This is a genomic window from Arthrobacter cavernae, from assembly GCF_017368795.1.
Lineage (GTDB): Bacteria > Actinomycetota > Actinomycetes > Actinomycetales > Micrococcaceae > Arthrobacter > Arthrobacter cavernae.
Genome location: NZ_JAFNLL010000004.1, coordinates 1 through 113,836 on the forward strand (window position 1 = coordinate 1; position 113,836 = coordinate 113,836).

General features: G+C 67.0%; 105 protein-coding genes, 2 tRNA genes and 1 riboswitch (1 of these 108 cut by a window edge). Of the genes, 61 read left to right on the forward strand and 46 right to left on the reverse strand.

Translation table 11 applies throughout. The features are described from left to right. Positions 1-406: SDR family NAD(P)-dependent oxidoreductase (locus tag J1902_RS01845; RefSeq protein WP_207614566.1), on the reverse strand; the 406-nt coding region annotated here is incomplete at its 3' end. A gap of 71 nt (positions 407-477) precedes the next feature. On the opposite strand from J1902_RS01845, the gene J1902_RS01850 reads away from it, so the two are divergent. Together J1902_RS01850 and J1902_RS01855 are read left to right on the forward strand one after the other, a co-directional pair. Continuing rightward, positions 478-1,104 (forward strand): TetR/AcrR family transcriptional regulator, encoded by a 627-nt coding sequence (locus tag J1902_RS01850; RefSeq protein WP_207614567.1) that lies wholly within the window; start codon positions 478-480, stop codon positions 1,102-1,104. Between the two features lie 61 nt (positions 1,105-1,165). Next, a complete protein-coding gene (locus J1902_RS01855; protein ID WP_207614568.1) occupies positions 1,166-1,777 on the forward strand; it encodes a hypothetical protein in 612 nt (203 codons plus the stop codon). A gap of 47 nt (positions 1,778-1,824) precedes the next feature. Here J1902_RS01855 and J1902_RS01860 read toward each other — a convergent pair whose 3' ends face one another. After that, complete coding sequence (locus J1902_RS01860) at positions 1,825-2,667, reverse strand: transglycosylase SLT domain-containing protein (RefSeq protein WP_207614569.1); 843 nt, start codon at positions 2,665-2,667, stop codon at positions 1,825-1,827. A gap of 13 nt (positions 2,668-2,680) precedes the next feature. Then, the gene (gene dapD, locus J1902_RS01865; protein WP_207614570.1) at positions 2,681-3,694 is read right to left on the reverse strand and encodes a 2,3,4,5-tetrahydropyridine-2,6-dicarboxylate N-succinyltransferase; all 1,014 of its coding nucleotides are present in this window, start codon (positions 3,692-3,694) and stop codon (positions 2,681-2,683) included. A gap of 84 nt (positions 3,695-3,778) precedes the next feature. Between dapD and dapE the strand changes: the two genes are divergently transcribed. Beyond that, positions 3,779-4,903, forward strand: coding sequence for a succinyl-diaminopimelate desuccinylase (gene dapE, locus J1902_RS01870; RefSeq protein ID WP_207614571.1), 1,125 nt, complete (start codon positions 3,779-3,781; stop codon positions 4,901-4,903). A gap of 63 nt (positions 4,904-4,966) precedes the next feature. Here the strand turns inward: dapE and J1902_RS01875 are convergent, their stop codons facing one another. From J1902_RS01875 to J1902_RS01890, 4 genes are all read right to left on the reverse strand, one after another. Next, positions 4,967-5,824 (reverse strand): amino acid ABC transporter permease, encoded by an 858-nt coding sequence (locus tag J1902_RS01875; RefSeq protein WP_207614572.1) that lies wholly within the window; start codon positions 5,822-5,824, stop codon positions 4,967-4,969. Beyond that, on the reverse strand, positions 5,821-6,471 hold the full coding sequence (locus J1902_RS01880; RefSeq protein WP_207614573.1) for an amino acid ABC transporter permease: 651 nt from the start codon (positions 6,469-6,471) through the stop codon (positions 5,821-5,823). Before J1902_RS01880 ends, J1902_RS01875 begins: the two co-directional genes overlap by 4 nt. A gap of 94 nt (positions 6,472-6,565) precedes the next feature. Beyond that, positions 6,566-7,441: a glutamate ABC transporter substrate-binding protein gene (locus J1902_RS01885; protein ID WP_207614574.1), complete on the reverse strand. Its 876-nt coding sequence runs from the start codon at positions 7,439-7,441 to the stop codon at positions 6,566-6,568. Between the two features lie 57 nt (positions 7,442-7,498). Further along, entirely contained in the window at positions 7,499-8,254 is a 756-nt protein-coding gene (locus J1902_RS01890; protein WP_207614575.1) for an amino acid ABC transporter ATP-binding protein, read from the reverse strand. A 164-nt stretch (positions 8,255-8,418) separates the two neighbouring features. Here J1902_RS01890 and J1902_RS01895 point away from each other — a divergent pair, with 164 nt between their 5' ends. The 4 genes from J1902_RS01895 (at position 8,419) to J1902_RS01910 (ending at position 11,286) form a co-directional block, all read left to right on the forward strand. Further along, positions 8,419-9,258, forward strand: a complete 840-nt coding sequence (locus J1902_RS01895) for an LOG family protein (protein ID WP_207614576.1) — start codon at positions 8,419-8,421, stop codon at positions 9,256-9,258. 21 nt (positions 9,259-9,279) lie between these two features. Beyond that, positions 9,280-9,633, forward strand: coding sequence for a DivIVA domain-containing protein (locus J1902_RS01900; protein WP_207614577.1), 354 nt, complete (start codon positions 9,280-9,282; stop codon positions 9,631-9,633). Positions 9,634-9,713: 80 nt separating this feature from the next. Beyond that, positions 9,714-10,889, forward strand: a complete 1,176-nt coding sequence (locus J1902_RS01905; RefSeq protein WP_207614578.1) for a putative hexosyltransferase — start codon at positions 9,714-9,716, stop codon at positions 10,887-10,889. Between the two features lie 229 nt (positions 10,890-11,118). Further along, positions 11,119-11,286, forward strand: coding sequence for a DUF3117 domain-containing protein (locus J1902_RS01910; protein WP_009357720.1), 168 nt, complete (start codon positions 11,119-11,121; stop codon positions 11,284-11,286). Positions 11,287-11,375: 89 nt separating this feature from the next. Here the strand turns inward: J1902_RS01910 and J1902_RS01915 are convergent, their stop codons facing one another. Continuing rightward, entirely contained in the window at positions 11,376-12,008 is a 633-nt protein-coding gene (locus tag J1902_RS01915; RefSeq protein ID WP_207614579.1) for an O-methyltransferase, read from the reverse strand. A gap of 233 nt (positions 12,009-12,241) precedes the next feature. On the opposite strand from J1902_RS01915, the gene sigE reads away from it, so the two are divergent. From sigE to J1902_RS01930, 3 genes are all read left to right on the forward strand, one after another. Continuing rightward, on the forward strand, positions 12,242-12,868 hold the full coding sequence (gene sigE, locus J1902_RS01920; RefSeq protein WP_207614580.1) for an RNA polymerase sigma factor SigE: 627 nt from the start codon (positions 12,242-12,244) through the stop codon (positions 12,866-12,868). Positions 12,869-12,973: 105 nt separating this feature from the next. Next, positions 12,974-13,786, forward strand: a complete 813-nt coding sequence (locus J1902_RS01925; protein WP_242701502.1) for a hypothetical protein — start codon at positions 12,974-12,976, stop codon at positions 13,784-13,786. A 31-nt stretch (positions 13,787-13,817) separates the two neighbouring features. Continuing rightward, the gene (locus tag J1902_RS01930; protein ID WP_207614581.1) at positions 13,818-14,231 is read left to right on the forward strand and encodes a twin-arginine translocase TatA/TatE family subunit; all 414 of its coding nucleotides are present in this window, start codon (positions 13,818-13,820) and stop codon (positions 14,229-14,231) included. A gap of 15 nt (positions 14,232-14,246) precedes the next feature. On the opposite strand, the gene J1902_RS01935 is transcribed toward J1902_RS01930, so the two are convergent. Genes J1902_RS01935 through J1902_RS01945 form a run of 3 tightly spaced genes read right to left on the reverse strand, consistent with a single transcriptional unit; the run spans position 14,247 to position 17,371 of the window. Then, positions 14,247-15,374, reverse strand: coding sequence for an Mrp/NBP35 family ATP-binding protein (locus J1902_RS01935; protein WP_207614582.1), 1,128 nt, complete (start codon positions 15,372-15,374; stop codon positions 14,247-14,249). 4 nt (positions 15,375-15,378) lie between these two features. Further along, positions 15,379-16,107: a DUF1003 domain-containing protein gene (locus J1902_RS01940; RefSeq protein WP_372434316.1), complete on the reverse strand. Its 729-nt coding sequence runs from the start codon at positions 16,105-16,107 to the stop codon at positions 15,379-15,381. After that, the gene (locus tag J1902_RS01945) at positions 16,088-17,371 is read right to left on the reverse strand and encodes a magnesium transporter MgtE N-terminal domain-containing protein (protein ID WP_207614584.1); all 1,284 of its coding nucleotides are present in this window, start codon (positions 17,369-17,371) and stop codon (positions 16,088-16,090) included. The genes J1902_RS01940 and J1902_RS01945 overlap by 20 nt, the downstream gene beginning before the upstream one ends. A 76-nt stretch (positions 17,372-17,447) precedes the next feature. On the opposite strand from J1902_RS01945, the gene J1902_RS01950 reads away from it, so the two are divergent. Next, complete coding sequence (locus J1902_RS01950) at positions 17,448-18,314, forward strand: YflT domain-containing protein (protein ID WP_207614585.1); 867 nt, start codon at positions 17,448-17,450, stop codon at positions 18,312-18,314. 106 nt (positions 18,315-18,420) lie between these two features. Here J1902_RS01950 and J1902_RS01955 read toward each other — a convergent pair whose 3' ends face one another. Beyond that, a complete protein-coding gene (locus J1902_RS01955) occupies positions 18,421-20,004 on the reverse strand; it encodes an aminopeptidase P family protein (protein ID WP_207614586.1) in 1,584 nt (527 codons plus the stop codon). A gap of 134 nt (positions 20,005-20,138) precedes the next feature. On the opposite strand from J1902_RS01955, the gene J1902_RS01960 reads away from it, so the two are divergent. Next, the gene (locus J1902_RS01960; protein WP_207614587.1) at positions 20,139-20,984 is read left to right on the forward strand and encodes a PHP domain-containing protein; all 846 of its coding nucleotides are present in this window, start codon (positions 20,139-20,141) and stop codon (positions 20,982-20,984) included. Between the two features lie 6 nt (positions 20,985-20,990). Here the strand turns inward: J1902_RS01960 and J1902_RS01965 are convergent, their stop codons facing one another. The 4 genes from J1902_RS01965 to J1902_RS01980 all read right to left on the reverse strand — a co-directional run bounded on the left by J1902_RS01965 (position 20,991) and on the right by J1902_RS01980 (position 26,794). After that, the gene (locus J1902_RS01965; RefSeq protein WP_307794346.1) at positions 20,991-22,115 is read right to left on the reverse strand and encodes a serine hydrolase domain-containing protein; all 1,125 of its coding nucleotides are present in this window, start codon (positions 22,113-22,115) and stop codon (positions 20,991-20,993) included. 328 nt (positions 22,116-22,443) lie between these two features. Then, a complete protein-coding gene (locus J1902_RS01970) occupies positions 22,444-23,328 on the reverse strand; it encodes a DNA-methyltransferase (protein ID WP_207614588.1) in 885 nt (294 codons plus the stop codon). An 8-nt stretch (positions 23,329-23,336) separates the two neighbouring features. Next, positions 23,337-25,049 (reverse strand): DEAD/DEAH box helicase, encoded by a 1,713-nt coding sequence (locus J1902_RS01975; RefSeq protein ID WP_207614589.1) that lies wholly within the window; start codon positions 25,047-25,049, stop codon positions 23,337-23,339. Positions 25,050-25,330: 281 nt separating this feature from the next. Then, entirely contained in the window at positions 25,331-26,794 is a 1,464-nt protein-coding gene (locus tag J1902_RS01980) for an RNB domain-containing ribonuclease (RefSeq protein WP_207614590.1), read from the reverse strand. A gap of 41 nt (positions 26,795-26,835) precedes the next feature. Here J1902_RS01980 and J1902_RS01985 point away from each other — a divergent pair, with 41 nt between their 5' ends. Further along, a complete protein-coding gene (locus J1902_RS01985) occupies positions 26,836-27,504 on the forward strand; it encodes a ferritin-like fold-containing protein (RefSeq protein ID WP_207614591.1) in 669 nt (222 codons plus the stop codon). A 32-nt stretch (positions 27,505-27,536) separates the two neighbouring features. Here J1902_RS01985 and thiE read toward each other — a convergent pair whose 3' ends face one another. Next, positions 27,537-28,220 carry a thiamine phosphate synthase gene (thiE, locus tag J1902_RS01990; protein WP_207614592.1) on the reverse strand — a complete coding sequence of 228 codons (684 nt, stop codon included), beginning with the start codon at positions 28,218-28,220 and terminating at the stop codon, positions 27,537-27,539. 26 nt (positions 28,221-28,246) lie between these two features. Next, positions 28,247-28,366: riboswitch (TPP riboswitch) on the forward strand. Here thiE and thiO point away from each other — a divergent pair. The 4 genes from thiO (at position 28,359) to J1902_RS02010 (ending at position 31,390) form a co-directional block, all read left to right on the forward strand. Continuing rightward, positions 28,359-29,642, forward strand: coding sequence for a glycine oxidase ThiO (gene thiO, locus J1902_RS01995; RefSeq protein ID WP_207614593.1), 1,284 nt, complete (start codon positions 28,359-28,361; stop codon positions 29,640-29,642). It overlaps the preceding riboswitch by 8 nt. Further along, on the forward strand, positions 29,639-29,875 hold the full coding sequence (gene thiS / locus J1902_RS02000) for a sulfur carrier protein ThiS (protein WP_207614594.1): 237 nt from the start codon (positions 29,639-29,641) through the stop codon (positions 29,873-29,875). Before thiO ends, thiS begins: the two co-directional genes overlap by 4 nt. Positions 29,876-29,878: 3 nt before the next feature. Next, entirely contained in the window at positions 29,879-30,676 is a 798-nt protein-coding gene (locus J1902_RS02005) for a thiazole synthase (RefSeq protein WP_207614595.1), read from the forward strand. Between the two features lie 42 nt (positions 30,677-30,718). Next, positions 30,719-31,390, forward strand: coding sequence for a 4a-hydroxytetrahydrobiopterin dehydratase (locus J1902_RS02010; protein WP_207614596.1), 672 nt, complete (start codon positions 30,719-30,721; stop codon positions 31,388-31,390). A gap of 17 nt (positions 31,391-31,407) precedes the next feature. Here J1902_RS02010 and J1902_RS02015 read toward each other — a convergent pair whose 3' ends face one another. Genes J1902_RS02015 through J1902_RS02025 form a run of 3 tightly spaced genes read right to left on the reverse strand, consistent with a single transcriptional unit; the run spans position 31,408 to position 32,668 of the window. Beyond that, complete coding sequence (locus tag J1902_RS02015; RefSeq protein WP_207614597.1) at positions 31,408-31,710, reverse strand: hypothetical protein; 303 nt, start codon at positions 31,708-31,710, stop codon at positions 31,408-31,410. A gap of 25 nt (positions 31,711-31,735) precedes the next feature. Continuing rightward, entirely contained in the window at positions 31,736-31,960 is a 225-nt protein-coding gene (locus J1902_RS02020) for a DUF3107 domain-containing protein (protein WP_207614598.1), read from the reverse strand. A 51-nt stretch (positions 31,961-32,011) separates the two neighbouring features. Next, positions 32,012-32,668, reverse strand: a complete 657-nt coding sequence (locus tag J1902_RS02025; RefSeq protein WP_372434319.1) for a TetR/AcrR family transcriptional regulator — start codon at positions 32,666-32,668, stop codon at positions 32,012-32,014. 86 nt (positions 32,669-32,754) lie between these two features. Between J1902_RS02025 and moeB the strand changes: the two genes are divergently transcribed. Next, positions 32,755-33,954 carry a molybdopterin-synthase adenylyltransferase MoeB gene (moeB, locus tag J1902_RS02030; RefSeq protein WP_207614599.1) on the forward strand — a complete coding sequence of 400 codons (1,200 nt, stop codon included), beginning with the start codon at positions 32,755-32,757 and terminating at the stop codon, positions 33,952-33,954. Positions 33,955-34,024: 70 nt separating this feature from the next. Here moeB and J1902_RS02035 read toward each other — a convergent pair whose 3' ends face one another. After that, positions 34,025-35,347 carry a glutamyl-tRNA reductase gene (locus tag J1902_RS02035; protein WP_207614600.1) on the reverse strand — a complete coding sequence of 441 codons (1,323 nt, stop codon included), beginning with the start codon at positions 35,345-35,347 and terminating at the stop codon, positions 34,025-34,027. A 160-nt stretch (positions 35,348-35,507) separates the two neighbouring features. On the opposite strand from J1902_RS02035, the gene hemE reads away from it, so the two are divergent. From hemE to hemL, 9 genes are all read left to right on the forward strand, one after another. After that, positions 35,508-36,623, forward strand: coding sequence for a uroporphyrinogen decarboxylase (gene hemE, locus J1902_RS02040; RefSeq protein ID WP_207614601.1), 1,116 nt, complete (start codon positions 35,508-35,510; stop codon positions 36,621-36,623). A gap of 134 nt (positions 36,624-36,757) precedes the next feature. Further along, a complete protein-coding gene (hemG, locus tag J1902_RS02045) occupies positions 36,758-38,137 on the forward strand; it encodes a protoporphyrinogen oxidase (RefSeq protein ID WP_242701525.1) in 1,380 nt (459 codons plus the stop codon). A 729-nt stretch (positions 38,138-38,866) separates the two neighbouring features. Next, complete coding sequence (gene hemQ, locus J1902_RS02050) at positions 38,867-39,568, forward strand: hydrogen peroxide-dependent heme synthase (protein WP_207614603.1); 702 nt, start codon at positions 38,867-38,869, stop codon at positions 39,566-39,568. Continuing rightward, positions 39,565-40,782 (forward strand): ferrochelatase, encoded by a 1,218-nt coding sequence (locus tag J1902_RS02055; protein ID WP_207614604.1) that lies wholly within the window; start codon positions 39,565-39,567, stop codon positions 40,780-40,782. Before hemQ ends, J1902_RS02055 begins: the two co-directional genes overlap by 4 nt. Continuing rightward, complete coding sequence (gene hemC, locus J1902_RS02060) at positions 40,779-41,762, forward strand: hydroxymethylbilane synthase (protein ID WP_207614605.1); 984 nt, start codon at positions 40,779-40,781, stop codon at positions 41,760-41,762. Before J1902_RS02055 ends, hemC begins: the two co-directional genes overlap by 4 nt. Then, complete coding sequence (locus tag J1902_RS02065) at positions 41,749-42,624, forward strand: uroporphyrinogen-III synthase (protein ID WP_207614606.1); 876 nt, start codon at positions 41,749-41,751, stop codon at positions 42,622-42,624. The genes hemC and J1902_RS02065 overlap by 14 nt, the downstream gene beginning before the upstream one ends. Next, the gene (gene hemB, locus J1902_RS02070) at positions 42,621-43,601 is read left to right on the forward strand and encodes a porphobilinogen synthase (protein ID WP_207614607.1); all 981 of its coding nucleotides are present in this window, start codon (positions 42,621-42,623) and stop codon (positions 43,599-43,601) included. The genes J1902_RS02065 and hemB overlap by 4 nt, the downstream gene beginning before the upstream one ends. A gap of 43 nt (positions 43,602-43,644) precedes the next feature. Beyond that, positions 43,645-44,751, forward strand: coding sequence for an LLM class flavin-dependent oxidoreductase (locus J1902_RS02075; RefSeq protein WP_207614608.1), 1,107 nt, complete (start codon positions 43,645-43,647; stop codon positions 44,749-44,751). An 88-nt stretch (positions 44,752-44,839) separates the two neighbouring features. Beyond that, a complete protein-coding gene (gene hemL, locus J1902_RS02080) occupies positions 44,840-46,147 on the forward strand; it encodes a glutamate-1-semialdehyde 2,1-aminomutase (RefSeq protein WP_207614609.1) in 1,308 nt (435 codons plus the stop codon). Between the two features lie 114 nt (positions 46,148-46,261). On the opposite strand, the gene J1902_RS02085 is transcribed toward hemL, so the two are convergent. The 4 genes from J1902_RS02085 to J1902_RS02100 all read right to left on the reverse strand — a co-directional run bounded on the left by J1902_RS02085 (position 46,262) and on the right by J1902_RS02100 (position 49,719). Further along, positions 46,262-46,999, reverse strand: coding sequence for an amino acid ABC transporter ATP-binding protein (locus J1902_RS02085; RefSeq protein ID WP_207614610.1), 738 nt, complete (start codon positions 46,997-46,999; stop codon positions 46,262-46,264). Then, entirely contained in the window at positions 46,996-47,760 is a 765-nt protein-coding gene (locus J1902_RS02090) for an amino acid ABC transporter permease (RefSeq protein ID WP_207614611.1), read from the reverse strand. Before J1902_RS02090 ends, J1902_RS02085 begins: the two co-directional genes overlap by 4 nt. 3 nt (positions 47,761-47,763) lie before the next feature. After that, positions 47,764-48,699, reverse strand: coding sequence for a substrate-binding periplasmic protein (locus J1902_RS02095; protein WP_207614612.1), 936 nt, complete (start codon positions 48,697-48,699; stop codon positions 47,764-47,766). Positions 48,700-49,008: 309 nt separating this feature from the next. Beyond that, the gene (locus J1902_RS02100; RefSeq protein WP_207614613.1) at positions 49,009-49,719 is read right to left on the reverse strand and encodes a 3'-5' exonuclease; all 711 of its coding nucleotides are present in this window, start codon (positions 49,717-49,719) and stop codon (positions 49,009-49,011) included. 117 nt (positions 49,720-49,836) lie between these two features. Between J1902_RS02100 and J1902_RS02105 the strand changes: the two genes are divergently transcribed. Genes J1902_RS02105 through J1902_RS02115 form a run of 3 tightly spaced genes read left to right on the forward strand, consistent with a single transcriptional unit; the run spans position 49,837 to position 57,280 of the window. Next, complete coding sequence (locus tag J1902_RS02105; protein ID WP_207614614.1) at positions 49,837-50,253, forward strand: MGMT family protein; 417 nt, start codon at positions 49,837-49,839, stop codon at positions 50,251-50,253. Further along, on the forward strand, positions 50,250-53,699 hold the full coding sequence (locus J1902_RS02110) for an ATP-dependent helicase (protein ID WP_207614615.1): 3,450 nt from the start codon (positions 50,250-50,252) through the stop codon (positions 53,697-53,699). Before J1902_RS02105 ends, J1902_RS02110 begins: the two co-directional genes overlap by 4 nt. After that, entirely contained in the window at positions 53,696-57,280 is a 3,585-nt protein-coding gene (locus tag J1902_RS02115) for an ATP-dependent helicase (protein ID WP_207614616.1), read from the forward strand. The genes J1902_RS02110 and J1902_RS02115 overlap by 4 nt, the downstream gene beginning before the upstream one ends. Here J1902_RS02115 and J1902_RS02120 read toward each other — a convergent pair. Beyond that, complete coding sequence (locus tag J1902_RS02120; RefSeq protein WP_207614617.1) at positions 57,277-58,611, reverse strand: phosphotransferase; 1,335 nt, start codon at positions 58,609-58,611, stop codon at positions 57,277-57,279. The genes J1902_RS02115 and J1902_RS02120 overlap by 4 nt on opposite strands. A 176-nt stretch (positions 58,612-58,787) precedes the next feature. Here J1902_RS02120 and nudC point away from each other — a divergent pair, with 176 nt between their 5' ends. Genes nudC through J1902_RS02135 form a run of 3 tightly spaced genes read left to right on the forward strand, consistent with a single transcriptional unit; the run spans position 58,788 to position 62,619 of the window. Next, entirely contained in the window at positions 58,788-59,777 is a 990-nt protein-coding gene (gene nudC / locus J1902_RS02125) for an NAD(+) diphosphatase (protein ID WP_207614618.1), read from the forward strand. Further along, positions 59,774-61,906 carry an ATP-dependent DNA helicase UvrD2 gene (locus J1902_RS02130; protein ID WP_207614619.1) on the forward strand — a complete coding sequence of 711 codons (2,133 nt, stop codon included), beginning with the start codon at positions 59,774-59,776 and terminating at the stop codon, positions 61,904-61,906. Before nudC ends, J1902_RS02130 begins: the two co-directional genes overlap by 4 nt. After that, complete coding sequence (locus tag J1902_RS02135; RefSeq protein WP_207614620.1) at positions 61,906-62,619, forward strand: M48 family metallopeptidase; 714 nt, start codon at positions 61,906-61,908, stop codon at positions 62,617-62,619. The genes J1902_RS02130 and J1902_RS02135 overlap by 1 nt, the downstream gene beginning before the upstream one ends. Here the strand turns inward: J1902_RS02135 and J1902_RS02140 are convergent. After that, positions 62,526-63,956 carry a zinc-dependent metalloprotease gene (locus J1902_RS02140; RefSeq protein WP_207614621.1) on the reverse strand — a complete coding sequence of 477 codons (1,431 nt, stop codon included), beginning with the start codon at positions 63,954-63,956 and terminating at the stop codon, positions 62,526-62,528. The genes J1902_RS02135 and J1902_RS02140 overlap by 94 nt on opposite strands. 214 nt (positions 63,957-64,170) lie before the next feature. Here J1902_RS02140 and J1902_RS02145 point away from each other — a divergent pair, with 214 nt between their 5' ends. The 6 genes from J1902_RS02145 (at position 64,171) to J1902_RS02170 (ending at position 71,308) form a co-directional block, all read left to right on the forward strand. Then, on the forward strand, positions 64,171-65,307 hold the full coding sequence (locus J1902_RS02145; protein WP_372434321.1) for a YlbL family protein: 1,137 nt from the start codon (positions 64,171-64,173) through the stop codon (positions 65,305-65,307). 132 nt (positions 65,308-65,439) lie between these two features. After that, positions 65,440-68,424 carry a UPF0182 family membrane protein gene (locus J1902_RS02150; RefSeq protein ID WP_207614622.1) on the forward strand — a complete coding sequence of 995 codons (2,985 nt, stop codon included), beginning with the start codon at positions 65,440-65,442 and terminating at the stop codon, positions 68,422-68,424. Positions 68,425-68,637: 213 nt separating this feature from the next. Continuing rightward, positions 68,638-68,714, forward strand: a tRNA-Met gene (locus J1902_RS02155). 251 nt (positions 68,715-68,965) lie between these two features. Beyond that, positions 68,966-70,102: an acyl-CoA dehydrogenase family protein gene (locus tag J1902_RS02160; protein ID WP_207614623.1), complete on the forward strand. Its 1,137-nt coding sequence runs from the start codon at positions 68,966-68,968 to the stop codon at positions 70,100-70,102. A gap of 59 nt (positions 70,103-70,161) precedes the next feature. Continuing rightward, positions 70,162-70,235 (forward strand) — tRNA-Met (locus J1902_RS02165). Positions 70,236-70,531: 296 nt separating this feature from the next. After that, entirely contained in the window at positions 70,532-71,308 is a 777-nt protein-coding gene (locus J1902_RS02170; protein ID WP_207614624.1) for a GntR family transcriptional regulator, read from the forward strand. Positions 71,309-71,418: 110 nt separating this feature from the next. Here J1902_RS02170 and J1902_RS02175 read toward each other — a convergent pair whose 3' ends face one another. Continuing rightward, on the reverse strand, positions 71,419-72,207 hold the full coding sequence (locus J1902_RS02175; RefSeq protein ID WP_207614625.1) for a PspA/IM30 family protein: 789 nt from the start codon (positions 72,205-72,207) through the stop codon (positions 71,419-71,421). Positions 72,208-72,306: 99 nt separating this feature from the next. Then, entirely contained in the window at positions 72,307-74,349 is a 2,043-nt protein-coding gene (locus J1902_RS02180; RefSeq protein WP_207614626.1) for a TPM domain-containing protein, read from the reverse strand. A 346-nt stretch (positions 74,350-74,695) separates the two neighbouring features. Between J1902_RS02180 and J1902_RS02185 the strand changes: the two genes are divergently transcribed. The 5 genes from J1902_RS02185 to J1902_RS02205 all read left to right on the forward strand — a co-directional run bounded on the left by J1902_RS02185 (position 74,696) and on the right by J1902_RS02205 (position 79,687). Then, positions 74,696-76,318: a S1C family serine protease gene (locus J1902_RS02185; RefSeq protein ID WP_207614627.1), complete on the forward strand. Its 1,623-nt coding sequence runs from the start codon at positions 74,696-74,698 to the stop codon at positions 76,316-76,318. Positions 76,319-76,550: 232 nt separating this feature from the next. Further along, the gene (locus J1902_RS02190; RefSeq protein WP_207614628.1) at positions 76,551-77,351 is read left to right on the forward strand and encodes an electron transfer flavoprotein subunit beta/FixA family protein; all 801 of its coding nucleotides are present in this window, start codon (positions 76,551-76,553) and stop codon (positions 77,349-77,351) included. Positions 77,352-77,364: 13 nt separating this feature from the next. Beyond that, on the forward strand, positions 77,365-78,318 hold the full coding sequence (locus J1902_RS02195; RefSeq protein WP_207614629.1) for an electron transfer flavoprotein subunit alpha/FixB family protein: 954 nt from the start codon (positions 77,365-77,367) through the stop codon (positions 78,316-78,318). Between the two features lie 5 nt (positions 78,319-78,323). Continuing rightward, on the forward strand, positions 78,324-79,103 hold the full coding sequence (locus J1902_RS02200; protein ID WP_207614630.1) for a PIG-L deacetylase family protein: 780 nt from the start codon (positions 78,324-78,326) through the stop codon (positions 79,101-79,103). A gap of 74 nt (positions 79,104-79,177) precedes the next feature. Next, complete coding sequence (locus J1902_RS02205; protein WP_207614631.1) at positions 79,178-79,687, forward strand: gluconokinase; 510 nt, start codon at positions 79,178-79,180, stop codon at positions 79,685-79,687. Between the two features lie 14 nt (positions 79,688-79,701). On the opposite strand, the gene J1902_RS02210 is transcribed toward J1902_RS02205, so the two are convergent. From J1902_RS02210 to J1902_RS02225, 4 genes are all read right to left on the reverse strand, one after another. Then, positions 79,702-80,496 carry an anti-sigma factor gene (locus J1902_RS02210; protein WP_242701528.1) on the reverse strand — a complete coding sequence of 265 codons (795 nt, stop codon included), beginning with the start codon at positions 80,494-80,496 and terminating at the stop codon, positions 79,702-79,704. A gap of 36 nt (positions 80,497-80,532) precedes the next feature. Further along, on the reverse strand, positions 80,533-81,138 hold the full coding sequence (gene sigK / locus J1902_RS02215; protein ID WP_207614633.1) for an ECF RNA polymerase sigma factor SigK: 606 nt from the start codon (positions 81,136-81,138) through the stop codon (positions 80,533-80,535). Between the two features lie 188 nt (positions 81,139-81,326). After that, a complete protein-coding gene (locus J1902_RS02220; RefSeq protein WP_207614634.1) occupies positions 81,327-81,794 on the reverse strand; it encodes a tRNA (cytidine(34)-2'-O)-methyltransferase in 468 nt (155 codons plus the stop codon). Between the two features lie 75 nt (positions 81,795-81,869). Beyond that, positions 81,870-82,814, reverse strand: a complete 945-nt coding sequence (locus tag J1902_RS02225; RefSeq protein WP_207614635.1) for a J domain-containing protein — start codon at positions 82,812-82,814, stop codon at positions 81,870-81,872. 197 nt (positions 82,815-83,011) lie between these two features. On the opposite strand from J1902_RS02225, the gene J1902_RS02230 reads away from it, so the two are divergent. Then, positions 83,012-83,215, forward strand: coding sequence for a hypothetical protein (locus J1902_RS02230; protein ID WP_207614636.1), 204 nt, complete (start codon positions 83,012-83,014; stop codon positions 83,213-83,215). Positions 83,216-83,268: 53 nt separating this feature from the next. Here the strand turns inward: J1902_RS02230 and J1902_RS02235 are convergent, their stop codons facing one another. Then, entirely contained in the window at positions 83,269-83,688 is a 420-nt protein-coding gene (locus tag J1902_RS02235) for a DoxX family membrane protein (RefSeq protein WP_207614637.1), read from the reverse strand. A 90-nt stretch (positions 83,689-83,778) separates the two neighbouring features. On the opposite strand from J1902_RS02235, the gene J1902_RS02240 reads away from it, so the two are divergent. Then, on the forward strand, positions 83,779-84,444 hold the full coding sequence (locus tag J1902_RS02240) for a helix-turn-helix transcriptional regulator (RefSeq protein WP_207614638.1): 666 nt from the start codon (positions 83,779-83,781) through the stop codon (positions 84,442-84,444). Positions 84,445-84,474: 30 nt separating this feature from the next. After that, complete coding sequence (locus J1902_RS02245; RefSeq protein ID WP_207614639.1) at positions 84,475-85,707, forward strand: cysteine desulfurase family protein; 1,233 nt, start codon at positions 84,475-84,477, stop codon at positions 85,705-85,707. A 55-nt stretch (positions 85,708-85,762) separates the two neighbouring features. On the opposite strand, the gene J1902_RS02250 is transcribed toward J1902_RS02245, so the two are convergent. After that, positions 85,763-87,001, reverse strand: a complete 1,239-nt coding sequence (locus J1902_RS02250; RefSeq protein WP_207614640.1) for an NAD(P)/FAD-dependent oxidoreductase — start codon at positions 86,999-87,001, stop codon at positions 85,763-85,765. 196 nt (positions 87,002-87,197) lie between these two features. Between J1902_RS02250 and mnmA the strand changes: the two genes are divergently transcribed. Together mnmA and J1902_RS02260 are read left to right on the forward strand one after the other, a co-directional pair. Beyond that, positions 87,198-88,337 (forward strand): tRNA 2-thiouridine(34) synthase MnmA, encoded by a 1,140-nt coding sequence (mnmA, locus tag J1902_RS02255; protein WP_207614641.1) that lies wholly within the window; start codon positions 87,198-87,200, stop codon positions 88,335-88,337. Positions 88,338-88,492: 155 nt separating this feature from the next. Beyond that, positions 88,493-90,115 carry a gluzincin family metallopeptidase gene (locus J1902_RS02260; RefSeq protein ID WP_207614642.1) on the forward strand — a complete coding sequence of 541 codons (1,623 nt, stop codon included), beginning with the start codon at positions 88,493-88,495 and terminating at the stop codon, positions 90,113-90,115. Positions 90,116-90,156: 41 nt separating this feature from the next. Here the strand turns inward: J1902_RS02260 and J1902_RS02265 are convergent, their stop codons facing one another. Further along, complete coding sequence (locus J1902_RS02265; RefSeq protein WP_207614643.1) at positions 90,157-90,984, reverse strand: caspase family protein; 828 nt, start codon at positions 90,982-90,984, stop codon at positions 90,157-90,159. Positions 90,985-91,136: 152 nt separating this feature from the next. Beyond that, complete coding sequence (locus J1902_RS02270; RefSeq protein ID WP_207614644.1) at positions 91,137-91,793, reverse strand: NADPH-dependent F420 reductase; 657 nt, start codon at positions 91,791-91,793, stop codon at positions 91,137-91,139. Between the two features lie 231 nt (positions 91,794-92,024). Between J1902_RS02270 and J1902_RS02275 the strand changes: the two genes are divergently transcribed. After that, positions 92,025-92,414 carry a chorismate mutase gene (locus tag J1902_RS02275; RefSeq protein WP_207614645.1) on the forward strand — a complete coding sequence of 130 codons (390 nt, stop codon included), beginning with the start codon at positions 92,025-92,027 and terminating at the stop codon, positions 92,412-92,414. Positions 92,415-92,417: 3 nt separating this feature from the next. Next, complete coding sequence (locus tag J1902_RS02280; protein ID WP_207614646.1) at positions 92,418-93,452, forward strand: uroporphyrinogen decarboxylase/cobalamine-independent methonine synthase family protein; 1,035 nt, start codon at positions 92,418-92,420, stop codon at positions 93,450-93,452. 39 nt (positions 93,453-93,491) lie between these two features. Here J1902_RS02280 and J1902_RS02285 read toward each other — a convergent pair whose 3' ends face one another. From J1902_RS02285 to J1902_RS02310, 6 genes are read right to left on the reverse strand one after another with little or no spacing between them, the layout of a single operon-like run. Then, a complete protein-coding gene (locus tag J1902_RS02285; protein WP_207614647.1) occupies positions 93,492-94,250 on the reverse strand; it encodes a DUF4166 domain-containing protein in 759 nt (252 codons plus the stop codon). 52 nt (positions 94,251-94,302) lie between these two features. Then, positions 94,303-95,595 carry a DUF58 domain-containing protein gene (locus tag J1902_RS02290; protein ID WP_207614648.1) on the reverse strand — a complete coding sequence of 431 codons (1,293 nt, stop codon included), beginning with the start codon at positions 95,593-95,595 and terminating at the stop codon, positions 94,303-94,305. A 41-nt stretch (positions 95,596-95,636) separates the two neighbouring features. After that, positions 95,637-96,701: an AAA family ATPase gene (locus J1902_RS02295; RefSeq protein WP_207614649.1), complete on the reverse strand. Its 1,065-nt coding sequence runs from the start codon at positions 96,699-96,701 to the stop codon at positions 95,637-95,639. Beyond that, a complete protein-coding gene (locus J1902_RS02300) occupies positions 96,698-97,912 on the reverse strand; it encodes a DUF4350 domain-containing protein (RefSeq protein WP_207614875.1) in 1,215 nt (404 codons plus the stop codon). The genes J1902_RS02295 and J1902_RS02300 overlap by 4 nt, the downstream gene beginning before the upstream one ends. A gap of 2 nt (positions 97,913-97,914) precedes the next feature. After that, entirely contained in the window at positions 97,915-98,586 is a 672-nt protein-coding gene (locus J1902_RS02305; RefSeq protein WP_207614650.1) for a DUF4129 domain-containing protein, read from the reverse strand. Further along, positions 98,583-99,857, reverse strand: a complete 1,275-nt coding sequence (locus tag J1902_RS02310) for a DUF7847 domain-containing protein (RefSeq protein WP_307794347.1) — start codon at positions 99,855-99,857, stop codon at positions 98,583-98,585. Before J1902_RS02310 ends, J1902_RS02305 begins: the two co-directional genes overlap by 4 nt. Before the next feature lie 248 nt (positions 99,858-100,105). On the opposite strand from J1902_RS02310, the gene mtrA reads away from it, so the two are divergent. The 7 genes from mtrA to secA all read left to right on the forward strand — a co-directional run bounded on the left by mtrA (position 100,106) and on the right by secA (position 110,603). Next, positions 100,106-100,780 (forward strand): MtrAB system response regulator MtrA, encoded by a 675-nt coding sequence (gene mtrA / locus J1902_RS02315; RefSeq protein WP_090818324.1) that lies wholly within the window; start codon positions 100,106-100,108, stop codon positions 100,778-100,780. A gap of 142 nt (positions 100,781-100,922) precedes the next feature. Further along, positions 100,923-102,689 carry an MtrAB system histidine kinase MtrB gene (gene mtrB / locus J1902_RS02320; protein WP_242701531.1) on the forward strand — a complete coding sequence of 589 codons (1,767 nt, stop codon included), beginning with the start codon at positions 100,923-100,925 and terminating at the stop codon, positions 102,687-102,689. Positions 102,690-102,718: 29 nt separating this feature from the next. Then, positions 102,719-104,407, forward strand: coding sequence for an LpqB family beta-propeller domain-containing protein (locus tag J1902_RS02325; RefSeq protein ID WP_372434334.1), 1,689 nt, complete (start codon positions 102,719-102,721; stop codon positions 104,405-104,407). 380 nt (positions 104,408-104,787) lie between these two features. Beyond that, entirely contained in the window at positions 104,788-105,585 is a 798-nt protein-coding gene (locus J1902_RS02330) for a ComF family protein (RefSeq protein ID WP_307794348.1), read from the forward strand. A gap of 134 nt (positions 105,586-105,719) precedes the next feature. Beyond that, on the forward strand, positions 105,720-106,445 hold the full coding sequence (hpf, locus tag J1902_RS02335; RefSeq protein WP_207614654.1) for a ribosome hibernation-promoting factor, HPF/YfiA family: 726 nt from the start codon (positions 105,720-105,722) through the stop codon (positions 106,443-106,445). Positions 106,446-106,477: 32 nt separating this feature from the next. Beyond that, positions 106,478-107,728, forward strand: a complete 1,251-nt coding sequence (locus J1902_RS02340) for a winged helix-turn-helix domain-containing protein (protein ID WP_207614655.1) — start codon at positions 106,478-106,480, stop codon at positions 107,726-107,728. 133 nt (positions 107,729-107,861) lie between these two features. After that, positions 107,862-110,603, forward strand: coding sequence for a preprotein translocase subunit SecA (gene secA, locus J1902_RS02345; RefSeq protein WP_207614656.1), 2,742 nt, complete (start codon positions 107,862-107,864; stop codon positions 110,601-110,603). A gap of 96 nt (positions 110,604-110,699) precedes the next feature. Here secA and J1902_RS02350 read toward each other — a convergent pair whose 3' ends face one another. Then, positions 110,700-111,101: an Rv3235 family protein gene (locus tag J1902_RS02350; RefSeq protein ID WP_242701508.1), complete on the reverse strand. Its 402-nt coding sequence runs from the start codon at positions 111,099-111,101 to the stop codon at positions 110,700-110,702. Positions 111,102-111,132: 31 nt separating this feature from the next. Beyond that, positions 111,133-111,897: a LysM peptidoglycan-binding domain-containing protein gene (locus tag J1902_RS02355; RefSeq protein WP_207614657.1), complete on the reverse strand. Its 765-nt coding sequence runs from the start codon at positions 111,895-111,897 to the stop codon at positions 111,133-111,135. A 148-nt stretch (positions 111,898-112,045) separates the two neighbouring features. On the opposite strand from J1902_RS02355, the gene J1902_RS02360 reads away from it, so the two are divergent. Continuing rightward, positions 112,046-112,618 carry a hypothetical protein gene (locus tag J1902_RS02360; protein ID WP_207614658.1) on the forward strand — a complete coding sequence of 191 codons (573 nt, stop codon included), beginning with the start codon at positions 112,046-112,048 and terminating at the stop codon, positions 112,616-112,618. 26 nt (positions 112,619-112,644) lie between these two features. Here the strand turns inward: J1902_RS02360 and J1902_RS02365 are convergent, their stop codons facing one another. Then, positions 112,645-112,860, reverse strand: coding sequence for a helix-turn-helix domain-containing protein (locus J1902_RS02365; protein WP_207614659.1), 216 nt, complete (start codon positions 112,858-112,860; stop codon positions 112,645-112,647). 155 nt (positions 112,861-113,015) lie between these two features. On the opposite strand from J1902_RS02365, the gene J1902_RS02370 reads away from it, so the two are divergent. Then, positions 113,016-113,660, forward strand: coding sequence for an SAF domain-containing protein (locus tag J1902_RS02370; RefSeq protein WP_207614660.1), 645 nt, complete (start codon positions 113,016-113,018; stop codon positions 113,658-113,660). Then, a protein-coding gene (locus tag J1902_RS02375) for a CpaE/TadZ family protein (RefSeq protein ID WP_207614661.1) crosses the window boundary here: on the forward strand, positions 113,657-113,836 show its 5' portion. The gene runs 1,134 nt beyond the window's last position; 180 of the gene's 1,314 nt are visible here — the first part of the coding sequence; it begins with the start codon at positions 113,657-113,659; its stop codon lies off the right edge, out of view. Before J1902_RS02370 ends, J1902_RS02375 begins: the two co-directional genes overlap by 4 nt.

Below are 113,836 nucleotides of genomic sequence, written 5' to 3' on the forward strand. Positions count from 1 at the left end.
AGGGGGTGGGGTTGTGCTCGCCGTACACGGTGGCGGAGGAGGAGAAGACGATGGAGCGCACGCCGTGTTTGTCCATGGCCCGGAGCAGGTTCAGGGTTCCCACGATGTTGTTGTGGTAGTACGCCAGGGGCTGCTGGACGGATTCTCCCACGGCCTTGAGGCCGGCGAAGTGGATCACGGCGTCGATCCGGTGCTGCTCAAAAACCTGCTCGACGGCGGGCTCGTCCACGAGGTCCACCCGGTGGAAGGCCGCGGTCTTGCCGGTCAGTTCGGCGACCCGGCGGAGGGACTCCTCGCTGGAGTTCACCAGGTTGTCGATGACAACGACGTCGTGGCCGGCTTCCTGAAGGGACAGAACGGTGTGCGAGCCGATGTAGCCGGTGCCACCGGTGACAAGAATTCTCATGGTGACTACGCTAGCCGAAATCGGCGGCGCGCCGCTCCTGCATGAAGGCACGAGTGTGCTAAAAAATAGTCGTGCCCAAGATTGTTGATGCCGAAGCCCGGCGCCAGGAAGTTGTCGAAGCGGTCTTCCGGATCATCGCCGTCGATGGCCTCGAACGCGCATCCCTGCGCGAGGTTGCTGAGGAAGCCGGACTGGTGGTTGGCTCTGTCCGGCATTACTTCGCCAGCAGCGACGAGCTCCTGGTCCACTCGTTTTCGATCGTAGTCGACCGGATTCTCGGCCGGCTGGAGTCTTGCCTGGATGACGTCATAAGGCAGGAGCCAAGGACCGAAGCCCACCATGAGGCGGTGTTAACCCTTCTGGGCCAGTTCCTGCCCCTTGACGAGGAGCTCGCTGTGGATGCCTGCGTCTGGATGGCGTTCCGGAACGCGGCCAGGGTCAAGCCCGCGCTGGCCGAAGAGGCAGCCCGCAGCCACCGTGCGGTGGCGGCCGTCGTCGGGCGTCTCATCATGCACCTGATGCCGGCCGGCGGCGCCGGCCAGCAGGATCTGGTTACGGAGGCGGAACGGCTGCTGGCAACCCTGGACGGGCTCTGCATGCACGCCCTGCTCCAGCCCGAATGGATGACCGCTGAGGTCTGCCGCGACGTTCTCGCCTCCCATCTGACCGTATTCCACGGGGTTCCGCATTCCCGTTAACCTCCGGGCCCATCGGGAATAGACTGGAACTTGTCGGAAACATGCCAAGGGAGGCCTTCGGATGCACGATACAGGCGGCCAGGGATGGCGCATCACCATGGATACGTCCAGGCCCATGCTCATCGCTTTGTACGTGCGGGACGTTGCGGGCTTGGATGGTGCCGGAACACCCGCCTTGTGTCACGCAGCCCCCAAGGTCCGGCATGCCGACCACACCCACCTCACCGCCGAGGTGGGCGGGGTCCATGCCCTGAAGACGGAGTGGGAAGCCTGGTGGGAGCAACTGATCAAAGCCCACCCGGTCCCGGTGCCTGAGCTCACTCCGCCCGGTTTCAACGACTTCGGCAATTCACCGGCTCTGCAGCGTGTGCTGCAGGCCCACTTCGGCGCAGCCTTGGGCTGGGCCCGGGACCGCATTGACGAATACGCCGAGCTCGAGGCAGAACGCGTCGCCAGCGGCGCCACTCTGGTGCTGGGGGACATTGTGGAGGACCGGCTCCTGGAAGTCGGACGGGGTTCCCGGGACTTCAGCCTGACAATCATTGAGCTGCCGCTCAACGAGCCACGGGCCTGGTATCTGGAACCCGACAAGATGATCATGAGCCACAAGCTGCTCTCACAGCCCGATGTGTTCCGCAGCTACGTCCAGCCAGTCGTGGACATGCTCGCCTGAACGGCGCCGGGAGCGGCGCCCGGACGGCGGTGCCCGGACGGCAGACGCTATGTGGTGGGCGCGGAGACGGTGATCGTCACGGTGTCGGCTGCCGCTGCGGAGGCCTGCCAGCCCTTGCGTTCCTGCCGGTTCCACGTGTGGCCGTCCACGTCCACCTGGGTCACCGCCAGGGACTTGGCGTTCGCCACGGCCCACTGGGCAATTGCCCAGGCCTGGGGGCCCGTGGCATTGACCTGGACCGTGCGGCCCTGGGCGTCGGCTGCCACGGCGCCGAACGCCGTCGACATCCTGCTTTCAACATCGCTGGGGTCGCCGGCAGTCTCAGGCATCCGCAGGGTGCAGTCGAGCGATCCGTCGGAGTGGCCGGTCAGGGCCGAGGCGTAGGCCCGGCCCATCCCCTCATGCTGCGCATAGGCGTGCGGGAACGCAGAGCGCTGCACCAGCTGCGCGGCGTCGGTCACTTCCATGGCCTCGTAGCCGGGAACCTTGACCAGGCCATCGTAGAAGGCGTTCGTCGCGTACACCGGGTCCATGACCTGGGCTTCGGTGCCCCAGCCCTGGGACGGGCGCTGCTGGAACAGCCCGCGGGAATCGGGCCCGGCCTGGTCGCCGTGGTTGATGTTGCGCAGCCTGGACTCCTGCATGGCCGTGGCCAGCGCGATGCTTGCGGCGCGCGGCGGCAGGCCGCGCTGTACGGAGATCGCCGAGATCAGTGAGGCATTGGCCACCTGGTCCGTGGCCAGCTCGAAGGACTCCGAGCCGACGACGGCGACGCAGCGCTCCGAGACAAGGGTCTCGGAGCGCTGCAGTACAGCTACCACGGTGTAGATGGCGCCGGCCACGAGGGCCAGCGCCAGCACCAGGATGATTGTGCGGCGGAGCCGGTGCATCGTGTATCGCTTGCTAGTTGGCGTGCAGTGCTTCGTTCAGCTCCACGGTCTGGCCCTTACGCGGCAGGACTTCCACACCGCCCGTGGTGGAGTTGCGGCGGAACAGCAGGTTGGGAACACCGGAGAGTTCCACGGCCTTGACGATCGTGCTGGTGTCCTCGCCGTCGGCATCCTTCGGGCCGGGAATGCGCACACGGGTGCCGGCGGTGACGTAGAGGCCGGCCTCCACCACGGAGTCGTCGCCGATGCTGATGCCAACCCCGGAGTTGGCGCCGAGGAGCACACGCTCGCCCAGGGAGATCCGTTCCTTGCCGCCGCCGGACAGGGTGCCCATGATCGAGGCGCCGCCCCCGACGTCGGTGCCGTCACCGGCCACAACTCCTGCGGAGATGCGGCCTTCCACCATGGAGGTGCCCAGCGTGCCGGCGTTGAAGTTCACGAAGCCTTCGTGCATGACGGTGGTGCCCTCGGCGAGGTGGGCTCCCAGGCGGACGCGGTCGGCGTCGGCGATCCGGACGCCGGTGGGGACAACGTAGTCCACCATGCGCGGGAACTTGTCCACGCCGTAGACCACCACGGCGCCGCGCTTGCGCAGGCGGGCGCGGGTCAGTTCGAAGCCCTCGACGGCGGCGGGGCCGAAGTTGGTCCACACCACGTTGGGGAGCTTGCCGAAGATGCCGTCCAGGTTGATGCTGTTCGGCTGGACCAGGCGGTGCGAGAGGAGGTGCAGGCGCAGGTAGGCGTCGGCGGTGTCGGCCGGGGCGGCGTCGAGGTCGATCTGGACGAAGACGACCTTCTGCTCGGTGCCGCGATCGGCGTCCTTGCCGTCGGCGGCCAGTGCGGCCAGGCTTTCGTCGGCGTTCTCGACGTCGCGCAGGGCCTCTGCGGCAGTGCCCAGGGCCGGTGCCGGGAACCAGACGTCCAGCACGGTTGCTTCCCCGGTGGCCGAGGTGGCGATGGTGGCCAGGCCGAAGCCATAGGCGGAACGGTCGTTTGCGGGCACAGCGGAAGAAGCGGTTTCAGTCATGGCCCCAGTGTATCGAGAGCCCGCGGCTGCGTTGAAATGAGGGTGACCGGAGGCAGTCGCAATAACGGGGGATAAAGTGGACGCGTGACTGCTCAATCCGCCCCCGCCCTCCTTGACCTGCGCCAGGACGTTGCCCTGCTGACCGCCGCGCTGATCGACATCAACAGCGTTTCCGGCAACGAGACCGTGCTGGCCGACGCCATCGAGTCCGCACTGCGTTCGATCCCGGTCTACGAGGTGGTCCGCGACGGAGACGCCATCATTGCCCGCACCAACCTGGGGCACGCCGAACGGGTCATCCTGGCCGGACACCTGGACACCGTGCCGTTGCCGACCACCGAAGGATCCCGTGGCACCGTGCCGTCCCAGTGGGAATCCGGGATTCCGGGGGAGGGCGTGCTCTACGGCCGCGGCACCACGGACATGAAGGGCGGCGTGGCGGTGCAGCTTGCGCTCGCGGCGACCATGTTCGACGCCGGCGCGGAACCGGACAAGGACGTCACCTTTGTCTTCTACGACCATGAGGAAGTGGAAGCGGTCAAGAGCGGGCTGGGCCGGCTGGTCCGCAACCACGGCGAACTCCTCAACGGCGACTTCGCGATCCTGCTGGAGCCCACAGACGGCACCGTGGAGGGCGGCTGCAATGGCACTATCCGCTTTGAAGCGTCCACCACTGGCGAGGCAGCCCACTCTGCCCGGGCATGGATGGGGAGCAACGCCATCCATGCCGCGGCGCCCATCCTGGCCCGGCTGGCGGCCTACGAGCCGCAGACCATCAACGTGGATGGCCTGGACTACCGGGAAAGCCTCAACGCCGTGAAGATCAACGGCGGCACCGCGGGCAACGTCATCCCCGATCGCTGCGTCGTGGAGATCAACTACCGTTTTGCTCCGGACAAGACCCCGGACCAGGCCGAAGCCCACGTGCGGGAACTGCTGGACGGCTTCGACGTCGTCTGCACCGATGCCGCCGCCGGCGCCCGGCCCGGACTGAACCACCCTGCCGCCGCGTCCTTCGTGGCCGCAGTGGGAGCCGAGCCCAAGCCCAAATACGGCTGGACCGACGTCGCGCGCTTCAGCGAGCTGGGCATCCCCGCCGTGAACTTCGGCCCCGGCGACGCGCTGCTGGCACACAAGGACGATGAACACGTCGACGCCGACGCCATCCGCGAGTGCCTGCATGCACTCCGGACGTGGCTGGCCGGCTGACGGTCCGAACCAAGTCAAAAAGAAGGTCCGCAGCCGGGTGGCCGCGGACCTTCTTCTTTGGGGCTATTTCGGGCCGGCCGTTCCGAGCTCCAGGTCGACGGTCTCGACCGCCTTGGCGGTGCCACCCGCGGCCTTCTTGGTACCGCGGCGCTCGATCCAGATCGCCAGCCGGGAGACCGAGAGGTTGATCAGGATGTAGATGGCCGCGCCCACGAAGAACGCCGAGAACAGCAGGCTGGGCTCCAGGTCTGAAATCAGCTTGACCTTCCGCAGCAGTTCCTCGTACGCCACGATGTAGCCGAGGGAGGTGTCCTTCAACAGGACCACCAGCTGGGCTACCAGCGAGGGGAGCATGCGGCGGATAGCCTGGGGGAACTCGATGCTCATCCGTGACTGGAAGCTGCGCAGCCCGATGGCCAGGCCGGCCTCGCGCTGTCCCTTGGGGAGGGACTGGATGCCCGCCCGCAGGATCTCGGCGAAGATTGCCGCGTTGTAGAGGACCAGGCCGCTGACCACCGCCACGAAGGGACTGGTCGCGAAGACCAGCAGCACGAAGAGGATCATCAGGACCACTGGCATGCCACGCAGGAATTCCAGCACCACCTGGGTGGGGACCCGGATCCAGGAGATCAGGGAGATGCGCAGCAGGCACAGCGCCACGCCCAGCGGGAACGCGATGATGGCGGCCACGCCTGCGGCCTGCAAGGTGGCGAGGACACCCAGGCCGAGCTGGGTCCACACATCCTTGGCGGATTCGTTGACGAAGACTTCCCAGCGCGAGGCGTTGAAGATGCCCTGCGAAGAGAGGATGACGATGGCTCCCACCACGCCGCCGGTAATGATGATGGATCCGAGCACGGAGCCAATGAGCGAAATGCGGCGGGCCTTGGGGCCCGGTACGTCGTAGAGAACCGAAGTCATCGGGCAATCGCCACCTTTCGCTCGACAAAGTGGGCCAGGAGGCCCAGGGGCACGGTGATGAGCAGGTAGAAGAACGCCACACCGATCAGGATCCACATGACGGCATCACCACGGCTGTTGGACAGCTGGAGGCCATAACCGAAGAGTTCGAGGACGAAGAAGGCACCCGCAACGGATGAGTTCTTGACCAAGGCGATCATGATGTTGATGAGCGGCGGCACCACGGTGCGCAGGGCCTGAGGCAGGACGATGAATCCCAATACCTGGGCGAAGGTCATGCCAATGCTGCGGGCCGCCTCCGCCTGGCCTACCGGGACGCTGTTGACGCCGGACCGCACGGCCTCGGCCACAAACGCGGCGGTGTAGCTGCTGAGGGCAATGATGGCGGCGACTTCGAATTGCTCGAACTTGACGCCAAGCCGTGGGAGCACGATGGCTGAGAAAAAGAAAATGATGGTGAGGGGGGTGTTTCTGGCGACTTCAACGTAGAAAGTGCTGAAGCCCCGCAAAGCCGCGACCGGTGAGACGCGCATTGCGGCCAGGAGGGTGCCGAGGAGGAGTGCGATGACCCCCGAGACGACGGCTAGAAACAGGGTTCGGAGAAAGCCGTCCCAGTATTGCGGGAGGCTTTCGAAGATGGCGTCCATGGCTTCCTTCGGCTGCGGCGGAACAGGGAGTGGATCCTGGGTCGGCAGCTGCCGCCGTCACGGTCACGAAACGGCGGCAGCTGCCGGGTTCCGGCTAGTAGCGGTCGATCGTGGGGAGCGCGGGGACGGTCTTGATGACCTTGCCTGCCGTTGCTTCCCAGGCCTTCTTGTAGGTGTCGTCCTTCGCGAAGGCCTCAAGCTGGTCGTTGATCCAGTTGCGGAAGACCGTGTCTTCCTTCTTCAGGCCGATGCCGTAGGGCTCCTTGGTGAAGGTCTGGTCGGAAGCCAGCTTGAAGGCGTCCGGTTCCTTGTCCACATAGCCGGCCAGGATCACGTTGTCCGTGGTTACCGCAACAACCTGCTTGTTGCGCAGCGGCTCAAGGCAAGCGGTGTAGTTAGCGGCCGGAACCAGCTCGGCAGCATACTTGTCCACAATGGTCTTGGCCGGCGTGGAACCGGTGACGGAGCAGACCTTCTTGCCCGCGACATCTTCCGGCTTGGTGATGGAGGAATCGTCCTTGTTCACGAGCAGCGCCTGGCCGGCCTCGTAGTAGGGGCCTGCGAAGGAGACCTTCTGCTTGCGGGCGTCGTTGATCGTGTATGTTGCCACCACGATGTCGACCCGGCCCTGCTCAATGAAGGGTTCACGGTTCGCCGAGACTGTCTCGACCCACTCGATCTTGTCCGGAGTAATACCGAGCTTGGCAGCGATGGCCTTGCCGATTTCGACGTCGAAGCCTACCGGCTTGCCGTCCAGGCCCTTTTGGCCGAACAGCGGCTGGTCGAATTTGGTGCCGATGGTGATCTTGCCGGCCTGGCTCAGCTTCTCCATGGTGGTGCCGGCAGCGAAGCTGGGCTTGTCCACCGGGGGCGTGGTGGTGGTGCCGCCGCCACAGGCGCTCAGCGACAGTGCAAGCGCCGCGCCGGCCGCCACCAGGAGAGACTTCCTCCGGGTAATAAAAGCCTTCATGACATTCCTTTCATAGGGTGGCCGCCCTTGCGGCCTGGGTGCGATCTTGGGAACGTACTACTGGGTCAGGATCTTGGAGAGGAAATCCTTGGCGCGGTCGCTCTGGGGATTGGTGAAGAATTCCTCGGGCGTGGCGTCCTCCACGATCTGGCCGTCAGCCATGAAAAGAACGCGGTCGGCAGCCTTGCGCGCAAAGCCCATCTCGTGGGTCACCACGATCATGGTCATGCCTTCCTTGGCGAGCTGGATCATGACGTCCAGGACCTCGTTGATCATCTCGGGGTCAAGCGCCGAGGTGGGCTCGTCGAACAGCATGACCTTGGGCTTCATGGCCAGCGCACGGGCGATTGCCACGCGCTGTTGCTGGCCGCCGGACAGCTGGGCCGGCAGCTTGGGCGCCTGATGCCCGACGCCGACGCGCTCCAGGAGTGCCATGGCCTCCTTCTCCGCGGTTCCCTTGTCCATACCCTTGACCTTCATGGGCCCCAGGGTGACGTTCTGCAGGATCGTCTTGTGCGCGAAGAGGTTGAAGGACTGGAAGACCATCCCGACGTCGGCCCGAAGGCGGGCAAGGTCCTTGCCTTCCTCCGGAAGCTTCTTGCCGTCGATCGAGATGTCGCCGACGTCGATGGTTTCCAGGCGGTTGATGGCACGGCACAGCGTGGACTTGCCCGAACCGGAGGGGCCGATGACCACTACCACTTCGCCCTTGTTCACCTGCAGGTTGATGTCCTTGAGTACATGGAGCTGACCGTAGTGCTTGTTGACGCCATTCAGGGAGACGAGAGCTTCGCCGGACACTTGTGTAGTCATAGGAAGAATCTAGCGAAGAATGTGGCGTTTATGAGCCGGATCATGCCACAACCCTCCAGATCGTGACTGAACAGAAACCTCCTGTGCAGGCGTAGATCAGCTTGCAATGCAGATTGGCGCTGTGCCGAAGCCAAGCAGGCTTGCATCCGCGCTAGCCTTGGGCAATGAGCACCAACCAGCCTCCAGTTCCCACTCCAGACGCCAATGGCCGCGCAGCAGCCGGGCCCGCAGCCGTTCCGGCCGCCGAGGTCCCGGCCAGGCACCAGGGGGCCTTGGAGCTGCGGCGCCAACAGGCGACCGGTGGGATGTCCGACCAGTATTTGCTGGACGCGCGTGGCCCCGGACAGTTCATCCACCAGGACCCGTGGCGGGTCCTGCGCATCCAGAGTGAATTTGTGGAAGGGTTCGGTGCCCTCGCCGATCTCGGTCCCGCGGTCAGCGTGTTCGGCTCCGCCCGCACGAAGCCCGGCAGCGAGTACTACGAGATGGGCGTGGAGGTGGGGCGCCATCTGGCCGAAGCCGGCGTCGCCGTGATCACCGGGGGTGGCCCCGGGTCCATGGAGGCCGCGAACAAAGGCGCCGTGGAAGGCAATGGGGTTTCCGTCGGGCTTGGCATCGAACTGCCGTTCGAACAGGGTCTCAACCGCTGGGTGGACCTGGGGATCAACTTCCGGTACTTCTTTGCCCGCAAGACCATGTTCGTCAAATACGCGCAGGGCTTCGTGGTGCTTCCCGGCGGACTGGGCACCCTTGACGAGCTGTTCGAGGCCATGGTCCTGGTGCAGACCCGCAAGGTGACATCGTTCCCGATCGTGCTGCTCGGTGTCCGCTTCTGGGGGCCCATGATCGAGTGGCTCAGGGAAACGCTCGTTGCCGAGGGGATGGTGTCCGAGAAGGACCTTGACCTGATCCAGCTCGTGGACGAGCCCGCCGACGCCGTGCACCGGGTGCTGCACGGCGTCCCGAGGCCCGCAGGCGCCAACGGAGACCAGCGCCCGGAATAGCAGGCCGCGGTTTCTGGCACGATGGGTGCTGTGAGCTTCTTCCTGGTTTTCCTCGCGATCGTCCTCCTCGGCGCCGCACTGGCCTTCGGCGTCGGGATCGCCCGGACCGGGCGGTCTTTCGGTGCGGGACTGGACGAGCCGGTGCCGAACCTGCCGCCGGTCCTGCTGCCGGCTCAGGCCACGGCGCCCGACGTCGACCGCGTGCGTTTCGCCCTCGGGCTGCGGGGGTACCGGATGGACCAGGTGGACCAGGTCCTCGATGATCTGCGCGAGCAACTCGCGGCCAAGGACCGGGAAATAGAGCGGCTGGGCAGTCTTCGGGAACCGGACGGTCTTCGGGACAAGGAAGCGGAGACGGGCGGGACCGCCCCGTGAGCCCTTCCGCACCGCCGAAACATGAGCCGGTGGGTCCCACGGAGGGTTTGGGGCGTGTCATTTCGGGTGCGGCGGCGCGCATGGCCCGCTGGCCATGGTGGCTCCAGACCACCCTTGTCTATGTGGCCGCGCGGCTGCTCAGTGCCTGCATCTTCATGGCGGCGGCCCTGCAGCAGGGGACCAACCCCTGGTTTGGGCCCGGGCCTGATTACTGGAACTTCATCTACATCTGGGACTCCCAGTGGTACACACGGATCGTCTACGACGGCTATTCGTCCACGCTCCCCGTCAACGAGCAGGGCGATGTCCAGGAAAACGCCTGGGCGTTCTACGCACTGTTCCCCTTCCTGGCCCGCGGCCTTGGCGCCATCGTCGGGGTTCCACCGCACCACATGCTGGTGGTCATCGCCATGCTCGCCGGGCTCGGTGCTGCGCTCGTGGTCTACAGGCTCTTCCTGCAATTCGCCGCGCACCGGCCGGCCCTCTGGGGGGTTGTCTTCTTCTCCGTATTCCCGGTGTCGGCCATACTGCAGGTTCCCTACGCTGAATCGCTGAATCTCCTGCTGCTCGCCGGTGCGCTGCTGCTGGTGGTGCGTCGCCGGTACGTGGCCGCCATGCCCGTGGTGCTGCTGATGTGCCTGTCCAGGCCCACCGGCGTGCCTTTCGCGGCCATGATGGGCTTCCTGCTGCTGCACCGGCTCTGGCTGAGGTTCGCTCCCCGCCGGCCGGAGGACCTGCCTCCGGTCCGGGAACTCGCCTCGCTTGCGGCCCTGGTGCTGGTGAGCGGGCTGGGGGCCCTCGCCTGGCCGGCCATCGCCTGGGCCACAACAGGGGATCCCGCCGCCTACACGCGCACCGAAACCGTGTGGCGCGGACACGACCTCGTGCCGTTCAAGCCCTGGTTCGACACCGGGCGGATGCTGTTCGGCCCGGTCCTGGGAATCATGGCCCCGTTTGTCTTCGCCGGGCTCTTCGCCCTGCTGATGGTCTCCCGCCCCGTCCGGGCGCTGGGCGTGGAACTGCGGCTGTGGTGCACCTGCTACATGGGCTACCTGCTGGTGTTCCTGCACCCGCAGACCAGCACTTTCCGCATGTTGCTGCCGCTGTTCCCGCTGGCACTGAGCGCGGCGCTTCTCTCGCGCTCGAAGGCGTACCGGGGAACCGTCGTCGTGATGTTTTCGCTGCTCCAGATAGTCTGGATCGTCTGGCTGTGGGCCTGGGCGCAGCTCCCGGGAGGCGGCGACTATCCGCCCTGATCCGCCCCTCATAGCAGTGACCCAGGCCACGAACAAAGCCCGGACAAAAAGTACAACGATTAGCTACGGGCGGGTAAGTACGGGATAATGGAGTGCAAGCAGGGACAAAGCACCCATGGGTGCTCAGTCACGGAGGCTGCCAAAACAGCGCCATCGGGGCTGCAGTTGTGACGCGGACCCAGCCCGGCCGGGCTGGAGTGATCTGGGACAAATGGAGGGGATTTTCCTAATGGCGGCTATGAAACCACGTACTGGCGACGGCCCTATGGAAGTAACCAAAGAGGGCCGCAGCCTGATCATGCGTGTGCCGCTCGAGGGCGGAGGTCGGCTTGTGGTCGAGCTCAACGCAGCAGAAGCGGCGAACCTCAAGGAATGCCTCGTGGGCGTTACCGAATAGATTCGCTGGGGCAGGGCCCGGCCAGCGCCGGCGCCCTGCCTTCATGTTTAAGAACCGAACCAGCCCGGGTGCCGAAGCGCCCGGCCGGGCTATTTCTTGACGGCCACCAGCAGGCCGTTGCCGGTGGGGAGCATGGCGGAGGCAAGACGGTCGTCGTCGCGGATGGCCCTGCCCACCTGGCGCAGCACCACCGTGGTGGAATCCCGGGCGGCAGGGTTGGACACGCGGTCCTTGTCCAGGGCGTCGTTGATGACCAGGGTGCCGCCGGACTTGAGCAGCCGGATGGCCTGCTCCACATAGCCGGGGAAGTTGGGCTTGTCCGCATCGATGAACACAAGGTCATAAGCTGCGTCGGTGAGCCTGGGCAGCACGTCCGCGGCGCGGCCGGAAATCGTCCGCGTGCGGTTCGCCGGGCTGCCGGACTCCAGGAATGCCTCGCGGGCGGCCTTGAGGTGTTCGACGTCGACGTCGATGGTGGTGAGCACGGCCTGCGGGCTGAGCCCACGCAGCAGGCACACGCCGGACACGCCCGCACCCGAGCCGACTTCCACCACGGTCTGGGCCTTGGAGGCGGCGGCAAGCACGGTAAGCACCGCTCCGACCCCTGCGCTGATGGGAGTCACTCCGAGCTCGAAGGAGCGTTCCCGGGCACGCAGCAACACGTCATCCTCGGCAGGCAGATCTTCCGCATAGGACCAGCTGGTTGACTTGTCGGCGCTCATGTAGGGGTTCGCTCTCCGCGGCTCGGGGGTGTTTATAACAGACTACTGTGTCCGGCCCGGGCGCCCGGCGTTCCGGGCCCGGGGGCGGATGTGTTGCGTACCCGTTCGCCCTGCGGGGAATGGGCCTCTCGGTCAGGAAATTCCCAGACAAACTTGGGATGATGTATGTCTGGCCATCCAGGTGGTGGGCGGCACCGAACTACTGGTGACACACAGTTTGAGGGGAGCGGACGATGCCGGCATTAATTGCTGCGCCAGTCCAGACAACAGACGCCGCGGACGCGGCGGCCAGCGACTGGGTCACGCCCAGCTGGGAGGACGTGGTTGCCAACCACTCCGCCAAGGTTTACCGCCTTGCCTACCGCTTGACCGGCAACAAGTTCGACGCCGAAGATCTCACCCAGGAAGTGTTCGTGCGGGTGTTCCGCTCGCTGGAAAACTTCAAGCCCGGTACGCTGGACGGCTGGCTGCACCGCATCACCACCAACCTCTTCCTGGACCAGGCCCGGCGCAAGAGCAGGATCCGCTTCGACGCCCTGGCCGAGGACGCCGAGTCGCGGCTGCCCGGCCGGGAACCGGGCCCGGAACAAAGCTTTGAGCACAACAACCTGGACCTCGACGTCCAGCGCGCCCTGGAGGAACTGCCGCCGGACTTCCGCGCCGCCGTCGTGCTGTGCGATCTTGAGGGACTCTCCTATGACGAGGTCGCGGAGGCGCTCGGCGTGAAGCTGGGGACCGTCAGGTCCCGGATCCACCGGGGCCGCACGATGCTGCGCGACAAGCTGGCGCACCGTGATCCCCGCCCGCTGGCGGCCCGGAAGCCGCGCCTGAAAATGCCGCGCATCGCCGGCATCCTGTAAGCCCCGATGGGTCAGCGGAAACGACTTCCCGGTGGCTGGTCCCGGAAACTGACTGCCCTGCGGCACAGCCGCAAACCCGGGCACCTGCAGGGCTGTTCCCAGTGCATGTCCGCCGTGCGCCGGGAACGCCAGTACCTGGAACGCCTGCGCGGCGCCGCCGTGCCTGCGGCCAGCCAGGACCTGGCAGCCCGCCTGATCCAGCACACCCAGCGCCTCGCCCAGGAACTTGCCCAGGAACCGGTCCAGGTGCCGCGCCGCGGTGCCTGGCACGGCATCCGCATCGCGGCCGTGGCCACAGGGGGCCTGGCCGTCAGTGCGGGCGTCTTGGCCGTGGCCGCCTACGCCGTGGCGGGGGATCCGTCGCCGGAGGCCGCGCTGCCGGGACAACGTGGCGCCGGGAGCATGGTGGGCGCCGCGGTGGACGGCGCCACCGCACGGCATGCCGCCGCTGCCATCCTGCCGAAGTTCAGTGCGGGGACAATTGTCAGCCTGAGTGCCGAACAGCTGGAGGGCCTGCGCGGCGAGGGTTGGGCCTGCCCCGAACTTGCCGGTCTGGGCTTCCAGTTGGTCTCCGCGCACGCCTCCTTGCGCGAGGGACATCCCTCCGTGGAACTGCGGCTCCGGAGCGGCCAGTACCACGCCACCGTCATCGAGGAGCACCTCGACGGCCCGGCAGGCAGTGGCAACGCTGAACTGTCCGTCACGCAGGGAACTCCGTGGGCAGCCGTCTACAGGACCTCCGCGGCCGTGCTCAGCTACACCTCCGATCTGCCCGCGGAACAGGCCGACAACGCCGTCCCGGAACTGGTACGGGCCGGCGATTCACTGCATTCGGAGGTCCAGGTGTCCGATCCCGAGACCTGGCTGGAACGCCTGCTCCGGGGGCTCCGGACACTTGCCCGCCCCGCCGGTTTATGAGCGGCACCACAGACAAGGTAATCTTCGTAGCGTGTTTGGAATCAACGGCCCGGAGTTCATCCTCCTCCTGATCATCGGCGTACTCGTGATCGGTCCCAGCCGCTTGCCCGAATACACCCAGAAGCTGGCGAATCTGGTGAAGGAAGTCCGGCGCATGGCCTCGGGCGCCCGGGAGCAGATCAAGGAAGAAGTCGGCATCGACATCGATGAAGTCGACTGGAAGAAATACGATCCGCGCCAGTACGATCCGCGCCGGATCATCAAGGATGCCCTCCTTGATGACGACTCGAAACTGCTCAGCGCCGGCGCCCCTGCAGCTGTGGTGGCGGCTGCCGCCGCAGTGGCTACGGCCGGAACCGCTGCCGGCGAGCCCAAGACTCCCGCCCGGACCATCGAGCGGCTGCCCGACGGCGAACACGCACCGTTCGACTCAGAAGCCACCTAAGGCCCACAGGGCCTGCTAGCGCGGCTGGATGCCCAGCGGCATGCCGGAGAGCCCGCGGGGCCTGGTGGCCAGCTGCCCCGCGATGCCCGCGAGAGCCTGCGCTGCGGCCGTCCCAGGGGCATCCAGGACCACCGGCCGGCCGGCGTCGCCGCCTTCACGCAGCCGGATGTCCAGGGGGATCTGGCCCAACAGGGGAACGTCGCTGCCCACGACGGCGCTCAGCCGTTCGGCGAGCACGGCGCCGCCGCCGCTTCCGAACAGTTCCATCCTGCCGCCGTCGGGCATTTCCAGGAATGACATGTTCTCGATGACGCCAGCCAGTTTCTGGCCGGTCTGCGTGGCGATGGTGCCCGCCCGCTCGGCCACATCCGCGGCCGCGGCCTGCGGAGTGGTCACCACCAGGATCTCGGCGCTGGGCAGCAGCTGCGCCACCGAGATCGCGATGTCACCGGTGCCCGGCGGCAGGTCGAGGAACAGGGCGTCCAGGTCGCCGAAGTAGACGTCGGTGAGGAACTGCTCCAGGGCCCGGTGCAGCATGGGGCCGCGCCAGGCAACAGGCTGGTTGCCGGTGACGAACATGCCGATCGAAATGACCTTCACGCCATAGGCGACCGGCGGCAGGATCATGTCGTCCACCTGCGTGGGCTTCTGCGTGATGCCCATCAGGGAGGGAACGGAGAAGCCGTGGACGTCGGCGTCCACGATGCCCACGCGAAGCCCCTGCGCGGCCAGCGCGCAGGCAAGGTTGACGGTCACCGAGGATTTGCCGACCCCGCCCTTGCCGCTCGCGACGGCGAACACTTTCGTCAGCGAACCGGGCTGGGCGAAGGGGACGCCGCGCTGGCCGCCCGGGCCGCGCAGCCGTTCCTTGAGGGCGTTGCGCTGCTCCGGGCTCATGACCTTCAGTTCGACCTCGACGCCGGACACGCCCGGAACCTTGGACAGCGCCGCAGTGGCATCGGCGGTGATGGTGTCGCGCAGCGGGCAGCCCGCGATGGTCAGGAGCACTGCCAGGCGGACGATGCCGTCCGCGGAGGCGGCCACGGAGTCCACCATGCCCAGTTCGGTGATGGGACGGCGGAGTTCCGGGTCGATGACGGTTTCCAGGGCAGCATTCAGTGCCTCGGAGGATGGGGTGCTCATGCGGTCAGGACCGGCTTTCTGGCTGTTCTGGTGCTGGAGTGGTTGCGGCGTGCTGCGGGCGGACCTTGGGGATCTGCTGCGTGCGCGGGCCGCGTTGCTTGTCCCGCTTCTCCTTGAGCTTGTCCTTGACCTTCTCGCGCGGGCTCTCGCCGGCCTTGGCGTCGTTGGTGCCGTGGGCGCGCATCTCCTCCTGGGCCTCGAGCATGTCCTCCAGGAGCGTGCGGAGCTCGGCGCGGACGTAGTCACGGGTGGCCACTTCGCGCAGGGCGATGCGCAGCGAGGCCAGCTCACGGGTGAGGTACTCGGTGTCCGCGAGGTTCCGGGCGGCCTGCTGGCGATCCTGCTGCAGGGAGACCCGGTCGCGGTCGTCCTGGCGGTTCTGGGCCAGCAGCAGCAGGGGAGCGGCGTAGGAGGCCTGCAGGGACAGCATGAGCGTCAGCAGGGTGTAGCCCAGGGCCTGGGAGTCGAACTGCCAGGTCTCCGGGGCGAAGGTGTTCCAGACGATCCAGAAGACGCAGAAGATCGTCATGTAGACCAGGAAGGTCGGCGTGCCCATGAAGCGGGCGAAGCCTTCCGTGGCGTGGCCGAAGGCGTCCGGGTTGGGCGAGAACTTCGGCAGGATACGCTGGCGTCCGCTCAGCGGTGTATCGAGGCTTCCTTTGCCGACGGCTTTGCCGGCACGCCGCACGCCGGAGCTCTTTGCTGTGGTGATATCAGCCAATGCGGCCTCCAAGCTTCCTTACAGGGGCGGCATCCTCGTGGGCGCGCCAGTCATCCGGCAACAGGTGATCCAGCACGTCATCAACAGTCACCGCCCCCACAAGGCGTCCGTCGTCGTTGACGACGGGGAGGCAGTTCAGGTTGTAGGTGGCCAGGGTACGGGCCACCTCGCTGATGTGGGCCTGGTCCGAGACAGGCTCCAGGTTCTTGTCCACCAGGTTGCCCAGGGGTTCCGGCGGCGGGTAGCGGAGCAGTTGCTGGAAATGCACGACCCCCAGGAACCGCCCGGTGGGGGTCTCCAGCGGCGGCCGTGCGATGAAGATCGAGGATGCCAACGCGGGGGACAGTTCCTCGCGCCGGACGTGCGCCAGGGCCTCGGCCACGGTCGCCTCCGGGGGCAGGATGACCGGGACGGGCGTCATGAGGCCGCCGGCCGTGTCCTCGTCGTATTCGAGCAGGCGGCGGACGTCCTCGGCTTCCTCCGGCTCCATGAGGCGGAGCAGTTCCTCGGCCTGGGCGGTGGGGAGTTCGGCGAGGAGGTCGGCGGCGTCGTCGGGGTCCATTTCCTCCAGGACGTCCGCGGCGCGTTCGACGTCCAGGGCGGAGAGGATCTCCACCTGGTCGTCCTCGGGCATTTCCTGGAGCACATCGGCCAGGCGTTCGTCCTGGAGTTCGCTGGCGACCTCGAAGCGGCGCTTGTCGCTCATCTCCTGCAAGGCCTCGGCGAAGTCGGCCGGCTTGAGGTCCTCGTGGGTGGCAACGAACTGCGTGGCGGCCTGCGGCTCGGTCCGGGCACCCTGGCGGGCGTCGGCCCAGTCGATGATCAGGGTCTCGTTGCGGCGCAGCCTGCTGAGCGGGGAGAGGGAGTGGCCCCGGCGGACGAACAGTTTGCTGACCAACCAGTCGCGGGAGCGCTGCTGGTCCATGGCGATGTCTTCGATGGTGGCGTCGCCGCTGCCGTCGGCCAGGGTGACGCGGCGGTCGAACATCTCGGCCACCACCAGGGTTTCTGCGCCGCGCTGCTCGAAGCGGCGCAGGTTCACCAGCCCGGTGCAGATGATCTGGGTCTGGTCGATTGAGGTAATGCGCGTCATGGGAACGAAGACGCGCTTCTTGCCCGGGACCTCGACGACGATGCCCACCACGTGCGGGGCGCCGCGGGTCCCGCGGGAGAGCACCACGACGTCGCGCAGCCGGCCCAGACGGTCGCCCAAAGGGTCGAAGACGTCCAGTCCGAGAAGGCGCGCAACAAAGACGCGTGAGGGATGTGTGCTCATTCTTACAGGCTACCGAGTCTGCTCTCTTTTAGCTGAATTTCAGCCGCTACACATGCACATGGGACAGAATGGGAATATGTCGAACATATTTGGTGCTCCCAAGGCCACGGAGGAATCCCGCAGCGTCCCGCAAGGCGACACCGTGGGCTCGTACGCCTCCTATTTGGATGCCCAGAAGGCGGTGGACTACCTTGCGGACCAGCAGTTCCCGGTCCAGCTGGTCTCGATCGTGGGCAACGACCTGAAGATGGTGGAGCGTGTGACCGGACGGCTGAGCTACCCCCGGGTGGCGATGTCCGGTGCCCTGAGCGGCATGTGGTTCGGCCTGTTCGTCGGCGTCATGCTGTCCTTCTTCGCCCCTGCCGGCGGCGCGTTCTCGATCGTCACCTCGGTCCTCATGGGTGCTGCCTTCTTCATGCTCTTCGGAATCGTTACCTATGCCACCCAGCGCGGCAAGCGCGACTTCACCTCCACAAGCCAGGTGGTGGCCACCAACTACGACGTCATTGTGGCCTTCGAGGCATCGCAGGAAGCCCGCCGCCTGCTCCACCAGCTGCCCATGAGCCCGTCCGAGGCCGCCGCGGGGCACGCGCAGGGTCCTGCTCCGCAGAACTACAACCCGCAGAACCAGCCGTTCCAGCAGCCCGGCCAGGCCCCGGAACGCCCGGCTGGCTGGAGTGACCCCTACGGCCAGCGCGGCCCCCAGCCGGGCGCGGAAGCAGGCGGCCCGCAGGCCGCGGCCGAAGCCGCAGGCGCCGAAACAGCCGGGACCCAGCCGGCGCCGGAGCGGGCACCGGCCCCTGCCGCCGTACGCTATCCCGACCTGCCCGACGGCCGGCCGCAGTACGGCGTACGCGTTGACCCCAGCGGCCGGCAGCCCGGCCAGGCCGAAGCCGCCCCCGACGCCGGTACAAACCCGACGGACGGGCAGAGCAAGCAGTAGCCCCCAGCACCAGGGCCACAGAAGCATCAGGGACCAAAAAAGGGAAGGCCGCCGGAAACTCCGGCGGCCTTCCCTTTTGCTGTGTGCGGCTTGCTTGGTGCGGGGCTTAGCCCTGGGCCTCCTGGTAGATGCCGGCCATCCAGGCCTCGACGTCGTCCGCCTTGCGGGGCAGCGCGGCGCTGAGGTTCACCGGGCCGTCGGCCGTCATCAGGATGTCGTCTTCGATGCGGACGCCGATGCCGCGGTACTCGGCAGGAATGGCGAGGTCCTCATTCTTGAAGTACAGGCCGGGCTCGATCGTGAAGACCATGCCCTCGGTGAGGACGCCGTCCAGGTACAGTTCACGCTTGGCTTGGGCGCAGTCGTGCACGTCAAGGCCCAGGTGGTGGCTGGTGCCGTGCGGCATCCAGCGGCGGTGCTGCTGGCCTTCGGGGCTGATGGCTTCCTCGACCGAAACGGGCAGGAAACCCCATTCGGCCAGACGCTCGGCCAGTACTGTGGTTGCGGCGGTGTGGATGTCGCGGAACTTGGCGCCCGGGCGGGCGGCGGCGAAGCCGGCGTCGGCGGCGTCAAGTACAGCCTCGTAGACCTTGCGCTGGATCTCAGAGAAGGTGCCGTTGGCCGGGAGCGTGCGCGTGACGTCGGCGGTGTAGAGCGAATCGGCCTCGACGCCGGCGTCGAGCAGCAGCAGTTCGCCGGCGTTGACGGTCCCGGTGTTGCGGTTCCAGTGCAGCACGGTGGCGTTGTTGCCGGCGGCGGCAATGGTGTCGTAGCCGAGCTCGTTGCCTTCTTCGCGGGCGCGGGCAAAGAAGGCTCCCTCCACCACGCGCTCACCGCGCTTGTGGGTCAGTGCGCGGGGGAGGGCCCGGACGACGTCGGCGAAGCCTTCCACCGTGGCAGCCACGGCGATCTTCATCTGCTCGATTTCCCAGGCATCCTTGAGCAGCCGCAGCTCGGAGAGTGCCTCGCTGAGCTTCTCGTCCAGGGCATCGAGCTCGCCCATGTCCAGGTTCTCCGGGTCCTTGGCGGTGTTGTACCGGGCGGTGTCCACCAGGGCGTCGATGTTCTCGTCGACCTTGCGGACCAGGCGGATGGAGATGCCGCCGATTTCCGGGGCACCCACGTCCTTGGTGATGGCCACCTCGAGTTCGGAGATGTGCGCGGTGGGCAGGCCCAGGCGCGCCTCGAACTCGGCGAGTGTGGGGCGGGCACCGATCCAGAATTCGCCGGCACGGGAGTCAGCGTAGAACTGCTCGGTATCGCGGCCGGCCAGCGGACGGAAGTAGAGCGTCGCGCGGTGGTTGCCGCCGTCGTCGCCCTTTCCTTCGGCGGCCGGCTCCAGGATCAGCACGGCGTCGGGCTCGTGGTCCAGGCCCAGGCCCGTGAGGTGCGCGAAGCCCGAGTGCGGGCGGAAACGGTAGTCGCAGTCATTGGAGCGGACCTTCAGCGGCCCGGCCGGGATAACGAGCCGTTCGCCTTTGAACTGTTCGGAGATGGCCCGACGCCGGGTGGCGGCGTGGTCCGCAACGGCGTCGCGCGCAGGGGTTTCCTGCGGGGCCGGGGCCCAGCTGCTCGCCATGAATGCCTTGAAGGCATCGGATGTGGGCCGCTGGGAGCGGTTGTTCACGCGCTCCTGCAGGGGTTGGGAATCTGTGGATTCCGGGTACGGGGTGTTTTCGGCATCGTTCACCGTTACATCGTCCCACCAGTTGCGTGAGGAGGCCAACGGCGAAACGGTCCAAGCCGGTCCGCATCCAATAGCGCCTAACTTGCTCCCCAACCTCGCAAGCTCGGGTGGGTCCCCTCGCAAGTTAGGCTTAGAAGGTGAGGATAGACCTGCATGCGCACTCGAATGTTTCCGACGGAACAGAGACCCCTGCCGGGGTGATGGCTTCGGCCGCCGCAGCGGGTCTCGACGCCCTCGCGCTGACCGACCATGACTCCACCGACGGCTGGGAAACGGCCGCGGCGGCCGCCCTGGAACACCGCGTGGCGTTCGTTCCGGGCATGGAGATTTCCTGCCGGACGCACGAGGGCATCAGCGTCCACGTGCTGAGCTACCTCCACGACCCCGCACATCCGGGCCTGCTCGAGGAAATCACCAAAGCCAAGGACGCCCGGCTGAGCCGGGCCGAGCGCATGGTCACGCTGCTCGCCGAGGACTACCCGCTGAGCTGGGACGACGTCATCCACCACGTTGCGCCCGGGGCCACTCTCGGACGGCCGCACATCGCCGATGCGCTCGTGGCCGCAGGGGTGGTGGCCGACCGCAGCGAGGCCTTCACATCGATCCTGACGTCCCACTCGCGCTACTTCGTGCAGCATTACGCACCGGACCCGGCGCTCGCCGTCGAACTCGTGCGCGCCGCCGGCGGAGTGCCTGTCTTCGCCCATCCCGTGGCGTCCGCACGGGGCCGCGTGGTTGAGGAGCGCACCTACCTGGAAATGATCGACGCCGGGCTGCTCGGCCTGGAGGTGGAGCACCGCGACAATCCTGAAGAGGGGCGCGAATTCCTGCGCGGCCTCGCCGCCAAGCACGGGCTTCTCATGACAGGCTCCTCCGACTACCACGGTGCGGGCAAACCCAATCTGCTTGGGGAGAACCTGACCGCGCCGGAGGTGCTGGCACGGATCGAGGAGCTGGGTACCGGCACTCCGGTGGTGCGCTGAGACGCACTACCTGCCAGGGTTCGGGACAAAGGGGTGCCCCAGGGCCGTCGACAGTCCGACGAAGATGCGGGTGGCAGGGGACGAGCACGGGAGGTCTGCCGGATTGTCGATGAGCGTCGGTGACTCGGTGCAACTTCCCGAGGCGATGTCACTGTTGACGAGGACCACCACCGAGGTGTCCGACGTCGTGTCGTAGTACAGGGTGGCGTTGAAGCCGGGCAGTTCGCCGGTGTGACCCACCCACCCGCCAACGCACGCAAAGCCGAAACCGTAGCCGGCCGGTTCCGGGAAGGACTGCAGGCGTTCAGCCTGGGTCGCCGGGGACAGAAGGCCCTGCCCGGTGCCCAGCGCCCGGCCGTACACCAAGAGGTCCTGCACGGTGGAGATCATGGCCCCGGCGGTCCACCCAAAGGAGGGGCTCCAGTTCGTGGCATTGGTGGGATCCTCCGGCGTGCTGCTGCCTTGGAGCGTATAGCCTTGCGGGTGCGGCGCCGGAATGGCCGGTGAGTCGCCGGGCCAGCTGGTGCCCGCCAGCCCCAGCGGTGCCAGGATCCTCTGCTGGAGGACGTCCGCAACGGGCTGGCCTGTCACCTTCTCGATCACCTTGCCCAACAGGACGGTGTTGGTGTTCGAGTAATTGAATTTCTCGCCGGGGCTGAAGATGGGCGAGGCCGAGACACCGTAGGCAACCAGCTGATCGGGCGTGAAAATCGTCTCCGGATGCGCGAAATAGACGTCCAGGAAGGCCTGGGTGTAGTAGCTGGCAATCCCGCTGGTCATGTTGGCCAGCATCCGCAGGGTGATCGTGTTTCCGTTCGGAATGCCCGGGTAGTACTTGTCGATGGTGTCATTGAGCGACAGCTTGCCTTCCTCGGCCAGCTGGAGAATGAGGGTGCCGGTAAACGTCTTGGTGACGGAACCAATCCTCAGGTGCATGTCCGTGGACATGGCTGCGTTCGTGGTGGGGTCGGCGAAACCGTACGAGCTGGTCCAGAGCCCTTCTGGCGTGCGTACGCCAACGATCGCTCCGGGGGCTGCTGCTTCCTTGAAGGATGACTGTGCTGCGGCATCGAGGGAGGCGGCCAGGGGCGCCGGGAGTGCCGCGGCCGTTGAGGCCGGGGCTGCGATCACTGTGGCGACATCGGAAACGCACGGCCCCGTGGTGGCGGCGGGGGCGGTGGCTGCTGCGCTTGTGCTGGGTGGCGTACTATCAGACGTGGCTGTGCAGCCGGTTAACAACAGCACCGCGGCCATCCCTGAGGGGATGAGCCGGGAGTGGCGGGTCCTCCGCGAAGTGCACACACCGGCCATGGTGGACCCCTGTTCGTCGAGCCAGACGCCGCGGCATGTTCCCCCAGGCGAGCCGGCCCGGGAAGGGCCGGTTCCGGTTATTCTGTGGCACGCCATGGGGCCTGTCAACGGCCATGGCATAGGCCCGTGGATACTTAGGCAGGGCTGCTTAGTTGGGTGAAAGCGGCGGAGGCCCGGCGATGAACTCGGCCTTGCCGTCCAGCCGCTTGCGCATGACCTCGATGGCCGGGGCGTTCTGGTCCACGCACACGAACCTGCGGCCCAGCTTGGCCGCCACCGAGCCGAGCGTGCCGGAACCGGCAAAGAAGTCCAGGCACCAGTCGTCCTTGCGGCTCGACGCCGACACGATCCGGCGGACCAGTCCTTCGGGTTTCTGGGTGGGGTAGCCGGTCTTTTCGCGTCCGGTGGGCGAGACGATGGTGTGCCACCACACGTCCGTGGGCAGCTTGCCCTTTTCGCGTTTGGCGGGGGTGACCAGGCCCGGGGCCATGTACGGCTCGCGGTCCACCTCGGCATTGTCGAAATGGTACTTGGCCGGGTTTTTCACGTACACGAGGATGTTGTCGTGCTTGGTGGGCCAGCGGCTTTTGGCGCGTGCGCCGTAGTCATAGGCCCAGATGATCTCGTTCAGGAAGGACTCCCGGCCGAAGATGGCATCGAGCATGACCTTGGCGTAGTGCACCTCGCGGTAGTCCAGATGCAGGTACAGCGTGCCGTCATCGGCCAGCAGCCGCCACGCCTCCACGAGCCTGGGTTCCAGGAACGACCAGTAGTCGCTGAAGGCGTCGTCGTAGCTGTGCAGGGCGCCCTTGATGGTGTCATAGGAGCGGCCCTTGAAGCCCACGCGGTCGCCGTCGCCGTCGGCGTTGCGGACCATGCGTGTTTCCTGGCGGCTCTGGACCCGGCCGGTGTTGAACGGCGGGTCCACGTAGATGAGTGTGAAGGCGCCGTCCGGCAGCGTGGGGAGGAAGTCCGCATTGTCCGCGTGCACCACCAGGTTGCTGCCGTCCGGCGCCCAAACAGTTTCACTCATTGAGGGTTTTAGGCCTCGGCGCTGCCGGAAGATGCGGCGGCGTCGCCGGCGGAAACAACCTCGCCGTTGCGGCGGCGCGTGCGGGTGCGCCGGGTGCGGGCAGGCTTGTCGCCGGCTTCACCGTTCGCACGGGAGCCGTTCGCTTCCGCGCCGTTCGTGGCGGCGCCTTCCGCCGGAGCTGCTTCGCCTTCGGAGGTACGACGGCGGCGCGTGCGCTCGCGTCCGCCGTCGCCCCTGCCTTCGCTTGCCTTCGCGTCGCCGGACCTAGCGTCGCGGCCGGAGCGGCCACGGCCGCCGCCGCGTCCGGATCCGCCGTCGCGGCCGGAACGGGAGTTCTTCTTGCCGGTCTCGCCCAGGTCCTCCAGGACCTCGGCGTCGACGCCGGCGAGCGTGCGCTTGTTGCGGGGCAGCCGGCCCTTGGTGCCTTCCGGAATGTCCAGCTCTTCGTAGAGGTGCGGCGAGGAGGAGTAGGTCTCCACGGGCTCGGGCACGCTCAGGCCGAGGGCCTTGTTGACCAGGCCCCAGCGCGGCATGTCGTCCCAGTCGACGAACGTGACGGCGGTGCCCTTGTTGCCGGCGCGACCGGTGCGGCCCACGCGGTGCAGGTAGATCTTCTCGTCTTCCACGCACTGGTAGTTGATGACGTGGGTGACGTCGTCGACGTCGATGCCTCGGGCGGCAACGTCGGTGGCGACCAGGACGTCGACCTTGTTGTTGCGGAAGGCACGCAGTGCCTGCTCGCGGGCGCCCTGGCCGAGGTCGCCGTGGATGGCTGCGGCAGCGAAGCCGCGGTCCACGAGTTCCTCGGAGACCTTGGCGGCGGTGCGCTTGGTCTTGGTGAAGATGATGGTGCGGCCACGGCCGCGGGCCTGCAGGATGCGGGCCACGACCTCGATCTTGTCCATGCTGTGGGCACGGTAGATGAGCTGGCGGATGTCGCGCTTGGTGAGGCCCTCGTCATGGGGGTCCGCGGCACGGATGTGCGTGGGCTGGGTCATGTAGCGGCGGGCCATGGCGATGACCGGGCCGGGCATGGTGGCCGAGAACAGCAGGGTCTGGCGGACCGCCGGGGTGCCCGCGATGAGGGTCTCCACGTCCGGCAGGAAGCCGAGGTCCAGCATTTCGTCGGCCTCGTCAAGGATGACCATCTTGACGTTCTTGAGGCTCAGGTGCTTCTGCTTGTAGAGGTCGATCAGGCGGCCGGGCGTGCCGACAACCACCTCGACGCCCTTCTGCAGGGCCTCGATCTGGGGTTCGTAGGCCCGGCCGCCATAGATCGTGGCGATGCGGGCGTTGCGCTTGCGGGACGCGGTCTGCAGGTCGTTGGCGACCTGGACGGCGAGTTCGCGGGTGGGCACGATGACCAGGGCCTGCGGGGCGCCCGGGACGGCCAGTTTGTCGTAGCCGGCGTCGTCCTGTCCGACCACGCGCTGCAGGGCAGGGATGCCGAAGCCGAGGGTCTTGCCGGTACCGGTCTTCGCCTGGCCGATGATGTCGTGGCCGCTGAGGGCAACCGGCAGGGTCATCGCCTGGATCGGGAAGGGGTGCGTGATGCCGGCGTCGGCCAGGGATTCAACGATGTCTGCGCGGACGTTGAAATCAGCGAAGGACTTTTCCTCGATCTCGTGGGGCGTCTCGTCCGAGGTGATGGTCTCCTCGGGCTCGATCGATTCCGTTCCGCTGGGGTCAGTCAGGACTTCATGGGTGTGCAATTCACTCACAGGGAGTTTCCTTATTCATTTGGGCATTGGCGCTGCGTGCTCAACGGCGGCGGCTGAGCCGATCCGGAGCACGAACGGGCGCGCAAGCATTTCCAGTGGAAGCCGATCGCGGGCTATCTAAGTACTGGCACTGGTGACCAGCGGGCAAATCTCAAGATCGCGTAGGGGCGGGCTTGTTGACTTCAAAAATTAACTGAATCAACGACCGGGCATCCATTACTACACAGCCAGTCTAGCCTCTGGGCGGCCCAAAGCTGGGATCGGTGCCCTCGCCGTGCCTGTCATAGGAGCGCGAAGCGGATCTCCCGTGCGGCGATGTCCGCCTTCACCAGCTTCACCCGGACCTTGGTGCCGGACTCCATTTCGCCGTCGCAGCGGGCCGTGACGGCAGGCTCGGTGATCTGGACGACGCCGAACGGACCGTTGCCGTTGCCGTTCCCGTTTCCGTTGGGCGGCTTGGAACCGGAGATCACGATTGCGTCGAACTCCTCGCCGATGTGGTTGACCACCAGGGCCGCCTCCACCGTGTCCAGGGCCATGCGCTCCATCTTTCCTGCGAGCTGGTCCGAGGCTGCCATGATCGCGGGCAGGGACGGCAGGGCGTCGCGGACCCACGAGGGGATGGAGCCGCCGGTGCTCAGGGCCTCGCAGATCACCAGGACGAAGCGGTCGATCAGCCGGCGCAGGGGAGCCGTGGTGTGGGCGTACGGGGCGCCGATGGCCGACTGCACCACATTCTCGGGCACCGTCCCGTCGAACGGCGTGTAGCCCGCGCCGCGGAACAGCATCCCGGCGGCGTGCAGGATGGCCAATTGCTTGGGATCGGTGGCGTCCAGGGTGCGCAGGTATTCGCCGTAGCTGATCCGGCCGTCCCAGGGCTTGCCGAGGGCCGCCGTCTGGCGTTTGAAGTGCAGCAGGGAACGGTCGTCCGGTTCCGGCATGGTGCGCAGGATCCCCACCTTGCCGTCCAGCATCAGCTGCGCGGCTGCCATCCCGGTCATAAGGGAAATCTGCGCGTTCCAGTCCTCCACAGGCAGGCTGGGCGCTGCCACAATCCGGAACCCGCCGCCGTCGGGCAGGGGCACGATCTCCTGCTCCGGCATGTTCAGGCTGGCACCGCCGCGGCGGCGCTCCAACTCGACGCGCTTGAGCCCCACTTCCTTGAGTAGCTGCAGCACGGGCGAGGCCGTGCCGGCGTCGATCTCGGCCTGCGCGCCCTTGTAGCTCAGCTTGGCGCGGCTGCGGACCGTGGCCCGGCGGACGGACGCGGCCGAGACCTCCGCGGCAGCATCAAGGTCGAAGTCCCACACGAAGGCCGCGCAGTCCTGCTCGGCCAGCAGGCTTCCGGCGTTCTCGCTTATGACCTCGGGGTGGAGCGGGATCCGGCCGTCCGGGGCGTAGAACGTCTGCCCGCGCTGGCGGGTCTCGGCGTCGAGGGCCCCACCCGGAGCCACGAAGGAGGGGACATCGGAGATGGCGTAGAGCACCTTGTAGCCCTCGCCGGCGCGCTCGATGAACAGCGCCTGGTCAAGGTCCGTGGAGGAGGCCGGGTCGATGGTGATGAAGGGGACCTCCCGGAGATCACGGTCGGGAAGGGCGTGGGCGGACACCGCGGCCTCGGCCTCCTGCAGGGCTTCCGACGGGTAGGCGCCGGGCAGCTCCAGCTCGGTCCGCAGGGCCGCAAATGCCTCTGCGAGCTGGTACGACTCTTCACTGACGTTCGGCGCTATCCCATGATGTGGCACGAAAATCAGGTTAGCCCGAAATCGGCGGTTAGTCTTGGAGCATGGGCACATCCTCGGCCGGCAACGCTCAGTACCAGCGCCTCGTGACGGACCTCCTGGGCGTTATGGCCTATGGCGAGCTGTCAGCCTTCGGGCGCCTCTCCTCCGACGCGCGCTACGCACCTACCCTCCACGACCGTGCCCTGCTGGGCCGGATCGCCGTGATCGAGTTCCAGCATTTCGAACTGGCCAGCGCCCGGCTCGAGGAACTGGGCGTGGACGCCGAGGAGACCATGCTGCCGTTCCAGCGTTCCGTGGACCACTTCCACGAGCGCACCAAACCGGGCGACTGGTACGAGTCCCTGATGAAGGCCTACGTCATCGACACCGTGTCCTCGGACTTCTACAGGTCCGTGTCCGAGTTCCTTGACGCGGACACCCGGGAACTGGTTGAACGGATCCTGGTCTCGGAGGAGTCCACCGCCGTGCTGCGCGAACTGCTCCAGCACGCCCTGGCGGAGGACCCGCGCCTTGCGTCCCGGCTGGCCCTGTGGGGCCGCCGACTGGTGGGCGAGGCCCTCACCCAGGCCCAGCGCGTCAGCATGGAGCACGCCCTGCTGGGGCCGCTGCTCAGCAGCACCGGCGACGCCCGGGAAACCGTTGGGAAGCTGACGGCGGACCTTGCCGAGCGGCACTCCCGCCGGATGACAGGGCTCGGCCTGACGGCCTGAGCGGCTACTGCCAGATCGGCAACGGCCTGTGGCTACGCGGCGTCCAGCGCGGCGAGCAGCTCCCGGGCGGCCGCCGTCGGGTCCGGCGCTTCGGTGATGGCACGCACCACCACGATCCGCTCGGCACCCGCTGCAACCACCTGCTCAACGTTGGTGAGGTCGATGCCGCCGATGGCGAACCAGGGGAGCAGCACGCCGCCCACGGTTTCCTCATCGGCCTTGCGGACGGCTTCTTTTGCATATGTGACCAGCTCCAGGCCGACGGCGTCGCGCCCTGGCTTGGTGGGGGTTGCCCAGAGCGGGCCAACACAGAAATAGTCCAGTCCGCTGCGGCCGTGGGCAGCGGCGATCGCGGCATCGATCTGCTCCGTGGTGTGCGTGGACAGGCCGATCACCGTGGGGTCGTGGAGCAGCTTCCGGGCTGAGCGCAACGGCAGGTCCTTCTGCCCGATATGGAACACCGGAGCCCCGGAAAGCAGGGCAATATCGGCGCGGTCGTTGACAGCCCACAACCGGCCGTGATGGTGCGCCACCTTGTGCAGGGCCTCGAGGAGCTCAAGTTCCTCGGCGGCTTCCAGGGACTTGTCGCGCAGCTGGATGATGTCCACGCCGCCTTCGAAAGCGGCATCGACGAAGTCTTCGAAATCGCCCTGTGTCTTGCGGGCATCGGTGCAGAGATAGAGGCGGGCAGTGGTGTGGACGTCGTGCTGGGTCATGGAGCTAGCGTAGTTCCTTTACACTGGGCTGGTACTGCGGGAGCCGTAGTGGCGGTCACAAACGCCACGCGGCTGAGAGGGCTTCAGCGCCGACCGCTTGACCTGATCCGGCTAGTACCGGCGTAGGGAAGGAGCCGCATGGCGGATACCAACAACAGCTGCCCCGGCACGCTGCAGGCAGACGTTGCAGTGATCGGCGGAGGCATCATCGGCCTCGGCATCGCCCTCGAAGCCCGCAAGGCAGGGCGCTCAGTAGTCCTCATCGACCCCGCACCGGCCACGGGCGCCACCTTCGCCGCGGCCGGCATGCTCGCCCCCGTCAGCGAACTGCACTACCAGGAGGAAGACCTCCTGGAACTGATGCTGGAGTCCTCAGTGCTCTGGCCGGAATTCGAACGGACGCTGCCCGCGGCGTCGGGATCCGGGGACGCGGCCCCTGGGACCGGATACCGCACGACGGCGACCCTCGCCGTGGGTGCCGACGCCGCGGACCGGAGGGCGCTCGCCGACCTCCGGTCCGTCCAGCTGGCACACGGACTGGCGGTGGAACCCCTGGCACTCCGTGAGGCACGGAGCCGCGAACCCCTGCTGAGCCCGCAGATCTCCTGCGCTTTCGACATCCCCGCCGACCACCAGGTGGACCCCCGCAAGCTCGCCCGCCGGATCCTGGCCGCCCTCGCCAGCCACAGTCCCGAAGAGGCCACGTGGGTGGCCAGGGCTGAGAACGGCTTCGCCCTCTGCGCCCAGGCCGCGTCGCTCATGTGGGAGGACGGCCGCGTGGCCGGGACGGTGCTGGAAGACGGGACAGTGGTGCATGCTGCGGAGACCGTGGTGGCCAACGGCCTCGGCGCCGCAGCCCTGGCCGGACTGCCGGAGGGCCTCGCGCTTCCCTTGCGCCCCGTCTACGGGGACATCCTGCGCCTCCGCGTTCCGGAACATCTCCGGCCGCTGCTGACATCCACCGTCCGTGGCATAGTGCGCGGCGTGCCCGTCTACATCGTTCCCCGGGACGACGGCACAGTGGTGATCGGGGCGACGCAGCGTGAAGACGGGCTCTCCGCTTCCTCCAACGCGGTCTCCGCCGGCGGCGTCTACCAGCTGCTCCGCGACGCCCAGGTCATGGTTCCTGCTGTAGCCGAATTGGAACTGCTCGAGGCAACCGCACGGGCACGGCCCGGTACACCGGACAATGCACCCCTGCTCGGGCGCGTCCAGGGCAGCCGCGGCGATACTGACGGCCTGGTGGTAGCCACCGGCTTCTTCCGCCACGGCGTCTTGCTCACTCCTGTGGCCGCACGGATCGTCGGCCAGCTCCTCTCCGGGGTGGAGGACCCGCGCTGGTCCAGGTTCCGCCCCGACCGCTTCTCCGTTCCAACACCCGCACACGCAATCACCTCTGTAGCAATCAAGGATCCGGCATGAACATCACCCTCAACGGCACAGCCCACGCGCTTTCCGACGGCGCCTCCGTCACCACCCTCGTCAGCCAGGTCACCGGCCGCGTGCTGGACCACAGCGGCCAGGCGTCCGACGGCGGCAAGCTGGGCGTCGCCGTCGCACGCAATTCCGAAGTGGTGCCACGCAGCCAGTGGGCTGCCACGACGCTCGCAGAGGGCGACGAACTCGAACTCGTAACCGCAGTACAGGGAGGCTGAACCATGACCGCAGCAAGCACCGAGGTGCGCACTGACTCACTGGTGATCGACGGCGTGGAGTTCGGCTCCCGCCTCATCATGGGCACCGGTGGGGCGCCGAGCCTGGACGGGCTGGGCGCCGCACTGCTGGCCTCCGGCACGGAGCTGACCACCGTGGCCATGCGCCGCTACTCACCGGCCGAAACAGGTTCCCTGTTCCAGCTCCTGATGGACCACAACATCCGCGTCCTGCCCAACACCGCGGGATGTTTCACGGCCAAAGACGCCGTGATGACGGCCGAACTGGCACGCGAAGCCTTGGAAACCGACTGGGTCAAGCTCGAAGTCATTGCCGACGAGCACACGCTGCTTCCGGACGCCGTGGAACTGGTGGACGCCACGGAACAGCTGGTGAACCGCGGTTTCAAGGTGTTCGCCTACACGAATGATGATCCCGTGCTGGCCCTGCGCCTGGAAAACCTCGGCGCCACCGCCGTCATGCCCCTGGGCGCGCCCATCGGCACCGGCCTGGGCATCCTGAACCCGCACAACATCGAACTGATCGTGTCCCGGGCTTCGGTTCCGGTGGTGCTCGACGCCGGAATCGGAACTGCCTCCGACGCTGCGCTGGCCATGGAACTGGGCTGCGACGCCGTCCTGCTGGCCACCGCCGTGACGCGGGCACAGAACCCCGTCCAGATGGGCGAGGCCTTCAAACACGCCGTCATCGCCGGTAGGCTGGCGAAGCAGGCGGGCCGGATTCCGCGCCGGGAGCACGCATTGGCGTCCTCGGCCATGGAAGGCCGGGCCGAGTTCCTGTAAGCGAGTCCCCGCAGGCGGGGAGTCCCGAGCCGAGGAGCAGGCATGGCAGGCAAGGAAGATGTCCTCACCAGGCCGGCGATCGATGCCGCCCTGGCGGAACTGCCGGACTGGCGGTACCGGCTAGGAGGGCTCGTCACCGTCTATAAGGCGCCGACGGCGGCCGGCGCGCTTGCGCTGATTGCCGCCGTCGGGCAGATCGCGGAAGAACAGAACCACCACCCGGACCTGGACTGGCGCTACAACCGGGTCTTCATCCGGTACACCTCGCATGATGCCGGCTCGGAGGTGAGCAGCCGCGACGTCGCCGCGGCCACCGCGGCCAGCACTGCTGCCGCGGACGCCGCGGCTGTGGCCGAGCCGGGGCTATACAGGACCATGGAACTGGCGATCGATACCGACGCCCCGGAAGCGATCTCCGAGGTCTGGCGGGTGGCCCTGGGATACCGCAAGGGACGGCATGGGGACCTCGTGGACCCTTATGGCAGGGGACCGGCGCTGTGGTTCCAGGAAACGCCGTCGCCCAATGCAAACCGCATCCACGTCGACGTGCACCGGAGCCTGGCCGAATCGGGCCCGGCCATCGGCAAGACGGCGGCCACCGGAGCCTTAATGAACCATGACCACGCACCCAACTGGGTGGTGGTCACGGATTCACAAGGCAACCGGCTCTGCCTGTGCACCGAAGCGGGGCACGAGCCGGATCTCGGGGACTGAAGCGCCGGTCCGCGGAGCTACAGCTTGAGCGCGGCTGTCAGCGCCTGGATGTCGTGCTTGGCGCGCGCCCGGCCAAGGAACAGCGCTGCGGCGACGGACGCCGCCGAACCCAGGACGATCGGCAGGACCCACGGGATCCAGGTCAGCCCCTGCCGGTAGCCCAGGCCGATCTGGAGGCAGACGATCCAGCTCAGCATGCCCACAGCCACAGCCACCCCGGCGGGCACGGCGATGCCGTACGCTGCGTGGTGCCTGTCATTTGCCCAGACAATGAAGCCCGCGGCGACGGTGGCAAGGACCACGATGACGAGTGAAAGCATGGGGGCTCCTGGTTTCCGGGGAGTGTCAGAGAACGCCGAAACCGACGCGGCGGGATTCCTCGGCGCCGATCTCCACGTAGCCAAGGACGTTGCCCGGGACGATGATCTGGCGGCCCTTTTCGTCGCTCAGACGCAACTCCGTGCCCTTGGACACGGCCTCGGCGACGATCTTGGCGACGGCTTCCGCATCCAATGCCGATTCCAGCACAATTTCGCGGCCCACGTTCTGAATGCCGATCTTTACTTCCACAGCAAGGCCTCCAAGCCAATCAAGAATTTAAGTCAGTCCTCTATTTGTAGCCTAGGACTCTTTGGGGAATCGACTGATTCCGCGCCAAGCTAAACGATAGATGAGATCGCTGGCCACATCGAGGTCCAGGTTTCCGTCCGTTTCCAGCCAGTAGCGGGCACTGACCTGTGCCATTCCGGCCAATCCGCGCCCCAGGAGCTGTGCCTCGAGCGGGGGCAGCTTGGTGTCCTCCGCGATGACATGCGCGACGGCGTCGGCGAAGGTCTTGTTGAACGTTTCCAGCCGCGAGCTGACATCGGGATCGTTGATGAGGTCCGATTCGAAGACCAGGCGGTGGGCCTGGTCATCGCCCGCGATGAAGCGGTAGTACGCCCGCATGACGGCCTGGACGCGTTCCTTATTGTCCGAGGTGGAGTTCAGCGCCGAGAGCATCTGCTCGGTCAGCTTGGCCAGATGGCTGTCCAGCAGCGCCATGTAGAGCTCACGCTTGGACGGGAAGTGCTGGTACAGGACCGGCTTGCTCACATGCGCTGTCTCGGCGATTTCGTCCATCGCGGCGCCGTGGAAGCCGTTGGCCACAAACACTTCCAAAGCGGCATTGAGCAGCTGGGCGCGGCGTTCATCCCGCGGCAACCTCGCTGAGCGTGGCGACCCGGTCCGGTCCTGCCTCTCCGGTGTCTCCTGTTTTGCCCGTGCGCCCTCAGCCACAGTTCTGCCCGCCTTTCATTTGCAGTTATGACCACTGTACGTCCCAGTAATATGACCCGGCGGCATCGGCAGGCATACATTGAAGTATGGCCACCACTTTTGCTGCCCAAACCACGCCCGTTTCGCTGCCGCCGTTGGTAGAACCAGCCGCGGAACTGAGCCCTGCGGAGGTTGAACGGTACTCCCGCCACTTGATCATCCCCGAGATCGGCGCGGCCGGGCAACGCCGGCTCAAGAACGCCAGGGTCCTGGTGATCGGGGCCGGCGGTCTCGGCTCGCCGGCGCTGCTCTACCTGGCCGCCGCAGGCGTGGGCACGCTGGGCATAGTAGACGACGACGACGTCGACCTCAGCAATCTCCAGCGCCAGGTCATCCACGGGGTCAAGGACGTCGGCCGGCCCAAGATCGAGTCCGCACGGGATGCCATCGCGGAGCTGAACCCGCTTGTCACGGTCAATCTGCACAACGTCCGGCTGGATTCCTCCAACGCCCTGGACATCTTCGCCGGCTACGACCTCATCCTGGACGGTGCGGACAACTTCGCCACCCGCTACCTCGTCAACGACGCCGCCGCGATCCTCGGCAAGCCCTATGTGTGGGGATCGATCTTCCGCTTCGACGGCCAGGTCAGCGTCTTTTGGGAAAAGCACGGCCCCAGCTACCGCGACCTCTACCCCGAAGCCCCTCCCGCCGGGTCCGTGCCCTCCTGCGGGGAAGGCGGAGTGTTCGGCATGCTGTGCGCCGCCGTCGGCTCCCTCATGGTGACGGAGGCCGTCAAGCTCATCACCGGCGTCGGGCGTTCACTGCTGGGGCGCGTGGCACTGTTCGACGCCTTGGGCGGCAGTTGGCGCGAGATCAAGGTCTCCAAGGACCCTGCAGCGGAACCCATCACCGAACTCACCGACTACGAGGCCTTCTGCGGCGTCACGCCGCCGCCGGCCACGGACGCCGGGCACACTGTCACAGCCAAGCAGTTGGCCGAAATGCTGGCCGAGCGGGCAGCGGGGGCGCGCGACTTTGAGCTGGTGGACGTCCGCGAAAGCGGTGAGCACAGCATTGTGAGCATCGACGGCTCGGTGCTCATCCCGCAGGGCCGCATCTTGGCCGGCGAGGCCTGGGTTGAGCTGCCGCAGGACAAGGACATCGTCTTCCACTGCAAGGTCGGCGGGCGCTCAGCCGCGGTCCTGGCGGCGGCGCAACGGGCCGGGTACACCCGGGTCAGCCACCTCGACGGTGGGATCCTGGCCTGGGTGCGCGACGTCGAACCGGGGAAACCGGTCTACTGACGCCGGCAGGTAGCAGCAGGAGCGTTCACGAGGGGGCAGCCGGAAACGGCCGCTCAGGCTGTCCCGGAGCTCAGGCTGTATCGGAACGGAGCTCCTCGTGGTCCACGGGACATTCTGCAGCTGGAGCCGGGGTGGCAGGCTGTTCCACCTGGATGCCGTACAGGGCCTCGAGGGCTGCCACGTAGTCGTCCTGCTGGCCGTTCGCTGCCAGCTCGCGGGCCCGCACCGTGGGGACATGCAGGAGTTGCTTGACCATGCGGCGGAGCGCGAACTCCACTTCCTCCGCGGCAGCCGTACAGCCGTGGCGGGCGCGGACCTTCTCCATTTCGGAGTCCAAGACGTTCATGGTGTGGCGGCGCAGGGCAACGATGGCTGAATCCACCGAGCGGGATTCGCGCTCCTGCTCGAAGGCCCTTGCGGCCCCGCTGACGATGCTGCTCGCCTGGGAGAGGGACTCCGCCTGCTCCTGCGGTGCTGCAAGGCGCACAGACTCGAGCGTAAGCAGTTCGACGCCGTCGAGTTCACCGACGGCGGGGTCGAAGTCGTGGGTGAGGGCGAGGTCGATGGCGATGAGGGTCTGCGGGGAAGCGGCGCGGACCGTGGCCAGTTCCCCTGCTTCCACCCGGGTCTCGGAGCCGCTGCAGCCAATCATGACGTCGGCCGCGGCGACGGCGGCGGGGAGGGTGTCGCCGTCGAGCGCTGTGCCGCCACGCGTGGCGACGAAGCCCTCGGCGCGGCCCGAAGAGGAATAGACGGAGATGTCTGTGCAGCCGCGTTCACGCAGGAGCGACATAGTGGCACCCGCATAGGCGCCCGTCCCGAACACAACGACCTTTTTGCTGGACCAGTCGGCGCTGTCCGAGAGATCGGTGGCGAGGTCCAGGGCGACGGAAACAATCGAGAGGCCGCGGGAGCCGAGGGCGGTCTGGGCGCCGACGTCCTTGGCCGTCTTGGAGGCTGCCTGGAAGAGCCGCACCAGGCCGGAGCTCGCGGTGCCCTCGTGCTGGGCAGTGATGAGGGCGCGGCGGACCTGGCCGGCGATCTCGCGTTCACCCACGACGGCGGAATCCAGGCCTGCGCTCACGGCAAACAGATGCTTGGTGACCTCCGGGCCCGTCCGCGTGCTGAAGGAACGGGAGACGAGATGCTCGCTGACACCGCTCAGTTCGCTGATCTGTGAAACCAGGGCAGAGCGGGCGGCTTCGAGGTCGTCGGCGTTGGACGTTTCGCCGTAGATCTCGAAGCGGTTGCAGGTGGCAAGAACCACTGTGCCGGAGACGATCGGCGATCCAGCCATGGCGGCGGAGGCAAGCCTTGAAGAACCGTTGCTCAGCTGAGCGACGGTCTCGAGGTCGACGTCGGCGTGTGTCGCCACCAATGAAAAAAGAACCACAGCCCCCCAATCATAGCTTTTTCGTCCACCTGGAGAACAATGCTTTGCCGTGGTCTTTCGCACCCCACCCGGTGATCGCGGTCACCCAGGCAGTGCACGCCGCCCGCCCGTGACAGGCTGTCGTTATCTTTTGCACCCGATTTTCGGCACAATCGAAGGCATGACTACCAGCTCTGCAGCATCCAACAGCACGGCCACCACTGTCCCTGCCGGGACCCTTAGCGCAAGCCACCCGCTGATGGACGGCCGCACCGCAGACTCTGCACTGATCACGGCATACCGTGGCGGCAAGCCGTCCCGCCGTCCGGTCTGGTTCATGCGTCAGGCCGGCCGTTCGCTGCCCGAATACCTGAAGGTTCGCGAAGGCGTGGCCATGCTGGATTCCTGCCTGCGCCCGGAGCTCGCCTCCGAGATCACGCTGCAGCCGGTCCGCCGCCACGATGTTGATGCCGCGATCTTCTTCTCCGACATCGTCATCCCGCTCAAGCTTGCCGGCGTCGGCGTGGACATCGTTCCCGGCGTCGGACCCGTGCTGGACAAGCCCGTCCGTACCGCCGCCGACGTCGCCGCACTGCCGCAGCTGACGTGGGAGGCGCTGGAGCCGATCCGCGAGGCCGTCCGCCTCACCGTCGCGGAGCTCGGCAAGACCCCGCTCATCGGTTTCGCCGGTGCCCCGTTCACCCTCGCGGCCTACATGGTGGAGGGCAAGCCCTCCCGCGACCACCTCGGCCCGCGCACCATGATGCACGCCGACACGGACACCTGGACCGCCCTGGCCAACTGGGCCGCCGACGCCTCCGGCATGTTCCTGCGCGCCCAGCTCGAAGCCGGTGCCTCCGCAGGCCAGCTCTTCGACTCCTGGGCCGGATCCCTGGGCCTGGCCGACTACAGCAAGTACGTCGCCCCGGCCTCCGCGCGCGCACTGGACCATGTCCGCCACCTCGGTGCCCCGCTGGTCCACTTCGGCACCGGAACCTCGGAACTGCTCGTGGCCATGCGCGACGTCGGCGTGGACGTGATGGGTGTCGATTACCGCCTGCCGCTGGATGAGGCCAACCGCCGCCTTGGCGGCACCGTTCCGCTCCAGGGCAACATCGACCCTGCCCTGCTCTCCGCGCCCTGGGCGGTCCTGGAAGCGCACGTCCGCGGTGTCATCGCCGCAGGCGCCGGCGCCCCGGGCCATGTCCTCAACCTTGGCCACGGCGTGCCCCCGGAAACGGACCCCACCGTGCTGACCCGCATCGTGGAACTCATCCACTCCATCCCCACGGAGTAGGCGCCGTGCGCGGCGGACACGTACGGCAGGAACGCCGGCCGGGAGCCCTAAAGCCGGACCACGCAGCGCCGGGGCCCGCCGCCGTCGTGGTGGGCGGAGGCATCTCCGGCCTCGTGGCGGCGCGCGAACTGGCCATGGCCGGCGCCGCCGTGACGGTACTCGAAGCCAGCGACGCCTGGGGCGGCTGCGTGGGCAGCCATACTGTCGCCGGGCTGACGCTGGACAGCGGAGCCGAATCCTTCGCCACGCGCTCCACCGCCGTTGCCGATCTGGCCCGCGAACTCGGGCTGGGGGAGCGCATCGTTGCCCCGCACCCTGGCGGCGCCTGGGTGCAGCTGCCCCACGGTCCGCAGGAACTGCCCAAGACTGGTGTCCTGGGCATCCCCGCCAACCCCTGGGATCCTGAAGTCCGGCGTTCCCTCGGCCTTGCCGGGGCCCTGCGCGCGTCCCTGGACCGCTGGCTTCCCGCGACGCTTGGCACCTCCGCCGATGTCACCAGCGTTTCGGCGCTTGTCCGTGCCCGCATGGGCAGGCGTGTCCTGGAACGGCTCGTGGCGCCCGTGGTGGGCGGCGTGCATTCGGCTGACCCCGCACTGCTCGACGTCGATATGGTGGCGCCCGGCCTCCGCTCCGGGCTCCGCGAACACGGCTCGCTGGCCGCCGCCGTCGCGGCGCAGCGCCAGGCTGTGCGGGGCTCCACCGCTCCCCAATCCGCCGACGCCCAGCCCGCGGCAGGCCAGCCGGCCAAGGCGGGATCCGCCGTCGGCGGCCTGCACGGCGGAATGCACACCCTGGTTTCCGCCCTGCTGAGCGACCTGCGCTCCCACGGGGCGGTGCTGCTGAGCGGGGCGCGGGCCGATGCCATCGCCCGGACCGGGCAGCGCTGGCACGTGTCCGTCGGCGGAAACACGTACGACGCCGACCGCCTGGTGGTCGCGCTCGACGGCGCGGCCGCCGTCGGGCTCCTGGAAGCCTCGCTGCCGGAACTGTCCGCGCTCCGCCCCGCAGCGGGGCCGCTCGTCAGCCTGGTGACCGTGGTGGTTGACTTGCCCGAACTGGACGGGCGCCCTCGCGGCACAGGCATCCTCGTGGCCCCACAGACCCCCGGCATCACGGCCAAGGCGCTCACACATGCCACGGCCAAATGGGACTGGCTGGCCGAGGAAGCCGGGCCGGGGACGCATGTGCTGCGCCTGTCCTATGGCCGCCGCGAGGAGGACCAGGCGAAGGCCCTGGACGTCCTGGACGACGATGCCCTGTTCGAGGCCGCACTCCGGGACGCCTCGACCCTGCTGACGGTGCCCGTCACCCGGGACGACGTGGTGGACTGGGACGTGGTCCGCTGGGCCGGAGCCCTGCCGTTTGCCGCGGTGGGGCATAAGCAGCGGGTCGCGGAGGTCCGCCGGATCTGCGCCCGCGCCGACGGCCTTGCCGTGGTGGGCGGCTGGCTGGCCGGCAACGGCCTCGCGGCGGTGGTGGCGGACACCCGCGCCCAGCTTGCCGCGACGGACTGAACAGGCACCCGATACCGGCGGAACCGCGGTACGGCTTTGTGCATGTGCCGGGCAGTGGCTAGTGTCGATGACTATGGTCAATCAGAAGCCCGGCGGATTCCTCCGGCAGGCTGGTTCCCATGGGGGTCTTCAACGGACGGCGGCTTCCGCGGTCCTTGGAGCGGTGCTGGTCTTGTCTGCAGGTATTCCTGCCTCCCTTGCTGCCTCCCAGGCGATGGTCCTGCCCTCCGATCCTGCGGACAGGGGCGCCGAGAGTTCCCGCAAACCCAAGCCCAAGTCGCCGGACCCTGCCGAGCCCGGTCCTCCTGCTTCGCCGGCCAATCCGCCGGACTTGGCTGTGCCGGCCCCTTCCGCCAGCGGCACGGCTGAAGCCAGCCCTGCGGGGGCTGAACCCGCGCCCGGGAATGGTCCGTCATCCTCCGTGCCACAAGCCGTCAGCACCGGGCCGGCACTCCCTCCGGCCGCGGCTCCGGCCCTGCCGGTCCGCGTGGCCACTGGTGGACAGCCCGGGGCAGCGGCGACGGGTATGGACCTGCCGAAATTCATGCAGCTCTGGGGTGGGATGGGTCTGACGGTCATTGGTGCCGCAGGGATCTGGCAATTTCTCAGGATGCGCCGGAGCTGAGTTAGCCCATGCCCGGCGCACGGGAACCGTGAATTGCGTCACTTCTACACGCTGTAGAACTTTTTCGTTTCGACTTAGCGCCGCCCACGGGGCAAACTTGAACTATGAGCCACACTTCTGCCGAATCTGTCACTAAAACTGCTGAAACCGAAGAACAGTTCTTTACGCTGTGGACCGTTTTCAAGCGCTCCTCCGATGTCCTGCGCAGCGGCGATGCTGTCCAGGAATTCGAGGCACTGGCTAGCAAGCTCGCCGAAGGCGGCGTAGTCCTGCGCGGCTCCTACGACGTTTCGGCCATGCGCTCGGACGCCGACATCATGCTCTGGCTGCACGGTGCCAAGCCCGAGGCCCTGCAGTCCGCCGTCCGCGACATCCGCCGCAGCAGCCTCTTCGCCGGCACCGAGATCGTCTGGTCCGCCATGGGTGTCCACCGCGAGGCGGAGTTCGCCAAGAGCCACGTCCCGGCCTACGCGCGCGGCGTCGAGCCCAGCACCTGGCTGTGCGTCTACCCGTTCGTCCGCTCCTACGAGTGGTACCTCCTGCCTGCCGAGGAGCGCGGCAAGATGCTGCGCGACCACGGCATGCTCGGCCGCGAATTCCCGCAGGTCATTTCCAACACCGTGTCCTCCTTTGCCCTGGGCGACTGGGAATGGATCCTCGGCTTGGAAGCCCCGGAGCTGGTTGACCTGGTGGACCTCATGCGCCACCTGCGCGCCACCGACGCCCGCAACCACGTCCGCGAGGAAATCCCGTTCTACACTGGCCGCCGCATATCCGCAGCCGAGATCGCCGAGGTGCTTGCATGAGTGATCTTTCCGTTTCCACCGAGCTGAACGCCGTCACCGAGCGCTTCCGCCAGGCACCCAAACAGTACGACGCCGTGCTGCTCGCCTCCTTCGGTGGGCCCGAGGGCCAGGACGACGTCATTCCGTTCCTGCGCAATGTGACGCGCGGCCGGGGCATCCCGGACGAGCGCCTCGAAGAGGTTTCGCACCACTACCGCGCCTTCGGTGGCATCAGCCCCATCAACCAGCAGAACCGCGAGCTCAAAGCCGCCCTTGAGGCCGAGCTCGCGGCCCGCGGCATCGAGCTGCCCGTGCTGTGGGGCAACCGCAACTGGGACCCGTACATCGCGCCGGTCCTGCAGGATGCCTACGACGCCGGCCACCGCCGTATGCTGATGCTCACCACGTCCGCGTACACGTGCTACTCCAGCTGCCGCCAGTACCGCGAGGACATCGGCATCGCCCTGACGGAGAGCGGCCTGGACGGCAAGCTCGAGGTGGATAAGGTCCGCGCCTACTTCGACCACCCCGGCTTCATTGAGCCGTTCGTGGAAGGAACCGCGGCCGGCCTGGCCAAGGTCCGTGCCGAACTGGCCACCGCCGGCACGCCGGACGCGCCCGTGCGCGTGCTCTTCGCCACGCACTCCATCCCGACTCGGGACGCCGAGGCAGCCGGGGCTTCCGAAGAGGAGCCCCGGGAATTCGAAGGAAACTCCGCCTACGTTGCCCAGCACCTGGCCAACGCCCGGGCGATCATGGCCGCCGTCGCCCCCGACGTCGAATGGGACCTCGTGTACCAGTCTCGCTCCGGAGCCCCGCACGTCCCGTGGCTGGAGCCGGACATCAACGACCACCTCGAGGTCCTGGCCGAACAGGGCATCAAGGGCGCCGTCATTGTGCCGCTCGGCTTCGTGTCCGACCACATGGAGGTCGCTTGGGACCTTGACACCGAGGCCCTGGAAACCTGCAAGAACCTCGGCATCGCCGCCACCCGCGTGCCGACACCCGGAACGCACAGCACGTTCGTTTCCGGACTCGTGGACCTGATCTGCGAACGCACCGTGGAGCAGAACATCTCCGAACGCCCGCATGCCACCGAACTGGGCCCCTGGTATGACGTCCTCCCTGCCGGCTGCTCGGAGAACTTCCGCGGCGCCAAGCCCGTCATCGCGGAGAACGGCTCTACCGTCGGCACGGTTCACGAGGCCCACCCTGTTGAGGAGGGAACCAAGTGATTGTTCGCATCGGCACGCGTGCCAGCAAGCTCGCGCTGACCCAGACGCAGCAGACCGCGGACCAGCTCGCCGCGATCGGCGGCTTCCCCGTGGAACTCGTGCGCATCACCACTGAGGGCGACGTCAAGACCGGCTCCCTGTCCCAGATGGGCGGCACCGGAGTGTTCGTCGCCGCACTGCGTGACGCCCTGCTGGCGAACACCTGCGATGTGGCCGTGCACTCGCTCAAGGATCTCCCCGTGGGCGCGGCACCGGGACTCACCATCGCCGCGACGCCCAAGCGCGTGGACGTCCGCGACGTGCTGTGCGCCCGCGACGGACTGAGGCTGGCAGACCTGCCGCAGGGCGCCAAGGTCGGCACCGGCTCGCCGCGGCGCGCCGCCCAGCTGCGCGCCGCCCGCCCGGACCTTGATGTCGTGGACATCCGCGGCAACGTGGACACCCGTTTGGGCCGTGTGCCCGGACTGCCCGGCAACGCGGCTGACGCGCCCGGCGACCTCGACGCCGTCGTGCTGGCCGCCGCCGGCTTGGAACGCATTAGCCGGCTGGACGCCGTGAGCGAATTCTTCGAAACGGACGTCATGCTGCCCGCACCGGGGCAGGGCTCCCTGGCCATCGAATGTCGCACGGGCGACGCCCCGCCGCAGGCCGGCTCCACCGAAGGCTCGCACGGCGTTCTGGCGCAGGCCCTGGCCGCGCTGGACGACAACGACACCCGCCTTGCCGTCACCGCCGAGCGTGCCGTGCTGGCCCGCCTCGAGGCCGGCTGCGCCGCCCCGGTAGGTGCCCACGCCTACCGCAAGGGCAGCATGCTGTACCTCGAAGCCGCGGTATGCGCCGTGGACGGCACCAAGACGGTGCGCGAAAAGAAGGCCACCGACGGGCTCACCGAGGTCGGTGCCACGCTGCTCGGCATCGAGGTGGCCGAGCTCCTGCTCGCGGCCGGCGCCGCGGAGATCGCGGACCTTGCAGCATCCTGATGCCCCGGCCGGGGTTCTGGAGGGTCGGCGCGTCCTGATCACCCGGAGCGCCGACCGCGCCCGGCCGCTGGCCTCGCTGCTCAGCAGCCTGGGCGCGGAACCGCTGCTCCTGCCGCTCATCGACTTCGAGCGGGCCGCGGACCAGCCAGCCCTGGATACGGCGCTGGATTCGCTGGCGGCGGGGGCCTTCGACTGGCTCGTCGTCAGCAGCATCACCACGGTTCGCGTCCTTGTGGAGAAGGCCGCCGAGCGCGGGACAACACCGGCCAAGCTGGTGCCGGCCGGAACCCGTGTGGCCACCATCGGGCCGTCTTCGCGGCGGATCCTTGAGGCCGTGGGCATCCCCGTGGCCCTTGCCCCGATGGACATCCAATCCGCCGAAGGGCTCGTGGACCTCTGGACGGCCGCACTGGAGCGCGTGCTGCTGCCGCAGGCCGACATTGCAGCTCCTTCTTTGCGCGACGGCCTGGCCGCCAAGGGCGCCGCGGTCACCGACGTCGTGGCCTACCACACCGTGGACTTCCCGGCCCGGGACGGACTGCGCCTGGACGCGGAACTGCCGTCCGCCGTCGGGGTCTCCAACCATGCCGCTCCCCGGCAGCTGAGTCCCTCGCAGACCCGCGGCGAGCTCGACGCCGGGACGATCGACGCCGTCGTGGCCGCCTCGCCGAGCGCCGCGCGGCGCATCGCCGCGACCCTCCTGCCGCTGGGAGATTGCCGCTTCATCGCCATCGGGCGCCCGACGGCGGCAGAAGCTGCCGTACTCGGCATCCCGGTGGCCGCCACTGCCCAAGTCCCCACGCCGGACGGCATCGTTGCCGCCCTGGGCACCGTATTCGCCAACGAAGGGAACATCCGATGAGCTTTCCGAACCACCGCCCGCGCCGCCTCCGCACCACACCCGCCATGCGCCGGCTCACCGCGGAATACCGCCTGGCGCCTGCGGACCTGATCCTGCCGGCTTTCATCCGCGAAGGCCTCAGCGAGCCCTCGCCCATCACCTCCATGCCAGGAGTCGTCCAGCACACCACCGATTCGCTCAAGCGCGCCGCAGCGGAAGCCGTGGAACTCGGCGTCGGCGGCATCATGCTCTTCGGCGTCCCGGCAGTCCGGGATGCCCGCGGCACTGCCTCCCTGGACCCTGACGGCGTCCTCAACAAGGCCATCCGCGACGTCCGCGCCGAGGTGGGCGATGACCTGGTCATCATGGGCGACGTCTGCCTGGACGAGTTCACCGACCACGGCCACTGCGGCGTCCTGGATGCCGACGGCTACGTGGACAACGACGCCACGCTGGAGATCTACGGCCAGATGGCCGTGGCCCAGGCCGACGCCGGCGCCCATGTGCTGGGGCCTTCCGGCATGATGGACGGCCAGATCGCCATGATCCGCCAGGCCCTCGAGGAGTCCGGCCACAAGAACACCGCCATCCTGGCCTACGCAGCCAAATACGCCTCGGCCTTCTATGGCCCCTTCCGCGAAGCCGTGGACTCCCAGCTCAAGGGCGACCGCCGCACCTACCAGATGGACGCCGCCAACCGCCGCGAAGCCATCCTTGAGGTGGAACTGGACCTCGAGGAAGGCGCGGACATGGTAATGGTCAAGCCGGCCATGAGCTACCTGGACATCTTGGCCGACGTCGCCGCCATGAGCCCGGTCCCGGTCTCGGCGTACCAGATTTCCGGCGAATACGCGATGATCGAAGCGGCCGCCGCCAACGGCTGGATCGACCGCCGGGGAGCCATCATGGAGTCCGTCCTCGGCATCAAGCGGGCCGGCGCCAACACCGTGCTGACGTACTGGGCCTCGGAGCTGGCGGGCTGGCTGAAGGAGTCCTGAGCCACCCGGGAATGTTTCAGAACACCCCGCGGTTTGTATGCGTATGCATGAAAATAGCGAGCCTTCCGTGACCAGTCCCTCAACCGCTGGCAACCCCACCGCCCCCGTCCCCGCGGACACCATCCTCCTTGGCGTCAGCACCTTCGGCGACGTCGACCTGGCTGCCGACGGCGCCCCCAAGCACCACGCCCAGGTGCTGCGCCAGGTGGTGGAACAGGCCAAGGTTGCCGACGCCGTGGGCCTCCACTCCTTCGGCGTGGGGGAGCACCACCGCAAGGACTTCGCCGTCAGCGCACCGGAAGTGGTGCTCGCGGCCATCGCCTCGGCCACGGAGAACATCCGGCTCGGCAGCGCCGTCACGGTCCTGAGCTCGGACGATCCCGTCCGCGTCTTCCAGCGCTTCGCCACGCTCGACGCCGTCTCCAACGGCCGCGCCGAAGTGATTCTGGGCCGGGGTTCCTTCACCGAGTCCTTCCCGCTCTTCGGCTATGACCTGGGCGACTACGACGTCCTGTTCGAGGAGAAGCTGGACATTTATGACCGCGTGCGGTCCCAGAACCCGGTGAACTGGGCCGGCCGCACCCGGGCGTCGCTTCGGGGCCAGATGGTGTACCCGCACGTGGAAGGCCGCCTGCTTCCCACCTGGATTGGGGTCGGCGGTTCGCCCCAGTCCGTGGTCCGCACCGCTTCGTATGGTTACCCGATGGTGCTGGCGATCATCGGCGGCGAGCCCGAGCGCTTCCGCCCCTATGCCGACCTTTACCGGCGCACCCTGGCCGAGAAGGGCCACGAGCCGCAGGCGCTGTCCGTGCATTCGCCGGGCTACGTGGCCGAAACCGACGAGCAGGCCCTCGAGGAGTACTACCCGCATTGGCTCGCCACACGAAACAAGATCGGCGCGGAACGCGGCTGGGGCCCGGCCGGGCGCGGCGAGTTCGAAGCCGCCGCGGACGAGGACGGCGCACTGTTCATCGGCTCCCCGGAAACCGTGGCGGCAAAGATCGTCCGGCTCAAGGGCACCCTCGGTGCGGACCGCTTCGAAATGAAGTACAGCAGCGGCACGCTCCCGCACGAAAACATGCTGCGCTCCATCGAGCTGTTCGGCTCCAAGGTGGCGCCCCGGGTTGCGGACATGCTCGCGGATGGCTGACTGAGGCGGCCGGACGCGGCTGGCGCCCGCGTTGCGGCGTCCGGCGCGGGCGCCGGACGCCACCGTGGCGGGATGGGAGAATAGGGGCATGACTCGTTCCGATGCCCTCTTCGCCCATGCCCAGACCCTGATGCCCGGTGGCGTCAACTCGCCCGTCCGCGCCTTCGGTTCCGTTGGTGGGACGCCGAGATTCATGGTCTCCGCCAAGGGCGCGTACCTGACGGACGCCGACGGCAAGGAATACGTCGACCTGGTCTGCTCCTGGGGTCCCGCGCTCCTGGGCCACGCCCACCCGGCAGTGCTCGACGCCGTGCACGCCGCCGTGGACCGCGGCCTTTCCTTCGGTGCCTCCACGCCGGATGAAGCCAACCTTGCTGCCCTGGTCCTGGAACGCGTCTCCGCCGTCGAGCGGCTGCGCATGGTGTCCACGGGCACCGAGGCCACCATGACCGCGGTGCGCCTCGCCCGCGGCTTCACGGGCCGCAACCTGATCGTCAAGTTCGCTGGCTGCTACCACGGCCACCTGGACGGCCTGCTCGCCGCTGCCGGCTCCGGCCTCGCGACCCTGGCCCTGCCCGGTTCCGCCGGCGTCACCGAGGCGACCGCCGCAGAAACCCTCGTGCTTCCCTACAACGACCTCGCCGCCGTCGAGGCCGCCTTCGCCGCGCACGGCAGCAAGATCGCTGCCGTCATCACCGAAGCCGCCCCCGCCAACATGGGCGTGGTCACGCCGGGCGAAGGCTTCAATGCCGGGCTGTCCCGCATCACCAAGGAACACGGCGCGCTGCTCATCCTGGACGAGGTCCTCACCGGCTTCCGCACCGGCTACTCCGGCTACTGGGGCCTCACCGGCCGCCAGGAAGGCTGGGCGCCGGACCTGCTCACCTTCGGCAAGGTCATCGGCGGCGGAATGCCGACGGCGGCCCTCGGCGGCCGCGCCGACGTCATGGACTACCTCGCCCCGCTCGGCCCGGTCTACCAGGCCGGTACCCTGTCCGGTAACCCGGTGGCCATGGCCGCCGGCGTCGCCACCCTGACCCACGCGACGCCCGAGGTGTACTCCTTCGTGGACGCCCGCTCCCTGGAACTGTCTGCAGCCCTTTCCTCGGCCCTGGACGCCGCGGGCGTGGACCACTCCATCCAGCGCGCGGGCAACCTGTTCTCCGTGGCCTTCGGCACCTCCGCCAACGGCGTGCACAACTACGACGACGCCCAGGCCCAGGAGACCTTCCGCTACGCGCCGTTCTTCCACTCCATGCTGGACGCCGGCGTCTACCTGCCGCCGTCGGTCTTCGAAGCGTGGTTCCTCTCCGCTGCGCATGACGACGCCGCCATGAACCGGATCTTCGAGGCCCTGCCGGCAGCAGCCCGGGCGGCCGCCGCAGCCAAGGCGTAGTCCTTCGGCTACTCCTTAAGTAGGAAATCCCCGGCCTCCGGACGATTCAACCCCCTATGTGGGGTGAAAGTCCGGGAGCCGGGGATTTTCCGTAGCTGGGTCCGGGCGGTGCGCTTACAGGACGTCCGAGAGGAAGCCCTTCAGCCGATCGGTCCGGGGATCCGTGAACAGCTGTTCCGGAGGGCCCGTCTCCACCACCACGCCGCCGTCCATGAAGGTGACGGTGTCGGAAACGTTCCGCGAGAAGCCCATCTCGTGGGTCACCACCACCATGGTCATGCCGCCCTTGGCGAGATCGGCCATGAGGGCCAGGACGCCCTTGACGAGCTCGGGGTCGAGGGCTGAGGTGGCTTCGTCGAAGAACATGACCTCAGGCTTCATGGCCAGTGCGCGGGCGATCGCCACACGCTGCTGCTGTCCGCCGGAGAGGTTGCTCGGCCGGGCTTCGGCCTTGTGCTTGAGGCCCACGAGGTCCAGCTGTGTCAGGGCCTCGGCGTGCGCCTGATCCTTGGGCATCTTGCGCAGTTTCCGCAGCGCCAGGGCAACGTTCTCTACGACTGTCTTGTGCGGGAAGAGGTTGAACTGCTGGAACACCATGCCGATGCGCTGGCGGAGCTCGTCCGGGTTGTCCTGGAGGACCGAACGGCCGTCCAGCAGGATGTCGCCCCGTTGGGGTTCGATCAGGCGGTTCATCACGCGCAGCAGCGTTGACTTGCCCGAGCCGGAGGGGCCGATCACGGAGGCCGTGGTGCCCTTCTCGACGTGCAGGTCGATGCCGCGCAGCACGTGGTTGCTGCCGAAGGACAAATGGATGTTCTTGGCGGTCAGGGTTCCTGAGGTGAATTCGCTCATGCCTGGGCTCCCTTTCCAACGACGGCGGCCAGCTCGTCCGGTTCTTTCTTCTCCGGACGGCCGGTGCGCAGCCGGTTGTCGATGAAGTTCACCAGATGGGTCAACGGAATGGTCAGCACCAGGTACAGCGCGGCGGCGGCGATCAGCGGGGAGAGATTCCCCGAGTTGGCCGCGGCGTCGTTTCCGATGCGGAAGATTTCCCGCTGGCTGGAGAGCAGCCCGAGCAGGTAGATCAGGGACGAGTCCTTGATCAGGGAAATGAACTGGTTCACCAACGCCGGGAGGACCCTGCGGATGCCCTGCGGGATGACCACCAGGCGCATCGAGGCAGAATATCCGAAGCCCAGGGCCCGGGAGGCTTCAAGCTGGCCCTTTTCCACGCTCTGGATGCCGGAACGGAAGATCTCGCCGATGTACGCGGCGGCCATCAGCGTCAGCGCCAGGATGCCCAGCGGGAACGGGTTGGTGGACCCGGTCAGCTGGCGGACGATGGGGCCCAGCCCGATGCCGATCAGCAGGATGGTGACGATGGCCGGGACGCCGCGGAAGACGTCCGTGTAGATCCTGGAGAGCCACCGCAGCACGGGGTTGCGCGAGATGGCCATGACAGCCAGGACCATGCCCAGGATGCACCCGAGCACGCCCGAGGACACCGCCAGGAGCAGGGTGTTGGGCAGACCGACAGTGAGCATGGACGGCACGACGGCGCCCATGGCCTCCCAGTCAAAGAAGGTCTTGATCAGTTGCTCGAGTGCATCCATGGACTAGGACTTCGGGACGGTGACGGCCTTGGAACCCGGGGACCACGTGGCCGGGGTCTCGCGGGTGGGGTACCACTCCTTGGTCAGCTTGGACCAGGTTCCATCGGCGATGACGGCATCCAGGCCGGAGTTCAGGGCATCGACGAGGGCCTGGTTCTTCGAGCTCACGGCGTAGGCGGTGAAGTTCTGCGTGTTGACCACGGACTCTGCGATGACCGTTCCGTCGCCTTCCTTGACCTGGCCCGTGGCCTGCTGGGACGGGGCTACCCAGGCGTCAACCTGGCCGTTCTTCAGGTTGGCGTAGGCGGTGTTGTAGTCCTCGAAGCGGACCGGCTCGATCTGGAGCGTGTTGGTGACGTAGTCGTCCTGGACGGTGCCCTGGACCACGGCAATGCGGGTGTCCTTGGTGAGGTCCTTGAAGCCCTTGACAGCTGCGTCAGTCTTGGCCACTACCGCCATGTAGCCGAAGTCGTAGCCGTTGGTGAAGGCAACGGTCTTACGGCGGGCGTCCGTGGTGGAAATGGAGGAAGATCCGATGTCGAACTGCGTGTTCTGGACCTGGGAGAGCAGCGAGGCAAAGCCGGTCGCCTTGAACTCCACCTTGAGGTCAAGCTTTGCGGCGATGGCGCGCAGGAGCTCGTTGTCGTAGCCGGTGAACTTGCCGTCCTTGTCGATGAAGATGTTCGGCGGGGCGTCCGAGAGCGTGCCCACCGTGATGGTGCCGGGGGTGATCAGGCCGAGAGCGGCCTTGTCGATCTTGTCCAGTGCCGTAACGTCCTTGGTGGTGTACTTGTCCAGCGTCTGCTGGTCGCTGCCCTCAAGCGCGTTCGTCGGCGAGGAGCTGCCGGTGCTGGCGGTGCCGCCGCAGGCGGCCAGGGAAACAACCAGGGCTGCGGCCACGGGAACGGCAGAGAGCCACTTCAGGGCTTTGATTTTCATCAAGCAATCACTTTCATAGAGGGTCACGAAGACGTATCGCAGTGGGCGGGGAACACGGCAGCGAATGGTGCTGGCTGCCTTATCAGACTTCAACCCGCGAACTTAATTATGTCACTAGCCCGGAATTGTCCGGTGAGTCGAAGGAATGAGTGGCATTCCGCGAGACCGCCGAACAATACGTGCGAAATCGGTGACTTCCTGACCGCGAGTTTCGATGAAGGGCAGATGACCGAAATCCTCGCCTGAGAACCATGACACAAGCGCTTTTCCCGCGGGATGTGAGATGTGTCGCAGAAAAGTGATGCCGTCCTAGAAGTCGTTGCGTCCTGCATCTTCCGGCGGAAGTACCGGCCACTCGCCCTCGACGATGGCCGCCGGCTTGCTCCGGCGCAGGTACTGCTGGAAGTCGGCCGCCTGCGACGCCGCCCAGTCAACCTGCAGTTGGTGGAGTTTGGCTGCCGGCATCTGGAGCTTGGGGAACTTGCCTGCCATGGCGCCCAGGACGCGAAGCGTGGCCAGTGCGTCGGCGCCGGAGGTGTGGGCCTTGTCCAGGTCCACGCCGTATTCCTCGCACAGCGCAGTCAGCGTGCGCTTGCCCTTGCGGTAGCGGTCCACCTGCTTGTTCATGATGTAGGGATCCAGCACGGGGAAGCGGCTCAGCTGCGGCACCCCGTAGCGGGCGGATTCCGCGGCCAGGACGGTGAAGTCGTAGCTGGCGTTGAAGGCGATGACCGGGACCTGCGTGTCGAACAGCCTCTGCAGGACAGTGGCAAGCTCACGCGTGACCTCGGCTGCGGGACGGCCTTCGGCACGGGCCTTCTCGGTGGTCACGCCGTGGACATCGCTGGCGTCCACAGGGATCTCGACGCCGGGATCGGCCAGCCACTCGTGGGCCTCGATGACGTCGCCGTGGGCGTCCACCACCGTGACGGAGGCCGTGACGATCCGGGCCGAGCGGGAGTTGCGTCCGGTGGTTTCGAGGTCGAACGCTGCGCGGGGGAGGGTGTTCCAGGAGCTCATGCCACAACGCTACCGGCTGCCTCCGACAGTATTGGCCGCCGCGCCATCGGCTGTGACGCACGCGGCACCAGGGCGTGCGACGGCGGCGCTGCACGTGCCTGCCGATACGCTGGTTCCATGCGGATGGAGTATGCGACGGCGGTGCTCGCGCTGGTGGACCTCATCCCGCCAGGCGCGGCCGTGTCCTACGGGGATGTCGCCGAATTGCTCGGGGCCGGAGGACCCCGCCAGGTGGGCTCGGTCATGAGCCACTACGGAAGCTCCGTGGCCTGGTGGCGCGTCCTGAGGGCCAGCGGTGAGGCCCCGCCCGGGCACGAGGCGGAGGCGCTGCGGCACTACCTCGTGGAATCCACACCCTTGCATGGCGCCTACGAGGCGTTTTCGCGCACGGGAGAGGGCCGCTGGCGCGTTGACCTGACGCTGGCCCGCTGGGCCCCTGAGGACGCCGATTTCGACAGTATTGATGTGATCTCGGACCAGTTGGAGCGTCAGGTTCATAAATTGTCGGTGCCCGATGATGAAATGACTGTGTGACCGCTCCAGCCTCGAAAACACGCCAAGCCCCAGGCGGGCTTCGCCTGCTCCCTCCGCGTGGGAACCACCATGCGGCGCCGGTCCTTTCGCCTGACCAGCTCGCCGTCGTCGAACTTCCGCAGGGATCGGGCCCTGTGCTCGTGCCTGGCGCACCGGGTACCGGGAAGTCCACGGTGCTGGTGGAAGCTGCCGTCCGGCGCGTTCAGCAGGGCTCCGTGGATCCCGAGCGGATCCTCATCCTGGCCCCTGGCCGGCACGCCGCGGACGCCCTGCGGGACGCGTTCACAGGCCGGTTGGACCGGAGCCTGAGCACCACACCGGCACGCACCTGGGCGTCGTATGCCTTCGATCTGATCCGGCGGGCCAAGGCGGAGGGCGTTTTGCCGCTGCAGCGTCCGCCCAAGCTGCTGTCCGGACCGGAACAGGACCTCATCATCAAGGAACTGCTGGACGGGCATTCCGTCCCCGGCTCTGAACTTCCTTGGCCGGAGGAGCTGTCGGCCGCACTCCCTACGCGCGGCTTCAGGGATGAGGTCCGCCAGCTCTTTGACCGGATCATCGAATCCGGACGCACCGCCGATGACCTTGTGGGCCTGGCCTACGAATGCGGCCGTCCCGACTGGATGGCGGCCGCCGAGCTCTACGCCGAGTACCGCGATGTCCTGGACCTGCGCATGCCGGAGGCCTTCGACCCCGCCGGCATCATCACGGCAGCACGCCAGATCTTCCAGGACTCCCCGGGCTTTCTGGCCGCGGAACGGGAACGCCTGCAGCTGATCCTGGTGGATGACATCCAGGAGGCAAACCCGGCCGTCTTCGAGCTCCTTGCGGACATCGCCGAGGGCAAAGACGTCCTCGTGGCGTCTTCGCCGGACACTGTGGTGCAGGGCTTCCGCGGTGCCCGCCCGGATCTGGTCGCCGAGCTCCCGGGCTTGCTCCGCGGTGGCGGGCCTGCGGTACGCGAACTGCCGCTGTGGCAGACCCACCGGCACCGGCCCTTGGTAGCCGAAGCCTGGACGCGCGTGGCCGCCCGTATTTCCCAACGCTCCGGCGGCCAGCTGGCCCGTCGCCTGGAACAGCCGGAGGCAGGCACAGTGGATCCTCGGGACAAGGAGCACGAGAACACGGGACGGAACACGCCGGAAGGGTGCGTGGAAGGCCACGTCCTGCCCTCCCCGGTCCATGAACTCCGCTACGTCGCCCAGCGCATCCTTGAAGCCCAGCTGCACGACGGCAGGGAATTCGGCGACATCGCCGTGATCGTGCGCAACGGCGGCCAGATCGCCCAGCTGCAGAGGTACCTCGTGGGCCACGGCATCCCCGTACGCGTTCCCGTGGCCGACACCGCTGTCCGCGACGAGGTCGCCGTGCGTCCCCTCCTCGAGATCTTCGGCGTCGTGCTGGACCAGGAGTTGCTCACGCCTGAAGCTGCTGTTTCGTTGCTGACGTCCCGGATCGGCGGGGCCACTGCCATCGAGCTGCGCCGGCTCCGGCAATCCCTGCGCCGGGAGGAGCTCCTTGGCGGCGGCGGACGCTCAAGCGACGCCCTCCTGGTCGAGGCACTGCTCGAGCCCGGAGCACTGGCCACGCTCGGCGTCGAGGGCAGCTCGGCGCGCAGGCTCGCCCGCATGATCCAGGCCGGTAAAGCCGCTGCCGCCGGGGCAGGAGCCAACGCCGAAACCGTACTCTGGGCCCTGTGGCAGGCCACCGGGCTGTCTTCCCGTTGGGCAGAAGCAGCCCTCGACGGCGGAGCGGCCGGCTCCCGTGCTGACCGGGACCTGGACGCCATGATGGCGTTGTTCTATACGGCCGAGCGCTTCGTGGACCAGCTCCCCGGTGCGGGCCCTCAGCAGTTCCTCGAGTATCTGCTGAGCCAGGAACTGCCCATGGATACGCTCGCGGCCCGGGCGCAGCTGGAAGAGTCCGTGGAACTCATGACCCCGGCCAGTGCGGCCGGGCGTGAATGGCCCATGGTTATAGTCGCCGGACTTCAGGAAGGGGTGTGGCCCAACACCCGGCTCCGTGGCGAGCTGCTGGGCAGCACGTTGTTTGCCGACGCCGTTGAACATGGTGTGGAGCATGCCCTGCAACGTGGCCCCCAGAGCCGGCTCCGGGACATCCGCTACGACGAGCTCCGGAGTTTTTCCACGGCTGTCTCGCGGGCACGCGAGGTGCTGATCTGCACGGCTGTTTCCTCCGAGGACGAGCAGCCCTCGCCCTTCCTGGATTACGCGGCACCTCTGCCCCCGAACACGTACCTGCGTGACTACACTCCGGTGGGCCGGCCGCTGACGCTACGCGCACTTGTGGCCGAGCTCAGGCAAAATGTGCAGCTGGGCTGCTCCGGCGTATCCGCCGGGGACGGCGATGCTACAGGGAGCACCGGGGCGTCGGCAGAAGCTAGGGAAGCCGCCCGTGTGCTGGCCCGGCTGGCCACCGAGTTCCACCCGGTGCCGGGCGCCCATCCTGACTCCTGGTGGGGACTGGCTCCGCTCAGCAGCGCCGAGCCCGTCGTTCCCCCAGGCGGGACGGTCTTCGTTTCCCCGTCGAAGGTGGAGTCGGTGCACAAGTCTCCACTGGACTGGCTTGTGCAGGCCGCGGGCGGCGAAGCCGCCACGGATTTTGCCCGGAGCCTGGGGACACTGGTGCACGGGATCGCCCAGGAACTGCCTGATGCTTCCGGTTCCGAGTACGTTGCCGAGCTAGTGCGCCGCTGGCCGTCACTGGGCATGAAGGACAACTGGGAAGGCAAACTGGACTACCGCCGGGCCGAACTGATGGTCCGCAAGCTGGCCCAGTACGTTCTGCTGATGCGCAGCGAGGGCAGGAGCCTGGTCGGCGTTGAACACGACTTCGAGGTGACCCTGCCGGATGTCCGGCTGGGTGGGCAGCTGGATGGACAGGAACGCGGCACAGAAGACTCTGGTGTGAAGGACGCGACGCGCCATGCAGTGCTCCGCGGCCAGGTGGACCGCTTGGAGATCGACGCCGCGGGCAGGCTGGTGATCGTGGACCTCAAAACGGGCAAACACCAGCCCGGCAAGGCCGAGGTGGCCCGCCACCCACAGTTGGGCGCCTACCAGGCTGCGGTGCTCCAGGGTGCCTTCAAGGACGCCGGAGCCGGCGAAGGTGGGCCTGAGCAGTCCTCGGCACACGAACAATCGGCAGCACACGAGCAGCCCACGGCGCCGGAGGAACACCGCCCGGGAGGTGCCGTGCTGGCGCAGCTCGGCACCTCGACTAAGAGCCCCGCCATACAGCAGCAGGAAGCGCTGGATCCCCAGGACAACTGGGCCCAGGACCTTGTCAATGAAGCCGCCGTGCTGATGGCAGCAGGAACCTTCGAAGCCCGCCATGACCCCGCCAAGGGCAGCCACGGCGGCCACGGCTGCAGGCTCCCGGACGTCTGCCCGCTATGCGCCAGAGGAAAGCAGGTCACCGAATGACCACCGAAATTCTGACAGGCATCGCTGCCGGCGCCACCGGCGGTCCCGCTCCGCTTCCGGAGCCACGGTTCTCGCCGTCGGAGCTTGCCGCCATCCTGGGCGAATCGAACCGGCCTACCGCGGAACAGGCCGACATTATCGCATCGCCCCTGACGCCGCGGCTCGTGATCGCCGGTGCGGGCTCCGGAAAGACGGCCACCATGGCAGACCGCGTAGTCTGGCTCGTCGCCAACGGCTGGGTGCGCCCCGAAGAAGTCCTGGGAGTCACCTTCACCCGCAAGGCGGCGGGCGAACTCGCAAGCCGCATCCGGGCCAAGCTTGCCACCCTGCAGCGCGTCGCAGCAGCAGACGACGGCGGGCTCGGCTTCCCCGAGGGACTGCTGAACGCCGACGACCTTGAACCCAAGGTCTCCACCTACCACTCCTACGCGAGCGGCATCGTCTCCGACTACGGCCTGCGGCTGGGCATCGAGCGTGACGTTGTGCTACTCGGCGGGGCGCAGGCCTGGCAGTTGGCCAGTGAGGTCGTGGAGTCCTACGACGGCGAGTACGAGCACTTCACCGCCGCGAAATCCACACTGGTGAATGCCGTCATGCAGCTGGCCAGCGAATGCGCCGAACACCTGCAGGACCCGGCCGATGTCCGCGAATGGGTGCTGGAACGGGTGCAGACCTTTGAACAACTGCCGTACGTCGCCGGCGCCAAGAAGAATCCCACGCAGGCGGCCCTCACGATGTCGGCGATGCTGCGGACCCGGGCCAGCGTAGCCGACATGGTGACGCGGTACCAGGACGCCAAACGGACCCGCGGCGTGCTCGACTTCGGCGACTTGGTGGCCCTTGCCGCCCGCATCGCCAGTGACATCCCCCTGGCCGCGGCAAGCGAACGGGCCCGGTACAAGGTGGTTCTCCTGGACGAGTTCCAGGACACCTCGCACGCCCAGCTGGTGCTCTTTTCCCGGCTCTTCGGCGGCGGACATGCCGTCACTGCCGTGGGCGACCCCAACCAGTCGATCTACGGCTTCCGTGGCGCCTCCGCGGGACAGCTGTTCCATTTTGTGCAGGAATTCCCAGTCCGCGATGAAGCGGCGGGCAACGGGGCGGAGTCCTACTCCGTGGCGCCGACGTCCTATCTGACCACCGCCTGGCGCAACGGCCGCAACATCCTGGCCGCCGCCAACCTCATCTCGGCCCCGCTCAACAAGGCAGCCGCCAGGCAGGGGCCGGCAGGGGAGAAGGGCAACACCAAGGACGTATCCGTGCCTGCCCTGCAGCCGAGCCCCGCCGCAGTGGATGGCGGCGTCGTCCTGGGACGTTTCGCCACTGACGTGGACGAGGCCGCGGCGCTGGCAAAGGACGTCCGCCGCTACCGGCGCACGGTCTTCGAAACGGAGAAGGACGGCACCGCGGTACGGCCCACCATGGCCGTGTTGTGCCGCCGGAGGGCACAGATGGACTGCCTCCGGCGCGAGTTCGAAGTCCAGGGCATTCCCTACGAGATCGTCGGACTCGGTGGACTGCTGGACACCCCCGAGATCGTTGACCTTGTGGCCACCCTGCGAGTCCTGGCCGACCCCGGCCGCTCGGACGCCTTGATGAGGCTCCTTGCAGGGGCCAGGTGGCGCCTCGGTCCCGCGGACCTCATGGCCTTCAGCGACTGGTCCAGGTTCCTGGCACGCCGCCGCGCCAGGTCCGAGGCCGGTCAGGCCGGGACCGACGCCGACGAATCCCTCGCCGAAACTGTGGTGCAGAGCGACATCACGGACGCAGCGAGCCTTGTGGAGGCCCTGGACTTTCTGCCGCGGCCGGGATGGGTATCAGGACATGGCCGCTCGCTGAGCGAGCCGGCGCTCGATCGCCTTGCCCTGCTGTCGGAGGAGCTGCGGGCGCTGCGCAGTTTCATCGGCGACGACCTCACCACACTGCTGGGCGAAGTGGAACGCGCCATGCTCCTGGACATCGAAGTTGCGGCGAAGCCCGGGACCAGCATCCACCAGGCACGCCGCAACCTCGACGCCTTCCATGACGCGGCGGCCGGCTTCCTGCAGACATCGCAGCGGATCGACCTGCTGGCCTTCCTTGGCTGGTTGGAAGCTGCCGCCGTCGAAGAGCGCGGCCTGGACATGGCTGCTGCGGAAGCAAGCCGGGAAGCGGTCCAGCTGCTGACCGTCCATGCCTCCAAAGGGCTGGAATGGGACGTTGTGTTTGTGCCCGGGCTCAATGCCGGCTCCTTCCCGAGCAGCTGGGATTCCCGGTGGAGCAGCGGCGCGGCAGCCCTGCCGTGGCCGTTGCGCGGGGACAGAGCCGATCTCCCGCGGTGGGACCTGGACCAAGTGGACCAGAAAGGCTGGCTCGACGCCGAGAAGGACTTCAAAGCCGACGTCCAGCACCACGGCGAATCAGAAGAACGCCGGCTGGCCTACGTGGCCTACACCCGCGCGAAGTTCGTGCTCTGGACCTCCAGCGCGGCCTGGAACGGTTCGCGGGCGGGCATCTCTGAGATGTCGCCCTTCCTGGCCGAGCTGGCGCCACTGGCCGGAATCGACGACGGCGGCACCGGAGAAACGCAGGAGCCGGCCGCCCCGCAGCCTTCAGCCGCGAATGCCGCGGTAGTCCATGCTGACTCGGTGGCAGAGGAATCCCTTCCGGAGGAGAGCCCCTTGACCAGCACCCTGGAAGTGGCACTGTTCCCCTACGATCCCTTGGAGGGCCCCAGCGATCCACGGACCGGCGAACGGCTCCGCCTGGTGCCGGGGCGGCGTGCCGCAATGGACGCCTCCGCAGCCCTCGTGCGCGCAGCTATTCAGGACCATGCGTCCATCACGGACCCTGAATCCGGACTGCCGCAACACCCGGATGCCGCGTCCCTGCAGGGCGCAGCCGCAGGATGGGCCGCCGAAGCAGAACTCCTCCTGGAGCGCCGCCGGCGCCGATCAACCATGCAGGATGTGCACCTTCCCGGCCATATCTCGGCGTCGATGTTTGTGGACCTTGGCGATGACCCCGCGGCCGTCCTGACGCAGCTCCGCCGTCCCGTGCCGCGGGAGCCGGGGATTTCGGCGCGCAAAGGCACGGCCTTCCATGCCTGGGTGGAGGAGCACTTCGGAACCACCGGCATGCTGGACTTGGGCGAAGCCCCCGGCCCGGATGCCCACATCGACGAGGCCTATGGCCTGGACGACATGGTTGCCACGTTCAAGGAATCCGAGTGGGCCCACCGTGCCCCCGCGTTCGTTGAGGTGGCGGTGGAAACAAGGATCGGCGACGTGGTTGTCCGCGGGCGCATCGATGCCGTGTTCCGCGGCGCCGACGGGCGGTGGGAGCTTGTTGACTGGAAGACGGGGCGGCGTCCCTCGGGGAAGCAGCTCGGAATCCGTGCCGTGCAGCTGGCCGTCTACCGGCTGGCCTGGGCCCGCCTGAAGGGTGTTCCCCTGGAGGACGTCAGCGCGGCGTTCTACTACGTCGCTGACGACGCCGTGGTCCGCCCCCATGACCTCGGCACCGCAGAGGAACTGGAGAGCATCATCAGCAAGGCTTTGGACGGCCAGGGCCTCCCGGAGAAAGGCCTGGCCGGGGCCTAAGGGCGTTTCGTTCCTTGGTCCGGCGCAGGATCCACCACTGCGATGGCTACCGTCGCTGTGTCCTCCACGGAAGTTCCGGAAGTGGGAGTCCCGGAACTGGAAGGTCCGGAAGACCCGCCGTCGGGCGTTTCCGTTTCGGCGTCCTGTGCCGGCTGTGCCGGCGCGTCAACGTTTGGTCCAGCTTCCGCTGCTGCTGGGCCGTCTTCTGCCGCAGCAGTCTCGCTCGCGCCTTCCGCTGAAGGAGCCTTGCTCTCCTCAGGCACGGCCGTGACAGTCACAGCGCCGCTTTCCTGCAGGGCGGCGGCCTGCAGGACAGCCGCGACCGTGACGGGCGCCGGCGTGACGGGTGCCGGGATGTCCGTGACTGTGACGTTCCCGCCGGCCACGGGGGCCTCGTCCTTGGTGAGGGGCAGGCCGCCGTGTTCCACAATGTCCTCGGCGAGCGAGTGGAGCATGCCCTCGGCTTCGGCCGTCATGTCTTGGTGGCCTGCGGCGATCGCCTTGACCAGATACTGGGCCAGGGCGAACTCGGCCAGGAGCGCGGCGCGCCTGAGGAGATGGGAGTCCGGGGTGTCCCGGCGGGCCTGCGCGTAATGGTGCAGGACGGCCTGGACGAAGATGCTCTCGTTTGATGCCACGAGCCAGGCAAAGTCGTCCGCGGGGTCGCCGATGCGCAGGTCCGTCCACCCCGTGAGGGCGCTGACCTTCCCATCATGGACCATCAGATTGTCCTCGTGCAGGTCACCGTGCACCACACAGGGGTTGAAGCGCCAGAGCGCCACTTCCTCGAGGGCGTGCTCCCAGCGGCGCAGCAGTGAGGGCGGGATCTTCCCTGTGGTGGCGGCCTGGTCCAGCTCATTGAGCTTGCGCTGCCGGAATTCGTTGGCCGAATAGCTCGGAAGGTCGGCGTTGTTCACCAGCGACAACGGCAGGTCATGCACGGCCGCGAGGGCCCCGCCGATTTCCCGGGCCAGGGAGTCGCCGCCTGCCGACAGCTCCTCGATGCTTTGCACGCTGCCGTCAAGGTGCGCATACACAAAGGTGGTCAGCGGGCCCAGTCGGACGGTACCGGCGATGGTGGGCATGAGGAAGGGAAGCTCGGCCCGGACGGCAGGGGCGAAAGCGCGAAGGACCATGAACTCGGTCTCGAGGCGGGCACTGGCCTCCGGATGGCGCGGCGAACGGACCCGCCAGCGCTTGCCCTCCGAATCGAGCAGCAGCGCCGAATCGAAATCGGCGTCGTCATCGGAGGAAAAGGCGGTGGCCGTCAGGGTCAGGCCGGGCACCGCCGCAGTTGCAACAGCGGCCAGTTCGAGCGGGGTTCTTCTCACATCCTCCACGGTAGATTGACTGGCGCCTGTGGCCATGATGCAGTGCGGCGAGTCTTGAGATCCGCACAAAATAGGGCCCAAGGGCATCCCGTCGGCGGAAACCGCAGGCTATTTGGGCCGTTCCGGAGGCTCCGCTCCAAATGTCAATTGTCGGTGCGAGTCAGTACGGTAGGTACATGAGTTACACCGAGTCGGCGGCGCCGGCAAACCACCTGACTGACACTGTTCTTCCCGTGCCGCCGGCAAGGGTTGACCGTGGCTCGGGGGAGCGCATGAAGCCAGGCATGGTGGAGGAGCTCATCGCTACGGGCTCCGCGAAGGCCATGGTGCTCTCTCAGAAGAAGGCCCTCGTGGCGCGGGACGGGCTCTGGTTCGGGGACGCCGCACCGTTGCTGGAGGAGCTCCAGGCCGCCGGCGCCGGGAACGTGACAGCCATTTATCTTGGCCGCACGCTCGGACCCTCATCCCTGGACGAGGGCACCCAGGTGCTGCTCTATGTCGCGGACGAGCTTCCGGCCGCTGGAACGGCAGGCATCCCGTCCGGGGTCGAAGCTGCAGGCTTCCGCGACGTCGCCGCGCAGCTGGATGCCACTGACACGGCGCTCTTCGTCGAGGCCAGCGCCATCGCCAACTGGCATGCCACGCACACGCACTGCCCCAAGTGCGGCACCCCCACCGTTATCGAAGCCGGCGGCTGGGTGCGGCGCTGCCCGCAGGACAACTCGGAGCACTACCCGCGGACCGATCCCGCCATCATCGTCACGGTGGTCGGCCCGGACGGACGCCTCCTGCTCGGCGGCGGCGGGCCTGCGGACGCCAAGAACTACTCCACGCTGGCCGGCTTCGTGGAGCCGGGGGAGTCACTGGAACAGGCCGTCGCCCGCGAAATCGCGGAAGAAGTCGGCGTCCGCGTCACGGCGTGCCAGTACCTTGGCTCGCAATCGTGGCCGTTCCCGGCCTCCCTCATGTTCGGGTTCACCGCCAGCACGGACGACGCCGTTGCCCGGCCCGACGGCGTCGAGGTCACCCGTGCGCGCTGGTTCAGCCGCGAGGAACTCCAGGCAGCCGTGCTCAGCGGCGAGATCACCATTTCCACCCGCCTCTCGATCGCCCGTTCGCTCATCGAGCACTGGTACGGCGGAGTCATTGAGGACCTCCAGCCATGACAGAAGGCATTTTCGACGCCGGCGCCTCCCTTGAGGAGCGGATCCTGGGCGGCCTTGATGCCGAGCAGCGCGACGTCGCCACCACGCTCACCGGCCCCCTGTGCGTCCTTGCCGGCGCCGGTACCGGAAAGACCCGGGCCATCACCCACCGCATCGCGTACGGGGTGCACTCCGGTGTCTACAGTCCGCAGCGGCTCCTCGCCGTCACGTTCACCGCCCGCGCCGCCGCCGAAATGCGCAGCCGCCTCCGGGATCTGGGCGTCGGCAATGTGCAGGCCCGGACCTTCCACGCCGCCGCGCTGCGGCAGCTGCAGTTCTTCTGGCCCCAGGCGATCGGCGGCACGCTGCCCAATCTCCTGGACCACAAGGCCAACATGATTGCCGAGGCCGCCCGGCGCCTGCGCCTCAGCACGGACCGCGCCTCCATCCGCGATCTTGCAGCCGAGATTGAATGGGCCAAGGTGTCCATGCTGACCCCTGCGAACTACCTGGAGAACGCCCTGGGTCGCGGCACTCCCGGCGGCTTCGACCTCACCGCAGTGTCCCGCGTGTTCCAGTCCTATGAGGACATCAAGACCGACCGCAACGTCATCGACTTCGAGGACGTGCTCCTGATCACCGTCGGCATCCTCCAGGAAGACCCCAAGGTAGCGGCCACGGTCCGGGAGCAGTACCGGCACTTCGTGGTGGATGAGTACCAGGACGTTTCCCCGCTGCAGCAGCGGCTCCTGGAGCTGTGGCTGGGCGGCCGGGATGAACTCTGCGTGGTGGGCGATTCCAGCCAGACCATCTACTCCTTCACAGGAGCATCACCCAAGCATCTGCTCGGCTTCAAGGCGCAGTACCCGGGCGCCAGCGTGGTCAAGCTGGTCCGCGACTACCGTTCCACCCCGCAGGTAGTGAAGCTCGCGAACGATCTTCTCGGCTCGCGCCGGAGCGGCGGCCCTGTGGCCGACGCCGCGTGGGCGGCCCCGCTCAAGCTCGTGGCCCAGCGGCCGTCCGGCCCCGAACCGCGCTTCATGGAATGCCCGGACGACGAGGCCGAGGCCGCCGTCGTGGCCGGCAGGATCCGTGAACTGCTCGACGCCGGCGTGAAGGCCAGCGAGGTGGCCGTGCTGTTCCGCACCAACGGGCAGTCGGAAGCCTATGAACAGGCGCTGGCCTCGGCCGGCATCGGCTACCAGCTCCGCGGCGGCGAAAGGTTCTTCGCCCGCAAGGAAGTCCGCGACGCCATCCTGCAGCTGCGCGCGGCGACGCGGGCCGTGGCCGAAGGCCCCCGGGAGCCGCTTGGCCAGATTGTCCGGGACATCCTGGCCTCGCTCGGCTACACGGATGCCGCCCCGCACAATGGCGGTGCACTGCGCGAACGCTGGGAATCGCTGGCCGCCCTCGTGGCCCTGGCCGATGAGCTCGCCGTGAGCAGGGGCGGGGAATTCACCCTGGCCGAATTCGTCAATGAACTCCAGGAACGCTCGGTGGCCCAGCACGCCCCCACCGTCCAGGGCGTCACCCTGGCCTCGCTGCACGCCGCGAAGGGCCTCGAATGGGACGCCGTGTTCCTGGTGGGCCTCAGCGAAGGGCTCATGCCCATTTCTTTCGCCGACACCCCGGAAAGCGTGGATGAGGAACGGCGCCTGCTCTATGTGGGGATCACCCGTGCCCGCGAGCACCTGACTTTGTCCTGGTCCACGGCCCGCACCCCAGGCGGCCGCGCCAACCGCAAGCCCTCCCGTTTCCTTGACGGACTGCGTCCGGATTCTGTGGTCGGTGCCAGCGCCCGCAGTCGGACCGGGTCCATCAAGCGCAAGGCCGCAGCGCCGGCGTCGTGCAGGGTCTGCGGCAGCATGCTGGCCACCGGCGCCGAACGCAAGGTGGGGCGCTGCAGTCAGTGCCCGCCCACGTACGAGGAACAGACCTTCGAGGCCCTGCGCCAGTGGCGCAAGGACGAGGCCCAGTCCAACGACATACCCGCCTACGTGGTGTTCACCGACGCCACCCTCACGGCCATTGCCGAGGCCAAGCCCGCAAGCCTTGAAGAGCTGTCCACCCTGGCCGGTGTCGGGCCCTCGAAGCTTGAGAAGTACGGCGAAGCGGTGCTTGCCGTCCTGGCCGGGAACACGGGGGAGTAATGCCACCCATTGCCGGCGGCCGCGGAGCGGTCCCCTTGACCGCCGACGACTTGACCCCCGGCGGCTTGACCACCCACGGTGGCGCCCCCGTGATCGTCCGCCGTTCGGCCAGGCGCAGCCGCACCGTGGCGGCGTTCTGGGAGGACGGCAAAGCCGTGGTCGCCATCCCCGCCCACTTCACCAAGGCCCAGGAGAGCGAGTGGGTCCGGCGGATGCTGGACAAGCTGCGCAAGCAGGGGGAGCGCCGCGCCCGGGGCACCGGGAAGCGCCGCCCCGCCAATGATGCCGCACTCGCCGACCATGCCGCCGCGCTCTCCGGGACATATCTGGGCGGACGGGCGGTCCCGACGTCGGTCCGCTGGGTGGGCAACCAGAACTCACGCTGGGGATCGGCCACGCCGGCGGACGGGAGCATCCGGCTCTCTGACAAGCTGCGGGCCATGCCGCAGTGGGTGATCGACTACGTGCTGCTGCACGAGCTCGCGCACCTGCTGGTCGCCGGGCACAATGCCGCCTTCTGGCGGCTGCTGGAGGCCTACCCGGAGACCGAACGTGCCAAGGCCTTCCTGGAAGGCGTCACCTTCGCCACCTCGCGCGGGCTGGGCCCGGACGAAGGTGCTCAGGCCTTCGGCTCGCCGGAATCCGTTCCGTCCGAAGCATCGCCGTCTTCTGGACCTGCGGCATCGGAAGGTCCTTCGGCCGGGGTGTCGTAGCCGCCGTCGAGCAGCTTCTGCAAAGCGTCGTCCACCTCGCTGTCGCTGGCTTCGGCCAAGCGCCGCCGCTCGGAGAAGCCCAGGGGATCGTCCAGGTCCTCGCCGGTTGGCAGGAGATCGGGGTGGTGCCAGATGGCGTCGCGGCCCGCGATGCCCCTTTCCTTCGTGAGGGTCGCCCACAGCGTGGCTGCCTCGCGCAGCCGGCGCGGGCGCAGTTCAAGGCCCACCAGGGAGGAGAAGGCGTGTTCGGCGGGGCCGCCCGTGGCGCGGCGGCGGCGGACTGTTTCGCGCAGGGCCGTGGCCGAGGGCAGGAGCTTTTCCGTGGCGGCGGCCGTGAGCTCGTCCACCCAGCCCTCCACCAGCGCCAGCGCGGTTTCCAGCTTCTCCAGGGCAGCGGTCTGCTCCGGGGTGCGTTCCGGGGTAAAGACACCTTGCGAGAGGGCCTCCTGGATGCCTTCTGGGTTGCCGGGATCCAGATCCCGGGCGAGGTCCTCGATGCGGGACATGTCGATGTGGATGCCGCGGGCGTAGGCTTCGATTGCTCCGAGAAGGTGGCCGCGGAGCCACGGAACCTGAACGAAGAGGCGCGCATGCGCGGCCTCGCGCACGGCCAGGAACAGGCGGACGTCGTTCTCCGGCAGGCTGAGCCCTTCGCCGAACTTCGCCACGTTGGCGGGCAGCAGGGCCATTTCCAGGTCCGCGAGCGGCACGCCGATATCCGTGGAGCTGACGACTTCCGCCGAGAGGGCGCCGATGGCCTGACCCAGCTGCATTCCGAAGATGGCGCCGCCCATGTTCTGCAGCACGTTGGACGCGCCGCCCATCATGGACTTCATCTCTTCGGGCATCTGCTGTGTCAGGGCGTTCGAGAGCGCGTTGGCGATGCTGTTGGCCACTGGCTCCGTGAGGCGCTTCCATGTCCCCAGGGTGGCCTCGACCCACTCGGCGCGGGACCAGGCACGTCCGATAAGGCCTGTGGCGGAAAGGTCGGTGACCGGGTCCAGCCACAGCTCGGCCAGGCGCAGGGCTTCGTCGATTTCACGGGCCTGCAGGGAATTCACGGAGGGGTCGCTGCCGGCCGCTGCCACACGGCGGGCGTTCTCATGGGCCAGCTGCCAGTTGACCGGTCCTTCGGAGGTGGAGCTCATCATGGCCTGCACCTGTGCGAACATCTGCTGGAACAGCTGGGGATCGTTGGGCAGGCCGGCTGCCTTGGCCAGTTCGGCGGGATCGATGTTCCCCAGTCCCTGCCCACCCATCAGGTTCTGCAACATCTCTGCCAGCGGATCCTTGGGCGCGTCGTCGTCGTTGGACGGATTGTTGGGGTTGGAGGTCATGGTGCCGCCGATCGTCGAACTGGCTGGTGATCTCTTTCACCGTACCGCGCAGCCCCGGGGCTGTCTGCCTGAATGTGGCGCCGTTCGCTGTAGGCAAAGCACTCCCTTGGCGGCCGAACGCGTAATGTGGATATTTGGTACGTGCCCGTCGCCGCAATTGCGTGGCCGGAGCCATAGCGTCGCGCAGAAGCATGCAGACAGGGAGAGGCCCTCATTGACTACTTTGCCGCCCCCCGCTGAACCAGCGGATCCGGCGTCGACGTTCGACGCCGGATGGCAGCCCGTGCCGGCGGAACCACCGCGGGACAAGCGCCACAGGATCATGATGGTCTCCGGACTGCTGGCGCTGGGCCTGGGCATCGGCGCAGCCGCCCTTCCCGTGCCGTACGTCATTGAGTCGCCCGGTCCCACCTTCAATACCCTGGGCACCAGCGGCGACCATCCCGTCATCTCCGTCAGCGGACATGAGAGCTATCCGGCCAAGGGCAGCCTGGATCTCACCACCGTCTACATCAGCGGCGGCCCGAAGGGACCGGTGACCATTTTCGACGCCTTCAGGGCCTGGGTGGACAGCACCCAGGCGGTCTATCCGGAGGAACTGGTGTTCCCCACGGGGGTCACCGAAGAACAATCGGAGCAGGAAAGCACGGTGGCCATGGCCACCTCCCAGGAGAACGCGGTGGCGGCAGCGCTCCGGGAACTGAAGATTCCCTTCGGGCAGGAACTGCAGGTCGCCGGCCTCAGTGATTCCTCGGCCTCGGCCGGGAAGCTCCAGGAAGGCGATGTTTTCACGTCGATCAACGGCAAGCCCGCAAGCACCCTCAGCACCATCCAGGCTGAGCTGGCCGCCGGAGCCGGGGCACCCGCCGTCGTCGTGGTTGACCGCAACGGCACGCCGGTGACCGAAACCATTACGCCCGGCAAGAGCCCTTCCGGCCGGTACGTGCTCGGGGTGCTTCTCGGGTACGACTTCACGTTCCCGTTCGACGTCAGCATTTCCCTCGAGAATGTCGGCGGCCCCAGCGCCGGCATGATGTTCGCCCTGGGGATCATGGACACCGTGACGCCGGGCGATCTGACCGGCGGAAAGCACATCGCCGGAACCGGGACCATTTCGCCTGAAGGCGCTGTAGGACCCATCGGCGGGATCGCCCAGAAGATGCACGGCGCCCGGGAGGGCGGGGCCACCATGTTCCTGGCTCCCGCGGAGAACTGCGACGACGTGGTGGGCCACATTCCGGATGGGCTCCAGGTGGTCAAGGTGGCCACCCTGTCCGAGGCGACGGCTGCCGTGGAGCGGCTCGCCGCCGGACAGGACACGGCTGGCCTGCCCGCATGCTCCAAGAACTAGACTGACTGTGGAACTTAGCTCCACCGCCACTCGTGGCATATATGACGGCCCTTCGCCATCAGCTTCCGGCTAGGGGCCGTCAGACACACGCACACCGACTGTTAACTGACGACCAGCTATGAGGTACCGAGTTTGTCCCGTCCCGCCAGCTCCAACCCGCCCGGAAGACCGCCGCTGAGGCGGGGTGCCCTGACGCCGACTTTGATCGTCGTCGCGGTGGCCGTCGTGGGGTTCATCTTCTTCGCCAACGTGTGGACCGATGTCCTCTGGTACCAGCAGCTGGGCTTCTTCGAAGTCTATGTCCGCGAAAACCTGGCCCGGATCATCACGTTCCTGATCGGCTTCGCCCTAATGTTCACGGCTGTCTTCTACGCCATCCGGATCGCCTACCACGCCAGGCCCGTGTACGCCCCGGACGCCGAATCCCGCGACAACCTCAACCGCTACCAGGCGCAGCTTGAGCCCGTGCGACGCGTGGTCATGGTGGGCCTGCCCGTGCTGTTCGGCCTCTTTGCCGGCAGCGCGGCCGCAAGCCAGTGGCAGAAGGTGCTGCTGTTCTTCAACCAGGAGCAGTTCGGCCAGACGGACCCGCAGTTCGGCCTGGACATCAGTTTCTACCTGATGACGCTGCCGTTCCTGGGCTTCCTCACCGGCTTCTTCATCAGCATCGCCGTGGTGGCCGGCATCGCAGGCATCCTGACGCACTACCTCTATGGCAGCATCCGGCTCATGGAGCGCGGCATTTTCACCAGCCGCGCGGCCCAGATCCACCTCGCCGTCACCGGCGCGTTTTTCCTCCTGCTGCTGGGCGCCAACTTCTGGCTGGACAGCTACGCCACCGTGCAGAGCTCCAACCCGGGCCGCTGGGCCGGCGCGCTGTACACCGACGTGAACGCGGTCATCCCCACGAAGGCGATCCTCGCCGTCGCCGCGGGCTTGGTGGCCATCCTGTTCATCGTGGCCGCCGTGATCGGCCGCTGGCGCCTCCCGGTGATCGGCACCGCAATGCTGATCATCACGGCTATCCTGGCCGGCGGCGTCTACCCGTGGGTCATCCAGCAGTTCCAGGTCCGCCCTTCCGAGCAGACCCTGGAAAACAAGTTCATTGAGCGCAACATCTCCATGACGCGCGCCGCCTACGGCCTGGACAAGGTCAAGGCATCCGCGTATGAGGCCACCACCACCGCCACCACGGGAGCACTCGCGAAGGACGCCCAGACGACGGCGAACATCCGCCTGCTGGATCCGAACCTGGTTTCCTCCGCCTTCGGGCAGCTGGAGCAGTACCGTCCGTACTACCAGTTCCCCAAGAGCCTGAATGTGGACCGCTACACCGTGGACGGCAAGGTCCAGGACACCGTCATCGCCGTCCGCGAGCTCAACGCGGATGGCGTCACCGCTGGCCAGCAGACCTGGGTCAACCGGCACACGGTCTACACCCACGGGTACGGCGTGGTGGCGGCCAAGGGCAACAAGTTCACCGCCGACGGCAAGCCCGACTTCCTACTGTCCGGCATTCCGTCCAACGGCGTGCTCGGCGACGACACCAGCTACCAGCCGCGCATCTACTTCGGCGAGAACACCTTGGACTACTCCATTGTCGGAGCCCCGGCAGGCGCCCCGCACCGTGAGCAGGACCGTCCCGCCAGCAAGGATGCTGCCGTTGACACCCAGTACACGTTTGATGGCAACGGTGGACCGCACGTGGGCAACTGGCTCAACCGCATCCTGTACTCCATCAAGTTCCAGTCCTCTGACCTCCTGCTCTCGGACGGAGTCAACGAGAAATCCCAGATCCTGTACGACCGCACGCCCCGCGAGCGTGTGGAAAAGCTGGCCCCGTACTTGACCGTCGATGGCAACGCCTATCCGGCAGTGGTTGACGGCCGCGTGAAGTGGATCGTGGACGGCTACACCACCAGCCAGTACTTCCCGTATTCCCAGCAGCAACAGCTGCAGAACGCCACGGCTGATTCCCAGACCACGGCAGGACGCACAGTGGCGCTGCCGAACAGTTCAGTGAACTACATCCGGAACTCGGTCAAAGCCACCGTGGACGCCTACGACGGTTCGGTGACCCTGTACGCCTGGGACGACCAGGACCCCATCCTGAAGTCCTGGCAGAAGATCTTCCCGAGCACCATCAAGCCCTACACGGAAATGTCCGGCCAGCTCATGAGCCACGTCCGCTACCCGGAAGACCTGTTCAAGGTCCAGCGTGAACTGCTCGGCCGCTACCACGTCACCAACGCCGAAACCTTCTACAAGAACAGCGACGCCTGGAGCGTTCCGAACGACCCCACGGTCACGGACCCCGTCAAGCAGCCCCCGTTCTACATGTCGCTGCAGATGCCTGACCAGGACAAGACAGCCTTCCAGCTGACCTCGTCCTTCATCCCGCAGGTGGTCAACGGCAACGCCCGCAACATTCTCTACGGCTTCCTTGCAGCGGATTCGGATGCGGGCGACGTCAAGGGAGTCAAAGCTGAGAGCTACGGCCAGCTGCGCCTCCTGCAGTTGCCCACAAACACGCAGGTGCCCGGCCCCGGCCAGGCCCAGAACAAGTTCAACTCCGACCCCGAGGTGTCGCGGGAACTGAACCTGCTGCGCCAGGGTGCTTCGGATGTATTGAACGGCAATCTGCTGACCCTTCCCGTGGGTGGCGGCCTGCTCTACGTGCAGCCGGTGTACTTGAAGTCGACGGGCGAGACGTCCTACCCGACGCTGCAGCGCGTGTTGGTTGCCTTCGGCGACAAGGTCGGCTTCGCAGCCACCCTGGATGAAGCGCTGGACGAGCTCTTCGGCGGAGACTCCGGAGCCACAGCAGGCGACTCGGCAAACAACGGCCAGACTCCCACGACGCCGGGAACCACGCCTCCTGCGCCCGGCCTTGCGGACGCCAAGGCAGAGCTGAAGGCGGCACTGGACGAGGCCAACAAGGCCATCCAAGACGGCCAGGCCGCCCTCGCCAAGGGTGATTTTGCCGGTTACGGTGCGCAGCAGACGAAGCTCTCCGAAGCGTTGAAGAAGGCGATCGACGCCGAGACCCGCCTGGGCGTGACGCCGGCACCGATTACGACGCCGAGCCCGTCGCCGACCGCAACGCCGTCGCCGTAGCCGAGCAACTAGGCTGCCGGTCAAGCGGCCCGCCGGGCAGATAGCCTGACGGAACAGTAGTGATGAGGCCGGTGCCCGCCCCGTTTTGGGACGGGCACCGGCTTTTTCGTGCCCTGTGGCCGGATACTGGTGCAGCCCCGGCAGTAGGGAGATGCACATCACGCCGCCAGGATTTGGTCTGCCATTCACCGGACGGTAATGTTGTTCTTGCGACGCGGGGTGGAGCAGTTCGGTAGCTCGCTGGGCTCATAACCCAGAGGTCACAGGTTCAAATCCTGTCCCCGCAACCACGTTGAGAAGGTCCCAATCAGCCATGCTGATTGGGACCTTCCGCATTTCCCGCTCTTTCCCCGGCCCTCCCCGTGCGCGGACGCCCATTCCGGGCGTCCCGGAAAGAACGTGCCTGGATCCATGGAAATTACTTGCACTTCCTAGTATTCTCAGTTCAGGGCGTCACCCATTTTGCGCCGTGGGAGTTGCCGAATGAAGATCGTCGTGCTGATCAAGCAGGTGCCGGACATCCCGGCGAACAGGAGTGTCCATGTTTGAACTGACGGAAGACCAGCAGGCAGTGGTGGAGACGGTGCGTGATTTCGCCACGACAGCCATCGCGCCGCATGCCGCCAAATGGGACGAGACCAAGCACTTCCCGGTCGATGTGCTCCTTGAGGCCGGCACCCTGGGCATGGGCGGCATCTACGTCTCGGAGGAGTTTGGCGGCTCCGGGATGACCCGGACCGATGCCGTGCTGATCTTCGAGGAACTTGCCAAGGCCTGCCCCACCATTGCGGCCTACATTTCCATCCACAACATGGTGGCCTGGATGATCGACGCCTTCGGCAATCAGCAGCAGCGCGCCGACTGGGTGCCACAGCTGGCGTCCATGGAGTGCCTGGGCAGCTATTGCCTCACGGAACCCGGAGCTGGATCCGATGCGGCGGCGCTGAGCACCAGGGCAGTGCGCGACGGCGACGATTATGTTCTCAACGGAACCAAACAGTTCATCTCGGGAGCGGGAGCCGCGGGACTGTATGTGGTCATGGCACGCACGGCCGATACCGGCAGCCGCGGCATCACGGCCATCGTGGTGCCGGCCGGTGTCCAGGGCATGTCCTTCGGACCCAACGAGAAGAAAATGGGCTGGAACGCCCAGCCCACACGGCAGATCATCTTCGAGGACGTCCGGGTCCCCGTTGCCAACCGGCTCGGCGAAGAGGGCAGCGGTTTCGGCATCGCCATGAAGGGGCTCAACGGCGGCCGGGTCAACATGGGGGCATGCTCGCTGGGCGGGGGACAGGCCGCGCTGGAGAAGTCCATCGCCTACCTGAAGTCCCGTACCGCATTCGGCGGGCCGCTCATCAACCAGCAGGCCCTGCTGTTCGAGATCGCGGACATGGACACGGAGCTGGAAACCGCGCGGACGCTCCTGCTGCGCGCTGCCGATGCCTTGGAGCGTGGCGCCCCGGATACGGTGCGGCTCTGCGCCATGGCCAAGCGCGTGGCCACCGACGCCGGCTTCAGCGTGGCCAACAAGGCCCTCCAGCTGCACGGCGGCTACGGCTATCTGGCCGAATACGGCATTGAGAAGATCGTCCGGGACCTGCGCGTGCACCAGATCCTGGAGGGCAGCAACGAGATCATGCGCCTGATCATCGGCCGACTGGCAGTGGAGGACTAGGAGCTGCGCAGCCCCCGAGTTGGTTCCAGCCGCGTTCACCTGTACAGTTGGTCGAGCGACGCGGGGTGGAGCAGTTCGGTAGCTCGCTGGGCTCATAACCCAGAGGTCACAGGTTCAAATCCTGTCCCCGCAACTGGAGAAAAGGTCCGGATCAGTGGAAACACTGATCCGGACCTTTTTGTTTTGCGGTTTTTATCTCCTAAAACCCGGTCTTGTTCGCAATTCCGGCCGTTCAAGGTGCGGAATAGCGAATAAGGCCCGGAAATGTGGCAGGAGATCCACGGCGACGTCGGTATGCCCGCTGCGCCGAGGCGATACGCCGCCAGTTGACGTCAGGCCCGTGTGTTAGCGTCAATCATCTTGAGATGTCGTGAAACATTACTTCAAGAGCTCACAGCCGGTGCCGGAAGGTGCGAGATTGGAAGTGTGATGGACACCAGAGTTGACGCGGCCTCCGGAGCCGCCGGAGTACTGCGGCGGGACAGCCCCGTTTCTGTCTACCAGCAGCTTGCGGATGCCCTGACGGAGCGGATCGGCGAGCTGGATCCGGGGGCCCGGCTGCCCACAGAGGAAGAGCTGATGGAGAAGTACGCCATCAGCCGCACCACCGTCCGCAAAGCGATTCAGATGCTGGCAGACAAGGGCCTGCTGGTCCGGCGGCAGGGCAAGGGCACCTTCGTCATGTCGCAGCGTCCCGTGCCGACACTCAACCGCCTGGCACCGTTCATGGAATCGTTCACTGCCGCCGGCATCAAGACCGTGAAGTCGCTGCTTGAATATAGGTGGATCGAGAAGGACTCGACTGTACCGCCGAAACTCCGTTCGGAAGACAACCTGGTCCTCATGGTCCGCCGTGCGTACCTGAGTGAAGGATGGCCATACGCGCTGGCGGAGATCTTCATCCCGTCCCAAATAGGCAGGCACATCAGCCGGGCCGACGTGGAGCGCAATTCCATCTACCAGGTCATCCAAGACCGCGCACACATTCCCCTGGTACGGGCCGAGATTACCGTGACGATGCAGCAGCCGCCGGACCACGTGGCGGGCATGCTCGATGTCCACGGTTTTCCGATGGTTCCGCGCCTGGAAAGGACCACACTCGGAGCGAGCGGCGATGTTCTTGAATGCACAGTGACGTATTTCCATCCGAAGGGCTTCGAGATCCGTGCCGATGTGGCCACGGACGCTTCGTCAAGCTACGCGTAACCCCGGCTGATCTGGATTCCGAACGACAAAAGCAGCTGGCCGGCCCCTTACGGGATCCGGCCAGCTGCTTTGGCAGGCGTTGAGGCAGCCAGGCTGCCCGGCCTCTGGCTTTAGAGCCTGTCGAAGTCTGCTTCGTCAACCGTGCTGCCGGCTGCAGCCGTGCCTCCGGCGCCGATGGCCGGCTTGGCGCCGCCGGACTTCAGGGCCGCCAGGCGTGCTTCGATCTCGGTCTGCTCGCCCAGGTCCTCGAGCTGGTTGAACTGCGCGTCCAGGCTGGATGCGGCGAGCTCCTGCTGGCCCAGGACCTTGGCCTCTTCGCGGCGGATCTTCTCTTCGAAGCGGCCCACCTCGCTGGTGGGGTCCATGATGTCGATGCTCTTGAGGGCATCGTGCACCTGGGACTGGGCCGCCGCTGTCTTGGACCGGGCCACCAGTTCGTTGCGCTTGCTGGTGAGCTGGTTCAGCTTGTTCTTCATCTGGTCAAGCCCGCCCTTGAGCTTGTCCACCACCTCGGTCTGCGAGGCGATGTTCGGCTCCGCGGCCTTGGCCTCGGCCTCCGCCGACATCTGGCGCTGGATGGCCACCTTGGCGAGGTTGTCGAACTTCACGGCATCCACGGCGTCGCCGGCCGTGCGGTATTCGTCGGCCTTCCTGGACGCGGCGAGTGCCTTGTTGCCCCAGTCCTGGGCGTTCTTGATGTCCTCGTTGTAGTCCGCCTGGAGCATCCGAAGGTTACCGATGGTCTGGGCCACCGCGGACTCTGCCTCGGCGATATTGTTCGTGTAGTCGCGGACCATCTGGTCCAGCATCTTCTGCGGGTCCTCAGCCTGGTCCAGCAAAGCGTTGATGTTTGCCTTGGCGAGCTGCGCGATCCGACCGAAAATGGACTGCTTAACCATGGTGTTTGCCTTTCGTCCTGCTCAGTGGTGGCCACTGAAATCAGTGATCAGTTGTTGTACCGCTTCTACGTGAGGCATGGACCCCACCTAGTCTGTGGGCTAGAAGTCGCCGCCTCCGCCCGAGTCGCCGCCCCAGTCGCCGCCTCCGGAGTCACCGCCGCCGCCGAAGAAACCGCCGGAGTCGCCGCCGCCGTCGCTGTGGCCGCCGCCCCAGCCGCCTCCGCCGCCGTTGAGGATGGAGTTGATGAGGATGCCGCCCAGAATGGCGCCGCCGAGGCCGCCACCGCCGCCGCCGCCGAACATGCCGCCCCGGCCGTAGCCCTGCTGGGCATAGCCGCCGAACTGGTCCACATCGGCCTGAGCCAGCTGGGCAGCCTGCGCGGCCAGCGAGTGGGCCTGCTGGGCGTAGGTGAGCGCGGTGACAGGGTCGTTGCGGGAGATGGAGAGGGCGTAGTCTAGGTTGCGCTGGGCCTCGGCCAGGCGCGTGCGGGCCTCGGTGCCGACGCCGCCGCGGCGAGCGGTGATGTAGTCCGAGGTGGCGCTGATCTGCGACTGTGCGGCCATGATGGTCTGCTGCAGGGATGCCTGCGCACGGCGGGCCTGCTCCTGCTGGTCACGGATGCCCGTCAGGGACTGGTCCAGGGCCTGGTGCGCTGCCTCCACACGGTCGAGCGTGGCGATGGGGTCGATCTTGCCGCCTTGGATTTCCGCCTTCACCTGGGCCAGCGCGGATTCGACGCCGGCCACCGGTCCGGCGAGTTCGGGGTGTTCGCCGGACTGGATCATGGCCTTGGCCTGGGCCAGGTCCTGGCTGGTGTCCACGACGGCGTTCTCGAGAGCGTTCCGGGCCTCGTCCAGGCTACCTGCCACCTTCGTGATGGCGTCGATGAGGACGTTGGTCTGGTGGAGGCTTTCCTCGGCCGCACGCACGGCGACGGCCGCAAGGCTGTTCTCCCCGGCCGCCAGCTTTTCCTGTCCCGTGGCGCTGGCGTTCTGCACGAAGGCAAGCCGTTCCTTGGCCTGGGTGATGTTGTCCGCCACCTGCGTCAGAGCGCTGTCCGCGTACTTGGCGCGCAGCCCACTGAGTGACTGTTCGGCCCGGGCGATCTTCGCGTCCGCTTCCTTGGCTCCCGCGCCGACGGCGGCCAGTGCCTGAGGGGCGTTCTTTTCCAGCTCGCGCAGGGAATCGAAATCGGCTTTCTGTTCCTGCAGCGATGCCAGGGCGGCCTCGGAGCGGCGGATGATCTCGCCCAGCCAGCTGCGCTGCTGTTCCTCGGTGTCAGGAATATGGTCGTCCAGCTGCTGCTGCAGCTTGAACGACTCCGTCATGTGGCCCTTGGCTTCCTGCAGGGCTTTGGTGAAGTTCCCGACGGCGGAATCGCCGTATTGCGCCTGGGCGAAGCCGAGTTCCTGCTCGCTGGACTTGATGGCGTCGTCCGCCTCGATGAGGAGGGAGCCGCTCTTGTGCCGGAGTTCCGTGACGCTTAGGGAAGCGAGCGGATCAAGCTGCTGCCCCTGCGGGCCATAGCTGGCGCTGGAGGCCTGGCTCTTCTTGCGGCGGTTGCGCAGGTACAGGTAGGTACCCACGCCGCCGGCTGCGACAATGCCAGCGCCGATCAGGACGCCGGTGCCCGAGTCGCCGCTGGGAACCGTGCCGCTGCCGCCGCCCGCGGCGTCGCCAATGGCGGCAGCCGCGTTGATTGCAGCCTGGGCATAGTTGTTCTCACGCAGCTGCGGGTCGATGGCCTTACTGGTGATGCTGTCGCGCTGGGCGTTGGTGATCTTGCTGTTTGAAGGCTTGCTCAGCTGGTACTGCCGCGTGTCCGTCGCGACCGACAGGACCAGGGCATTTGCGCCCACGTTGGCCTTCTGGGCAACCTCCGCCGCCCAGGCAACGCGGTCTGTGGGGTTCTCGAATTTCTTCACGAACACGACATGCAGGGTCATGGCGTGGTCGGTCCCGAGCTTCTTGATGGCCTGCTCGACGTCAGCCTTCTTGCCCCCAAGGACTCCGGCCGAGTCCACAATCTTCGTGATCGGGTCCAGGGTCACCGGATCCTCGGCCCAGGCTGCGGTGGCCGGAAGGGCCAACACCCCAGCCACGCCGATCACGGCGAGTACACGTTTCAACATTGACCGCATGTGCAACCCTTCAGCACGTCTGCGACTGGAACAGGGCGAACCAATCGTCACAGAATGCAGCAGCGCCCCCACGCATGGTTTGTAAAGCCGCAGGTCGCTGTGGCAATTCCATTTGATTCTATGGTGCACCCTCCGGCGCGTCCACGGCGGTAAATATGCCGCCAGCGAAACGGGGAGAAGGCAGCATTTTTCCGGCGTTGAGCCGCAGCGTCCTCAGCCGCCGGACCTCGATCCGCTGCCTGAAACCTCGCAGTCCGCCGGCGTTCAGCAAGCTCCCAGCGAACGTCCGCTTTTGTTCCAGCAAGACGGGCCATAGTTGTATCAGACGAGGATGAAAGGAAGACCCATGACGGAGAACCCAGCGCAGGGCGCCGCACCTGAGAACCGTGGCCAGTACGGGCCCGCCCCGGAGCCAACCCAGGAGCCGGCCGGCGAGTTGCCCGAAGAAGCGCGCCTCCCCGAGGAAGCGCCCACGCAGCAGACGGCAGTTCAGCAGTCTGCCGTACAGCAGTCGGCCGTCGGTGAACCCGCAGGCACCGAGCCTGCTGCAGCATTCCAGCCCGTCCAGCCCGCGACGCCGGTCCAGCACCCGGTCCCCGAGTTCTCCCCTCCCCCCTTCTCCGGCCCGGACTACGGCGCACCGCAGCGGCCGAACTACCCGCAGCACCAGCCCTTCTACGGCGGGCCGCAGGGCACGCCCCAGACGCAGGGCATGCCCCAGCAGCAGTTCCCGCACGCCCCGCACCACTCCGCCGCGGTGACCACCAAGCGCAAGCCGGCGTTCGGCGTCGGGACCCTGGTGGCGAGCATCCTGGCGGCAGGGCTGATCGGCGGCGGCGTGGCTGCCACCAGCGGCTTGCTCCTGGGCGAGCGGACCCCGGCGGCGGTCAGCGGCAGCCAGCCCGGCACGGTCATCGTCAACAACACGGACGACGTCAACGTCATCACCGCCGCGGCTGCCAAGGCCTCGCCCAGCGTGGTGACCATCAAGGCCAGCAGCGGGAATGAAGGTGGCACGGGCTCGGGCATCATCATCGATGACAAGGGCCACATCCTCACCAACACGCACGTGGTGACGCTGGACGGCAAGACGGCCAAGGCCTCCGTCGAGGTCCGCACCAATGATGGCCGTATTTTGAAGGCCTCGGTGGTGGGCACCGACCCGCTCTCCGACCTTGCCGTCATCAAGGTGGACGACGCCTCCGGACTGGTCCCGGCGACCCTGGGCGATTCGGACAAGATCAACGTAGGGGACACCGCCGTCGCCATCGGTTCGCCGCTCGGGCTGACCGGAACGGTGACTGACGGCATTGTGTCCACGCTCAACCGCACCATCAGCGTGGCATCCTCGGCGGCGCCCAAGGACGGAACTGACGATACCCAGGGCGGTGACCAGGGCTTCCAGTTCGCCCCTCCCGGCGGCGGCCAGAGCCAGAGCAGCGCCAACGAGGGTTCGATCTCCATCAACGTGATCCAGACCGACGCGGCCATCAACCCCGGCAACTCCGGCGGCGCGCTCGTGAACAGCAAGGGCGAAATCATCGGGGTCAACGTCGCCATCGCCTCCGCAGGCAGCGACACCTCCGATTCCTCTTCCGGCAACATCGGCGTCGGCTTCAGCATCCCCATCAACCACGCCAAGCGCGTGGCCCAGGAGATCATCGATTCGGGCAAGGCCAGCCACGGCCAATTCGGCGTGAGCGTGCGCTCCAAGTCCGCCACCGGGAGCACCTCGGGCTTCTCGGTCGGCGCCGAGGTGGCCTCGGTGACGAGCGGTTCGGCGGCGGCCAAGGCGGGCATCAAGGTGGGCGATGTGGTCACGAAGTTCGGCACCCACGCCGTCAGTGATCCCAACCAGCTCACTGCGGCCGTCCGCGAAGAGCGGGCCGGCGCCACAGTCAAGGTGACGATCGTCCGCAACGGCCAGTCCCAGGAGATCGACGTGACCCTGGATGCGGCCGCCCAGTAGCGGCAGCACTGACAGCAGAATGCCCGACGGCGGGCGGTGCCGCAGCGGCGCCGCCCGCCGTCGGGCGTTGCCGGCAGGGCACGACGAAACAGGAGTTAACGCCCGCGAGGGTTTCGGCGGGCAATATGCTTAGCTAGGACGAGCCCACGAACCGGGCCGATCCATGGCTAGACGAACAGCCGTCAGCCACCCACAACCATGGAAGGCTGCTTCGAAGACAGTGGAAGAGACATTGAAGATTGTCGTTCTGGTCAAGCACGTCCCTGACGCGCAGTTCGACCGGCACATCACCGGCGCAAACAACACCACGGACCGCGACGAAAGCATCCTGTCCGAACTCGACGAATACGCCCTTGAAGCGGCGCTGCAGCTGATCGAGGCCCGCGGCGGCAGCAAGGCCGGCAACCAGGTCATCGCACTCAGCATGGGCCCCGCCGGCGCCGTCAACGCCGTGAAGAAGTCGCTGCAGATCGGCGCCACCGAGGGCGTGCACCTGAGCGATGACGCTCTGGCCGGCTCGGACGCAGCGGCAACGTCACTGGCCCTCGCGGCCGTCATCCGCCACCTCGGCGCGGACGCTCCGGTGGACCTGGTCCTGACCGGCATGGCCTCCACCGACGGCGAAACCTCCCTGGTGCCTGCGCAGCTCGCCGAACGGCTGTCCCTGCCGCAGCTGACCTTTGCGTCCAGCCTGGACGTCACCGGCGGCAAGGTCGTGGCCCGCCGCGACGGCGACACCCACTCGGACACCGTCGAAGCATCCCTGCCGGCCCTTGTCTCGGTCACGGACCAGATCAACGAGCCGCGCTACCCGAACTTCAAGGGCATCCTGGGCGCCAAGAAGAAGAAGATCACCACGCTGTCGCTTGCCGACATCGGTGTCGGAGCCTCCGAGGTCGGAACCGCCGGCTCGCTGACCGTGGTGGAGTCCGCACAGGCCCGCCCGCCGCGCACGGCCGGCACCATCATCACCGACGAAGGCGACGCCGGCATCAAGCTGGTCGAGTTCCTGGCCGCCCAGAAGCTGCTCTGAGAGGAATCCATCCATGACACAAGCACTGGTTTTCATTGACAACCCGGGGCCTGCCCTCAAGAAGAGCAGCCTCGAGCTCCTGACGATCGCCCGCTCGCTGGGGGACACCGCCGTCGCGTTCAACGGCGAACTGCACGACGACGTCGCTGCCGCCCTGGGCGCCTATGGTGCCACCACTGTCTACCGGCCCTCTGCCGCCGACCTGGACGACTACCTAGTCGCCCCGAAGGCGGCCTACCTGGCCGCCGCCGTCGCGGCCTCCGGGGCCGGAACCGTCCTGCTGGAGAATTCCGCGGACGGCAAGGAAATCGCCGCCCGCCTGGGCATCAAGCTCAACGCCGGAGTCATCACGGATGTGGTGGGCGTGGATGCCGACGGCACCGCCCACAAGTCCGTGCTGGCCGGTTCGTACAACACCACGGCCAAGGCGACGTCGGCCGTGGCCGTGCTCTCGGTCAAGCCGAACAGCGTGGACCCCGAGGCGGCCCCGGCTCCCGTCACCCCGGAAACCGTCACGGTGGAGGTTCCGGCGGATGCCGCGGCCAACGCGGCCCGCATCACGGCCCGGAGCGCCAAGCCCGCCAGCGGCCGCCCGGATCTGGGCGAGGCACGCGTGGTGGTGTCCGGCGGACGCGGTGTGGACGGCAACTTCGGCCCCATCGAGGAGCTGGCGGATGCCCTTGGCGGCGCCGTCGGCGCCTCCCGTGCGGCCACCGACGCCGGCTGGATCAGCCACGACTACCAGGTGGGGCAGACCGGCAAGACCGTTTCGCCCCAGCTGTACGTCTCCGTGGGAATTTCCGGCGCCATCCAGCAGAAGGCCGGCATGCAGACCTCAAAGGTGATTGTCGCGATCAACAAGGACGCGGAATCGCCGATCTTCGAGATCGCCGACTTCGGCATCATCGGAGACCTCTTCAAGGTGGTCCCGCAGGCCACGGAAGAGATCAAGAAGCGGAAAGGCTGATCCTTTTGACTACTGGCGTTTCGTCAGCAAAGAGCCCGTTCAACGCCTCCACGGAGCGTGTTGAGCGGGTGCTTTGTTTTACTGCCCACCCGGACGACATCGACTTCGGTGCCGCCGGAACCATTGCGGCCTGGACCGCTGCCGGCGTCCAGGTCAGCTACTGCATCATGACCGACGGCGACGCCGGCGGCTTCGATCCCGCCCACCGTGACGAGATCATCGAGATGCGCGCGGAGGAGCAGCGCCGGGCCGCGGCGCTGGTGGGCGTGACCGACATCCACTACCTGCACGAACGCGACGGGTACCTGGAACCGACACACGAGGTCATCAAGCAGGTGGTGAAGCTCATCCGCGAGATCCGCCCCGACGTCGTGCTGGCCATGCACCCCGAGCGGAACTGGGACCGCATCCAGAAGAGCCATCCTGACCACCTTGCGGTGGGGGAGACCATCACACGCGCCGTGTACCCGGCCGTGGAGAATCCTTTTGCCTATCCGGAGCTGGCCGAGGCCGGCCTGGAGGCCTACAAGCTGCCGTGGCTATGGCTTTTCGCGGGTCCGGAATCCCGTGAGAACCATTTCGTGGATGTCACCGACCACGTCGACGCCAAGCTGGCGGCCATCCGCATCCACGCCAGCCAGCACCCGGACATCGAGGGCATGGAACGGACGGTCCGTGGCATGCTGGCACGGAACGGCGAGCGGGGCGGCCTGCCTGCGGGCACCAGCGCCGAGTGCTTCCACGTGGTGTCCGTCAACGGAACCAGCACCATCGCCGGATTCTGACATTGCCGTTGTGTAACGCGTGTCATATGCTTGACCTCGGTTAAATCATATTTATTCGAGGAAGGCGGACTTTGATGGCGAAGACTGCACAGCAGCCCGTACTGGTGATCATGGGTGTCTCCGGTTCCGGAAAATCGACGGTGGCCGGCGTCCTGGCGGGGCGTCTTGGCTGGGACCTGGCCGAAGGCGACGACCTCCATCCCGAGGCCAACGTGGCCAAGATGCAGGCCGGGCAGCCCCTCAGCGATGAGGACCGCCGGCCGTGGCTGGAGACCATTGCGGCGTGGATCCGCTCGCACGCGGACCCCGGCACCCCCGCAATCATCACGTGCTCGGCACTGAAGAAGCGGTACCGGGACATCCTGCGGGGCGAGGGTGTGGTGTTCGTGTTCCTGCAGGGCAGCAAGGACAAGATCTCGGACCGGCTGGCATCGCGCCACGGGCACTTCATGCCGGCGTCCCTGCTTGAATCCCAGTTCGAAGCCCTGGAGGCACCCACGGAGGACGAGAACTACATCTCTCTGTGCGTTTCGGCCTCCCCGGCCGAAGAAGCCGAGGAAGTCATCAAACGCCTCGGCCTTTAGACGAGGAAGACCCGTCAGGAAGACAGCGTGGCTGCCGCGACGGTCGGCAAACTCGGCGACTTGGAGCCGCCGGCGGGTTCAACCGTGATGCCCAAGGCGGCCGCGCTGGAGATGCCCTTGACCACTGCCGGATGCGACAGGGCCTGGGCGTCCATGAGCCCCTGCGATACCGGGGCGGAGCCGTCCTTGGGAATGAGCCACATCTGGTAGACCTTGCCCGCCGGTGGAGCCGCCACATCGTTCATCCGGACCACCACGGCATCCTTCGCCGAGGAAATGGACACGGTGGCCGTGCCGCCTCCGGCGACGTCGATGGTGGACTGCCGGACGTCCTGGGCCTGCAGCACCTGGTTCACGGGATCGTTCTGGGCGGCCACGTAGGCACCCACGCCGACGCCGCCCAGCGCGATCACTGCAGCAGCCGCCACACCGAGCAGCCAGCCGCGCAGGCCGCCACGCCGTCGTTCGTCCCGCCGGTTCCGTGCCGCGTCGAAGTCCGCGACGCCGCTATCGAGCGCGGCTTCGGCGCGCAGCCCGGGCGCAGCCTGGGCCGTGGAGTTTTCGGGAAGCCGGTCCAGGATGTTTTGCAGCAGCCCCGCCGGAGGCTTCTCCTCGGCCGTGTAGCTGAGCGCCAGCGTTTCGCGGGTGTCCTGCACCCGGGCCAGGAAGGCCGGACCGCCGGGGGAAGTCCGGACGAAGTCATCAATCGCGGCACGTTCGGCGTGGCTCAGGGCGTCCAGGGCGTAGATCTCGGCGAGTTCCAGGAGCCGGCCCTCGGCGAGATCGGTGGGGATGTCCATGGCAAACATCCTGCGCACGAATCCGCCTGCATTCTCTTCGAACATCTAGCCCACCCCCAGGCATGACTTGAGGCGCAGGAGGCCGTCGCGGATGCGGGACTTGATGGTCGGAACTGCGGCACCCAAATGCTCGGCAACCTCCCTGTACGTAAGCCCGCCGTAGTAGGCCAGCCGGACGGATTCCCGTTGTGTTTCTGTCAGCGTGCCGAGGCAGCGGACCACGGCTTCTGCTTCGAGCCGGCTGCCGGCTTCTTCCGCGACGGAGTCGTGCTCGGTTCCGTGGTTCGCGGCGCCGAACATTGCCTCGCGGTCCGTTGCGGACTGGGCGGAGCGGACGCGGTCGATCGCGCGCCGGTGTGCAATGGTCATGAGCCAGGCCATGGGGCTGCCCGCGTCCGGGTTGAAATTCACGGCGCCCTGCCAAACCTGGAGGAACACTTCCTGCGTGGTGTCTTCGCTCAGTCCGGGGTCCACCAGGACGCGGCGGGCCATGCCGAACACCCGGCGGGATGTCAGCCGGTAGAAGTCCGCGAACGCAGCCTGGTCGCCCTGCGCCATGAGTTCCAGCAGCAGGGCGAGCTGGGCATTGACATCGGCAACGGTGCCGGACGCCTCGGTAACCCTTGAACCGGGATTGTTGGGAATGTCCATCGCTCTCAAGCATAGGACGTCGCGTTTCAAAGCTGCGGTAGGGGAGGTGCGTAGTGATTCGCGCCGGATCTCGGGCGCTGCCGCCCGGCTTTGCAGTGTGTGCACGTGCCCTCCTTGGGGGTCCCTCCGCAGGCTACTGCCTTGCACAAGGTATTCGGCGCAGAGGGTGTCCCGGATGGGCCCGGTCGTTACACCTGCGCGCCGGCGAAACCGTTCTGGCGCCACGCCTCGAACACGGCGATGGAGGCTGCATTGGCCAGATTCAGGGAGCGCAGCGAGGGACGCATCGGCAGCCGGACCCGGGCTGTGACGTGCGGGTCCTGCTTGAGCCAGTCCGGCAGCCCCACGGACTCCGGCCCGAACAGCAGCACGTCCCCTTCCCGGTACGCGATGTCCGTGTAGGAGGTCTCGCCGTCGGAGGTGAAGGCAAAGACACGCTCCGGCTGCAGGGCCGCCCACGCGGCCTCGATGTCCTTGTGGACCGTCACCACGGCGAGGTCGTGGTAGTCGAGCCCCGCGCGGCGCAGCTTGGTGTCGGAGAAGTCGAAACCGAGCGGCTCCACCAGGTGGAGTTCGGCGCCCGTAATGGCAGCGAGGCGGATGGCGTTGCCCGTATTGCCCGGGATTTCAGGAGTGTGGAAGAGGATGCGGAACACATCCCAATCCTAGCCAGCCCGCGGCCGGTTTCAGGACGGGACAGGGACGCGGCCGGGGAGCTGGACCCGGCGCCGTCAGTGCATGCCGCGCAGCAGCCGGGCCAGCACGGGGACCACTACGGTGTTCGGGGCCGGGCCCGAACTGAGGAACTGCTTCAGACCCCTGGCCAGGCCCGCGCCGTTGACCACCTGAACGGCCTCGTGCGCGGACTGGCCCCGGCCGTACTGGTCGATCACGGGCTCGTGCAGGTTGCCGTCCGGGCTGTGCAGCACCACCCAGCCGGTCACATTGAGTTCGGGGAAAATGTCCTGCATATGCCGCACAATGAGTCCCAGCTGTGGCGGGGCCACGGAGCGGCCGCCGTGCCGCAGCGAGGCGCCGTCCCAGGCGTAGGCACCCTTGGGCAGGAGCATGGAACCGATCAGGGCCAGCCGGTAACCGGACAGCACGGCGTGGTCGATGTGGCTGTTGTCCGAAGGGGAGCGGAGGCCGTTGATGAGCCGTGCCGCGGGGATGGCCGGCAGGATCTGGCGGCTGATGAGCTGGACCGTGCGCATCTCACGCTGGATCCGGGCCTCGGCGCCGAAGATGCCGCGTTTGCGGGGCATGCCGTGGACCTGCATCCCGGCCTCGTCCTTGGACAGCAACGGCACTTCGTGCGGGTCGTCGAAGGACGGGACGTAGAGGGGCGGATCGCCGGCGGTGTTCCGCGGCGCGTTGGGCCGCTTCACCCCCGTGGCGGTTGCGGCACCGGGAGCCCGCGGGCCGCCATAGTCGCCCGGGCGGGACGGGCCGCGGCCCGAGGCGCCGCTGGCGTAGCTGCGGTCGTAGTCGGCGCGCCTCTTGGGGTCGATGAGGGTCTCGTAGGCCAGCGTCACCAGGCGGAACATCGCGGGGTCGCCGCCATGGTCCGGATGCGCCTTCCGCGCAGCCTTCCGGTAGGCCACCTTGATCTCCTTCTCCGTCGCCGTAACGGGGATGCGGAGGACTTGGTAGTGCGAGCTGCTGCCCTCGGCCAAGCACGGACCCTTCTCTATGTTTGCGGTCCGCTCCGATGGGAGCGCCGGTACAGGCCAGTTTAGCCAGCCACTGTGTGAACGAGCGCGGCGGGCTCCGAGGTTCCCGGCAGGCATAATTCTCGTCGTGATTCTTCCGGCCGGGCGCCAACCGCCCCGACGACGGCCACCAGGCTCAGCATCAACCAGGGCCACTCGCGGTGCCAGGAGATGACAAGGCCTCCACGCAAGCCCTGTTCCGGTACCTCGACCCGGGCCTGGTTCCGGAGAAACTCACGGTGCAGACCCTTCGCTGGGGCGGGGAAGCGGACAAGCCAGCACCCCGCGTGGAGGTGCTGGCTCTTGAACCTCAGGCCAAGGCCGACGTCGGAGCGCGGCTGGCAATCGTCCCGCCGTCGAGTTGACCGCCCTCAACCTGACCGGACGGGAACTGACCGCCGTCGAACTGACGGGGTCCCTACTTCCGGAAGCCCGTGGCGAGCCGGTTCAGTGCCAGGGCAGCGACCAGGAGTCCGAAGTCCCGCAGCGCGACGTCGAAGAAGTTGCCCAGGACCAGCAGGTTCACGATGATGCCCAGCAGCCATACCGCCACGAGCAGGGATCCGAAGCGGGGCCGGAGGGCCACGGCCAGGCCGGCCACGATTTCGATGACGCCCACCACGTACATGAAGGTCTGTGCGGGAACGGGAACCAGGGAGGTCGCCACGGGGGCCAGGTAGATGGTCCAGTCCGTGAGGATGTTGGTGAACTTGTCCAGGCCGAAAATGATTGGCGCCACCGTGAACACGGTGCGCAGCAGGATGAACGCCTGCCGCGAAGGATCCATGGACAAGAGCGATCCGGTCTTGGCGTGCGTTGTGGACGGGGTGTTGCTCATGATGATCTCCTTCTAAAAGTGAATAACTTGATTTTAGAAGGAAGGGGGAGATTAAGCAATCAATCTTGTTTTTAGAGATATCCTTGGAACATGACAGCGCTCCCGTGGCTTCGCCGGATCTCCGCAGTGGCTTCCCTGGACGACGGCAACCGGCGCGAGCTCTATGAGTACGTGTGCAATGCCCCGGATGCCGTGGGCCGTGACAAGGCGGCGCAGATCATCGGCGTGCCGCGCAGCACGGCGTCCTTCCACTTGGACCGCCTGGTCCGCGACGGCCTGCTGGACGTCGAGTTCCGCAAGTCGACGGACAAGTCCGGGCCGGGCTCCGGGCGTCCTGCCAAGCTCTATCGCCCGGCTGTGGCCGAAGTCGGTGCCTCCGTTCCCGAGCGTCAGTATGACCTTGCGGGCGAGCTCATGGCCGCCGCGATCGCCCGCTCCATCAGCGAAGGCGGCCCTGTCCGCGAAGCGCTCGTGGAGACGGCCTACGAAAGGGGCAAAGCCACCGGCCGTGACGGGGAGTTCCTGGCCGTCCTGGCGGACCACGGCTATGTGCCGACCCCCGACGGCGACGGCGGCTACCGGCTTCTCAACTGCCCCTTCCACCGCCTCGCCGAGGGCCACTCCGAGGTGGTCTGTGCGATGAACGGCGCCTTCCTGAGCGGAACGGCGGCGGCCTGCGGGCTGCCTGAGGAAAGCGTGGAAGCTGATTCGGGGCCGGGCCACTGCTGCGCGCGGATCACGTCGCTGGACAGCTGAACCGGGCCGGGTGGCCGGTAGAATTACAGGGTGCCTGTTTACCTCGACCATGCCGCCACCACACCCATTTCCGCCGAAGCGCTGGCGGCACTGACCCGCGAACTGGCGCGCACAGGCAACCCGTCCTCGCTGCACGGCTCCGGCCGGCGCGCCCGCCGGGCCGTCGAGGACGCCCGCGAGACCCTCGCCGCGGCCGCAGGTGCGCACCCCTCCGAGGTCATTTTCACTTCCGGCGGCACCGAGGCCGACAACCTTGCCGTCAAAGGGCTCTACTGGGCCCGCCACGGCGAAAACCCCAAGCGCACCCGGATCCTGTGCTCCGCCGTCGAGCACCACGCAGTGCAGGACACGGTGGAGTGGCTGGAGCGGCACGAGGGCGCCGAAGCCGTCTGGCTCCCGGTCGATTCCGACGGTGGAGTCCGCCTGGATGCCGTCAAGGAGGCGATTGAGTGCGATCCGGAGTCGGTGGCGCTCGTGACCGTCATGTGGGCCAACAACGAGGTTGGCACCATCCAGCCCGTGGCCGAAATCGTGGACCTGGCCCGCGCCCACGGCATCCCCGTGCATTCCGACGCCGTGCAGGCCTTCGGCTCGGTTCCGGTGGACTTCCGGGCGTCGGGCCTGGCCGCGATGTCCGTCTCGGGACACAAGATCGGCGGCCCGGTGGGCGTCGGGGCACTGTTCCTGGGCCGCGCCGTCAAGCTGACCCCTGTCCAGCACGGCGGCGGGCAGGAGCGCGACGTCCGCTCCGGGACCCTAGACACCGCGTCGATCGCCGCCTTCGCCGCGGCGGCCGGCACCGCAGCCGAACACCTGGCGGGGGAACGGGTCCGGATCGGCGGACTGCGGGACCGGCTCATCGACGGCGTCCGGCAGGCGGTTCCGGAGGCCATGCTGCGCGGTGCCCCCGGCGACGGCCGGCTGCCCGGCAACGCCCATTTCACCTTCCCGGGCTGCGAAGGCGACTCCCTGCTTTTCCTGCTGGACCTGGCCGGCGTCGAGTCCTCCACCGGCTCGGCGTGCACCGCCGGCGTGCCCCGGCCCTCGCATGTCCTGCTAGCCATGGGCCTGGATGAGGACACGGCCCGCGGTGCCCAGCGTTTCAGCCTGGGGCACACCTCCACGGAGGCCGACGTCGATGCCCTGCTCGCGGCCCTGCCGGAGGCCTACGCCCGGGCCCGGCAGGCCGGCATGGCCGGGCATGAATCAAGCATCCAGACGGCCGCCACGGTTGCACGGCAGGCCGGAACAGCCCCCGCCTAAGCGAACTCAGCCTAGCCGAACTCGGCCAGCCGGCGGGGGATCTCCGGGCACTCGGTCACGCCGCCGGAAGCAACTCCTCCAGCGGCACTCCCGGATCGCTGAGCTGCCCCGCATCCACGGGGATTCTGCCGGAAATGAGCGCCTTGATGGGCTTCTGGACGCGCCGCTGGTTCACGCTCATGCCCGCCACCACGGCGCCGTCCCTGAGCCAGTAGGCAATGAAGCTGCCCTCATCGAGCGAGCCGCGGATCACCGGAGTGGTTCCGGCGGCCAAGGTGGGGAAGCCGGAGTATTCCATGCTGACCGTGAACTGGTCCGTGTAGAAGTAGGGGACCATGTCCAGCACGGCGGCCTGGCCCAGCATCGCCTTCGCCGCCACCTTGCCGCCATGGAGGGCGTTGTGCCAGTGCTCGCTGCGGTGGTGTTCGCCCGTGAACGGGTGCAGCGCATTGGCCACATCGCCGGCCGCAAAGACATCGGGGGCACTGGTCCGCAGCGAGGCATCCACCAGGATCCCGTTCCTGAGTTCCACCCCGGCGGCCTCGGCGAGCGCGGTATCGGGAACGACGCCGACGGCGATCACCACCAGGTCTGCGGGCAGCGACTCGCCCGTGTTGGTGACTACCGCGGTGACGCGCCCGTCCTGGCCCGTGATTTCGGCGGCGCTGGCCGGCAATCGGAACTGGACGCCGTTTGCCTCGTGCAGGGTGCGGAAGAAGCCGCCCAACTCGGGCCCGATGGCGGCGCTGAGCGGGATGTCCTCCAGGCCCAGCAGGGTCACGTCGTTCCCGTAGCTTCGTGCCGCCGCGGCGAGTTCCATGCCGATCCACCCGGAGCCGACCATGACCACGCGTTTGCCGCCGCCGTCCAGGAGGCCACGCAGGCGTTTGCTGTCGGCGAGCGTGCGGAAGGTCATGACGCCGTCGAGATCCGATCCGGGCAGCGGGATCCGGCGCGGTTGGGCCCCCGTGGCCAGCAGGAGCTTGCTGTACTGCAGGACTCTTCCGCCGGCCAATGCCAGCAGGTGACGGGTGGTGTCGATGCTGGACGCCGGCTCTCCCATCAGGAGTTCGACGCCGTTCTCCTGGTACCAGCCGGGCGGCAGCACCGAGACGGTTTCCTCGCCGGCCTTGCCCAGCAGGAACTCCTTGGACAGCGGCGGCCGCAGATAGGGTGGCTGCTCCTCCGCGCACAGCACCGTGACGGATCCTTCAAATCCCTCGGCGCGGAGGGTCTTGCCGGCAGTGGCGCCGGCGAGGCCCCCGCCCGCAATGACAATGTGTTCGGTGGTCATGTCTGCTCGATTCGCACGTGCGGGCCGCGGAGCCCGCGGCCCGCACGGCATCCGCATTCTAAAACCAGTAGTTTTGACATTAGAAGGCGGTGTGAGCTCCGTCAAGGTTTTTCCGGCTCGATTCGGCCGGGCGCTAGAATAGATGCGCGTGCAGACTGCCTTCGGCCGCACGCCTCCCACACTACAGAAAGCCAGCATGCGAGTTCTTGCCGCAATGAGCGGCGGAGTCGACTCCGCCGTAGCCGCCGCCCGCGCCGTCGAGGCGGGACACGACGTCGTCGGTGTCCATCTGGCGCTCTCCCGCATGCCGGGCACCCTGCGCACTGGAAGCCGGGGCTGCTGCACCATCGAAGATTCCCGTGACGCCTGGCGCGCCTGCGATGTCCTGGGCATCCCGTACTACGTGTGGGACTTCTCCGAGCGCTTCAAGGAAGACGTCGTCCAGGACTTCATTGACGAGTACGCTGCCGGCCGCACGCCGAACCCGTGCATGCGCTGCAACGAGCGGATCAAGTTCGCCGCCCTGCTGGAGAAGGCGATTGCCCTGGGCTTCGACGCCGTCTGTACCGGCCACTACGCCAAGGTCATCACCGACGCCGACGGCAACCCCGAACTGCACCGCGCCGCGGACTGGGCCAAGGACCAGAGCTACGTGCTGGGCGTCCTGACCCACGAACAGCTCAAGCACTCCATGTTCCCGCTGGCCGAAACCCCGTCCAAGGCCGAGGTTCGCGCCGAGGCCGAGCGCCGCGGCCTGTCCGTGGCCAACAAGCCGGACAGCCATGACATCTGCTTCATTCCCGACGGCGACACCGCAGGCTGGCTGGCCGAGAAGATCGACATGACCACCGGCGACATCGTGGACGAAACCGGTGCCAAGGTGGGCGAACACCCCGGTGCCAACGCCTTCACCGTGGGGCAGCGCCGCGGGCTGAAGCTGGGAACACCGGCCGCCGACGGAAAGCCGCGCTTCGTGCTGGAAATCCGGCCCAAGGAAAACAAGGTCGTGGTGGGGCCCGGCGCCCTGCTGGCGATCGATGAAATCCGCGGCATCAAGGTCTCCTGGGCAGGGCTGCCCATCGCGGAGGTCGCGACGGGCGAGGAGTTCGACTGCCACGCCCAGGTCCGCGCCCACGGCGACCCCGTACCTGCCCGCGCCCGGGTGGAACTCGTGGCCGACGAATCCGGCGTGGAACGCGAGGGGCTTCTGGTGACCCTGGTTGACCCGCTGCGCGGTGTGGCCCCGGGGCAGACGATCGTCCTGTACCAGGGCAGCCGTGTGCTGGGGCAGGCAACCATCGACGCCGCCCGTTCCCTCCAGCGCGCCGAACTCTAGCTGCACTCCAGCCGGCACTGCCGGGTCCGCCCCGGATGCCCGCCGGTTCCCCCGGTTCCGCTCCATTGCCTTGGCCTGCGCCCCAATCCATACTTGGCTAAAGCAGCGCTTCCGCTGCGGGTAGGTGGGGTTCCGCATTCGGGACGGCGATGACTGTGGCATTTCAAAAGAAAAGCCCGGGAGCCATCAGGGCCGGGCAGATGGTGCCGGTGACTGTGCTGGCGGAGGGGCCGATAGGCAACGGGGCCGCTCCGCTGACGGTCCAGCTGCGCATTCCCGTCGAACGGCTCAGGCGCGGCCCCACGGGGCACCGCTATGCGATCCACATCCGGAAGTGGCGGGGCACGAATGTGGCCCCCGTGACGCTCACCCAAGCAGGGGACCCGTGGCATCTCATCTCGGAGCCGCCGCCAGCTGACCTCCGCGAGCTGCTGGACGACACGCGCTTCCTTGCCCAGCACGTGTACGGGGTGGCCATGAACACGCTGGACCTCTTCGAAACCACGCTGGGCCGGCGGATGCCGTGGAACCCCGCGGGCCGGGTAGTCCTGAAGGCCCGTGACCGGGTGACAGCCACCGACACCGGCTACGAACGCGGCACCAACACCATCCGTTTCGGCTCGATCGACCGCATGGGCTACAAGGTTCCCACCGCATTGTTCCGGGACATCGTGGCCCACGAGGTCACGCACGCGATTCTTGACGGGTTCCGGCCGGCATGGGCGGACCAGCTGGCCACCATGGAGCAGCTCGCGATGCACGAGGCACTGGCCGACCTCGTGGCCATCCTTTCCGTGTTTTCTTCCCGGGAAGTGGTCTACCGCCAGCTGGAAGCAGCGGCCGGGGGATTCGAAGCAGGCCAGGAAGTTGACGATGCCGTGACCATGCGGACCATCTTCGACTTTGCCCGGGACCTGTACGCGCGCGGCCCGCTCCGCGAACCATTCGTTGGAGGCGTTCCGGAGAACTGGCAGGACTTCCCTGAGCCGCACGCGCGCGGTGCCGTGGTGGTCGGCGCGGTGCTGCGCGCGGTTCAGAAGCTATGGTCGGAGCGGAACGCACGTTTCGGCGATCATCAGAGCCTGCAGCAGAAGGCCGAATCGGGATCCATTGTGGGAAGCCGGATACTGCGCATGGTGATCCGGGGCCTGTCCTACATGCCACCGGTCGACGTCACCTGGCGGGACCTCCTGCGCGGCATCATCGCCGCGGACATCGACATGGTTCCCGAGGACACGAACGGCTACCGGGACACGCTCCAGGCGGAGTTTTCGGCGATCGGCATCCGCCGGGTCTCCTTGTCCAACATCACCGGCGTGGACAATTACCAGGGCCTGCGTTACCCCGTGAGGCTCTCGGCCCTGGGCTCGGACCCGCAGGAGGTGCAGCGCTTCGTCTGGGAGAACCCGCGACTCCTGGATGCCGCCCGCCTGGAACTCCGCACGCCCCTGAGCTCGACGCGCGTGCGCACCTCGGAGCGGGTGTCGCCGGACGGGTTCATCATTTCCGAGATCGGGGCGTCATTCATCCAGACTGTGCGCCTGAGCCGGCGGGAGGCCCACGTCCGGCTGGGACTGAAGACGGAACGGGAGTACGTGGACATCCGCGGTGGCGGACTTTTGCGGTTCGACGCCGGAGGCCGCCTCGTGTATGCGGCGCTCAAGCCGGTCATGGACAGGGAGAGGCAGGCGGCGATGTTCGGCTCGGACGGCCAACACGAAGCCGAGCAGGCGGCGTCGACGGGAGTCCGGAACAAGTTCCACAGCACCGGCGAGTAGCCCGCCGTCGTGCCCCCACCGCTTCGCTGGCTCCGCCGCCCCTAACTTCCCCAGGCGGCCTTGCGTGCCGCCGTCGTGCCTTCCAGTTGGGCCACCTGGTCGAAGCCGCCGGCCTTGAGTCCCTTGCTGACGAGCTTCAGGACGTCGGCGCGGCCCACCGTGCCGTCACTCTGCAGCGACTTCACGAAGTGGTGGGTGAAGGCGCCGTTGTAGCGGCCGTCGATGAGCGCATCGGCCGCAGTCTGCTCGGAGCGGCAGGCCGCCATGAGCACGGGCTTGGCCGTCTTGCCGGTCTTGACCAGGTCACGGAGGACTCTTACGTCGTTGTTTTCAGTCGCGATGACGGCCCTGGCCGTGGGTGCCGGCAGGAACCGCGGGCGCCGGCCCGGCAGGAGGTCCAGCGACTTCAGGCCGGTTCCGCTGTGGCAGGTATCCAGCACAACATCCATGAGCACGCCGTCGGGCAGCCGCGAGAAGAGGGTGAACAGCTCATCGTCCGAAATCACGGTCGCCGGATCCCAGGCATCGCCGGTGTTGTTGATGTCGTAGCAGGCGAAGGCTTCGTCCAGCCGGTCTGCCTCATCCCCGCTGGTGTCCGGGATCTGGGTGCCGTGGCTCGAGAACGTGAAAACGACGTGCTCGGCTTTGCCGGCGACGGCCAGGTCCATGATCCTGCTGAGTTCGGCCATGACGGCCTTCTTGGTGGCCTTCGCGTCACGCAGGACCGTGATGTCCCCGTCCGCGAATCCATACCTTGCTTCCAGAAGGGCGGCAAGGTCTTCGGCGTCATTCACGCACCCCTGCAGCCAGCTCGATTGCGGCAAGAACTTGAATTTGTTGATCCCTACACAGAGGGCTGCCTTGCTCATGTGCGCGTCCTTTGCACTGGTGTGGTTCGGATTTCAGCTTGGCGGCCCCACGTTCCACCGCCCGGATGTCTGCCACGGCATCGGATTCCGGCCGGCCCCATGGCCCAACGATTGTCAGCAGTTCCGGCACCACGGCCAGAAGCTGCCGTGCGCTATTCGGACACGATGCCGATGTTGAACATTTTTCCTTCGGGCTGGCGCAGGAAGATCCGCAGCCACAGCGGCAGCCACATCTCCATGCCGCGCGCGGCATCGAGCCCGCCCAGGTCACGGATGTGCCCCGGCGGCCAGCCGAATTCCTGCAGGATGCCCACCACGGTCGCCTTCGCGTCCTCGTGGTTCCCTGCAACGAACACGTCGTGCGTTCCGGGGAGCCGGCCCGGGTCCACCATGACCGGGGCGCTCAGGGTGTTGAGGGTTTTGACCACCCGCGCCTGGGGGTAGGTGCGCTGGATGGTTTCGGCGATGCTGTCCGTATTGCAGACCGTCAACGACGGCGGGAACCCCGCCGAAAAGTCGAGCGGGTTGGACACATCAATGAGGACCTTGCCCGAAAGATTCCGGGCACCGGCCTCCGCCAGGGCAGCGAGCGAGACGGTTCCCGAGGTGGCGTTCACCACGATCTCGGCAGCGGCGGCCGCCTGGGCAAAGGAGCCGGCAGAGGCACCCGGCCCGGCCTGCGCCGCCCACGCCGTGCCCTTCGGGTTCCCGGCCTCCCGGGAGCCCATGGTGACCTCGTGCCCCAGGGACACGAGCTTTCCCGCCAGGGCATGCCCTACCGGTCCGGTGCCAAGCACTGCGATTTTCATGGGATCCCCTTTGGGTCATTGATCCGAGGTTGATGTTGCTCCCGGGACGGGGGCTGCCCGGGACGAGGGCTGCCCGGGACCCCCGGGTGCCGTCATGCCCATTCTGCTCCGCATCGGGCGCCCAAGACACTGCCGTCCCGCACTTTTCCGCGAGCTTTCGCGCCAACGGGGACGTGCCGCCGCCCGGAGTAACACCGGCGGAGAGCGCACCCCACACCATAGACTGGGGGCATGACCGAGCAGAACCACGCCCTTCCAGACTCAGCTGACCCCTTCAACCCGGCAGCGAGCTCACTGTCCGGCCACGTGGACGGGTCCGTCATGGACGAGCTGCTTTCCATCCGGTCCAGCATCGACAACATCGATGCCACCCTGGTGTTCCTGCTGGCCGAGCGGTTCAAGGCCACGCAGAAGGTAGGCGTACTGAAGGCCACCTACAAGCTCCCCGCCGGGGACCCGGGCCGTGAGGCAGCCCAGATCGCGCGGCTGCGCAGGCTGGCTGAGGATGCCCATCTGGACCCTGCCTTCGCCGAGAAGTTCCTGAATTTCATCATCAGCGAAGTGATCCGCCACCACGAAGCCATCGCCGAGGATCACCAGGCCTCCACCAAGCAGGCCTAAGGTATGCCCTCCGACACGCCGCAGCAGATCAGTGCCACGGCGCTGGGACCGTGGCCCGGCACCGACCCCGTTGAAGCCGCACGTATCATCCGGGGGGAACTGGGTAGCCCGCACCTGCCGTTCATCGCCGAACTGCCGGACCGCGGGGTAGGCTCCGATGCCCTGGGCCGCACCGCCTCGCTCCTTGTGGAAATGGCCATCGACGTCCAGCCGCACGGCTGGCGGCTGGTTGACCGTCCGGGCAAGGATCTGCGGAGGGCCACCTCCGCGCTCGCCACGGACATCAACATCCTTGCCGACGTCGCCGGCGCCGAGGACGTTTCCGCGCCTTTTCTGAAGATCCAGCTCCTCGGGCCCCTGAGCCTCGCAGCCGGGCTGCACCTGCACAACGGCGAACGGGCCCTTCTTGACTACGGCGCCCGGCGGGACATTGCCGAATCCCTCGCCGCCGGCGTCGGCGAGCACCTCGCGCGGCTGTGCGCGGCCGTTCCCGGGGCAGGGATCGTGGTCCAGCTCGATGAGCCGGACATCGCTTCGGTCCTCGCCGGGACGATCCCGACGGCGAGCGGTTACCGCACTCTGCGTTCGATCCCGGGAGAGGAGGTCACCAATGCCTGGCGTTTGGTCATCGATGCCTTGAAGGCTGCCGGAGCGGTGGAGACGGTGGTGTCCGTGCAGGAGATCGAGGCTCCCATCCAGCGGATCCTGGGCGCGGGGGCGGACGGTGTGGCCGTTCCGCTCAAGGCACTCACCACCCGTCAGTGGGAACAGCTGGCGGTGGCCGTTGAAGCCGGAAAGCGGATCTGGGCAGGCGCTCTACCCACGGACAACCCGGGCTCCCCGCTGCCCCGGACCGCCGACGTCGTGGAAACCGTCTGGCGTCCATGGCGCCAGCTCGGCCTGCCCGCATCCGCACTCGGCACGCTGCGTGTGACCCCGTCCACCGGACTTGAAATGTTCACCCCGTCGGCGGCCAAGGACGTGCTGACGCGGCTCACCCAGGTGGCCGACGGGCTCGACCAGCTCGCACAGGGCTGACGGCCGTCCTCGTCCGGGGACTGGACACGGACAAAGGGCTCAGAGGCGCCGTTCCCAGCGTTCCGGCTCCGCATACCGGGGCAGCGAAGCCAGGGAAGCGGCGCCGGCCGGAAAATACGGGCCGACAGGGACATACGGCGCCAAACGGTAGGTGAAGCGCCCCGCATAGACCAGCACCAGGCCGATTTGCGGCTGGATGACCTTGACCTGGATCCGGTGTTCGCCGGCATCCGCATCCCACCACTGTTCCGCATAGGCTCGGGCATCCAGGGCGGCTGGGAGCGGCAGACGCAGCGGCCCAAGAAAGAGACGGCTTGCCCGCGAGACACCCCGCAGCCTGCCTTCCGGCGTGACACCGAGCTCCAGGTCCGTGGCCAGCCGGCGGAAGCGCCCCACATAGTCCACCAAGCGGGTCGAGGGAGCACCGCTTGCTGTGTCGGTTGATGCAGCAGCGCTGGATGTAACGGCGCTCGTTGTGTCGTGGAAGAGCCGAGTGCCCGAGGCAAAGAAAATCTCCCGGCGGGCCGTCAGGCTGGAGCGGCCGAACGGATCCAGGTGGGCGTGGTTCTCGATCCGGAACGGAACGTTCTCGCCGTACTCCGGAAAGAAGGCCTGCTCGCCGGACGTCAGCGCCAGCAGCGGCCGCAGCCAGCGCTGCCGGCAGCCCACCACGTCGAACACGCCTTCGCCGATGCCGAACACCCCGGAACCGGGGACCAAGGAAAAGTAGTCCTGCAGCTCGGGCTGGAGACGCCGGAAATCGCTGCCCATGGCCAGCTCGTAGATGGGGGTGCTCATATCGGATCCCTTCAATGCAGTATTCAGACCAATGCGGTGCTACAGACCGGTGCTACAGGCGGCCGGCGGCCTTGAGCCGGATGTAGGTGTCGGCGAGCCGCGGCGGGAGTTCGAGGGGTTCGGCGTCCACCACCTCGGCGCCGAGCTGGCGCAGTTGCGCGCTGACGGCTTCGCGGTCCAGCAGCGCGCGTTCGGCGGCGGCCGCGCGAAAGACCTGGCTCGCCGTCGTGCGTTCTTCCTTCATCTCGGCCAGCATCGGGTCCCGGACCGATGCGACCACCACCACATGCAGCCTGGACAACTGCGCCACCATCGGGATGAGGCCCTCCTCCGGGGCGCCGCCGTCGATCGTGGTCAACAGCACCACCAAGGAACGGTGCGCCGAGACGGCCCGAACCTGCCCCGGAATCTGCTGCCAGTCCAGCTCGATCAGATCGGCCTCGAGCGGCGCCATGGCCTGGACCAGCTCGCTAAGCAGCTTTCCCTTGGACGCCGATTCCACCCTGGCCCGGACGCGGCGGTCGAAGGCCAAGAAATCCACACGGTCCCCGCCCCGCTCGGCCAGCACCGCCAGCAAAAGCGCGGCCTCGATTCCTGTATCCAGGCGCGGCTCGTTGTCGATCCTGGCCGCGGCGGTCCGGGAGGTGTCCAGCACGATCACCACCCGCCGGTCGCGTTCCGGCCGCCAGGTGCGGACCACGACGGCGGTGCGCCGCGCCGTGGCGCGCCAGTCGATGGAACGCACGTCATCGCCGCGCACATAGTCCCGGAGGGAATCGAACTCGGTGCCGGCACCGCGGATCTGGACCGCTGCCTTGCCATCCAGTTCACGCAGCTTCCGCAGCTTGGAGGGAAGATGGCGCTTGGAATGGAACGGCGGCAGGACCCTCAGCGTGCCGGGAAGCGGCACGGTCCGCTGCCGGGCCGCGAACCGGAGGGGGCCGAAGGACCGGACTGTCACGTGCGGGGCGGCGAGGTCGCCGCGGCGCCGGGGCGTCAGGGACACCGCCATGCGCCGCCGTTCTCCCGCCGGGACGTCGAGCAATTGCACGTTGTTCGCGGCCCCTGCCGACGGCTGCCAGGCGTCCCGGATGAGGGCATGCAGCGGGCGGCGGCCGGTGTTGCTGATGGTCAGCACCGATTCGGCGGTCCCCGTGAGGGCGACGTTTCCGGGCTGCCTGCGCTCCAGCCCGAGCTGCCGCGGGGACGCCGCCAGGAGCAGATCGGCAACGAGTATCACCAGCAGTCCGCCGCAGAGCAGCAGCAGCGCCGGCCACCCCGGGAACAGGAGCAACGGCACAAGACCTGCGAAGGCCAGCAGCACAAAGCGGCCCGTGATCGCCATTCAGGGCCCCGCGCTTTCATTCGGGATCGGCGGCCGGGCCATCAGCGTGGAACCGGAACCGAGGCCAGGATGCTGCCCAGGACGTCATCCACGTGCACCCCGTCCATCTGGGCTTCCGGACGCAGCCCCACACGGTGCCGCAGGCACGGCAGCGAGAGTGCCTTGACGTCATCCGGGGTGACGAAGCCCCTGCCGGACAGCCACGCCCAGGCCCGTGAGGTGTTGAGCAGGGCGGTGGCGCCACGGGGCGAAACACCCAGCTGGAACGACGGCGCCGAACGGGTTGCCCGGACCACGTCCACAACGTAGGCGAGGATTTCCGGGGCCACCACAACCTGCGAGACGGCGTGGCGGGCCTGTGAGAGCTCCTCGGATCCGGCGACTGCCCGCACGCCCGCCGCGGCGAGATTGCGCGGATCGAAACCGCTGGCATGCCGGCGGATGACCTCGATCTCCTCGGCCCGGGCCGGCAACGGCATGGTCAGTTTCAGCAGGAAACGGTCAAGCTGCGCCTCCGGCAGCGGGTACGTCCCCTCGTATTCCACGGGGTTCTGGGTTGCCGCCACAATGAACGGGGCAGGCAGCGGACGGGACACGCCATCCACGGATACCTGGTGTTCCTCCATGGCTTCCAGCAGCGAGGCCTGCGTCTTGGGCGGTGTCCGGTTGATTTCGTCGGCCAGCAGGATGTTGGTGAAGACAGGCCCTTCCCGGAAGCTGAATTCCGCGGTGTGCGAATCGTAGACCAGCGAACCTGTGACGTCGCCCGGCATGAGGTCGGGGGTGAACTGCACCCGTTTGGTGTCCAGGCTCAATGCCGTGGACAAGGCCCGGACCAGCAGCGTCTTGGCCACTCCGGGCACGCCTTCGAGCAGCACGTGCCCGCCGCACAGCAGGGCGATCAGCATGCCGGTCACCGTGGACTCCTGCCCGACGACGGCCTTGCCGACTTCGTGCCGGACGTTCAGCAGTGCCTGGCGTGCTGGGTCCGCCGGGGCCGCTTGGGCGACTTGCGTCGACTGGGCGGGAGCCTGTGCCGCGTAGGGGCCCGCCCCGCCTGAATATCCCTGGCTGGTGTCCGCATAGCCGTTCGGCTGGTTGCTCATCGGGCTGTTGCCTCCTCTTCGAGTCTTTCGATCTGTTGTGCCCATTGCACGAGTTGTCCTTCGCTTTGCGGCCGGTGGTCCACCAGCACCGTCCTGATCTCCTGCGGCGGCCTGCCCAGACGCCGGGACACCGCGTCCACCACGGCGTCCGCATCGGCCTCCGCCCCCAGATTGAAGTGCCGGGCGATCCGGGTCATGGCTCCGGCACGGAGATTGTCCGCTGCCCGCTCCACAGCCCTTGAGTCCTGGTAGAGCCGGGCCCTGCCCTCGGCCGTCTCGGCTGCCTTCACCACCACCGGCAGCGGCTCGAACACCAAGGGTCCCAGCCGGCGGCCGCGCCACAGCATGGAGAGCAACGCGACCACAGACAGCCAGGGGCCCAGGAAGGCCAGCCACGGCGGCGCTAGTTCATCGAGGGTGGGGGCATCGTTGCCGGCGGGGATATCGCCGAGGCCCGGCGTGTACCAGACCAGGTCCTGCCCCGTGCCCAGGCTCCGGAGGGCCAGGGCGGCGTTGCCCTCCTCGTCGAGCAGTCCGTTGCCCAGAAGGGCCGTGCTGCCGACGACCAGCAGCTGTCCGTCCCTGCTGCCGGCAACCATGCCCGGCCCCTCGGGGCGCGTCCGGTAGCAGAGCTCGGGTCCCTGGTACGTGAACCCACCGGCGGAAACCGGGCCCGCCGCCTGGGCGTCAGCACGTCCGCAGCCAGGTTCCAGCGTGCCTGTACCTTCGGGGACAACGCCGCCCGGCCGTATGTCCTGCGTCAGCGCGCCCAGGGTCCGCAGCCGGGGAGCCACAAGGACAACGCGCCCTGCGGCGCCGGCGAGCCCGACGAGCTGCTCCTCTTCGAGGAAGCCATGGGCGTCATACAACAGGAGAGTCGCATGATCGCTGCCCGCCAGCGCCGCATGCGTCGCTTCGAGGGAGTCCGTGGCGGTGACCGTGACTCCATGGCGGCGCAGGATTTCCGCGAGGGCCATTCCGCCTTCAGGGGCCGGGTTCCGCGTCGACAAAACGGCGGTCTCGGCAGGTGCCTGCAGTTTGCTGACTGTGACGTAGACGAGCATTCCGGCAAAGAGCGCGCCAATGACAATCCACACCACATGCCTGCGGGCCCACGCTGTGAAAAGGGCGGAGGCGGAGGCCACCGGGGCCGCCGTCGACGTTCCGCCAGAATGCTGCTCGAATGCTGCCGGGGCCACCGGTGTTTCCATGCTCACAGGGGCACCGCAAATCCGACGCTGTGGTCCCCGTCGAATGCAGGCTTCATCGCCTCCAGATCCGCGTCCAGGTTCCGAACAGCCTCGTAGTCGGCGGCCGAAGCCCCCGCCTTGCCGTAGCGCACCGCATCGAACACCGTGGCCGCGGAGTCGAGCCGTTGCCGGGCAGGGCCGAAGGCCTGTCCCAGCTGGGCCGCGGCCTCGTCCGCTGTCCGGCCTGCCCGCGCTTCGATAACGGTGCGGTCTTCGGCCGAACGCACCAGCGCACGGAACTGCTCGACGACGGCGGTCTGCCAGTCGCTGCGCCCGGCGGCTGCCGAGGCACGGCTACGGTAAACATCGGCGTCGAGGGCGGGCTCGCCGTCGAAAACGTCCTTGGCCGTCCGCCGCCGGGCATTCAGGCGGGGGCGGACCAGGATGACGGCCACGATGACCAGGACCACAGCGAGGGCGCCGAAGAGCGCTACGGCAATGTCGCCGTTCGGGCCTGTATTGCCGCTGTCAAGGGATGCCAGCCAGTCCAGGAAATCGCGCCACAGCTGGTCGAGCCAGCTCGGCTGGGCGGCGGGATACTGAGGCTTGGCCAACTCCTCAATTGCCCATCGCCGTGCTTCGTCACGGTCCGGGGTGACGGGTGGTTCGGTGGCAGCCAGCAAAGAGCAGATCATGCCGTGGGGTGCCCTTGCCCGGGCGGCGTGCCGGGCCACGACCCATTGCCGTTAGGCCAGGATGCGCCTCGGCTGGACGTGGACGGGCGCCTGCCCGGTATGCCGTCAGCCTCGGCCCCGCTTTCCAGCAGACGCAGCAGCTCCACGTCCAGGCCGTCGCGGCGCATCCGCAGATCGAAGTAGATCAGGGCGTTTGCCGAGGACTGGTAGGCGAAGCCCACGGCACCGATCAGTGCCGTCACTACCAGCGAAACAATCGTCAGGATGATCGACGTGGAGGTGAACGCCTCTTCACCTCCGTGCGGTGAGACGACGGAAGCGATGCCGCCTGCAGCGAGGCTGAGCGGGATCTGGACGATGTTGGAGATCAGCCCGATCATCAGGACGATGACCACCACGATGCCGAAGATCCGCCACCAGTTGTTCTTGGTCAGCCGCCAGGAACGCAGGAGGCTTTCGTAGACGCCGGCTTCTTCGACCACAACCACGGCCGGTGCCACCAGGAGCCTCATGGCCATCCAGAGGAAGGCCACCAGGACGCCAAGGCCCAGGAGAAAGACCAGAACCAGGCCGGCGGGGCCGAGGGCTACCAGCAGCAGCGCCGACAAGCCAACGAACGCGGCGCCAGCGAGCAGGCTGCCGAACGTTAGCAGAGCGGCCACACCAAGCAACGGCCAGATCCGGGAGCCGGTGAGTGTCCACATCTGTTTGAATCCTGTGCGCCGGTTGAGGACGGACCGAGAGACCGGGACCACCATCACACCCTGCAGCACCGATCCAAGGAAAGCCGACAACACCGCCGCCCCCAGACCTGCCATGACGATTCCGAGCAGGGGTCCAAGGAGTTCATCCATGGATTCCGGATCCATGTACGGGATCCTGCCCGCAAGTCCGAGTGTCATCATGCTGATGACCCCCACCAGTCCGGTGCTGATGACTTGGAAGATCAGCGCCGAGCCAAACATCGGCGCGGCATTGCGCCGGATGGTCTGGAACGAGCCGTCCAGGATCTCCCCGAAAAGGAGCGGGCGAAGGGGGACGATCCCAGGTTTCGGGGGTGCAATGTACGCCGGGTGGGGGTAGTGGCCGCCGCCTGACGGCCAGCGTGGGTCCGGAGCCCCGCCCCAGGGCTGCTGGGGCCATCCAGGCTGCTGCCCGCCCCATTGCGGCTGTTGGCCCCGCTGCGGCGGCTGTCCACCCCACTGCGGCTGGGCGCCCCACACAGGCTGCTGCCAAGGCTCCGGCGGCTTGCCAGGCTCTGGATATGACACGTTTTCCTCCCCACGAGGTCCGGTCCGCCGGCAATCGACGCCCCCAAGAAAATCGACCCTCGCCCCCAGCCTATAGTTCCGCCGTCGTGCCTCATAGCCCCGGCACTGTCCGCGGGCGGCCCCGGCCTCGACACGGCCGGGACCCCGGCCGTACCGGAGCGCGGCCTGCCCGGCGGGCGACGGGGCGACGCCATGCCGGGCACCTCCGGCAACGGGACAAAGCCCTGTTGATAAGGGAATATGTAACTATGAAGGCACGGATTCTGGTAGTAGACGACGACGAAGCGCTGGCTGAGATGATCGGCATCGTCCTGCGCAATGATGGTTTTGAGCCGGTGTTCTGCGCGGACGGCGGCCAGGCGCTGGAGATCTTCCGTTCGTCCAAGCCGGACCTCGTGCTGCTCGATCTCATGCTGCCCGGTTCTGACGGGATCGAGGTGTGCAGGCAGATCCGCGGGGAATCGGATGTCCCCATCGTCATGCTCACGGCAAAGTCGGACACCTCCGACGTCGTCAGGGGCCTGGAATCCGGTGCCGACGACTATGTCCCCAAGCCTTTCAAGCCCGCCGAACTCGTCGCACGGGTCCGCGCGCGGCTGCGTCCCGGGGATCAGAAGGCCCCGGAAACACTGCGCATCGCGGACGTGACCATCGACGTCGCCGGCCACCTGGTGACCCGCGGCGGCGAGCGTATTTCGCTGACCCCGCTGGAGTTCGACCTGCTGGTGGCCCTGGCCCGGAAGCCCTGGCAGGTCTTCACCCGTGAGTTGTTGCTCGAACAGGTCTGGGGGTACCGCCACGCGGCCGATACTCGCCTGGTCAACGTCCATGTCCAGCGTCTGCGCTCCAAGATTGAACGCGATCCGGAAGCGCCCGAAGTCGTCCTGACGGTGCGCGGTGTCGGCTATAAAGCAGGTTCCTGAGCCCACTGCCGGCAAGCCCGGCGGTCCGGACCGGTCCGACGCCGGACTCGCCACGTCCGGACACGCGGCGCCCCAGGCCGGGGAGCCGGGCCACGTCGCGCCGGAACACACTGACGCGCATGCGCTGAACCTGCCCTGGCTGATGTCCAGGGCCCGGATCTGGATCCGCCGCGGACTCATCTTGGCGCTGCGTGTTTCCCGGCTCGTGGTGACCGGCGTCCGCCAGATCCGTCCGGGGCTCCGCTTCCTGCGCCATTCCTTGCTGCGGCGCTGGCGCCGTTCACTGGAGTTCCGGACCGTCCTCATGACACTGGTGCTCGCCATCACCTCGTTCGCCGTGGTCGGGGCATACCTGTCCAACCAGATCGCGAACAACCTGTTCCAGGAGCGACTGGCGCAGGCCGAGTCCGAATCCAGCTACAACGTCAAGCAGGTGCAGGACACCTTCAACGGCGCCCAGGTCACCGATCAGTCCAGTGTCATCACCCTGGTCTACGACACGCTGAACGCCGTGGAGGGCCGCGGCGACGTCATCCAACGCCGCTATGTCTTCGAAGCGATGCCGGAGCAGACCAAGCCCCGCAACCGCTGGGTGGAGTCGCGCGCCTCCGACCAGCTGACGGTCAGGGTCATCCCGCCGGAGCTGCGCAAGGCCGTGCAGGAATCGGGAACGGACCAATACTGGGCCTCCACCGAATTCCCTGTGGGCAATGAGGACCGGCCCGGCATCGCCGTCGGGAACAAGGTCGACTTCAACGGAACCGTCTACGAGCTGTACCTTATCTACGACCTCAACACTGCCCAACAGACGCTCGACGAGATCCAGAACGTGCTGTGGACCGGCGGCGTGGCACTGGTCCTGATGATCGGTGCCATCGCCTGGTATGTGACCAGGAACGTGGTCAGTCCCGTGAGCCATGCCGCTGTCGTGTCCGAAAAGCTCGCCGCCGGGCAGCTCCAGGAACGCATGGTGGTCAAGGGCGAGGACGAGGTGGCCAGGCTGGGAGCCTCCTTCAACCACATGGCCGCCAGCCTGCAGGAGCAGATCACGCAGCTCGCCACGCTCTCGCAAATGCAGCAGCGCTTTGTCTCCGATGTCTCCCACGAGCTGCGGACGCCGCTCACCACGGTGCGGATGGCCGCGGAAGTCCTCTACGACGCCCGCGGCGACTTCGACCCCATGAACAAGCGCTCGGCGGAACTTCTCTACAACCAGGTGGAGCGTTTCCAGTCCCTGCTCTCGGACCTTCTGGAAATTTCCCGTTTCGACGCCGGCGCAGCGGTGCTTGATGCCGAACCGCAGGACATCTTCCAGGTGGTCGGCCACGTGATCGAAGGAGCGTCGCCTGTTGCCGCCGAATACGGCTCGGAGGTCAGGCTGAACACCCGGCAGAAGAGCATCATCGTCGAAATGGATTCGCGCCGGATCGACCGCATCCTGCGGAACCTGCTGCTCAACGCCCTGGAACACGGTGACGGAAAACCGGTCAACGTCTCCGTCGCGGCCAACCACGATGCCGTTGCCATCTCCGTCCGGGACCACGGCATCGGCATGAGCCAGGCCGAGGCCGCCCGGGTCTTCGACCGTTTCTGGCGGGCCGATCCTGCCCGTGCCCGGACCACGGGCGGCAGCGGACTGGGGCTGTCCATCGCGGCGGAGGACACCAAACTCCATGGCGGCTGGCTGCAGGCCTGGGGCCGCAAGGGCTCCGGATCCAATTTCCGCCTGACGCTGCCGCTCAAACAGGGAGGGACCATCCTGAAATCGCCGCTGCAGCTGGAACCTGCCGACATTGAGCTGCCCGGAGCCGCCCCGGAACGGCAGATGCTGGTCCTGGGGGCCGAGCCGGCAGCCCCGAGCACCGCCGAGCCGAGCAGCACCGCGCCGAACAGCGGAGGTCCCTCTTGAACACGGCACGTTTCTCCCGCATCCGGACCGTGGTGGCGGTTCTCGCCATCCTTCTGCTCGCCCTGACGTCGTGCGCCCAGATTCCACGGTCCGGCCCGGTGGGGAAGAGCAAGGACGGCGGCGGCGGCAATCCCAACAATGCACCGGTCTTCTTCCCCGCACCACCCCGCAGCGGTGCCAGCCAGGAGAGCGTCATCGAGGACTTTTACAGCGCAGGAAGCGGCTACGAGGACGATTACGCCGTGGCCCGCCAGTACCTTACACAGGCACAGTCCGTGACCTGGAAGCCGGACAACCGGGCGCTGGTCTTCCGTTCCGCGCAGGTCGTCAAGACCGGCGTCGAGAACGAGTACAGCTTCGAACTCGATCTTGCCTATGCCGTGGATGCCGACGGCGTCGCCACGCAGTTTCCGGCCGGCACCAAGGAAATCATTCCGGTGACGGTGAACGAGGTCGAGGGGGAGTGGCGGATCGCCAAGGTCCCGGACGGGACGGCCATCCCGGAGGAGACCTTCAAGGTCATCTACGGTGCCCATCCCATCTATTTCTACGACCCAAGCTTCAGCTATGCCGTGCCGGATGTCCGCTGGTTCATCAAGAAGAAGACCGTCAAATCAATGACCAGTGCGCTGCTGGCGGGGCCGGCCCCATACTTGCGCGGCGCCGTCGTCAGTGCGTTCCCTTCGGGCATGAAGCTGGCCCGCGAATCAGTGCCCGTGGTCTCAGGTTCGGCCCAGGTGGACCTCTCGGCCAAGGAGCTCCTCGAGGCCTCGGCGGAGGACCGTCAGCGCATGCAGAACCAGCTGGCGCTGACCTTCCGCGGTCAGCCGAATGTCATCAACGTGCAGCTGCGTGCCGACCAGGATCTTGTCAGGGTGGAGGACAACGGCTCTGTGCTGCCCCCTGTCCTGGACAAGAGCGTGCCCTCGCGCCAGATCGCCGTGAGTAACAATGAACTTGTACGGTACGAGAACAACCGGCTGTCGCCCGTTCCGGACATGCAGCCCGTTGCGGGTCTTGGCCCGCGGACGCCGGCCGAATCGCCGGTGTCGCAGGCAGTCGCCTTCCTCAACGGCGACCGCACCAGCCTGTATTCGATCCTGCCCGGCCAGCCGGCCCGCCAGCTCACTACCCGAAGCATCCTCACCCGCCCTTCCTTCAGCATCCAGGACTGGGTGTGGACGGCGGGGCCGGGCGCAAACGGCGTCGCCGAGGTCGTGGCGTTCCGTCCATCCGGCATAGCCCAGGGGATGGCCGTGCCAACGGTGAACATTGCACCGCCATGGCTCACCGGGCGGACGGTGAAGGATTTCCGGGTGTCCCGGGACGGTGCCCGGGCGCTGGTCATCTCGGAGCTCAACGGCAAGACGTCCGTGCAGATCACGGGAATCGTCAGGAATGCCGACGGCGCCCCCAAGGACCTCACCGCGCCCGTGACCCTGCTGAGCAGCACCTCGCCGGACCAGGGCGTCTGGGTGAACGGAATCACAGTGGCCGTAGTGCGCGCGTCCGCCACGGGCATGGTGGTGCCGGAGCTTTTGTCCCTGACGTCCGGGGAGCCGCAGGAGCTGGCACCCTGGGAAGGACTGACCACGCTCAGCGCTGGCAACGGGGCAGAGGAAATCTTCGGACAGTCCGCCGAGGGCGTTTTCCAACGGGTCGGCAACGGCTGGGAGCTGCAGCTCAAGGGGCCGGCGGAACCCGCGTTCCCCGGCTAGTCTGTCCGGCTGTTTATCCACACGGCTGTTTTCCACGGCTGTTTTGCACATAGTCGCGATCCGCGGTTTTGCGTGCCGTGGCGGCCACGGATGCTGGAAGCATGAACTACGACGACGGCGGGTCCGGCAGGCGCCCCGGCGTACGGTCCGCGCCCGGGGACAGGATTCAAAACCGGGCGCCGGCTCAAAACCGGGCCGGGGTTCAAAACCGGGCGCGGGACCCGGATCTTCTGGCCCGGGACCCCGCTGCTGCTGGGCACCGGGGAATCCACGCGGCTCGTGCCCTTCGCTTTGCACAGGCGGCCGGCGGTGCAGTGAAGGACCTTGGGGCACTTCTGGTACCCGTGGACTGCGTCTGCTGTGGCGTGGAGGACACGGTCTTGTGTTCCTCGTGCGCGCGGCGGCTCCGCGCCTTGTGCCGGCAACCCTTCCGTGCCGAGGCCCAGGCGCCGTCCCTGGTCGGCCTCGATGGTTCCGTTCTCCTGCCGGTGGTGGCTGCCGGGCCGTACCGGGACGAGCTCGCACAGGCCGTGCTTTCGTTCAAGCATCATGGCCAGGGCCGGCTGGCCGGAGCCCTGGCCGTCTGCATGGCGAATGCCGTGTCTGCTGCCACCGGAGGCCGGCAGGGTTTCTGCCTCGTGCCCGTGCCCACGAGCGGGGCGGCCTTCCGTCGTCGCGGGTTCAGCCCTGTGCACTTGTTGCTGGGGTCCCTGCGCCGCCGCCGGGCGCTTCCCGGTACCGACATCCTCGATGCCCTTTCCAAAGTGCCTCCGGCCTTTGCCCCCGGATCTTTCGGTTTCCTGCGCAAACTGCCCGCCAGATGGGCGGAGGCCGTGCTTGGGCGGTCCGGCCCAGGCTCAGGGGGAGGGCAGAAGGGACTCGGGCAGGGCGAGCGGGCCCGCCGCGTCCGAGGATCCATGCGCGTGCGGCAAGGACGCATCTCCCGCCGTCTGCAGGGACAGCAGTGCCTCATCATCGACGACGTCCTCACCACCGGAGCCACACTCGCCGAGGCAGCCCGCGCCGTGGAGGCAGCGGGCGGAATCGTTTGCGGGGCGGTGGTGCTCGCCGCTGCCCGGCCGCCGGCCCACGGGGAAGACTCCGCGGCCGGGGCGCCACCACAGCGCGGACGACTCAAACAAAATTTAAGTGACGAAAGGGTGAATTACCCGTGGTGATGAACTAACGTCGGTTATGGGTACCAAGAACAGATGTACCTGTCGATAGCGGCTCGGAAAGGGGCTCGACTGTCAGTCAGATGAGCCCCCAATCAACGTCGCTGTCGTGTCACCTGAGTAGTTTGGAGGGCACCATGGAGTTCATGATCAGCGGACGAAATCTGACCGTTTCTGACCGCTTTCGCGAATACGCCGGCGAGAAAATCTCGAAGATTGAATCGCTCGGGGACAAGGTCCAGCGCGTCGACGCCAAGGTTTCCAAGGAGACTAATCCACGCCAGACTCCGGGCCAGCTCACCGTTGAAGTGACAGTCCTGGGCCGCGGCCCCGTAATCCGTGCAGAGGCCAGTGCCGCTGACAAGTTTGCCGCCTTCGATCTGGCGTACAACAAGCTGCTCGAGAGACTCCGCCGGGCAAAGGACAGGAAGAAGGTGCACCACGGGCGGCACACGCCCAAGGCGGTCCGTGAAGCAACGGCCACCCTCGAGCCCGCAAGCACGAGCGAACCCATCTACGTAGCAGCCGGCAACCACCAGGAGCCAACGACGCCACCAGCGGAAGCTTCGCCCTACGACATTGAGAACGACATCCCTGCAGGCGATTCCCCCGTCCTGATCCGGCGCAAGGTCTTCCCCGCGGCGTCCCTCACTCTTGATGACGCAGTGGACAACATGGAACTGGTGGGACACAACTTCTACCTGTTCATGGACAAGGCAACCAACACGCCGTCGGTGGTCTACCGCCGTCGTGGCTGGACTTACGGTGTGATCACCCTTGACGCCACCTGCGAACCGGGGGAGGACGCCGTGGAAGAAAAGATCCACGCATACCGTTCGGACGATGAGGCAGCCACCGCATAGGCTGACCATGAACCTCCGATGAAAGGACTGGCATGACCGCTTCGCTGAGTCTGTCTCAGGCACGGCGGATCGCATTGGCAGCCCAAGGACTGGAAAAGGAACGGCCCGCCGGCCCCGTGACCCCACGGGCGGTGGGCCGTATCTTTGCCAGGATGCAGCTGGTCCAGATCGACTCCGTCAACGTCCTGTCCCGGAGCCACTACCTCCCTTTCTTTTCCCGGCTCGGAAACTACGACCGCTCCATCCTTCACGCCATGGCCGGCCGCAGCCCCCGCCGGATGATGGAGTACTGGGCTCACGAGGCCAGCTACATCCGCCCCCAGCATTTCCAGGACTTGGTCCTGTGGCAGAACCGTACGTGGGTGGGAGCCCACAATATGGATCCGGACGTTCGGGAAGTCATGGCACGCCGGATCCTGGCTGCCCTGGCCGCGGTTCGGCCCATGACCGCTACTGAGCTCACCGCCCATCTGGGCCACGAGGAAGACAAGCAACTCGACAACTGGGGCTGGAACTGGAACATCGTCAAGAGGGTCCTGGAACACCTTTTTGAGCAAGGGCTCGTGACGGCGGCTTCGCGGACCGAACAGTTCGAACGCCGTTATACGCTGACGTCGCGGATTCTACCGCAGCCGTCCGCCACGGACGCCAGTCCCGAAACGGGCCCGGACACCGGCCTGGACGCGGGCCTGGACGCCGCGTCGGCAGCCATGGACCGGCTCATTGATGCCGCCGCCGAGGCCCACGGCATCGGCACCGTCCGCTGCTTTGCGGACTATTTCCGGACCCCAGCGAAAGCGGCGGCCCCCGCTGTCCGGCGGCTCATCGACACCGGTCGCCTGGAAGCAGTGACGGTACGGGGGTGGGACCGGCCGCTGTACCGTCACGCCAGCGCCAGGCTGCCCCGGGCAGCCACGGGAAGGGCCCTGCTCAGCCCCTTCGACCCGCTGGTCTTCGAACGGCGGCGTTTGGAGGAACTGTTTGGATTCCACTACAGGATCGAGATCTACACCCCGGCGGCCAAAAGGCGCTTCGGGTACTACGTGTTGCCGTTCCTCCTTCGCGAAGGCATCGTGGCACGGGTGGACCTGAAGGCCGACCGCGCCGCCGGGCAGCTGCTGGTGCGCGCGGCGCACGGTGAGCCGGACGCTCCGGCGGACACCGCCGTCGAGCTTGCCGCCGAACTGAGGCTCATGGCCGATTGGCTGGGACTCGGCGACGTTGTGGTCTCACCGGAAGGTGACCTGGCGATGGCGCTCGCAGAGGAAACCGCCCGGTTTTGAGCTCTCCGCCGTCCGTGCGGCCGGCCAGGAACCCGCCAGTCCGCTCTCAGGGGAACCACGCAGCGTGGCCTTCGTCTCTCCCGTAGACTGAAACCGCCAGAATTCGGCAGCTTGAGACTGGGAGCAATTTCACGTGGCATCAATTATCGAAAAACTTCTCCGCACTGGCGACAAGAAAACCTTGAAGCAACTGCGGAACTATGCCGATTCCATCAATGCCCTGGAAGACTCCTTCAAGACGTTCTCCGACGCCGAACTGCGCGAGGAAACGGACAGGCTCCGCGCCCGCCACCAGGACGGCGAAATGCTCGAGGAACTGCTGCCCGAAGCCTTCGCGGCCGTCCGGGAAGCCTCCTCACGCACCTTGGGCATGCGCCATTTCGACGTCCAGCTCATGGGCGGCGCGGCCCTGCACCTGGGCAATATCGCCGAAATGAAAACTGGTGAAGGAAAGACACTCGTCGCCACAGCCCCGGCCTATCTGAACGCGCTGACCGGCAAAGGCGTGCACGTTGTCACGGTCAACGACTACCTCGCCGATTACCAGTCCGAGCTCATGGGCCGCGTCTACCGCTTCCTGGGCCTGAGCAGCGGCTGCATCCTGTCCAATCAGGATCCCTCGGTGCGCCGCCAGCAGTATGCGGCGGATATCACCTACGGAACCAACAACGAGTTCGGCTTCGATTACCTCCGCGACAACATGGCCTGGGACAAGAACGAGCTTGTCCAGCGCGGCCACAACTTTGCGATCGTCGATGAAGTCGACTCCATCCTCATCGATGAGGCCCGTACGCCACTGATCATTTCCGGTCCTGCCCAGGGCGACACCAACCGCTGGTACAGCGAGTTCGCCAAGGTCGTCCTGCGCCTGCAGCCGGACAAGGACTATGAGGTAGACGAAAAGAAGCGCACGGTTGGCGTGCTGGAGGCCGGCATTGAGAAGGTCGAGGACTACCTTGGCATCCAGAACCTCTATGAATCGGCCAACACCCCGCTCATCGGCTTCCTCAACAACGCCATCAAGGCCAAGGAACTGTTCAAGCGCGACAAGGACTACGTCATCCTCGACGGCGAAGTGCTGATTGTCGACGAACACACCGGCCGCATCCTGGCGGGCCGCCGCTACAACGAAGGCATGCACCAGGCCATCGAGGCCAAGGAAAACGTCGAGATCAAGGCCGAGAACCAGACGCTCGCCACCGTGACGCTGCAGAACTACTTCCGCATGTACAACAAGCTTGCCGGCATGACGGGCACGGCCGAGACCGAGGCCGCCGAGTTCATGAGCACCTACAAGCTGGGTGTCGTGCCGATCCCCACCAACCGGGACATGCAGCGCATCGACCAGTCTGACCTCGTCTACAAGAACGAAATCGTCAAGTTCGAGGCCGTGGTCAGGGACATCGCAGAACGCCACGAGGCCGGGCAGCCTGTCCTTGTCGGCACCACCAGCGTGGAGAAGAGCGAATACCTTTCCGGCCTGCTCGCCAAGGAGGGCATCCGCCACGAAGTCCTCAATGCCAAGAACCACGCGCGGGAAGCTGCCATCGTGGCCCAGGCCGGCCGCAAGGGCGCCGTCACCGTGGCCACCAACATGGCCGGCCGCGGTACCGACATCATGCTGGGCGGCAACGCCGAATTCACGGCCATTGCCGAACTGGCCAAGCGGAGCCTGGATCCGGAAGATAACTCTGAGGAGTACGAGGCTGCCTGGCCGGCTGCGATGGAAGCCGCCAAGCAGGCCGTCAAGGACGAGCACGAGGAAGTCCTGAATCTCGGCGGACTCTACGTGCTGGGCACCGAACGGCACGAGTCCCGCCGCATCGACAACCAGCTCCGGGGACGTTCCGGACGCCAGGGCGACCCCGGTGAGTCACGTTTCTACCTGTCGTTGACGGATGACCTGATGCGCCTTTTCAACTCGGGCGGGGCGGAGCGTCTCATGAACAGCTCCGTGCCCGACGACGTGGCTCTTGAGTCAAAGCTCGTTTCGCGTGCCATCGCCTCGGCCCAGGGCCAGGTGGAGGGCCGCAACGCAGAACAGCGCAAGAACGTCCTGAAGTACGACGACGTCCTGAACCGCCAGCGTGAAGCCATCTATGGCGACCGCCGGCGCATCCTCGAAGGCGACGACCTCCACGAGAAGGTCCAGTACTTCCTTGAGGACACCATCAACTCGCTCATTGACTCGGCGACATCCGAGGGCACAGGCGATGACTGGGACTTCAACCAGCTTTGGTCCAACTTGAAGACGCTGTACCCGGTCACGGTGACGGCCCAGGAAATCATCGACGAAGCCGGTGGCAAATCACGTCTCACCGTCGACTTCCTCAAGACCGAACTGCTGTCCGACGCCCGCCTGGTGTACCAGGCCCGCGAGGAGGCCATTGGTTCGGAAAGCATGCGTGAACTTGAACGCCGGGTTGTGCTCTCGGTTCTCGGACGTAAATGGCAGGAACACCTCTACGAGATGGACTATCTCAAGGAAGGCATCGGCCTGCGTGCCATGGCCCAGCGCGACCCGTTGGTGGAGTACCAGCGTGAAGGCTTCACGATGTTCCAGAGCATGATGGAAGCCATCCGAGAAGAAAGCATCGGCTTCCTCTACAACCTTGAGGTGGAAGTTACCCCGGCCGAGGACGTTGTGGTTGCGGACGATACTCCTGCGGGCACCCACACCGAACACCACGAGCCGCAGATCCGGGCGGCAGGACTGCAGGCCCCGGAAAAGCCGGCCCAGCTGCAGTACACGGCGCCGGGTGAGGACGGCGCCAGCCAGACGCGCGTTGAGGGCCGTTCTTCGGGCCGCTCGGGCAATCCGGCCAAGGCGGCCGCGCAGGACCAGCGCAAGGCCGCGAAGAAGAAGCGACGCTGAGCGGCCTGAAACATTCATGATGCATAAGGAGAGGAACCGGACCAATGTCCGGTTCCTCTCCTTATGCATTGTCTGGCGTGGCCGTTGGGAGCCTCTTCAACCGATCTCCAGCGCTGTCACCTTCCATGCTTCGTCGCTGCGCTCCAGCCGCATGGCGACGGCCCGGGACCTGTTCTCCTCGGCAACAACCAGTGTGGTTTCGTAGATGCTTTCCGTGATGGCACATGCATGCACGGATCGGACAACCGGACTGCGGTGGAGCCTCTGTCCGTTGCGGGAGCGGGCGGCATGCACCCGGGTGAGCGCCGCACGATGCTGCAGTGAACTAAGGCAGTGCGGGTCCAGGGAACGGGACAGTTGCTGGACGGGGCGGGTGCCTGCAAGAACCTCGATCGCCGCCTGCGCCAGGCCTCGGGCGATGGCATGGATGTCGGTTGTCGGTGGGACTGCAGGACGCACGGTACCGTTCGCCGCTCGGATTGCTGATACTGCGTTCATGGCTATTCCTCGGGTGCTTGTGGATGGATGGTCAGGTTGTGGCGGGTGGCTGAAGGATCTGCCCAGGCAGTAGTGCCCCGGGGTTTTCGCCGATGAGGGCGCGGTTGACGGCATACCATTTGGGCCAGTGCAGGGCGATGTCCATGTCGCTGGCCATCGGGCCCAGTTGCCGGGCCGCAATGGACCAAAGGGAGTCGCCGGCAGCCACCACGACTTCGCCCCCATTGTGGGTCGCTCCCTGGCCTGCGCGCGGCGCGCGGACGCCGAGCGGACCCGGATCCGGGACAGGCTCCCGGGGCTGCCAGCGTGGTTGGACCGTGCCGGACCCGGCGTCCGAAGACGTTTCAATACGGCCGGCTGCCCACTGCGCGGCCACTGGGGCTGAAAACGACTGTCCCGACGTCGAGTGCCACGCCGCCTCCAGCGGCCCGCTTGAGGCGTTGGCCAAGGGGATCCCGAGCAGGTTGATTCCCAACAGAGCTACGGCCAGTCGCCGCATAAAGGCCGGACTGAACTTCGCGGTGGCCGCGGCCGGGCGGATCCTCCCGGTCTTTTGCAGTGCGGCGGAAACGAGTGCCAACAGGAGCGAAAGAAGCCACCAGGCCACCACCCCCAGCCCGGCGGCCGTAACGACAATCCCCAGCAGATCTTCAAACAGGAACAGCTGGCGGCGGGCAGCAGAGGAAGCCCAGCGAACTGCCAGGATCCGGCCTGTCCCCAGGAGCACCATCCCAAGGGCCAAAATGGCGGCCGCAAGGATCGCGTCATGCCGGGCAGTTCTTGCGGTCTCTTCCATTTCAGTACCCCTTCCTAGATTTTGATGCAATTTGATGTTGTTTGATGACTGATGGTTCATTTTGAACATACCATTCATGATTTGTCTAGAGCTTTGACAATCTCTTCACTGAATTGACCGGCAGGAGGAGCGCGCCTACGCTGGCGCCATGCGATGGGATGCCCTGTTTGACGATCTGGAAGCACAATTTGCGGCGGAAAACCGCTTGGGGCATGAAACGGAGATTTCCGAGCGGGCGCGGATTGAGACCGCCGGCGTTGAACTGAGCGACCGGCTCCGTGGATCTGCAGGCAGCCAGATCGGCGTCGTGCTGGGTTCAGGAACCTTGGTCCGTGGCGGACTGGCCCATGTGGGCAGCGAATGGCTGGTCCTCAACGAGGGCATGCATCAGTGGCTGGTTCCGTTTGCCGCGGTCGCTTCCTACCAGGGCCTGGGCAGGCTGGCGCAGGGCGTGCGCTCCAAAACGGAGGTGAAACTGGGCCTGGCCAGCGCGTTGCGGGGCCTGGCCAGGGACCGGGTCGAACTGGCCGTGCACTTGATCTCCGCGCCGGGCCGGGAGCAGCAGCTGGGCGGCGTCATCGACCGGGTAGGCCGGGACCATTTTGATCTGGCCGTGCTCGCCCCCGGTGAGGTCCGACGGGCCGGCAACGTCTCATCCGTGATGACGGTGCCGTTTGCTTCGCTCGCGGCCTTGCGCTCTCTTCGTACAGAGAGAATGTAGCCTTGGGGCCGGCAAGCCGCCGGAGGCTATGAGGTCTTGGACTTCGCCTCTTCAATCATGCGGCTGGCCTCGGCGTACCGTTCCTCGATGTATTGCTCCAGCATCTTCTCTTCGACACGCCACTGACCCCGGCCGCCAATCTGGATGGCTTTGAGTTCGCCACTGCGGACAAGGGCGTATGCCTGCGGCGAGTTGATCTGCAGTTGTTCGGCGACATCCGCCAGAGTCAGGAATCGGGGCATGTCCCCATTTTGCCACTGATACGGCCACTTGCTGCGGTTATCCACAGTTTGACTTCATTTGCCGTTCCTGACTTTTGCGCTCGGCGGCTTTGACGTAAGAATGAGGGGTCCTGCCGGTCAGTGGCCGGAGCCAAGCAGATTGGGGAGCAGCAAGCATGAGTCTGAGCACAACGGCCGCGGCGGCGCGACTCAAGAAACCATCATGGAAAGACCCCCGGCTCCTTGTTGGGGTACTGCTCGTGCTGGCATCCGTGGCTGGAGTGACCGCGATTGTCGGAACGGCGGACCGGACCATCCAGGTCTACGCCGCGCGCGAAGCGATTGCTGTGGGCCAAAAGGTGACCGAGCTGGACCTTGCGGTGGTCAAGGTCCGGCTGGACGACGTCGAATCCGGCTACGTGACGGTTGAGTCCGGCCTGGCCGACGGCCAGGTGGCCATACAGCGGATTGCCAAGAACCAGTTGGTGCCCCGGGACAGCCTCGGCTCCGCAGATGCCCTTGACCGCAAGCCGGTTGCCATTTCCTTGGAGGAATCCCTGCCGGCCCAGGCAGTAGAGGGATCCCGCGTGGACGTGTGGGTTGCCCTGCCGGATGCACGCAACGCCTTCGCGGAACCCCGCCTGCTTCTGCCAGGCGCTGAGATCGCCCAGATCACTGAAGGGTCGACGGCGCTCGGCGCGTCCAAGACGACTGTGGTGCTGGTCCTTGTCACGGACGAGCAGATGCCCAAACTGCTGGGAGCCCTGGCAAACAAGGCCAAGGTCTCTGTCGTGTGGAACCCCTCCGGGACCGGCAAATGAGCATCCCCGTCGTTACGGTCGGGCAATCGCAGGAAGATCTCGTCGGTGGCCTGGAGCGGCTCCACGGCCCGGTCACGGTAGTTCGGCGATGCGGTGAACTGACAGAGCTTCTGGCCGCGTGCCAGAGCGGTCTGGCGAGGGCCGCAGTCATCGCCGAAGGAAGTGAAGAACTCACG

What these genes read in the sequence shown, in the direction of transcription:
- J1902_RS01855 (WP_207614568.1), top strand. Translation starts at nt 1,166, where the DNA reads ATGCACGATACAGGCGGCCAGGGATGGCGCATCACCATGGATACGTCC.
- J1902_RS01860 (WP_207614569.1), bottom strand. Translation starts at nt 2,667, where the DNA reads ATGCACCGGCTCCGCCGCACAATCATCCTGGTGCTGGCGCTGGCCCTC.
- dapD (WP_207614570.1), bottom strand. Translation starts at nt 3,694, where the DNA reads ATGACTGAAACCGCTTCTTCCGCTGTGCCCGCAAACGACCGTTCCGCC.
- J1902_RS01875 (WP_207614572.1), bottom strand. Translation starts at nt 5,824, where the DNA reads ATGACTTCGGTTCTCTACGACGTACCGGGCCCCAAGGCCCGCCGCATT.
- J1902_RS01880 (WP_207614573.1), bottom strand. Translation starts at nt 6,471, where the DNA reads ATGGACGCCATCTTCGAAAGCCTCCCGCAATACTGGGACGGCTTTCTC.
- J1902_RS01885 (WP_207614574.1), bottom strand. Translation starts at nt 7,441, where the DNA reads ATGAAGGCTTTTATTACCCGGAGGAAGTCTCTCCTGGTGGCGGCCGGC.
- J1902_RS01890 (WP_207614575.1), bottom strand. Translation starts at nt 8,254, where the DNA reads ATGACTACACAAGTGTCCGGCGAAGCTCTCGTCTCCCTGAATGGCGTC.
- J1902_RS01895 (WP_207614576.1), top strand. Translation starts at nt 8,419, where the DNA reads ATGAGCACCAACCAGCCTCCAGTTCCCACTCCAGACGCCAATGGCCGC.
- J1902_RS01900 (WP_207614577.1), top strand. Translation starts at nt 9,280, where the DNA reads ATGGGTGCTGTGAGCTTCTTCCTGGTTTTCCTCGCGATCGTCCTCCTC.
- J1902_RS01905 (WP_207614578.1), top strand. Translation starts at nt 9,714, where the DNA reads ATGGCCCGCTGGCCATGGTGGCTCCAGACCACCCTTGTCTATGTGGCC.
- J1902_RS01910 (WP_009357720.1), top strand. Translation starts at nt 11,119, where the DNA reads ATGGCGGCTATGAAACCACGTACTGGCGACGGCCCTATGGAAGTAACC.
- J1902_RS01915 (WP_207614579.1), bottom strand. Translation starts at nt 12,008, where the DNA reads ATGAGCGCCGACAAGTCAACCAGCTGGTCCTATGCGGAAGATCTGCCT.
- sigE (WP_207614580.1), top strand. Translation starts at nt 12,242, where the DNA reads ATGCCGGCATTAATTGCTGCGCCAGTCCAGACAACAGACGCCGCGGAC.
- J1902_RS01925 (WP_242701502.1), top strand. Translation starts at nt 12,974, where the DNA reads ATGTCCGCCGTGCGCCGGGAACGCCAGTACCTGGAACGCCTGCGCGGC.
- J1902_RS01935 (WP_207614582.1), bottom strand. Translation starts at nt 15,374, where the DNA reads ATGAGCACCCCATCCTCCGAGGCACTGAATGCTGCCCTGGAAACCGTC.
- J1902_RS01945 (WP_207614584.1), bottom strand. Translation starts at nt 17,371, where the DNA reads ATGAGCACACATCCCTCACGCGTCTTTGTTGCGCGCCTTCTCGGACTG.
- J1902_RS01950 (WP_207614585.1), top strand. Translation starts at nt 17,448, where the DNA reads ATGTCGAACATATTTGGTGCTCCCAAGGCCACGGAGGAATCCCGCAGC.
- J1902_RS01970 (WP_207614588.1), bottom strand. Translation starts at nt 23,328, where the DNA reads ATGAGTGAAACTGTTTGGGCGCCGGACGGCAGCAACCTGGTGGTGCAC.
- J1902_RS01985 (WP_207614591.1), top strand. Translation starts at nt 26,836, where the DNA reads ATGGGCACATCCTCGGCCGGCAACGCTCAGTACCAGCGCCTCGTGACG.
- thiE (WP_207614592.1), bottom strand. Translation starts at nt 28,220, where the DNA reads ATGACCCAGCACGACGTCCACACCACTGCCCGCCTCTATCTCTGCACC.
- thiO (WP_207614593.1), top strand. Translation starts at nt 28,359, where the DNA reads ATGGCGGATACCAACAACAGCTGCCCCGGCACGCTGCAGGCAGACGTT.
- thiS (WP_207614594.1), top strand. Translation starts at nt 29,639, where the DNA reads ATGAACATCACCCTCAACGGCACAGCCCACGCGCTTTCCGACGGCGCC.
- J1902_RS02005 (WP_207614595.1), top strand. Translation starts at nt 29,879, where the DNA reads ATGACCGCAGCAAGCACCGAGGTGCGCACTGACTCACTGGTGATCGAC.
- J1902_RS02010 (WP_207614596.1), top strand. Translation starts at nt 30,719, where the DNA reads ATGGCAGGCAAGGAAGATGTCCTCACCAGGCCGGCGATCGATGCCGCC.
- J1902_RS02015 (WP_207614597.1), bottom strand. Translation starts at nt 31,710, where the DNA reads ATGCTTTCACTCGTCATCGTGGTCCTTGCCACCGTCGCCGCGGGCTTC.
- moeB (WP_207614599.1), top strand. Translation starts at nt 32,755, where the DNA reads ATGGCCACCACTTTTGCTGCCCAAACCACGCCCGTTTCGCTGCCGCCG.
- hemE (WP_207614601.1), top strand. Translation starts at nt 35,508, where the DNA reads ATGACTACCAGCTCTGCAGCATCCAACAGCACGGCCACCACTGTCCCT.
- hemG (WP_242701525.1), top strand. Translation starts at nt 36,758, where the DNA reads ATGGCCGGCGCCGCCGTGACGGTACTCGAAGCCAGCGACGCCTGGGGC.
- hemQ (WP_207614603.1), top strand. Translation starts at nt 38,867, where the DNA reads ATGAGCCACACTTCTGCCGAATCTGTCACTAAAACTGCTGAAACCGAA.
- J1902_RS02055 (WP_207614604.1), top strand. Translation starts at nt 39,565, where the DNA reads ATGAGTGATCTTTCCGTTTCCACCGAGCTGAACGCCGTCACCGAGCGC.
- hemB (WP_207614607.1), top strand. Translation starts at nt 42,621, where the DNA reads ATGAGCTTTCCGAACCACCGCCCGCGCCGCCTCCGCACCACACCCGCC.
- J1902_RS02075 (WP_207614608.1), top strand. Translation starts at nt 43,645, where the DNA reads ATGCATGAAAATAGCGAGCCTTCCGTGACCAGTCCCTCAACCGCTGGC.
- hemL (WP_207614609.1), top strand. Translation starts at nt 44,840, where the DNA reads ATGACTCGTTCCGATGCCCTCTTCGCCCATGCCCAGACCCTGATGCCC.
- J1902_RS02085 (WP_207614610.1), bottom strand. Translation starts at nt 46,999, where the DNA reads ATGAGCGAATTCACCTCAGGAACCCTGACCGCCAAGAACATCCATTTG.
- J1902_RS02090 (WP_207614611.1), bottom strand. Translation starts at nt 47,760, where the DNA reads ATGGATGCACTCGAGCAACTGATCAAGACCTTCTTTGACTGGGAGGCC.
- J1902_RS02095 (WP_207614612.1), bottom strand. Translation starts at nt 48,699, where the DNA reads ATGAAAATCAAAGCCCTGAAGTGGCTCTCTGCCGTTCCCGTGGCCGCA.
- J1902_RS02100 (WP_207614613.1), bottom strand. Translation starts at nt 49,719, where the DNA reads ATGAGCTCCTGGAACACCCTCCCCCGCGCAGCGTTCGACCTCGAAACC.
- J1902_RS02105 (WP_207614614.1), top strand. Translation starts at nt 49,837, where the DNA reads ATGCGGATGGAGTATGCGACGGCGGTGCTCGCGCTGGTGGACCTCATC.
- J1902_RS02115 (WP_207614616.1), top strand. Translation starts at nt 53,696, where the DNA reads ATGACCACCGAAATTCTGACAGGCATCGCTGCCGGCGCCACCGGCGGT.
- nudC (WP_207614618.1), top strand. Translation starts at nt 58,788, where the DNA reads ATGAGTTACACCGAGTCGGCGGCGCCGGCAAACCACCTGACTGACACT.
- J1902_RS02130 (WP_207614619.1), top strand. Translation starts at nt 59,774, where the DNA reads ATGACAGAAGGCATTTTCGACGCCGGCGCCTCCCTTGAGGAGCGGATC.
- J1902_RS02135 (WP_207614620.1), top strand. Translation starts at nt 61,906, where the DNA reads ATGCCACCCATTGCCGGCGGCCGCGGAGCGGTCCCCTTGACCGCCGAC.
- J1902_RS02140 (WP_207614621.1), bottom strand. Translation starts at nt 63,956, where the DNA reads ATGACCTCCAACCCCAACAATCCGTCCAACGACGACGACGCGCCCAAG.
- J1902_RS02160 (WP_207614623.1), top strand. Translation starts at nt 68,966, where the DNA reads ATGTTTGAACTGACGGAAGACCAGCAGGCAGTGGTGGAGACGGTGCGT.
- J1902_RS02170 (WP_207614624.1), top strand. Translation starts at nt 70,532, where the DNA reads ATGGACACCAGAGTTGACGCGGCCTCCGGAGCCGCCGGAGTACTGCGG.
- J1902_RS02175 (WP_207614625.1), bottom strand. Translation starts at nt 72,207, where the DNA reads ATGGTTAAGCAGTCCATTTTCGGTCGGATCGCGCAGCTCGCCAAGGCA.
- J1902_RS02180 (WP_207614626.1), bottom strand. Translation starts at nt 74,349, where the DNA reads ATGCGGTCAATGTTGAAACGTGTACTCGCCGTGATCGGCGTGGCTGGG.
- J1902_RS02185 (WP_207614627.1), top strand. Translation starts at nt 74,696, where the DNA reads ATGACGGAGAACCCAGCGCAGGGCGCCGCACCTGAGAACCGTGGCCAG.
- J1902_RS02195 (WP_207614629.1), top strand. Translation starts at nt 77,365, where the DNA reads ATGACACAAGCACTGGTTTTCATTGACAACCCGGGGCCTGCCCTCAAG.
- J1902_RS02205 (WP_207614631.1), top strand. Translation starts at nt 79,178, where the DNA reads ATGGCGAAGACTGCACAGCAGCCCGTACTGGTGATCATGGGTGTCTCC.
- J1902_RS02210 (WP_242701528.1), bottom strand. Translation starts at nt 80,496, where the DNA reads ATGTTTGCCATGGACATCCCCACCGATCTCGCCGAGGGCCGGCTCCTG.
- sigK (WP_207614633.1), bottom strand. Translation starts at nt 81,138, where the DNA reads ATGGACATTCCCAACAATCCCGGTTCAAGGGTTACCGAGGCGTCCGGC.
- J1902_RS02235 (WP_207614637.1), bottom strand. Translation starts at nt 83,688, where the DNA reads ATGAGCAACACCCCGTCCACAACGCACGCCAAGACCGGATCGCTCTTG.
- J1902_RS02240 (WP_207614638.1), top strand. Translation starts at nt 83,779, where the DNA reads ATGACAGCGCTCCCGTGGCTTCGCCGGATCTCCGCAGTGGCTTCCCTG.
- J1902_RS02250 (WP_207614640.1), bottom strand. Translation starts at nt 87,001, where the DNA reads ATGACCACCGAACACATTGTCATTGCGGGCGGGGGCCTCGCCGGCGCC.
- mnmA (WP_207614641.1), top strand. Translation starts at nt 87,198, where the DNA reads ATGCGAGTTCTTGCCGCAATGAGCGGCGGAGTCGACTCCGCCGTAGCC.
- J1902_RS02265 (WP_207614643.1), bottom strand. Translation starts at nt 90,984, where the DNA reads ATGAGCAAGGCAGCCCTCTGTGTAGGGATCAACAAATTCAAGTTCTTG.
- J1902_RS02270 (WP_207614644.1), bottom strand. Translation starts at nt 91,793, where the DNA reads ATGAAAATCGCAGTGCTTGGCACCGGACCGGTAGGGCATGCCCTGGCG.
- J1902_RS02275 (WP_207614645.1), top strand. Translation starts at nt 92,025, where the DNA reads ATGACCGAGCAGAACCACGCCCTTCCAGACTCAGCTGACCCCTTCAAC.
- J1902_RS02280 (WP_207614646.1), top strand. Translation starts at nt 92,418, where the DNA reads ATGCCCTCCGACACGCCGCAGCAGATCAGTGCCACGGCGCTGGGACCG.
- J1902_RS02285 (WP_207614647.1), bottom strand. Translation starts at nt 94,250, where the DNA reads ATGAGCACCCCCATCTACGAGCTGGCCATGGGCAGCGATTTCCGGCGT.
- J1902_RS02290 (WP_207614648.1), bottom strand. Translation starts at nt 95,595, where the DNA reads ATGGCGATCACGGGCCGCTTTGTGCTGCTGGCCTTCGCAGGTCTTGTG.
- J1902_RS02295 (WP_207614649.1), bottom strand. Translation starts at nt 96,701, where the DNA reads ATGAGCAACCAGCCGAACGGCTATGCGGACACCAGCCAGGGATATTCA.
- J1902_RS02300 (WP_207614875.1), bottom strand. Translation starts at nt 97,912, where the DNA reads ATGGAAACACCGGTGGCCCCGGCAGCATTCGAGCAGCATTCTGGCGGA.
- J1902_RS02305 (WP_207614650.1), bottom strand. Translation starts at nt 98,586, where the DNA reads ATGATCTGCTCTTTGCTGGCTGCCACCGAACCACCCGTCACCCCGGAC.
- mtrA (WP_090818324.1), top strand. Translation starts at nt 100,106, where the DNA reads ATGAAGGCACGGATTCTGGTAGTAGACGACGACGAAGCGCTGGCTGAG.
- mtrB (WP_242701531.1), top strand. Translation starts at nt 100,923, where the DNA reads ATGTCCAGGGCCCGGATCTGGATCCGCCGCGGACTCATCTTGGCGCTG.
- hpf (WP_207614654.1), top strand. Translation starts at nt 105,720, where the DNA reads ATGGAGTTCATGATCAGCGGACGAAATCTGACCGTTTCTGACCGCTTT.
- J1902_RS02340 (WP_207614655.1), top strand. Translation starts at nt 106,478, where the DNA reads ATGACCGCTTCGCTGAGTCTGTCTCAGGCACGGCGGATCGCATTGGCA.
- J1902_RS02350 (WP_242701508.1), bottom strand. Translation starts at nt 111,101, where the DNA reads ATGAACGCAGTATCAGCAATCCGAGCGGCGAACGGTACCGTGCGTCCT.
- J1902_RS02355 (WP_207614657.1), bottom strand. Translation starts at nt 111,897, where the DNA reads ATGGAAGAGACCGCAAGAACTGCCCGGCATGACGCGATCCTTGCGGCC.
- J1902_RS02360 (WP_207614658.1), top strand. Translation starts at nt 112,046, where the DNA reads ATGCGATGGGATGCCCTGTTTGACGATCTGGAAGCACAATTTGCGGCG.
- J1902_RS02365 (WP_207614659.1), bottom strand. Translation starts at nt 112,860, where the DNA reads ATGCCCCGATTCCTGACTCTGGCGGATGTCGCCGAACAACTGCAGATC.
- J1902_RS02370 (WP_207614660.1), top strand. Translation starts at nt 113,016, where the DNA reads ATGAGTCTGAGCACAACGGCCGCGGCGGCGCGACTCAAGAAACCATCA.